The organism is Rudaea sp., from assembly GCF_057139185.1.
On the sequence record NZ_DBNHDN010000005.1, the window covers coordinates 1 to 114,186 of the forward strand.

The window sequence follows — 114,186 nt, forward strand, 5'->3', positions numbered from 1 at the left end:
ATGTTCAGAAACCCTGTCGCTGGCCCGTGCAGCCCGATCCCCGGTCGCAGACCTCCGACGCCGATCCAGAAAGGACGAACAAGATGAAGAAAACCTTTGTCGACGTGATGCTCGAGCTGCCGGTGGATGCCACGCTGCGCGACTTCCTGACCTCACATGGCCTGCCCGTGCCGAACGGGTTCGCGTGGGACGATACGCCAGAGACCAGCCAGTTCCTGGTGGAGGCAATCAAGGTTTGGCCGGATGCTGATGCCCGTGACCGCATGGCAGCCAACCTCAATGCCAGCGTCCAGTTGGGTGATGCGGCAGGCAAGCAGGCGATGTTTGAGGCGGCCGTCGATGATGCGGCCGCCTTGTCCGGTCTGGCCTTGTGCTCCAGTGATCTGCACCGTTCGTTCTGGCTCTATGCTCACCACCCGGCGCTGTTCGAGCGCGCCTGCGATTTCGACCATTGGGAACACCACGGTTCACAAGCGCAACACTATGACATGGGGTTGAAGCGCAAGCCCATCGGTAGCGACACTGCGCTGGCCGGATTGCGCCACAGCATCTCGGCCTTTTACAAGCGCGAGCTGCAATGCGGGGACGGCAGCGTGGCCTATCTGGTGACGCGCACGCCCGGCATCCACTTGCTGATCGTTCACGTCAAGGATTCGGCCATGTTGCGGCTGGAGTTCGAAGGCGTGACGCTGACGCGCCGCATCGGCAATCCCAACATCCCGCTGGCGCTGGAATATTCCGAGACCACCGGCGTCGTGCGCGCGCTGGTGCGTGGTGGGGCGAAGTACCAGCAGATGCTGATCGATGCCTTCGCCGAGCATGTGCTGGGTGTCAAAGCCCATGCCCAGAAAATCAAACCGCCGACCCTGGATTTGTCGATGTTGCGCACCGGCTTCGACGTGCCGGAGGTGTTCGAGGATGGGTTTTCGCTGGTGCAACTCAAGGCGCTCACTCTCCTCAGCCCGGGCGGTGATCTGAAAATCGAGTGCACCGCGATGCAGGCCAGTCAGCAGCGTTCGGTGCATGAGTTGCTGAAGGAACAACTGCCCGGCCCGTTGGAAGGCAACTGGGCGGTGACGGCGGCGCAGGTCAATCTGTACTACCCGCCAGAGCCAGGACGCACACGGCCCAAGGTGGTCAGCATCGAAGTGACCAGCAAAGGGCGGCTGAACCTCAACAAATTCGACGCCAAGATGCAGGCGCAACTGGAAGGCTATCTGGTCGCGGTCGGCATCTTGCAGAAGGGCCAAACCCTGAGCGCGCACGAAATGCCGCCGGAAACGGATGCCGTTGGTTCAACCCCAGTGATCGAGGACTGACGATGGCGACGCACGACGCTTGGGCCTTGATCTGCCGCCTGTTCGCGGGTGGCACGCCTGTACTGCGCGCCATGTTGTCGCCGCGCGAGGCAGTGGCGCTGTCCATACTCGGCAAGGCGGTCAAGCCGACGGTCATGGATCAGTCCTTCGTGCTGTGCCCGCACTGCCAACAGCATCGGGCGCAGGTGTGGAGCGATGGTCGTGGCGGACGGATGTGCCGTTGCCCGGACTGCGGGCCAGTGACCGTCGAGGCCGCCGATGGTGCGGCGCTGGTCTTGGATGAGGATTGGCTGCGCCAGAAGATGCGCCTCGCGCTCGGTATTGAAAGTCGCGATGGCATCGATGACCTCGGCGGCGGAGCGTGGCGGCTGGGCGATGCCCGGCGTTCGCCGGTGCTGCTGGCGCGCGATCTGACGCGGGTGCTGCACGAACCTGCGCTGCTGGAGCGGGTGCGCGTGGCGGGCGGTGACATCCGGGTGATCACGCCGAGGCCGAGCACGACGCGCGGAGCGCCCTTCGGCGCGGGCGTCGAGTGGTTGGCGCTGGAGGAGCGCTTCGCGTTCTATGGCGGCGGGATCACGTTCATCGCCACGCCGTCACCCGTGGCGCAAGCAGTCGCCGATCCGGCCACGCCAGTGAACGGACCGTTCTCGGCGGACTTCAGGTGGGCGACGCTGCCGGATGTTCAGGCCACGCCGATCCAGTTCACCAAAGGTCAGGCCAGCGTGTTCAAAGCTCTCTGGGAACTCAAGGGCGTCGAGGTGGATGGCGAAAGGGTCATGCAGCGCACCGGCCAGAAGAGCGACAAGCCCATCGACCTGTTCAAGATCAAAGCGAAAGACAAGGGCAATCCTCTGCATGCGGCACGGCTTGCGGCCTACGGCGCACTCGTGGTCACGCAGCGACGCGCGGGGCTATATGCGATGCCGTGTGCGGCAGCGAGAAAGGAGGTTGTCATGACGTGAGCACACCACCCGACGCGCCGAGGCTCGCGCGATTTCAAGAGCCTGACCTTTTCAATTTTTGGAGCATTTGAAATGAGCAGAAAAAACCAATGGGTCGTACCCGTCAACGGCGGTGATCAGTGGGGCGTGCGCGGTGAAGGCAACGACCGCCTCACCTCCGTCCACGACACGCAGCAACAGGCGATTGACCGTGCGCGGGACATCGCCATCAACCAGCAGAGCGAGATGTTCATCCAAGGTCGTGACGGCCAGATCCGTGAGCGCAACAGCTACGGTCATGATCCGTTCCCGCCCAAGGGCTGATGTTGGGGCTGGCCTCGCGGGTTTGCACGGGCAATCTGGAACAGCAAACCCGCGAGCCAACCATTCCCACCGGCACACGCACAAACCATTGACGGAAAACGCCGCCTGCGTGTGCCACGGCGAAGAAGTTGGCGCAGGTTTCGAGAGAAGATAGGGCGAAACAGGGGCGAACCGGGCCGGTCATGCCGCTCACGGGCGGAGCGGCTGGCACATGCAAAATGGCCCGGAACCCCGCGCGGCTTGGGGAACCCACAAACGAAAACGCCCAACCGAGAACGGTTGGGCGCTGAATAGTGGTGGAGTGGAGGAGGATCGAACTCCCGACCTTCGCATTGCGAACGCGACGCTCTCCCAGCTGAGCTACCACCCCGTAATTGGATGAATCTTCAGGCGTCCTGCCGCAAGTTCCGTGAAAACGGTCGCGGCATAGCCGCGCCACGTTTCCCCAATCGGCGACGATGCCGCCGATTCGTTGACGCATCCCGCGCCAAGGTTCAGCTTTGTGAGCCGCGCATGATACAAGATGATGGCCGCCGCGCCAAGCCTTTAATTCGCTGCGAGAATTTCGCGCAACGCAGCGTAGTCGTTGGCGAGCGAATCGGCGTGTGCCGGCCGCGCAAGCAGCGCGGCGAGGCCGGGTGGTAGCGGAACCGCCATGCCGATGAGCGGCTCGACGATGCTGTCGAACTTGGCCGCATGGGCAGTGGACACAATGGCCCAGTCCTCGATGGACTTCGCGCTGCCGTTCGCGCGCATCGTATCGAGCAGATGCATCGCGGTTGCCGTGTGCGGGCAGAGAACTTCGCCGTGGCGCGCGTGGCGTTCGCGGATCGTCGCGCGGATTGTTTCATCGTCGACCGACAGCGAGACGAACTCGCGGCGCAACGCGGCGGCATCCGGGTAAAGCCAGGTCAGGCGCTCGAAGTTGCTCGGCGCGCCGACATCCATGGCGTTGGCGATCGTCGCCACGCTCGGCTGCGCGCTGTAGTCGGCACCGGCGAAGAAGTCCGGCAACACGCGGTTGGCGTTGGTCGCCAGCGCGATGCGTCCGATCGGCAGGCCACAAGCGCGCGCGAGCACGCAGGCGACGGCATTGCCGAGGTTGCCGGTGGGCACCACGAAGTTCAGCACCACGCCGGTCGCGTGGAGGTGTCGCAGCGCGGCGTCCGCGTAGTACGCCATTTGCGGCAGCAGGCGACCGAGGCTGATGCTGTTGGCGGAGCTGAGCGGCGCGATCGCACGCAATTCACCGTCGCTCAGTGCCTGCTTGGCCATGCGTTGGCAGTCGTCGAATGCGCCGTCGACACGAAATGCGCGCACGTTGCCGCCGAAGCAACCGAGCTGATGCGCCTGGCGCGGTGAGACGCGGCCGTCGGGGTAGAGGATCGCGACCTTGAAGCCGGGCAGGTTGGCGAATGCGGCACCGACTGCCGCGCCGGTGTCGCCCGACGTAGCGACGACGATCGTGAGCGGCTTGCCGCTGTCGCGCGGGAGGCGCTGCATGCACGCGGCGAGGAAGCGCGCGCCGAAGTCCTTGAACGCGGCGGTGGGGCCGTGGAACAGTTCGAGCACATGATCGCGCGGTGTCGCCAGCGGATGCAGTGGCGCGGGGAAGGTGAAAGCTTGCCTGCAGATCGCCTCGAGTTCGGTGGCTAGCGCGTCGCCGGCGAAGAACGGCGCGAGCAGGCGCGCGGCGACGGCCGGCAGGTCGCTGCAGCCGTCGAATGCGGACGGTGCGAGCTTCGGCAGCGACTGCGGCACGTACAAGCCGCCATCGGGGGCCAGGCCGGCGGCGAGCGCAGCGGAGAGTCCGGGCGCGGGAGCGTGGCCTCGTGTGCTGATGTATTTCATGCGATGACGTGTGCTGCGGGCCCGTTGACAGGCGAGACGAAGGATTCGCTGGCGAAGCCGGCTGTGGCGAAGGCGGTTTGCATGGCCGGTGCGGCGGCGTCGGCCTCGGCGCGCGATTCGAACCAGGCGAACACGGACGGGCCGGCGCCGGAAATGCTCGCGCCCAGCGCGTGGTGATCGAGCGCGGCCTGCCTGACCCGGCTGAAGCCGCCGATCAGCGGCGCACGGCGTGGTTCGACGAGCACGTCGTTCAGGCCGGCGCGGACCAAACTCGCATCGCCGCGCTGACAGCCGGCGAGAACGAGGGCGAGGTTTGCGCTCTGGGCGACGAAATCGCCGATCGCGTACGCGCCTTTGAGCGCCGCGCGCGCGCGCCGCGTTTCGAGCACCGCGTCGGGATGGACGAGCACGCTGTGCCAGCCTTTCGGTACGGGAATCTTGACCAGATGGTCGAGCGTGGCGAGGACGACGCCGCCGAGCAGCATCGGCCCGATGTTGTCGCCGTGACGGCCGCCGCTGGCGACGGCTTCGCCGGCCAGCGCATGGGGGTACAGTTGTTCGGCAGTGAGCGGCGCGTCGAGCAGGGCATTGGCGGCAATCAGCGCGGCAACGCAGGATGCGGCCGAACCGCCCATGCCAGAGCCGAAGGGAATACCCTTGTCGAGTTCGATTTCGAAGCCGAACGGCAGGTTCAGCGCTTTGCGCAAGGCGATAAGAGCAGCGCCGGCCGTGTTTTTTTCCGCATCCAGCGGCAGCGCGACCGGCGCGTTGCGGATCGCGGTGATGCGCACGCTCGCCTCCGCGATGCGGCGCACCGTGGCGCGGTCGCCCGCACCGGCAAAGCTCTGGCCGAGAATGTCGAAGCCGACGCCGAGGTTGCCGATCGAGGCAGGCGAAAACGCCGTGGCTTGCATCCTCATACACGCGCACCGAGCGAGGCGGCGACGCGCAGCAGGTCGGCGAACACGCCGGCGGCGGTGACGTCGGGACCGGCACCCGGGCCTTGGATCACCATCGGATTGCTGTTGTAGCGCTTGGTCGAAAACTGCACGACGTTGTCGGTCAACTGCAGGTTGGCGAAGGCGTGCGAGCGCGGCAGTTCGACGAGGCCGACGCTGGCCTTGCCGTCGCGGTCGAGCTGGGCGACGTAGCGCAGCACGCAGTCGCGTGCCTTGGCGTCGGTGTAGCGTTTTGCGGTCGAGGCGTCCAGTTCGGAAAGACGCGACATGAACTCGTCGCGCCCCGTGGCGAGCAGCGACGCGGGCACGAGGTTTTCCACCGCGACGTCTTCGAGCGACAGTTCGCGCCCTGCCTCGCGCGCCAGGATGACCAGCTTGCGCGCCACATCGACACCGGAGAGATCGTCGCGCGGATCGGGCTCGGTGTAGCCGAGCTGGTGCGCCTCACGCACCAGTTCGGAGAACGGCGTCGTGCCATCGTAACGGTTGAACAGCCAGGCCAGCGTGCCGGAAAAGATGCCAGCCACCGCGGTCAGCTCGTCGCCGGTATCGATCAGGTCGCGCAACGTCTGCATCACCGGCAGACCGGCGCCGACGGTCGCCTCGTAGCGGAAACGGCCGCCGCCTTGCGCCGCGGCGGCGCGGATCGCACGGTAACGTTCGATCGGGCCGGCACCGGCCTGCTTGTTCGGCGTGATGACATGAATACCTGCGGCCAGCCATTGCGCGTACTTCGCCGCGACTTCGTTGCTGCCGGAGCAGTCGAGGATCACCGTATGCGGCAGGTGCGCGGCGATCAGGTGGCGCATGAAGCCGTCGATGTCGTTGCTGACGAAGTCGCCGTCGCGATCGCGCCAGTTCGCGCCGAGGTCGAGCTCGTCGGCGAGCAGGTACTTGGTCGACAGGATCGCGCGCAGACGCAGGTCGAGCCCGGCCTCGCGACGCAGGCGCGGCGCCGCGGCCGAGATCTGGTCGAGCAGGGCGGCACCGACCTTGCCCGGGCCGATCAGGCCGACCGAGATCGTCTGCGGCGAAAGCCAGAATGCGGCATGGGCAGCGCGCAGCGCCAGCGTCGCCTGCTGGTTCGATATCGCCACCGAGATGTTGCGCTCGGAGGCACCCTGGGCAATCGCGCGGATGTTGATGTGCGAGCGTGCGAGCGCATCGAACAGACGTGCGGCCACGCCGGGAACGCCGGCCATGCGGTCGCCGACGACCGCGAGCACGCTGATGTCGCGCGACACCTGCACGCCGTTGATCTGGCCTGCGTGCAGCTCGCGCGCAAACGCGCCTTCGATCGCGGCGCGCGCGGTGTCGGCCTCCGCGAGCTTGACCACGCAGCAGATCGAATGCTCGCTCGATCCCTGCGAGATCATCACCACGGATACGCGCGCGGCGCGCAGTGCGGCGAAGACTCGCTCGGCCGTGCCGGGCACGCCGATCATTCCGGTGCCTTCGACGTTGAGCAGAGCCAGCCCGTGGGCGAGGGTGAGGCCCTTGACCGGGCCATTCTCGTCGCCGGCCGCGTCGATGCGCGTACCCGGAAGTTCGGGCTTGAACGTGTTGCGGATCAGGATCGGCAGGCCGCGAGCGATCGCCGGCGCCATCGTTTGCGGGTGGATCACCTTGGCGCCGAAATAGGCCAGTTCGCAGGCCTCGTTGTAGCTCATCGCCGACAACGTGACCGCCTCCGGCTCGATGCGCGGGTCGGCGCTGAGCACGCCGTCGACATCGGTCCAGATATGCAATTCCTCCGACTTGTACAGTGCCGCAAAAATGGCACCGGAGTAGTCGCTGCCGTTGCGGCCGAGCACGGTATCGCGGCCGTCCTCGTCGCGTGCGACATAACCGGTGACGACGAGGCGTGATTGCGGATGCGACTGGCGCCATTGCGCCAGGTTGGACTCGGTTGCTTCCCAGTTGACGGCGACGCCGAGTTCTTCGTGGCGCACGACCAGCACTTCGCGCGCGTCGCACCAGGCGTAGTCGGAACCGAGCGATTGCAGCAGGGCATGCAGTAGCCGTGACGACCAGACTTCGCCGTTGCCACTGATCGCCTCGGCGACGCCGTGGCCCGCGCCGCGCAGCACGGCGATTGCGTCGAGTATCCGTGCGAGTTCGTCGAAACGCGCGTTCAGCCATTCCCGTGCCGGTGTGGCGTTGCCCGCCAGGAGCGCCGCCGCGGTGTCGAGATGGCGTTGGCGCAGGACTTCGAATTGCTCGTGCCAGGGTTGGTTGGCCGCGGCGGCATTGACCAGCGCGAGCAGTGCGTCGGTCACCCCTGACATTGCTGAAACGACAACAACCTGGGTCATTTCGGGTCGGGCACGTACCAGGTCAGCAACATGGCGAATGCGTGCCGCATCGGCCATCGACGTGCCGCCGAACTTGTGCGCGACGTTGGTCAACGTATTGACACGCCGTGACGGTGACTGACCCGTTGCGACGGGGTGGGGCGGATGAGCGAGCATGGTCATGTAACCTCCGGGGAGGCCGCGCATTCTACCGGAGGAGGCGGCGCGATCCGCATCCTCGTCGAGGTGCGGGGCCGTGGCTTGGGGAATTCAATCGCACACGACGGGCCGCACTACACGGGTAGTGGTAATGGCCGTCGTTGCAGTCGTCGTGCTGTGGTGCATGGTTGTAGTGGAACCGATCCACGGCCGTGCTGTCAAGCCATTTGGCCGTCTGGACGGCCAAATATCCGGCTCGGTGCCGGTGCTCGCGCCATGGGTCAGGGAAGTTTCGCGTTGAGAGCGTCGAACAGCAATGGTTTGCGCCAGCCCTCGAGCGCGCCCGGCCAGACGCGGTCGGTGAGCAAAGCCTCGATGTGGCGGCGCGGGCAGAGCAGGCCCTCGGGCAGGTTCAGTCTCCGGGCGACGTCCGCTACGGCGTCCTTCATCGCGGTCAGTGCGCGTTTCTCAGCAGACGACATCGGTGGCGGAATCGGCAACGTTGCGACATCGTCTTCGTCCGGCGGCATCTGCAGCAGGGCAAACAGTTCCGCGCGCTGCGGACCGCGCAAGGCGCGCAGGCCCTTGCTGCGCTCGAACAGTTCGTCGGCGTCGGCCGGCGGCCGCTGCGCGAAATCGAGCGCATGGGCGTCGTCGAGCAACCAGGAGCGCGGCCTGTCGTGGCGACGAGCGGCAGTCTCCCGCCAGCGCAGCAGGCGTCGCAACAGGATCTGGCTGTGGCGCTGCCAGTCGGCGGCAGTGCGGAAGGCGCGTTGCGGCTGCGGATCGGGTGGCGCGTGGCGCACGCGCTCGACCATGCGCTGGCAGTCCTCGGCCAGCCATTCGCTGCGCCCCGACGATTCCAGCGCATCGGCCAGACGCGCATGCAGTTGCGGCAGCCATGCCACGTCCTGCGCGGCGTACTCGAGCTGCGCGGCACTGAGGGGGCGTTGCAGCCAGTCCGAGCGCGTCTCGGATTTGGGCAGGTCGACACCGAACAGGGCGGCGACGAGCTTCTGGTAGGAAACGCCGAAGCCGAGACCTGCCATGGCGGCGGCGATCTGCGTGTCGAACAGATTCGCCGGACCTTCGGGCACGATGCCGGCGAGCGCTTCGAGATCTTCGCTCGCGCTGTGCATCACGCAAACGCGGGACGGGTCACGCAGGATGGCACCGAGCGCGGCGTGCTCGCCGAGCCGGGGCGAGTCGAGCAGCGCGACCGCGTCGCCGAGCTTGATCTGCACCAAAGCGAGAATCGGCGCGAACGTGTTGGTGCGCATGAATTCGGTGTCGAGTGCGACGACCTCGTGGTTGGAACGGAGGGTGGTCCATTCGGTCAGCGCGGTGTCGCTGTCGATCCAGATGTGCATCGGGAGCCTTGTTTGCGCGCGCGGCGGCGGGATGGGGAACTGTGGTGCGCGTGCGCAACGGTTGCGGGTTGCGGCACGCGGGCGCATAGCCTAAGGTTCCACCGCAAGAATGTCAGCCGATTTTTCCAGCAGCCTCTTCGATGCCAGGTAGCGATGTCGTCAACAAACAGACTGCGCTTGGCGGTGCCGCAGGCATCGCCCTGCTGCTGTTCGCGCTGACCTGGCGTTTCTTCCCGGGCATGCCGGCGCCGCAATCCGTGCCGGCGTTGCCCGCCGATACGGCCGCGCAAAGCCGGCCGTTGGTCGTCGCGCAGGCGCAACCGTCCGCCGCAAGCGTCTCGGCATCGACCGCGGAGCGCGAGCGGGCCGCGCAATGGGGGCCGCCGATCAGTCTCGCGCCGCCGCCGCCGCCCGCGCCGAAGGAGATCGCGGCCTTGCTGAAGAAGGCCGACGACGCCTTTGCGAAGGGGCGGCTGCTCGACGCCAAGGATGGCGCGCTGGCGTTGTACCGACAGGTGCTCGAAGCCGACAGGCGCAGCGCGCCGGCGAAGGCAGGGGTGGAAAAAGTGCGCAATGCGGTGCTGCAACAGGCCAGCGACGCGCTCGATCGTGGTGACGAGGATGAATCCGCCCATGCCATCGCCGCGCTGCGCGACGAGGCGCTCGACAGCGAACATGTCGACGAACTGCAGTCGCGCCTGAAGAGGCTGCGCCAGACCACGCCGCTGCTGACGCGCGCGGCCGGAATCCTGCATCGCGAGGCCAGGGATGACACCGAAGCGACGAAGAACCGCAACGAAGCGCTCGCGGTCTATCGCCAGGTCACCAAGATCGATCCGGGCAACAAGCTCGCAGACCAGGGTCTGGCGCAGATCGAGCGCAGCTATCTGGATCGTGCGCTTGCCGCCGCGGCACAGGACGACTACGCCGGCGCCGATGACGCGCTGCGCGTCGCATCCGCGATCCGGCCCGGCTCGCAACAACTGCTCGACACGCGCAGCCAGATCCAAGGCATCCGCGAGCAACGCGCGAGCGCGGTAATGGCGCAGGCCAATTCGGCGCTCGACGCCGGCAACGCGGACCTCGCGCAACTGCTCGCGCAGCGCGCGCTCGGTTTGAGCCCCGACCTCGCCGGAGTCGACGCGTTCAACGAGCGCCTGCGCAACGCGCGTCTGTATGCGAGCTACAAGCCGGGGCAGGTTCTCAACGATCCTTTCGTCGACCGCAACGGCAGGGCGCCAGCGCTCGTTGTCATACCGATCGGCAGCTTCCTGATGGGCTCGTCGGCGACCGAAGCAGGGCATCGCAGCACCGAGGAGCCGCAGCACGAGGTGAAGATCGCGTTGGGCTATGCGCTCGGGCGCGACGAAGTCAGCGTCGGCGAGTTCCGCGCGTTCGTCGATGATGCGAAGTACGTGACCGACGCGGAGAAGCTCGGCGGCTCGACCGTTTACGACGAGGACTCGGGGCGCACGATCGAGCGCCGAGGTGTCAGTTGGCGCAACGATTACAGCGGCGCCGTTGCCGGCGACGATCTGCCGGTCGTGCACGTGTCGTGGAACGACGCGGTGGCGTACGCACAGTGGTTGTCCGCGCGCACCGGCAAGCGCTACCGCCTGCCGAGCGAGGCCGAGTACGAATACGCGCTGCGCGCCGGTACGACGACGCGCTACTGGTGGGGCGACGGCAATCCGCCGCCGCGCATCGCCAACCTGACCGGCGACGGCGACAAATCGCCGATGCAACGGCGCTGGACCAACGCGTTCCCGCGTTACAGCGATGGTTACTGGGGGCCGGCGCCGATCGGCAAATTCCCGCCGAATCCGTTCGGGCTGCGCGACATCGACGGCAATGTCGCCGACTGGATCGAGGACTGCTGGCACGACAACTATCTGCGCGCTCCGGCCAACGGCCGCGCCTGGGTAAATCCCGGCTGCCAGCGTCATGTCGTGCGCGGGGCATCCTGGGGCAGCGCGCCCGACCAGGCGCGCTCGGCGTTCCGCACGAGCCTGCCGGTCGATGCGCGCAACGCGCAGGTCGGCATCCGCGTCGCGCGCGACCTGTAGCACTTGTGCGCCAGGTATATCGCCCTCGCCCCGATCCATCGGTCGCGGCGAACCGCGGATCGGGCGAGTGACGAATGCGTGTGTGATTTGGTCGATCGTGTGCCGCGACATCCGGCTTTGCCGCCAGTGTTTCCGGCGAGGCCGTCACAGGGGCGTTTGGCCGTCCCTGGGCGTATGATCGGCGCCATGCAGGGAGAACCGAGGGTGTCCGAGCAGGTGCTGATCCGGAAACTCATGCCGTTGGCATGGGGGTTGGCCGGACTCGTAGGCTTGCTTCTGCTCCTGATCGGAGTGGCGTTGCAGGTGCAACTCGCGCTTGCGGCACTTCTCAACGGGGAAAGCGCCTGGTCGAAGGCGCAAAAGCAGATCGTCGTCGATCTCCAGACCTACGCGGTGTACGGCGCCCCCGAAGCTCTGGACAGAGTTGAGCGCAATTTCACCTTGCTCGGCTATGACCGTTTCGCCCGTGACGAAGCACTCAAACCGGACTATGACCACGCCGCGGTCGTGCGGGCGCTGAGCCATGGCAACGTCGTAGGCGATGTGGTTCCGGTGCTCATTTTCGTGTTCCGCTACCTGCAGGGCGCGCCGTTCATGAACGAAGCGCTGTCCGCATGGCGTTCGACTGATTCGTCGATCGACGAACTCGGCGCCATCGCTGGCGAGTTGCGTAGTGAGCGCCATTCGCAATCCTGGGACGAACGCAAGCTGTCGCAGAAGATTGCCCGTATCTCCATGTTGAATGACTACATTCAGCCACGCGCCGAACTGTTTTCGAGAGCGGTATCCGGCGGCGCGATCTGGATAGCTCGCCTGCTGTTTTTCGGAGTATGCGCAATAGCGATCCTGGCTTGCCTGTTGTGGCTGAGCATCGCGCGACGGACGATGGCGAAAATCCATGGTACGGAGGATCGCTACAGGGTGTTGTTCGACAACGCGCCGGACGCGATCGTCATGGTCGACGAGAACGATGGCTTCGTGCTCGATGCCAACCGCACCGCCGCGAGCTGGTTCGGACGCGAGCCGCAGGAACTTGTCGGCAGGCGTTTCGTCGACATGGTTGCCAGCAACTCGGAGGAGGAGGCGCAGACTTCGACGACCGACCTGCTGTTTTCATTCGATGGCACATCGCGCCCGGTGGAAACCCAGTCGAGCCTGGCCCCTTGGGGCGAGAAGTCTGTCCGCCAGGTGATCATCCGCGATGTTTCCGAACGAGTGGCTATGGAGCAGGAGCGGCTCATCGCAGCCGAGGCGCTCGCTTCGGTGGCGGAAGGGGTGATCATTGCCGATGCGGCACGCAAGGTGATTGCGGTCAACGCTGCGCACACCGTTCTGACCGGCTTCACCGCCGAGGACCTTGCCGGATGCCGCATCGACGATATTCGCGTCATGCCTAGGGGTGAATCGCTGCCGCCGTCGCTGTGGCTGCAGATCGAGGCGATGGGTTCCTGGGTCGGAGAAGTCCGCGCGCACCGACGCGACGGTAGCGTCTACGACGAACGCTTGAGCATCAGCGTGATTCGTGACACGCAGGGAAGGGTCCTGCGCTTTATCGCGATGATTTCCGACGTCACCGCCGCGAAGTCGGACCGGTTGCAGCTGGAATATCTGGCCCGGCACGATCCGCTTACCGGCTTGGTCAACCGCGTGCAGTTCGAGGAGCATTGCACGCATGCGATCGCGACTGCCGAACAAGCTCGCGAGGCGGTATCGGTATTGTTCATCGACCTCGACGCGTTCAAGGCCGTCAACGACAGTTTCGGCCATGCGGTCGGCGATCGCCTGCTCGCCGTCGCTGCCGAGCGTGTAACCAGGCAGCTTGCGCCGCTTGACGTGGCAGGGCGCATTGGTGGCGACGAGTTCGCCGTGCTGGTGCGTGGGCTCGGCTTGCGCGAGGATGCGGTCGGTCTCGCGAACCGTTTGCTCGCAACTCTTTCCGATCCGTATCGCATCGACAACAACGAGATCGTTATCAGCGCCAGCATCGGCATTGCCGGCTATCCGCTCGATGCGCTGGACGCCGCCACGGTGATTGCCAACGCCGATGCCGCGATGTACGTGGCCAAGACCGAGGAGCGCAACGGTATGCGCTTCTACACGCCGATCATGCATGCGAAGGCGCGCAGTCGCCTGCAGATGGCGGCTGAATTGCGCCAGGCGCTCGCGCGTGACGAATTGCGGCTCATGTTTCAGCCGAGCATCGAGTTACGCAGCGGGCGGATAATGGCAGTCGAGGCGCTGCTGCGTTGGCAGCATCCGTCGCGTGGGATGATTGCGCCGGCCGAGTTCGTGCCGGTGGCCGAGAGTCTCGGCGTAGTGCGCCAGATCGACCAGTGGGTCATGCGCGCAGTGCTCACGAAGCTCATGGAGTGGAACCAAATCGGAATGCCGCCGATCCGCGTGGCGATGAATGTCTCGGCGAGCTGGTTCGGGCATCATGCATTTGTCGAATCGTTGAGTCGCGCGCTCATGGAAACCGGCGTGTCGCCGGCGCAACTGGTACTGGAAATCACCGAAAGTTCGGTCCTGCGACTCGGTGAGGGCACTGACCAGATAATGCATCGGTTGCACGCGCTCGGCGTCAGCGTGGCGATCGATGATTTCGGCACCGGCTATTCGTCGCTTGCATACCTGAAGTTGCCCGCGATCAGCTGGCTCAAGATCGACCGTTCATTCGTGCGCGGCCTGCCCGATGCGAATGACGCGGCAATCATTCAGGCCATTCTTGCCGTCGCCAAGAGCCTGGGCCTGCGCACTGTGGCCGAAGGCATCGAAACGGAAGCCCAGCATGATTTCCTGTCGCGTGCCGGCTGCATCGAAGGACAGGGTTACCTTTACTCGCACCCGCTGGGAGCGGCGGAGATCGAACGTCTGCTGCTGCCGAATCCGAATCTGGTCAAGGCGCGCCTGCAGCTCGTCTCGTCGGATGAGTCGTGAACTCTGGGTTGGGCAGGCTTCCGCAGCGGGCATGGGTTCGCAGCCGTCGCGGCGGCTTGGCATCCAATGACGTGCCCGACCAGGCGCGCTCCTTGGTGACGATGTGTGTATGTGTAGCCGGTACGCGCATCGCTGACGATTTGTTGTAGGCTGTTCGCGCCTCGCAGCGGCACTAGTTGCCGCCCTGCGTCACGGCGGGGGGTAAGTTATTCAATGCAACATATTGATTTATTTTAATTAAATTTTCGGCGCGAGTTTTGCTTTAGGCCCTTGGTGCAGGATTTTCTGCCAGGCAACTAAGGCGTAGTCGCCGTGCTTACTACCAATTTTCTGCCGGATTTGGACATTGCGACCCGCACCATGGAAACGGCGCGGTTCGGTCAACGCTTTCAGACGCCTATGAACATAGTGGTTGTCGACGACCAGCATTCCGCACGCTTGATGATGCGCAAGGTGGTAGAGGGCATCAGCCAGGACGTGCGCGTGTTCGATTTCGGCGATCCGATCGTTGCCCTGAAGTGGTCGAAGACCCAGCGGATAGACCTGCTTCTGCTCGACTATCGCATGCCCGGCTTCGACGGACTCGAGTTTGCACGCCGCTTTCGTCGCTTGCCGGCCAACCGCGATGTGCCGATCGTCCTGATCAGCGTGGTCGGCGATGAACCGCTGCGCCAAGCGGCGCTGGATGCCGGTGTGATCGACTTTCTGGTCAAGCCCGTGCGCCCGCGCGAGTTGCGCGCGCGCTTCCGCAACCTGCTTTCGCTGCGACGCCAAGGCGAGTCGGTCAAGGAGCGCGCTCGCTCGCTCGAAGAGCGCCTGCTTGCCAATCTGCAAGAGGTGGAGAATCGCGAGCGTGAAATCCTGTTTCGCTTGGCCAAGGCGGCCGAGTATCGCGATTTCACGACCGGCATACACCTGATGCGCATGTCGCACTACGTCGAACTTCTGGCCGAAGAACTCGGGTTGCCCGAAGACGACGTCCGCTGCCTGACGTTGGCTGCTCCCTTGCACGACATCGGGAAAATCGGCATCCCGGACTCGATCCTGCAGAAGAAGGGTGGGCTGACCGATGAAGAGATGCGGATCATGCGTCACCACCCGCTGATCGGCCACGAGATATTGCGCGACAGCCAAAGCAAGTTCATCAAGATGGCCGCCGTCATCGCCCTGCGGCACCACGAACGCTGGGACGGGAGTGGTTATCCGGATGGCCTGAAGGGTAATGAAATTCCGCTTGCGGCGCAGATCGTTTCGGTTGCCGATGTATACGATGCCCTTACGACGGAGCGGCCATACAAGTCTGCGTGGAGTTCCGCGAAGGCCTTGGACTATCTCGTCGAGAATCGCGGGGTTCTGTTTTCCCCGGTGTGCGTCGACGTCATGCTGGCCAACCAGGCCAGGTTGAGCGAAATTCAATACGCAAGTCTTGCGGCCAAAGAATTGGGGTATTGAAGCCATGGATCGGACGGTTTCGCACTCTCATACTCCAGGCTGCCTCGTCGAGTCGGCCGTCAATTTTTTTCGTGCCCGACTCTCAAACCGGCCCGACAGCGAACACCATCAAGCCATCATCCGCTTCGCCGTCGTAAGCGCCTATTTCGCGTACGTGGTCTGGCTGGAAATTGCCAGGGAGCATGTGGAGCATTTGTTCCAGTGGTCGCTGCTCATAGCGAGCCTGGAATTCATCGTCGGCGGAATCATTCTTGCCGGTATCGTGATCAATCCGGGGAAATCGCCGGCTCGGCGAATTCTCGGCATGGTCGCCGACTACACCGCGTTGGGGGCGGCGATGTATTTTCTCGGGGACCTCATGGCTCCCCTGTATGCGGTGTATCTGTGGGTGACCATAGGAAACGGACTGCGCTACGGTTTCAATTTTCTTATCGCGGCCATGACGCTGGCGACCGCCTCTTTCAGTTGCGTAATTCTATATACGCCCTACTGGTTGAGTAACCGCCCACTTGCATGGGGTTTGTTGGCAGGCCTGATTGCGCTGCCGGGATACATATCAAACTTGATCAGAGCCTTGCGGCACGCAACGGAAGAGGCCAGACAGGCGAACGAAGCCAAATCCCGATTCCTTGCTGCGATGAGCCATGAATTGCGTACGCCACTGAACGGTATTGTCGGCATGTCTGATTTGCTGTCAACCGCACGCCTTCCTCCCGAGGAAACCGAATACTCGCGAGTCATTCAGACATCTGCGCGAACCCTTCTCACGCTGATTGAAAACGTCCTCGATATCTCCGCGATTGAAGCCGGAAAACTGAAGCAGAAATTGAACGATTTTCGCGTCAGGGACTTGTTGAGCGAGATACATCTGATGCTGCAACCTCACGCATTGGAGAAGAAGCTTGATTTCGATGTGAATGTTGATGCGGAAGTCCCTTCCCTGATGAGGGGCGATGCCAACCATTTGCGCCAGGTTCTCATCAACCTCATAGCCAATGCCATCAAATTCACCGAGCGCGGATCTGTCAAAATCTCGGTGTCTCAGACAAAAAGAATCGAAGAGCGGGTTACCCTTAGGTTCTCCATTCGGGACACGGGAGTCGGCATTCCGGCTTCGGCGCAGTCGCGAGTTTTCGAAGCTTTTGAACAAGCCGACCAAGGCCATGGGCGCCGATTCGACGGCACGGGCTTGGGTACTTCGATTGCAAAAGCATTGACCGAGCTGGCCGGCGGAACCATTTCGTTTGAAAGCACGGAAGGCGAAGGATCACACTTCTGGGTGGATGTGCCATTTCAGGAGGTGGCGAATACGGCTCTTCTCGCGAACGATGCCGCCTCGAACCAGAATGTGATTTCGTTCGACGATCCGTTCATTCGGCACCGTGCCAGAGTCCCGCAAATGAACATTCTCATTGCGGATGACCAGCAGGCCAACTTGACGGTATTGAAGCGCATTCTTGAAAAATCGGGACACAAGGTTCAGCAAGTGAGCGATGCAGAGGAAGTGCTGGATCGTCTTGAGCACAGTCGATATGACGCAGTCGTGATCGACATGCATATGCCCGGGCTAAGCGGCCTCGATGTATTACGACATGCCAGATTCATGCAGGCGGGAAGCGAGGTGGCGCCGTTCATCGTATTGAGCGCGGACGCCACGCCCGAAATGAAGCAGGCCTGTGACCAGGCTGGTGCCAAGGCGTTCCTAACGAAACCCATCGCCACGCCGCTGTTGCTGGAAACACTTGCGGGAATAGCGCTTGGTGGTGCGGAGAGTGCGCCTTCGAAATCGGCAAAGCCACAGAGTTCCCTCATCGCATTCGAGGCGCCGCAGGTGCTTTCTCGTGACGTGCTCGATGATATTTCCCAGCAATTCGGCCGCGAGTTTTTGGATTTGTTCGTCGAAGAGTGCATGCGCGACCTGACGAAAAATTTTACAACCCTGGAAAAAGTCGCGATGACTTCGAACTGGGACGAGTTCCGCGATGTGTGCCATGCGATAAAGGGCGTAGCGGGCAATGTCGGTGCAACGGGTCTTGCAACCCTTGCTTCCGACGCCATGAAACTGGGTTATGGGGATCTAGAACGCGATTGGCGTGCGTGCCTCGCAGGTATGTCCGGGCAATTCAAGGCAGTAAGGCAGCAGCTGCCGCGTCTCGCGGTGGACAAGGCAACGCAAAATCTCTGAGTGCAAAGATCGATTCCGGGCCGACGGCATCGGTGTATCGACCGCAACGCGAACTCCGGTGAACCGTCTCGCTGAATGAACCGCCCCGGGAACGTCGGAGGCTGGTTGGTGTGAGTCAAGCCGCCATCAGCATCACACGTTGTTGCTGTTGCTGATGATATATCGCTTCTGCTTCCGCCGGCGGTCGGTGTCCGATCGAGGAGAGTAGCCGGTGATGGTTGAACTGACGTACTGGGCGAATTCAACGGATCGTCGCAACACCTCACGTTTGGAGATGGCGATGGGTACGAGGAAGACGCGAATAGGCCATGCGAAGATGCGATCATCAGGGCGCCCGTGCGTTTTGCACCGAGCAGAACGACGCCCGTTCTGGCAAGCGATCGCCGCTGGACGTTCGAGCGATGGCGCGGCTGACCACTGGATGCCAGTTTCGCAGGTGTTTCAGATCCTGTTCGGCGAGGAACACGTACCGACTGGCGCGCGAGGTCGAACCGCACGGGATTTGCAGCCCCTTCCTTGTTCGGCGCGGTGCGCTATCCCGATCGAAAGCTCGGATCTCCCCCACGGCAAGGCGGGAAAAATTTCGCTGAGCTTCGACGCTATCGGGAATGATTCATGCGACCACGGTCAAGCGCGGCGGATATGTCGATTCGTTTGGTGCCGAGTTGGGCATCTGAGGGTCTTGTTGAACTTCATTGGAGCGCTTTTGCTGCATGCGGACCAAACGCTCCATGGTTTTCAAAGACTTTTCTCCAAGCTGCAATGCCGTGTCTACCCATATTTCACTGATTCGCAAAAGCTCATCATATTGAACAGGGTCTGCCACTTCGCGCACTTGGTGCATTGCCATTCGCGCCCGGGCGATGCGCTGGTTCTGTCTAATCAAATTGGATACGGCTTGAATGCCTTCCCCTTTGGGTACAAGCACATCAATCACCCCCATTCGATGTAAGTCTCCTGAGGAGTATATCGTTCCGTTGAGCATCATATCCTCGGCAAGCTGCCTGCCGACGCGGCGCTTGAGGAACGTATAGGCCCCCATTCCCGGAAAGAGTCCGAAGAGAACTTCCGGAAAACCCATTCCAACCCCTTCTTCGGCGACGATGGTTTTGCAGGACAAGGCCATCTCGAAGCCGCCTCCGAGAGCATCGCCCTGCACCAACGCGATCGTGTGGAGGGGGTATTCCAAACAGGCCCTGTGCAAGTCGTATGCGCCTTGGACGCACCGAACCGCGTAAGCCAACAGCGCATCGCGGTCCCTGCGCCGTATCAGACGGCCAAACAGATCCAGGTCGCCACCGAGATTGAACACATTGGCGTCCGATGCCAGTACCAAATGATTAAGCAATTGTTCCGCCTCGTTCTCTGCTTTGTTCAGCCCGATGTCGTTCAGGCATTGCTGGAGGAAATGATGCATTTCCTTCAGGAGCAGGACGGAGCAGCAGGGTCGATATCCCTCGGCTCTGCTCAGATCCGTTCTATGCATGAAGAACCAGAAACTCTTCGAGCGTGGGTCGATTTCACTGCGCAGGAATTGATAGGATGTGTCACGCAGGGTCTGGTCGGCGACGTTCATTGTTGATTCCTCTTTCACGTTGATTCATTCGGGGAGAGTCGACTTGAGGGGCAGGCACGACATCACGAACCGCATGGTTCGGCAGCATACTCCCATGGATACGCGCTGCGGAGGTGTGACACGATACTCATAAAAATGCGTCGCCGAGTCGGAACTCACCGAATCAGGCAGCCAAGACGGCTCAATTGAGGATATACCCTCGGCATTTATTTTGGCGAGTCCCGGAGCTCGCGCCGCAGGATTTTACCGACGTTTGTTTTCGGCAATGAATCACGGAATTCGATGTACTTGGGCTGCTTGTAGCCCGTCAGGTTTGTCTTGCAGTGCTCGCGGACGATTTCCGCCGTGAGGTTGGCATCTTTTTTCACGATGACGAGTTTCACCGCTTCGCCAGATTTTTCGTCGGGCACACCGACCGCCGCGACCTCGAGTACGCCGGGACATGCGATGACGACATCCTCGATCTCGTTTGGATAGACGTTGAATCCGGAAACCAGGATCATGTCCTTCTTGCGGTCGACGATGTAGACGAAACCCCTTTCGTCGATGCGCGCAATATCGCCGGTGCGCAACCACCCATCCGACGAAAGCACCTTCGCGGTTTCTTCGGGCTTGTTCCAATAGCCGCGCATGACTTGCGGCCCGCGCACGCAAAGCTCGCCGACGCTGCCGATGTCGAGAGTCTTGCCGTCGTCGTCCTGGATCGAAACTTCGGTCGACGGGATAGGCAAACCGATCGATCCGTTGAATTCGGAAAGGTCGATCGGGTTGATGCATACGGCCGGCGAAGTTTCGGTCAAGCCATAGGCTTCGCCGAGAATGCAGCCGGTAACCTTGTGCCATCGATCAGCCACGGATCGTTGCACTGCCATGCCGCCACCGAGCGTCAAGCGCAGTTTGGAAAAATCGAGCTTGTCGAAACCGGGGGTATTGAGCAGCCCGTTGAACAAGGTGTTGACGCCGGTGATTGCCGTAAATGGCAAGTTTTTCAACGACTTGACGAAACCGGGCATGTCGCGCGGATTGGTGATGAGCTGGTTGAGCGCACCGGCGCGCATGAATACCAAGCAGTTCGCGGTAAGCGCGAGGATGTGATAAAGCGGCAGCGCGGTGATGATGATTTCTTCGCCCGGGCGAACGCCCGATGCGATCCACGCCGCAGCCTGTTGCATGTTCGCCACCATGTTGCCATGGGTCAGGATCGCACCTTTGGCGAGACCGGTGGTGCCGCCCGTGTACTGCAGGAACGCAATGTCCTCGTGCCCGATCTGCGTGGCGGGCAGTTGCCGGCCGGCACCCTGGGCCAGCGCGCGATTGAATCGCACGGCGTGATCGATACGGTAGCTCGGCACCATCTTCTTGACGTGCTTGACGACGAAGTTGGTGACAAGAGATTTCGGGAATCCGAGCAGGTCGCCGATCGACGTTGTCAGTACGTGCTTGACGTCGGTTTCGGCCAGCACTTCGGCGAGCACCGCAGCGAAGTTGTCGAGCACGACAATCGCCACTGCACCGGAGTCTTTGAGCTGATGGCGCAATTCGCGCGCAGTGTACAGCGGGTTGACGTTGACCACGGTCAGCCCGGCGCGCAGGATGCCGAATACCGCGATCGGGTACTGCAGGACGTTCGGCATCATCACCGCGACGCGGTCGCCCTTGCCCAGATTCAGCACGCTGCGCAGGTAGCTTGCGAAACCACGACTCAGTCGGTCCAGATCATCGTAGCTCAGCGTCCTGCCCAGGTTGGCGAATGCGGGACGGTGGCGGAACCGCTCGCAGGTCTCCTCGAACAATGCGGCAATCGAACTGTAGGCGTTGACATCGATTTCCGCGGGAATTCCGCTTGGGTAGCTCGCCAGCCAAGGCCGATCGTTGCTCGTGGTCATCATCCCTCCTGCTTTTGGATTTCTGTCGCGAAGCGAATTCCAGGCAAACGCTTGTTTGAGACGATTTGAGCATGCGGAAGCCGAACCGGCAAGCGGCAACGCAGCGGGAGAAATCCCTGAAATGGTGGCGTCGGGGGCGCATACGGTACGGTTTGCAACCCGTTTGCGCCAGTCTGAATTCCTGATTCGCGTCAATTCCCGGCTGTCAACACGGCGAAGGAAGCCTTTGGCTCGTCATTCCCGAGCGCGTTTGGCGGAAATCCAGCAACTTGGCTTTGATAGTTCGACGGACAGCGGGCACAAGGCGCTGGGTGACCAGCCTTCCGGCAGTTGAAAGCCTCGTCTTCGCGGGAGTGGCGATCTGAGGATCGACACCAATCCGGTTGGAGTTTGAGGCGGGCTCCGTCTGCCACCTCGCATAGTCCCCCAAAAGAACGCCTGGCAATGCCGGGCGTTCGTGGAGTGGAACGTACCTGGCGGGGCCCGCTCAGCCGCCCTTGGGCGACGCGGCCAATTGGCGCAGCACGAACGGCAGGATGCCTCCGTGACGATAGTACTCGACCTCCTTCGGCGTCAGCAGCAGCACCTTGGTCTTGAACGCCTTCGCGCCTGCAGGCCCCTTGGCGACAACCGTGATTTCCTTGGCCGTGCCATCCTGCAGGCCGGCGATCTCGAAGACCTCGTCGCCCTTGAAGCCCAGCGTCTGCGCGTTCTGGCCATCGACGAACTGCAACGGCAGCACACCCATGCCGACCAGGTTCGATCGATGGATGCGCTCGAAACTCTCGGCGATCACGGCCTTGACGCCCAGCAGCAACGTGCCCTTGGCTGCCCAGTCGCGCGAGGAGCCGGTGCCGTATTCCTTGCCGGCGAGGACGACCAGCGGCACGCCTTCCTTCTTGTACTCCATCGCCGCGTCGTAGATCGGCAGTTTGGACGAGGCCTTGCCGTCCGCCGAGTAGTGCAGGGTGTTACCGCCTTCCTCGCCACCGAGCATCAGGTTCTTGATGCGGATGTTGGCGAAGGTGCCGCGCACCATCACGTCGTCGTTGCCACGCCGGGACCCATACGAGTTGAAATCGGCCTTGACCACGCCGTGCGCCTGCAGAAACTGGCCCGCGGGCGAAGTCGCCTTGATGTCGCCGGCTGGCGAGATGTGATCGGTGGTGATCGAGTCGCCGAAGATGCCGAGCACGCGCGCGCCCGATATGTCGTTGATCTTGCCGACCTGCATGCGCATGCCGTCGAAGTAGGGCGGGTTCTTGATGTAGGTCGATTTTTCGTCCCAGCCGTAGCGCTCGCCCTTGGGCGCATCGATCGAGTTCCAGCGCGAGTCGCCCTTGAACACGTCGGCATAGTTTTGCTTGAACAGCTCCGGCCCGACGGTGGCAGCGATGACGTCGCCGATTTCCTTGTTGGTCGGCCAGATGTCCTTGAGAAAAACGTCCTTGCCGTCGTTGCCCTGGCCGAGCGGCTGCGTGGTCAGGTCGATGTCGATCGTGCCGGCAAGCGCGTAGGCGACGACCAGTGGTGGCGAGGCGAGGTAGTTCATCTTCACCTCGGGGTGGACGCGGCCCTCGAAGTTGCGGTTGCCCGACAGCACCGAAGCGACGACCAGATCGCCATCGGCGATGCCCTTGGAAATTTCCACCGGCAGCGGGCCCGAGTTGCCGATGCAGGTGGTGCAGCCGTAGCCGACGACGAAGAATCCGAGCTTCTCGAGGTCGCCGAGCACTCCGGCCTTCTTCAGATAGTCGGTGACGACGAGCGAGCCCGGGCCGAGCGAGGTCTTGACCCACGGCTGCGTCTTGAGGCCTTTCTTGACCGCGTTGCGCGCGAGCAGGCCGGCGCCGAGCATGACGGCCGGGTTCGAGGTGTTCGTGCACGAAGTGATCGCGGCGATCACGACCGCGCCGTCCTTGAGCTTGAAGTTGACGCCGTTGCGCGTGACCGACTGGCCCGGTCCATTGACGCTGGCGTCATGGCCGACCGCGGTGTCGCCGCCCTCGTTGGCGAAGCGCGCCTCCGCGCCGTTCTTCGGCTTGCGGTTCGCGGCGAGGGTCTTGAGCGACTCGGCGTAGCTCTTGCCGACGTCGCCGAGCAACACGCGGTCCTGCGGACGCTTCGGCCCGGCCAGCGACGGTTTCACGTCGGCCAGGTTCAGTTCGAGCGTGGAGGAAAACTGCGCGTGCGGCGTGTTCGCGTCGTGCCACAAGCCCTGCGCCTTGGCGTAGGCCTCGACCAGTGCGATCGCGCCCTCGTCGCGGCCCGACAGGCGCAGGTAGTTGAGCGCCTCGGCATCGACCGGGAAGATGCCACAGGTCGCACCATATTCGGGTGCCATGTTCGCGATCGTCGCGCGGTCGGCCAGCGGCAGGTGCTGCAGGCCGTCGCCATAGAATTCGACGAACTTGCCTACCACGCCGTGCTTGCGCAGCATCTGGGTGACGGTGAGCACGAGGTCGGTCGCGGTCGTGCCCTCGGGCAGCTTGCCCGAAAGTTTGAAACCGACGACCTGCGGAATCAGCATCGACGAGGGCTGGCCGAGCATCGCCGCTTCCGCCTCGATGCCGCCGACGCCCCAGCCGAGCACGCCGATGCCGTTGATCATCGTCGTGTGCGAGTCGGTGCCGAACACGGTATCCGGGAAGGCCCAGGTGGCGCCGTTCTTGTCGGCCGTTGCGACGACGCGGGCAAGATATTCAAGATTGACCTGGTGGACGATGCCGGTGCGCGGCGGCACGACCTTGAAGTTGTTGAGCGCGCCCTGGCCCCAGCGCAGAAAGCTGTAGCGCTCCTTGTTGCGGTCGAACTCGATCTTGACGTTGAGGTCGAGCGCATCGGCCTCGCCGAACACGTCGACCTGCACCGAGTGGTCGATCACGAGTTCGGAGGGAATCAGGGGATTGATCTTCGCGGCATCGCCGCCGAGCTTGACGATCGCATCGCGCATCGCGGCGAGGTCGACCACGCAGGGAACGCCGGTAAAGTCCTGGAGGACGACGCGGGCCGGCATGAAGGCGATTTCCGTGTCCGGTTCCTTCTTCGGCTCCCACTTCGCGACCGCTTCGATTTCCATTGCGGTCACGTTGACGCCATCCTCGTGACGCAGCAGGTTCTCGAGCAGGATCTTCATCGAATACGGCAGGCGCGCGATGTCGAATTTCTGGCCGAGTTTGGCAAGGCTCGCGATCGCGTATTTCTTGCCTCCGACCTCGAGGGTGTCGCGGGTGGCAAAAGAATCGGTCATGGGGAGGCTCCTGGCTGTCGGGTGAAGGCGGGGAAGTGAGCTCACCATTATCGCGCAGTCTGCTGCATTGCGGAAGCAACGGTGCTGCGCCGGGCCGACCGGGACAGGAGAGCGAATGCGGGCGTTGGCGCCAGGATGGCCGATGGCGGACGCGAAGAGAAGAAAAGAGGGCGCGAATCCGCGCCCTCGAGATGCGAAATATCGATCAACCTACTCCGATATGCCAACCGTCCCACCCAGCAACGCGGTGTTGACCCACGAGAGACCGCTCGCCGCGCCGCCGATGACGATCATGCCGTAGTCTCCGGCATTGACCGACACCGACTGGTTGAAGGTACCCGCTCGCGGGAATGCCTGTACCTGGGAAAGCAGGGAAGTACCGACGGCAACGGTTCCGCCTAAAAGCGAGCCGCCTGACAGTTTCGCCGCCCGAGATCGGCCGGGTCGCGACCGTGCCGGCCAGGCCGAGGGCAACCGTGGTCACTGGAGCGCTCCGGATCAACCCCGACGCTTTGCCATTTGTCCATTCCGTGATCACGTCCGGGTGCAAAACCCGGGAACAAGAGTATTACGCCCCACTGAGTTTGCATTGCGCGAGCAGTCCCCTTGCCATCATCGAATACTGCCCGCGCCGGAAAACCAGGCGCCATTGCGAACCGCCGAGTTGGCGCCAGAGTACGGCCGCGCGGATGGCGGCGAGCAGCAGCGCACGTATCTGCGCTGCCTGGCTGTCCTGGCGCAGGTACTGCGGGTCCCCTTCGACGGTGATGCGCGGTTGTATGGTCGATATCGTGTCGATGTAGAGCTGGCCAAGGCGCAGAGCCACCAACGCACTCGTCGCTTCGGCACCGGCTGTCTGCCGCGCAATCGTCTCGATGCCGGTACGCAGCGCGCCGAGCAGGGTTGGCCGGCGCGTAAGCCTGGATTCCACGCGCATCACCGAAAGCGCGAGGCGCGTGATCGAAAGGTCGCGTTTGTCATCGTCGAGTTGGGCGATGAGGGTTTCGAGTCCTTGGCGCAAGTTGCTCAGACCTCCGAAAACGTCGGCGGGGCTGTCCGCATCGATCTTGAAAATGCTGTCCAGGCTGGGCTGCATTGCGAACGCGTCGGCGCCGCCGCGCAAAGCTATCGAACGCACCAGTGCGATGGCCTGAAACACACCGGCAAGGGCGATGACACGTTCCTCCCGCATCGCGGACCTACTCCCAGACATGAGCGCGAGGACACGGTTGACGCAGGCGTCTTCGCGATTCCGCGGCTGCGTCTGCGCGCACCGTGCGACAGGTCGATCCGACGCGGGCCAAAGACACGGTGTACGAGATACTCACTGGCCGCTCCCGAACGGGGCATCGGTAGCTTCGATGATGCCACCTCCGAGACATTCTGCGCCAGAATAGAACACCACCGACTGGCCCGGCGTGACCGCGCGCTGCGCGGTCTCGAATTCGACTTCGCAACCATCCGCGACGATGCGGACGCGGCAGGCCTGATCGGCTTGCCGATAGCGCGTTTTGGCCGTGCAGACGAACTCGCTGGCCGGTGGCCGCCCAGCAGTCCAGCTCAGTTGATCGGCGCTCAGGCGCCGCGACTGCAGCCATTCGTTGTTCCCGCCCTGCGCCACGTACAACACATTGCTCGCCACATCCTTGCCCACCACGTACCATGCTTCGCCACCCGTATCGCGGCGTCCGCCGATGCCGAGACCGCTGCGCTGACCGAGCGTGTAGTACATCACTCCGTCGTGTTCGCCGACGCGGTGGCCATCCGGCGTACGCAGCTCGCCGCGCTCAGCCGGGATGTATTGGCCAAGGAATTCGCGGAAATCGCGTTCGCCGATGAAGCAGATGCCGGTCGAGTCCTTCTTGTCATGCGTAGGTAGTCCCGCTTCGCGGGCGAGCGCGCGCACTTCGGGTTTGGGCAGTTCGCCGACCGGGAACAGTGTCGAGGCGAGCTGTTCCTGGCCAAGCGTGTAGAGAAAATAACTCTGATCCTTGTTGGTGTCGCGCCCGCGCAGCAGGCGATGGCGGCCGTCGACGGCGTCGGTGCGCGCGTAGTGCCCGGTTGCGATCCGCTCCGCTCCGAGCGCGCGCGCATGCTCGAGAAAGGTCTTGAACTTGATTTCGCGGTTGCACAGCACGTCGGGATTCGGCGTGCGGCCGGCACGGTATTCGGCGAGAAAATTCGCGAACACCTGATCCCAGTACTCGGCGGCAAAATTCCGCGCATGGAAAGGAATGTCGAGCTTGCCGCAGACGCGCAGCGCGTCCGCACGGTCGCGGTCCGCCTGGCATTCGCCAAAGCGCTCGTCTTCCTCCCAGTTCTGCATGAACAGGCCGCTGATTTGCGCCCCGGAGCGCGCGAGCAACAGTGCGGCGACCGACGAATCGACGCCGCCGGACATGCCCACCATGATATTTTCAGACCTTGCCAAGATTCACGTCCGCTTGAAGGGTGCGGTCATCCACGGCCGCAGGTTGATTTTCGCATTCGGGTGCAAACGCCTGGATGTCAGGCGAGCAACGACTGGACGATGGACAAGGGGTAGTGGCGGCCGCGCTGCCAGTCGTCGATATTGCCGAGCACCATCGGATTGCGGTGGCGCTCCGATTGCGCGGCGACTTCGTCGCGCGTCAGCCAGAGTGCGCGCACGATACCTTCATCGAGCTGGCGGCGCAGATCGTGCACAACAGGTCGCGCCGCGAAGGTGAAGCGCAGGTATTCCGCGCTGGTGTCCGGCGTATTCCATCGGTAGACGCCGATGAAATCCGTCAACTCCACCGTCCAGCCCGTTTCTTCGAGAGTCTCGCGCAGCGCCGCATCGGGCAGGGATTCGTTCCGCTCGAGATGGCCTGCAGGCTGGTTGAGCACGAGCGCGCCGCGGATGTTTTCCTCCACGAGCAGAAAGCGTCCTTCGGCGGCGACGACCGTGGCCACGGTGACGCGGGGGCGCCAGACGCTGTTGGCGGAAGCGGCGGAGTGTTCGAACATCGGTCGGGCGGAGGTTTTCGGGAACGCTCGATTTTAACCGAGGTCGGATGAATGCGGCGCTGTTGAAAGGCGTGGCAACGGCACCAGCAGGCGTTCGGGCATGCGCGCCGCGGCGGCACTGACGCTATACTCGAACCGCGAGCAAACAAAGGTTTTTCGATGGCACAGACGCCGGACAAACTGCATGAACCCCAGCACGGCGCGGTGGTCGAAGAAGCGCGTCCGGAAGTCGCGCGGCCGCCGCTGTACCAGGTTCTGCTGCTCAATGACGACTTTACGCCGATGGATTTCGTCGTGGTGGTGCTGCAGACGTTTTTCAACATGGATCGTGAGCGCGCGACCCAGGTGATGCTCCACGTGCATACCCGGGGACGTGGCGTATGCGGCGTTTTCACGCGCGAGGTGGCGGAGACCAAGGTCACCCAGGTGAACGAATTCTCCCGTTCCCATCAGCACCCATTACTTTGCACTCTGGAAAAAGCGTAGTCTTCCCACATATCGTGGGCTCATCCGAGGAACTGCTTCCCATGTTCAGTAAAGATCTCGAGCTCACCATCGGCCAGTGCTACAAGGACGCGCGCGAGCAGCGCCACGAGTTCATGACGGTCGAGCACCTCCTGCTTGCGCTGATCGAGAACCCGTCGGCCGCCGCGGTGCTGCGCGCCTGCAACGCCGATCTGGCCAAGCTCGGCAAGGATTTGAAATCGATCATTGTCGAAACCGTGCCGGTGCTGCCGAGCGGTGACGAGCGCGATACGCAGCCTACGCTGGGTTTCCAGCGCGTGCTGCAGCGCGCGGTCTACCATGTGCAGTCGTCGGGACGGAAGGAAGTGACCGGGGCGAACGTGCTCGTTGCGATCTTCGGCGAGAAGGATTCGCATGCCGTGTACTTCCTCAACCAGCAGGAAGTAGCGCGCCTCGACGTGGTCAACTACATCTCGCACGGCGTGGCCAAGATCGGCCAGGAGTCCGCGCAGCCGGCGAGCGAGCCGGGCAAGGAAGGCGAGGGCGGCGAGGAGCCGCGCGGCAACCCGTTGACCGAATTTGCGAGCAACCTCAACGAGCAGGCTCGCGAAGGCAAGATCGACCCGCTGATCGGCCGTGCCGAGGAGATCGAGCGCACGATCCAGGTGCTGTGCCGCCGACGCAAGAACAACCCGCTGTACGTCGGCGAGGCCGGAGTCGGCAAGACCGCGCTGGCCGAGGGTCTGGCCAAGCGCATCGTCGAGGGCGAGGTGCCCGAGGTGCTCAAGGAGTGCACGATCTATGCGCTCGATCTTGGCGCGCTCGTGGCCGGCACCAAGTATCGCGGCGACTTCGAAAAGCGCCTGAAGGCCGTGCTCGCGCAGCTCAAGAAGGAACCCAACGCGATCCTGTTCATCGACGAGATCCACACGATCATCGGCGCCGGATCGGCATCGGGCGGCACGATGGACGCCTCGAACCTGATCAAGCCCGTGCTTGCTTCCGGCGAATTGCGCTGTATCGGTTCGACCACGTTCCAGGAATACCGCGGCGTGTTCGAGAAGGATCGCGCGTTGGCGCGGCGCTTCCAGAAGATCGACGTGGTCGAGCCTTCGGTGAGCGAAAGCGTGGAAATCCTCAAGGGCCTGAAGTCGCGCTTCGAGGAGCACCACAAGATCGAGTACACGAACGAGGCGCTCAAGGCCGCAGTCGACCTGTCGGTCAAGCACATCGGCGACCGCCTGCTGCCGGACAAGGCGATCGACGTGATCGACGAGGCCGGCGCGCGCCAGCGCCTGCTGCCGGTCGAACAGCGCAAGGCCGTGGTTGACGTACCCGAAATCGAATTCATCGTCGCGCGCATGGCGCGGATTCCTCCGAAACAGGTATCGACGTCCGATCGCGACGTGCTGCGCAATCTCGAGCGCAACCTGAAAATGGTTGTGTTTGGCCAGGATCAGGCGATCGAAGCGCTGGCCGCTTCGATCAAGATGGCGCGCTCAGGCCTCGGCAACGCGACCAAGCCGATCGGCAACTTCCTGCTTGCGGGGCCGACCGGTGTGGGCAAGACCGAAGTCACGCGCCAGCTTGCGATGCAGCTCGGCATCGAACTGATCCGCTTCGACATGAGCGAATACATGGAGGCGCATTCGGTGTCGCGCCTGATCGGTGCGCCACCGGGCTACGTCGGTTTCGACCAGGGCGGCCTGCTCACCGAGCAGATCACCAAGCACCCGCATTGCGTGCTGTTGCTCGACGAAATCGAGAAAGCGCACCCGGACGTCTACAACATCCTGCTGCAGATCATGGATCACGGCAAGCTGACCGACACCAACGGGCGCGAGGCGAATTTCCGCAACGTCATCCTCGTGATGACGACGAACGCGGGCGCAGCGCAGGCCGCGCGTCGCTCGATCGGCTTCGTCGAGCAGAGCCACGCTACCGATGCGATGGAAACGATCCGCCGCGCATTCACGCCGGAGTTCCGCAACCGCCTCGACGCGGTCATCCAGTTCGCCTCTCTCGACTTCGAGCACATCCTGCGCGTGGTCGACAAGTTCCTCATCGAACTGGAGGCGCAGTTGCAGGAGAAGCACGTCGTCTTGACCGTGGATGCCGAGGCGCGCCGCTGGCTCGCCGAGCATGGCTTCGACAAGCAGATGGGCGCACGGCCGATGGCGCGTGTCATCCAGGAGAACGTCAAGCGCCCGCTCGCCGATGAACTGCTGTTCGGCAAGCTCGCTGATGGCGGAAAGGTATTCCTGAGCGTAAAGGACGACAAGCTCGACGTGCGCGTGGAGGCGGACGAGAAACAACCTGCGGCCGTTGGGTAGTCGCTATTCCGGCGATACGAGAAAACGGCGCCTCCACGGCGCCGTTTTTCTTTTGCTAGGCGATGTACCGCGGTTTCTCCGGCAATCGCGGGAAGTCGCGTTGCGCCGGCCTAGCGGTGGCGATAGGTGATACGGCCCTTGGTCAGGTCGTAGGGTGTCATCTCGACCTTGACCTTGTCGCCGGTCAGGATGCGGATGTAGTTCTTGCGCATGCGCCCGGAGATGTGCGCGGTGACCACGTGGCCGTTCTCGAGTTGCACGCGGAACATCGTGTTCGGCAAGGTGTCGAGTACCGTGCCTTCCATTTCGATTTGATCGTCTTTTGCCATCTAGGATGTGGGGAATTCAGCGGCGGGGAGCCGCAAGGCGGGGGATTTTGCCACGTTCGCGGCGGCACGGGAAGCGCAATTGCCTGCCGGGTTGGTGTTTGCGCGTCCGCGCAGCTATCTTGCAGGGGCATCCAACCGAAGGAGCGTCTCATGTCCAATCACGTTGCACGCCGGACGCCGGGAGGCATATTCGCGCTGACTTTGATGATTGCTGCTTCGTCTGTTTTCGCTGCCGATGGCAGCGTCCCGGCACCACTGGAGCAGGCATACCGCACGCTGCGGGCACATCGATGGGTCGACCTGACTCATGAATTCGCGCCGGGCATCCCGCATTGGAAAGGTTTTGCCGACGAATCGGTGAAGCCGGTGTACACCTATGACAAAGGCGGTTTCTTCGCGCAGCAGTTCACCCATGTCGGGCAATGGGGCACGCACGTCGATCCACCGGCGCATTTCATCCGCGGCGGGCGCACCGTGGATCAGATCCGGCCCGACGAGATGCTGCTTCCGCTCGCGGTAATCGATGTCCATGCGCAGGTGGCGGCCAATCCCGACTATGTGGTCACGCTCGACGACGTCAAGCAGTGGGAAGCACGCCACGGCGAAATTCCGATGGGCGCTTTCGTCGCCTTGCGCACCGACTGGAGCAAGCGCTGGCCCGACGGCAAGGCGATGCAGAATGTCGATGCGAAAGGCATTGCCCATTATCCGGGCTGGAGTCTGCCGGTGCTGAAGTTCCTCTACGAGACGCGCAAGATAGGCGCGTCGGGCCACGAGACGACCGACACGGACCCCGGTTCGGCGACGACCCGCGACGACTATTCGCTCGAAACCTACGTGCTCGGGACCGATCACTACCAGATCGAGCTGCTGGCGAACCTCGATCAGGTGCCCGAAGCCGGTGCGCTCGTCTTTGTCAGCTTTCCGAAGCCGCAGCACGGCTCGGGTTTCCCGGCGCGGGTGCTGGCGGTCTTGCCGTAATCAATTCACACACCGAGCCGACCGCCAGACGTGATGTCCAGGAATCGACGATGTCCGGCAAACCGGTCTGCCTTGTGACCTGTCGAATGAATACATCGCGAGGCATTTCGATCGCGCCCAGCGAAACGAGGTGCCCGGAGCGCACCTGCGCGTCGAGCCAGGGGAATCCCCACGCGTCCAGCATTCGGCACAACGCGAGCAGCGCCACTTTCGACCCGTTGCTGCGCGCACTGAACATCGATTCGCCGAAGAACATGCGGCCGACGGCGACACCGTAGATGCCACCTGCCATTTCGTTGCCGGACCATACCTCGAACGAATGCGCGTGACCGAGCCGGTGCAACTCGCAATACGCATCGAACATCGCACGCGTGATCCAGGTCGTCGGCTGTTTCGGTCGCGGCGCGGCGCAGGCGCGCATGACCTCCGCGAACGCGGTATCGGCTCGGATCGTCCAGTCGCAATCGCGCAGGAAGCGGCGCAGTTTCGTCGAAACGTGGATCCGGTTGGTCGCGAACACCATGCGTGGATCGGGCGACCACCACAGGATCGGCTCACCGCGCGAGTACCACGGGAAGATGCCGTGCCGGTACGCGTCGAGCAAACGCCGTGGTGACAGATCGCCGCCGGCGGCGAGCAGGCCATTGGGTTCGTCCAGTGCTGCGGCAACGTCGGGGAACGCTTCGTTCGAACCGGAATGCAGGATCGGAACCCGGATCACGGCGTCGGCTCCCGCGCGTGCCGCGCATACGGCGAGTGGGTCAACAATTCCGTACGATAGTCGCGCAGAGCCTCGGCCTCGCGCGCTAGTGCGTCACGCACGGCCACGCGGAAACGTGGGTCGCGGATGTAGTGGCAGGAACGCGTCATCGTCGGCAGGAAACCGCGTGCGATCTTGTGTTCGCCCTGCGCGCCGGGTTCGAACGTGGTCAGGCCTTCGCGCAGGCAGTAGTCGATGCCCTGGTAGTAGCAGGCTTCGAAATGCAGGCCGGGAACGTTGCTCGTGCTGCCCCAGTAGCGGCCGTAGAGCGTATCGGATGAGCGCAGCATCAGTGCCATGGCGACGAGTTCGTCATGCGTGCGGTCCTCCATGACCGCAGAAGGATGCACCGGCGTCCGGGCCGGACTCGTCAATGCACGCTTGCACAATACCGCCACGACCTGCCGCGGCATCGCCGCGCCGAGGTGGCGGAAGAATGCTTCGGTCAGTGCGGCATGGTTGCCGCGTTCGTCGAAGGTGTTGAGGTACAGCCGGTGGATCGCGCGCCACTCGCGTGCATTGATTTCGTCGCCGTGGCGCAGTTCACAGACGACGCCGGCGCGCGCGACCTGGGCGCGTTCCGCGCGGATGTTCTTGCGCTTCTTGTGGGCCAGCGCGGCGAGGAAATCATCGAAGGTCCTCCAGCCGCCGGTTTCGGCGGAGCGATTGCTCCAGTGGAATTGCCAGTCGAAGCGCGGCAACCAACCCGCCTGTTCGAGCGCCTGCGCATCAGCTTCGGTGACGAAATTGACATGCGCGGAAGACAGCTTGTTGCGCTCGACTTCGCGGGCGATCGTCGCGATGAGCGCTGCGCGCAGCGCCGATGCGTCGTGCCGCGGACGCGTCAGCAGACGTGCTCCGGTTGCCGGCGAGTACGGCACGGCGCCGAGCAGTTTCGGGTAGTAGTCGAGTCCGGCGCGTTCGTAGGCGCTTGCCCAGGACCAGTCGAAAACGAACTCGCCATGGGAATTGCCCTTCAGATAGAGCGGCGCAGCAGCGACCAGTTCTGCGCCTTCATGCAGGCCGAGATGGTGCGCACGCCAGCCGTATTCCGCGCGAAGACAGCCAGTATGTTCGAGGCCGGAAAGGAATTCGTGGCGAAGAAACGGATTGTCGTCCGGGAGCAGCGCGTTCCACGCCCGGGCGTCAATTGCATCGAGGGAGGAATGAAAACGGGCTTGCATGCTCTTGCCGTCATTTCCGCGAAAGCGGAAATCCGGTTCTTGTCACTGTTCTTGCGAAAAGCATCAGTAAGAGAAGCTGGATTCCCGCTTTCGCCGGAATGACGAGCAAAGATTGCCGGCTTATCCCGCCAGCCCCAGCTTGTCCAGATACTTCTCCGCATCCAAAGCCGCCATGCAGCCGAAGCCGGCCGAGGTGACCGCCTGTCGATACACCTGATCGGCGACGTCGCCAGCAGCGAACACGCCGGCCACGCTGGTCGCTGTCGCGCCGCCTTCGATGCCGGTCTTGATCACGATGTAGCCGTTTTTCATGTCGAGCTGACCGGCGAAGATTTCGGTGTTCGGCGCATGTCCGATCGCGACGAACATGCCATGCACGACCAGGTCGCGCGTCGTACCGTCGTCGACATGCTTGATGCGCACGCCGGTGACGCCCTTGTCGTCGCCGAGCACTTCGTCGACGGCGTGGTTCCAGATCACCTCGACCTTGCCGGCCTGCTGCTTGGCGAACAGTTTGTCCTGCAGGATCTTCTCGCCGCGGAACTTGTCGCGGCGATGGACGACGGTAACTTTCTTGGCGATGTTCGACAGGTACAGCGCTTCCTCGACCGCGGTGTTGCCGCCGCCGATGACCGCCACTTCCTGGTCGCGGTAGAAGAAGCCGTCGCAGGTCGCACAGGCCGAGACGCCCTGGCCCTTGAACCTCTCCTCGGAATCGAGACCGAGATATTTCGCCGTCGCGCCCGTGGCGATGATCAACGCATCGCAGGTGTATTCGCCGCTGTCGCCGACGAGGCGGATCGGTTTCGATTTCAGCTCGGCAGTGTGGATATGATCGAATACGATCTCGGTATCGAAGCGTTCGGCGTGCTTTTGCATGCGCTCCATCAGCGCGGGTCCCTGCAGGCCTTCGACGTCGCCGGGCCAGTTGTCGACATCGGTCGTTGTCATCAATTGTCCACCCTGGGCAAGACCGGTGATCAGCACGGGCTTGAGGTTCGCGCGTGCGGCATAGACCGCGGCGGTGTAGCCGGCGGGGCCGGAGCCGAGGATGATCAGGCGGCTGTGCTTCGGGGTCGTCATGTATAATTTCTCTGGTGGAGGAGAAGCGGTTTCGGGAAGGTTTCCGGTCGGAGCGATTGCAGGCTTGCGCGGTTGAGCAGGAAATTTGCTGAAGCCGCTTGCTTGTCCCATCCCGAACCGGTTCTGGCAATCCTGCGACGTGCTGGAGCTTCGGAAGATGGGGCGGGAAACTGTTTGAGTCAAGCCGGCATTCCCGATTTGGCGACGCGCCCCACGAATCAGTATTCGCGTGACCAGATTGCCGGTCCACGCAAGCAGAACAATCGCAAAAACAATTCGTTAACGGACTAACTTAAGGTAGACTCCCGCGGTGGCGCGCGAATCCAGAAATCTCCCGAACAAGGTGGCCGGCAACGACACGACGCTGGTCATGCCGCGCGTCGTGCGCGAGGTCGCGATCATCGCGCTGCTCACCGTGGTCGTTTACCTGATCGCCTGCCTGGCGAGCTACAGCCCGGGCGATCCGGCGTGGTCGCACGCAACCTCGGCCCCGGTCATCCTGCACAATATCGGCGGCAAGGTCGGCGCCTATCTTGCCGATGTGACGTTCTGGTTCTTCGGCTACCTCGCTTACGCTTTTCCGCTGCTGCTGCTCGGCGTCGGCTGGGCGGTGTTTCGCAACCGCGAAGAGGAATCCGCGTCGGCGCTTGAACCGGCATTGCGCCTGATCGGCGGTGTCGCCTTCTTCATTGGTGGCACCGGCCTCGCCTTTCTGCACTTCAGCGATGTGGCATCGAAACTGCCGGCCGGCGCGGGCGGTATTCTCGGTATGGGCATCGGCGGCCCGCTGATGCGTGGATTTTCGTTTCCCGGCGCGACGCTGCTGCTGCTCGCGTTGTTCCTGATCGCGATCACGCTCGCGACCGGCTTGTCGTGGTTCAAACTCATGGACACGATCGGCCGCGGCATCTTCCGTGCGTTCGACTGGCTCGGCACGAGCGCGAAGAAGGTCGAGGACGTGCGCGTTGCACGCGCCGCGCGCGTCGAGCGCGAGGAAGTGCGCAAGGTCGAGACGGTCCGGCAGACCAAGCGCGAGCCGGTGAAGATCGAAGCGCGCGATACGACACCGATCGAACGCAGCAAGCGCGCCGAGGCCGAGGCGCAGATCCCCTTGTTTGCCGGTGGTGCCAACCAGGAGCTGCCGCCGATGTCGCTGCTCGACCTGCCCAAACAGCAGGTCAAGGGCTATTCCGAGGAGACGCTGGAGGCGCTCTCGCGCCAGGTCGAATTCAAGCTCAAGGATTTCCGCATCGACGCGCAGGTCGTCGGTGTCTATCCGGGTCCGGTCATCACGCGTTTCGAGCTGCAGCCCGCACCCGGCATCAAGGGCAGCCAGATTTCCAACCTCGACAAGGACATCGCACGCGGCCTGTCGGTGATCAGCGTGCGCGTGGTCGACGTGATTCCGGGCAAGTCGGTGATCGGCCTGGAAATCCCGAACGTCGCCAAGGAAATCGTCTACCTCTCCGAAATCCTCAGCTCCGAACGCTACGACTCGGTGAAGTCGCCGCTCGCGCTCGCGCTCGGCAAGGACATCGGCGGCAAACCCGTCGTCACCGACCTTGCGAAAATGCCGCATCTGCTCGTCGCCGGCACCACGGGCTCGGGCAAATCGGTCGCGGTCAACGCGATGGTGCTGAGCCTGCTGTACAAGGCCACGGCCAAGGAAGTGCGCCTGCTGATGGTCGATCCGAAGATGCTGGAACTGTCCGTGTACGAGGGCATTCCGCATCTGTTGACGCCGGTGATCACCGACATGAAGGACGCCGCCAACGGCCTGCGCTGGTGCGTGGCCGAGATGGAGCGGCGTTACAAGCTCATGTCGGCAGTCGGCGTGCGCAACCTGGCCGGCTTCAACAAGAAGGTGAAGGACGCGGCCGACGCGGGCCAGCCGCTGCTCGATCCCTTGTTCGTGGCCAAGCCCGATCTGCTGCCCGGCGCCGTCGCGCAGCCGCTCGAGCCTTTGCCTTACATCGTCATCATCATCGACGAATTCGCCGACATGATGATGATCGTCGGCAAGAAGGTCGAGGAACTCATCGCGCGCCTCGCGCAGAAGGCGCGCGCCGCGGGCGTGCACCTCATCCTCGCAACCCAGCGTCCTTCGGTCGACGTCATCACCGGCCTGATCAAGGCCAACATCCCGACGCGCATCGCGTTCCAGGTGTCGAGCAAGATCGACTCGCGCACGATCCTCGACCAGTCCGGCGCCGAGGCGCTGCTCGGCCACGGCGACATGCTCTACCTGCCGCCGGGCACCGCCACGCCCGAGCGCGTGCACGGCGCCTTCGTCAGCGACGAGGAAGTGCATCGCGTCGTCGAACACCTGCGCGCACAGGGCAAGCCCGAGTACATCGACGGCGTGGTCAACGAGGTGCAATCGCTCGGCGACGGCAAGGTGATCGGCGAAAGCGGCTTGCCCGAGGAAGCCGAAGACGGCGAGGGCGGCGATTCCGACGAGCTTTACGACAAGGCCGTCGCGATCGTCACCGAAAGCCGCCGTGCCTCGATCTCCGGCGTGCAGCGCCGCCTCAAGATCGGCTACAACCGCGCCGCGCGCCTGATCGAGATGATGGAAGCGCAAGGCATCGTCAGCGCGCCGCAACACAACGGCAACCGCGAAGTGCTGGCGCCGCCGCCGCCGGAACTCTGAGGCTCAGGCCGTGCTTCCGGGGTTCAGCCAGGTTCGCGGATACTTCCCACGCCTTTTCCCGGGATCACGAGTCATGCGTGTTGCTGCCCTCGCTCTGTTGTTGCTGTGTATCGCTGGCAGCGTGTCTGCCGCGGACAGCGCCCGTGTGCGTCTCGACGCATTTTCCAAAGGCCTGACCTCGGTCTCGGCGAACTTCGAGCAGCAGGTCAGCGAAGCGAACAGCGGCAAGACCCGAACCAGCCGCGGTACGCTTTCACTGAAAGCGCCGCGCCAGTTCCGCTGGGACACGACGGCGCCGTACAAGCAGCTCATCGTCGCCGACGGCGAGAAGGTGTGGATCTACGATCCCGATCTCGAACAAGTCACCGTGCGCGCGCAGGGCACCGAGGAGGCACACAGTCCGCTGACGGTGTTGACCGATCTGTCGCAGCTCGATCGCGATTTCACCACGAGCGAGCAGGGCGAGCACGACGGCCAGGTCTGGCTGCGCCTCAAGTCGAAGGACAAGGAACCGCAGTTCGAATACGCCGACCTCGGCTTCGACTCGTCGGGGCTCGCGAGCATGACGTTCAAGGACACCTTCGGCAACGCCACCCAGATCCGCTTTTCCGGCTGGCAGCGCAACGCGAAGCTGGCAGCCGATCAATTCACGTTCACGCCGCCCAAGGGCGTGGACGTGGTCGGCGACGCCGCGCCGGCGGCACAGGCCTATCCGATCCGGTGATCGCCAAGCTGCCGCGCTGGGTCCTGATCGGTGGCGGCGTGCTGGCCTTCATTGCCGGCATGGTCAACGCGATCGGCTTTCTCGGTTTCCGGCACATGGCGGTCACGCACATGACCGGTACCACGTCGTTGTTCGGCATTGCGGTAGCGCAGGGCGACGGGGGCGAGATGCTTCATCTTGGCGGCCTGCTGCTGTCGTTCGTTGCGGGCTGCACACTCAGCGGTTTCGTGATTGGCGATGGCGTTCTGCGATTGGGACGACGCTACGGAGTTGCCTTGGCGATCGAATCGATTCTGTTGTTCGCGGCCGTGCCCCTGTTGCACGAACGGAGCGACTACGGCCTGTGGCTTGCCTCGGCGGCTTGCGGTCTGCAAAACGCGATGGCGGGCACGTTCAGCGGGGCGGTGGTGCGTACCAGCCATGTATCCGGAATCGTCACCGATCTGGGCACTTTTTTCGGGCAGTGGCTGCGTGGCCTTGCGGTCGACATGCGACGGATTCGCCTGCACGGGGTTCTGTTCGCCGGGTTCCTCTGCGGCGGCATCGCCAGCGTGTTCGCCTACACGTGGTGGCAGGAGCGCGCCTTGCTGGCGCCCGCTGCGCTGACTGGCGTCGTCGGCGTGACGTACGCGATGTACCGGCATCGCCGAATCGGTCGAGAGCTTGACGCATGACACGCCGCAAACTCGCGCCCGATCCCGTCTCGTCCTTGTCGAATGAATCCGGATTGTTTGCCGGATCCGATGCGTTGAAGCCGCTCGCCGAGCGCATGCGCCCGCGCGCGCTCGACGAAATCGTCGGCCAGGCACGCCTGCTCGGCACGGGTACGGCGCTGCGCCGCGCGATCGAAGCGGGCCATGTGCATTCGATGATCCTGTGGGGGCCGCCGGGATGCGGCAAGACGACGCTGGCGCTGCTCCTCGCCAAGTACGCGAATGCGCGCTTCAGGGCGATTTCCGCCGTACTGTCCGGCCTCGCCGACGTGCGCGCGGCGCTGGCCGAAGCGGAAGTTGCCTTTGCCCAGGGCGAGCGCAGCGTGCTGTTCGTCGACGAGGTGCACCGCTTCAACAAGGCGCAGCAGGACGCATTCCTGCCGCATATCGAGCGCGGCGTGATCCTGTTCGTCGGCGCGACCACGGAGAACCCATCGTTCGAGCTCAACTCCGCGTTGCTCTCGCGTTGTCGCGTGCATGTGATGGATGCGGTGTCCGGCGAGGCGATCGTCGAGGCGCTCCGGCGCGCGTTGCGCGATGAGGAACGCGGGCTGGGCGGTTTGCGCTTGCAGGTCGATGACGATGCGCTGCGGCTGATCGCGCAGGCGGCCGACGGCGATGTACGTCGCGCGCTGACCCTGCTGGAGATCGCCGCCGATGTGGCGCGTGAAAGTCTGATCGACGAAGCGACGCTGAGCCAGGTGCTCGCCGATCGCACGCGCCGCTTCGACAAGGGTGGCGAGCAGTTCTACGACCAGATCTCGGCGCTGCACAAGTCGGTGCGCTCCTCCGATGCCGACGCCGCGTTGTACTGGTGCACGCGCATGCTCGACGGCGGTGTCGATCCAGCGTATCTCGCGCGCCGGCTCACGCGCATGGCGATCGAGGATATCGGCCTGGCCGATCCGCGCGCGCTCACGCTTGCACTGGAAGCCTGGGACGCGTTCGACCGCCTCGGCCGCCCCGAAGGCGAGCTTGCGCTCGCCGAAGCCGCGATCTATCTCGCGATCGCGGCCAAGAGCAACGCCGCCTACGCCGCATTCGGCGAAGTGAAACAATCGATCGGCGAAACCGGCACGCTCGAGGTGCCGATGCATCTGCGCAACGCCCCGACCCGGCTGATGAAGGGGCTCGGTTACGGCAAGGGCTATCAATACGATCCCGACGTCGAAGGCGGCATCGCGTTCGATCAACAATGCCTGCCCGACGCGCTGGTCGGTCGCGAGTTCTATCGCCCGGCGGACCGCGGGCTCGAGACGAAGATCCGCGAGAAGCTCGATGCGGTGCGCAAAGCGCGCAACGCGGCGTTGAACAAACCCGGTCGCGGTTGATCGCATCGGGCAGCTATTCCCGCCGCGAATAGCAGACGGCGGCATTTCTATTTTCCGCGAATGGCGGCGGTGCCTACACTGGCCGCATCAGTCTTTTGGTGGAAGCCTTCGTGCCGTCGTCGTTGCCTCTGCTGCGCCACTACATCGACGGCGAATTCGTCGCCAGCGCCAAGCGTTTTTCGAACATTTCGCCGGTCGACGGCAGCGTGATCGGCGAGGTCTGCGAGGCCGGCCAGGATGAGATCGATCGCGCCGTGGCGGCAGCACAGGCCGCGCAAGCCGGCGCGTGGGGGCGAAGCAGCGCGAATGAACGCGCCGACGCGCTGCTGCGCATCGCGGCCGCCATCGAACGGCGCTTCGAGGAGTTCGTCGCCGCCGAGGTGGCGGATACCGGGCGCCCGCTGAAGCAGGCGCGCACGCTGGACGTCGCGCGCGGGGTGCAGAACTTCCGCAGCTTCGCCGAACTCGTGCGCCAGGCCGGCGGTGAATTCCACGAAATGCGCGCGCTGGATGGCAACGACGTCTTCAGCTACACGCTGCGCAAGCCGCACGGTGTGGTGGCGGTGATTTCGCCGTGGAACCTGCCGCTGCTGCTGTTGACCTGGAAGGTCGCGCCGGCGCTGGCCTGCGGCAACTCCGTCGTTGCCAAGCCGTCGGAGGAAACGCCGTCGAGCGCCACGCTGCTCGCGGAAGTGATTCACGAGGCCGGGTTGCCGGCTGGCGCGTTCAATCTGGTGCACGGGTTCGGGCCTGGCTCGGCCGGCGAGTTCCTGACCCGCCATCCCGAGGTCGATGCGATCACCTTCACTGGCGAGTCGCGCACGGGTGAGACGATCATGCGCGCGGCCGCGACCGGCGTGCGCGAAGTGTCGTTCGAGCTCGGCGGCAAGAACGCGGCCGTGGTCCTTGCCGATGCCGATTTCGACAAGGCCGTCGCCGGAGTGCTGCGTTCGAGCTTCACCAATTCCGGCCAGGTGTGTCTGTGTTCGGAACGTGTCTACGTCGAGCGACCGATCTTCGAGCGCTTCGTTACCGCGCTGAAGGCGGGCGCGGAAAAACTCAAGATCGGCTGTCCCGACGAAGAGGGCGTCGACATGGGGCCGCTGATTTCGCGCGCGCATCGCGACAAGGTGCTCGACTATTTCGCGCTCGCGCGCGGCGAGGGCGCGAGCTTCGTCACCGGCGGCGGCGTGCCGCGCTTCGGCGATGCGCGCGATGGCGGCGCCTGGGTGCAACCGACGATCTGGACCGGGCTGGCCGACGACGCACGCTGCGTGCGCGAGGAGGTGTTCGGCCCGGTCTGCCACGTTGCGCCGTTCGATGCCGATGACGAAGTCGTGCGCCGGGTCAACGATTCCGACTATGGCCTCTGCGCAGCACTGTGGACGCGCGATCTTGGACGTGCGCACGCGCTGTCGCGGCGCTTCCGCGTCGGCATGGTCTGGGTCAACACCTGGTTCCTGCGCGATCTGCGCACGCCCTTCGGTGGCGTCGGCCTGTCGGGCATCGGCCGCGAGGGCGGGCGGCATTCGCTCGATTTCTATTCCGAACTGACGACGGTCTGCGTCAACCCTTGAGGCATGAAATGAACGATCAGCGAGCCACCGTGGTGCAAGGCAAGGCGAAGCCGCGCGGGCGCTTTCCACACATCAAGCGCGCCGGCGATTTTCTGTTCGTGTCGGGCACCAGTTCGCGCCGCGCCGACAATTCGATCGCCGGGGCCGAAGTCGATGCGCTGGGCACGGCCAAACTCGATATCCGCGAACAGACGCGCGCGGTGATCGAAAACATCCGCGACATCCTCGCGAGCGAGGGCGCGACGCTGGCCGATGTCGTCGAGATCGCCAGCTTCCTCGTCGACATGAACGACTTCGGTGGCTACAACGAGGTCTACGCCGAATATTTCGATGAAGCCGGCCCTGCGCGTACGACGGTCGCGGTGCATCAGTTGCCGCACCCGCATCTGCGCATCGAGATCAAGGCCGTGGCGTACGCGCCGGCGCAGAAGCGGGGGCAGGCATGAAAATCGACATGCATTCGCATTTCTTTCCGCGCATCGATCAGCGCGAGGCGGCAACATTGTGTCCGCGGCACGCGCCGTGGCTGCACACCGCGGGACGCAGCGGGCAGATCATGGTCGGCGAAAAACCGTTTCGTCCGGTAGACGACGTGCTCTGGGATTCCTCGCGCCGCACCGAGTATCTCGACGAAAAGGGCGTCGACGTGCAGGTGATGTGCGCGACACCGGTGATGTTCGGCTACGAGCAGCCGGCCGAGCGTGCGCTGCCGTGGGCACAGCGCATGAACGACCGCGCCATCGAGATGACCGCGTCGGCGCCGAAGCGGCTCAAGGTGCTTGCCCAGGTGCCGTTGCAGGACATCGATGCGGCCTGCCGCGAGGCCAGCCGGGCCAAGGCCTGCGGGCATGTCGGCGTGCAGATCGGCAACCATGTCGGCAATCTCGATCTCGATCACGACGATCTCGTCGCGTTCCTCACCCACTGCGCGCACGAAAGCATTCCCGTGCTGGTGCATCCGTGGGACATGATGGGGCGCGAACGCATGAAGAAATGGATGTTGCCGTGGCTCGTCGCGATGCCGGCGGAGACGCAGCTCGGCATCCTCTCGCTGATCCTGTCCGGCGCGTTCGAGCGTCTGCCGAAGACTCTGCGCATCTGCTTCGCGCATGGCGGTGGCGGCTTCGCCTTTCTGCTCGGTCGCGTCGACAACGCCTGGCGGCATCGCGACATCGTGCGCGAGGACTGCCCGCAACTGCCGTCGAGCTACGTCAAGCGCTTCCACGTCGATTCGGCCGTGTTCGATCCGCGTGCGCTGCAACTGCTCGTCGAAGTGATGGGTGCGGACCGGGTGATGCTCGGGTCCGATGCGCCGTTTCCGCTCGGCGAGCAGGACATCGGTGCCGGCGTACGCGGACACGCGGCGTTGAGCGATGCGGACAAGCAACGCATCTGCGCGGACAACGCGCGCGCGTTTTTCGCAATCTAGTCCGGCGGCGGATCGGCCGAATCGCGCGCATGTTCGCGGCTGGCGATGCGCAGGCATTCGCGCAGCAGCAGCGCGGCCGGCGTCGGCTCGCGCGCGGCCGAATGGAAGCAGCCGATGTCGCCGAAGTGGAGCAGGTGGCCGAGGTCGAATTCCTTGAGCAAGCCCGCCTCGGCGAAGTTGCGGATCGCCTCGCGCGGCATCAGCGCGATCGTGCGTTGATCCTGCATCAGTGTGATGTTGGTCAGGATCGACAGTGATTCGACGATGTTGTCGGGAATCGGCATGCCCGCCTCGGCAAACAAAGCGTCCGCGGTGCGGCGCAGGAACGAATCGCGCGTCGGCAGCACCCAGGGGTAGCCGCTCAGGTCGGCGAATCGGATCGCGCACTTTCGGTGCATCGGGTGACGCACGCCGGCGACGACGCAGAGCGCCTCGCGGTACAGCGGTTCGACTTCGAGCAGCGGTGGTTCGGCGCGCCCGCTCCAATCGCGCATAGCCCAGTCGTCGGGTATGCGGCTGACCACGAGATCGATGTCGCCATCGGCGAGCGCGGGGAACAACTGATCCATCTGGCCCACGCGCAGCGAGAGCAGTACCTTCGGTGCCTTCTGCTTGAGCAGTTGCGTCGCGCGCGGCAGCAACCAGGCCGATGCCGAGATCAGCGTGCCGACGATGACGTGGCCTGCGCTGCCTTCGAGGTGGGCGTTGACTTCGTCGGTGAGCAGGCGCAGGTCGGCGATGAACGATTTCGAGCGTCGCAGCATGCGCTCGCCGAACGGCGTCGCGGTCACGCCACGGTTGCCGCGCACGAGCAGTGCCGCGCCGAAGTACGACTCCAGCTCATGGATGACCTTGGTCACCGACGGCTGGGTCAGGTTCAGCGCCCGCGCGGCGCGCAGGATCGATCCGCTTTCGAGCACCTGCGCATAGACGATGAGCTGGTAGAACTTCAGCTTGCGCGCGATCGAGAGCGTGGTGAATTTCATGCGGCGTCGGCCAGCGGGCCCAGATGTGCGGCGATGTCGGCGTCGACCGCGGTCCAGTCGATATGCTCGATCGAGTCCCGGTTCGCCGTGGCGCGCACGAGTATTCCGTGCTGGATTTCGCTGCGGGCCAACGCGACGCGATAGGGCACGCGCAGGAAGCTGACCATCGCGTAGTGCGGCACGAACACGCCGGGATGGCGCTGTTGCAGACGCAGTTCGAGCTCACGTTGCAGGCGATAGTCGGCGTCGTCGACGCGGTCGCGCATCTCCCGGTAGTTTTCCAGCGCCATCTGCTGGATCGCGCGCGCATTCGGCTTGCGTTCGGCCTCGAACGCGGCAAACGCGTCGGCGAGATCGGCATGCGTGTCGAGATGCTCGGCGAGCGCGGCGCAATCCTCGAACGCGCAGTTCATGCCCTGGCCGTGGAACGGCACCATTGCGTGCGCGGCGTCGCCGATCACGAGCGCGCGGCGGTCGAGGTGCCAGCGTTCGAGGTGCAGCGTGGCCAGCGTGCTCGCGGGATTTCTTGCCCAGTCGCGTTCGAGTTCGGGAATCAGTGGCAGCGCGTCGGGGAAGTCGCGCGCGAAGAACGCGCGCGCCTCTTGCGGTGTGCGGATCGTGTCGAAACCCGGGCTTTGGGTGCTTGCACCGCCGTGGTTGGGCATGAACAGCGTGACCGTGAATGTTCTCTCGTCGTTCGGCAGCGCGATGCACATGTAGTTGCCGCGCGGCCAGATGTGCAGGGCATTCGGTTCCATGCGGAAACCGCCGTCGGCGGCCGGCGGGATTTCGAGTTCCTTGTAGCCGTGATCGAGGAATTCGACACGCTCGTCGAGATCGAGCACCTCGCCGATCGCGGTACGCAGCGCGGAGCCGGCACCATCGCTGCCGATCAGCGCACGGAACGGAATTTCATGCGAAGTACCATCGCGGTCGTCGACCAAATGCGCGATGCGATGGTCGAAATCGACGTGGTCGAGACGGCGGTCGAAGTGCAGCTTCGCACCGGCCTGCTCGGCAAGGTTGAGCAGGGTGATGTTGAGCTCGCCGCGATGCACCGACCAGATCACTTCCGAATCGTCGCGGCCGTAACGCTGCAGGTTCACCTCGCCGTGCAGCGGGTGCACCATGCGCCCGCGCATCATCACCGCCTGGGCCATGACCGGCGCTTCGGCGTCGGCGAGGCGCAGCGGATGGCGCCCGCGTTCGGCCAGGGCAAGGTTGATCGAACGTCCACCCTGATAGCCGGCGATGCGTGGATCGCCGCGCTTTTCGTAGATCTCGACCCGCCAGCCGCGCAGCGCGAGCAGGCGCGCGAGCAGGGCGCCGGCGAGGCCGGCGCCGATCAAGGTGATGCTGCGATCAGCGGCCATCGCGCCACGCCTCCACGGCTTCGACGAAACCGAGCACGTCGCTGTAGCGGTTGTACATCGGCGTCGGTGAAATGCGGATCACGTCGGGCTCGCGCCAGTCGCCAATGATGCCGCGTGCGCCGAGGTGCTCGAACAGCTCGCGCCCGCGCGCGCGACCGCCGTGGACGCGCAGCGACAGCTGGCAACCACGGCGTTCCGGCTCGGCCGGCGTCGCGATCACGAGCACGTCGGCGAGCCGCGCGCGGATCAGCGTTTCGAGCCAGCCGGTCAGCTTTTCCGATTTTTCGCGCAGCGCGGCCATGCCGGCTTCGTCGAACAACTCCAGCGAGGCGCGCAGCGGCGCGAGGCCGAGGATCGGCGGATTGCTGAGCTGCCAGCCGTCGGCGCCGACGGTCGGCACGAATTGCGCGCCCATGCGGAAGCGTGTTTCCTTCTCGTGTCCCCACCAGCCGGCGAAGCGCGGCCGCTCGCTGCGTGCGTGACGCGCGTGGACGAACGCGCCGGCTACCGCGCCGGGTCCGGAGTTGAGGTACTTGTAGTGGCACCACACGGCGAAATCGGCGCCGCTGTCGTGCAGGCGCAGCGCCAGGTTGCCGGCGGCATGGGCGAGGTCGAAGCCGGCGATCGCGCCCTGCGCATGCGCGAGCCGCGCGATCTCGGCGAGATCGAACGCCTGCCCGCTGCGGTACTGCACGCCGGGCCAGAGCACGAGGGCGAGGCGCCGACCATGGCGCTCGATCGCGTGCGCGATCGCCGCCGTCGAGAACGTGCCATCGGCCTGGTCCGGTTCGAGCTCGATCAGATCGGTTGCCGGATCGAAGCCATGGAAGCGCACTTGCGATTCGAGCGCATAGCGGTCCGACGGAAACGCGCCGGCCTCCATCAGGATCGCCGGACGTTCGCGCGTCGGCCGGTAGAAGCTGACCATGAGCAGATGCAGGTTCGCGGTCAGCGAATTCATCGCGACGACTTCGCCGGGCTCGGCCCCGACCACGCGCGCCAGCGGATCGCGCACGAGCTCGTGATAGGGCATCCATTGCGCCTGGCCGGTGAAATGGCCTTCGACGGCCTCGCGAGCCCATTTGTCCAGCACCTCCTCGACCTGCGCGCGCGCGCCGCGCGGCTGCAGGCCGAGCGAATTGCCGCAGAAATAGAGTTGATCGCATCCGCCGTGTTCGGGGATCAGGAATCGGGCGCGCAGCGCGCGCAGCGGGTCGGTGGCGTCGAAGGCTTCGGCCTGGCGGCGGGCATCGGAATTCTGCATCGCGGGAACAGGTAGCGACTGGTCCGGCAATGATAATGTCTGCGCTGGCTATTTTGCCTGTCATCCCCACGAAAGCGGGAACGACGTCCGGAGAAGCAGATCCCATGTTCACCGCCATCCGCCGCTTGCCGCGCACCGTGTGGCTGCTCGGCCTGATCAGCCTGGTCAACGACTCGGCCAGCGACATGATCTACCCGCTCGTGCCGTTGTACCTCACGTCGGTTTTGATGGCGGGGCCGAAAGCGCTGGGCCTGATCGAAGGCATCGCCGAAGCGGTGGCCAGCCTGCTCAAGCTCGCGGCTGGCGTGCTTGCCGATCGCAGCCGCAGGACGAAGGCCTGGGTCGTTGCCGGCTATGCGATCGCGGGTATCGCGCGGCCGCTGATCGCGTTCGCGTCGAACTGGTTCGGCGTGCTCGTCTGCCGTTTCGCCGACCGCGTCGGCAAGGGCCTGCGCAGCGCGCCGCGCGATGCGCTGCTCGTGCACAGCGTTGCCGCGGATCAGCGTGGGCTCGCCTTCGGCCTGCATCGCGCGATGGACAACGCCGGCGCGGTGATCGGGCCGCTCGTCGCCGCGGGGCTGCTCGCGTTCGGCATGCCGCTGCGCCACGTGCTGTTCGCGGCGATCGTGCCGGCACTGATCGTGTTGCTGCTGACGCTCGCGATCGAAGAGCCGCAGATCGAGCGCGCGCCGAATCCGCCGCGTTTCCGCTGGAATCTGCGCGAGTTTCCGCCGCGCTTCCGGCGCTACCTGCTCGTGCTTGCGCTGTTCATGCTCGGCAATTCGTCGAACATGTTCCTGCTGTTGCGCGCGAAGCAGCTCGGCCTCGGCGATGCGCAGGTACCGATGATCTGGGCGCTGGTTTCGTTCGTCGCGGCGGCGTTGTCGACGCCGCTGTCCGGGTTGTCGGATCGCTTCGACCGGCGCAAGCTCATCGTTGGCGGCTGGACGATTTATGCCGTGCTCTATCTGGCCTTCGGACTGATGCCGGCGATGACCTGGCTGCTGTGGCCGATGTTCGCCGCCTACGGCGTGTTCCTCGCGGCGACCGAGGGTGCGGAGAAGGCGCTCGTCGCCGACATGGTGCCGAAGACCCAGGCCGGCACCGCGTTCGGCTGGTACAACCTTGTCGTCGGCATCGCATTGCTGCCGGCGTCGGTGCTGTTCGGCTGGCTGTGGTCGCAGGCGTCGCCGTTGGCGGCGTTCGCGTTCGGTTCCGCCTGTGCGCTGGCCGCCGCGCTGTTGCTGCGCTTCTGGGTGGGTCCGGCCGCGGATGCTGCATGACGGCTTGCGGCACGGCATGGCCCGGCGTAGCGTCAGCGCCTCGCCAACGAGGGGAGGTTGCCATGCGTTACGTGATTGCGGGTTTGCTCGGCGCCGTCGTGGTCTTTCTCTGGGGATTTGTCGCCCACATGCTGCTGCCCATCGGCGAGATGGGCATGCGCACGCCGGCGAACGAAGACGCCGTGCTGCAGGCGACGGCCGCGGCGCTGCCGCAGGAGGGCATCTATCTGCTGCCCCACATCGATCCGGAAAAAATGGGCGACAAGGCCACGGTCGATGCGTGGGAGGCGAAGGCCGCGCAAAACCGCTTCGTGTTCGTTGCGGTCGGGCCGACGATCGCCCACCCGACCGACATGAGCGGGAATCTCATCAAGCAGTTCATCGGCAGTTACCTTGCCGCGTTGATCGTCGCGTTCGTGCTTGCAGCAACCCCGTGGGGCTTCGGCATGCGCGTGCTCGGCAGCTTCGGTTTCGGTGTGTTCGGCTGGCTGACGAACATCGTGCCGCTGTGGAACTGGTATCGGTTCCCGAGCGATTTCAACATCGGCAACCTGATCGAGCAGGGCGTCGGCTGGCTGTTGGCGGGCGTGGTCATCGCCTGGTGGCTCGGCCGCCGCAGATAGGCGTTGCATTGCGGCAAAATCAGGGGCGCGGGATAATGCGCGCCCTTTCGCGCGCCCCGCGCGAAAGGAGTCCATTCCCTTCGTCGTTTGCGAAACAACACCATGCTCGATCCCGCCTTGTTGCGCGCCCAACTCGATACTGTTGCCGAACGTCTCGCCACACGCGGCTATGAATTGCCGAAGGCGCAGATCGAGGCGCTGGAAGCGCAGCGCAAGGCGGTTCAGGTGCAGACCCAGGAGCTGCAGAACCAGCGCAACACCCGTTCAAAGTCGATCGGCATGGCCAAGGCCAAGGGCGAAGACACGGCCGCGCTGATGGCCGAAGTCGCCGGCATCGGCGACCAGCTCAAGGCGAACGAAACCAAACTCGCCGAGGTGCAGGCGGAACTGGCGAAGCTCACGCTCGGCATTCCGAATCTGCCCGACGCCTCGGTGCCGGTCGGTGCCGATGAATCCGGAAACGTCGAGATTTCGAAGTGGGGCACGCCGCGCACGTTCGATTTCGCGGTGAAGGACCACGTCGATCTCGGCGCACGCCATGGCTGGCTCGACGGTGATGCGGGCGCGAAGCTGTCCGGTGCGCGCTTCACCGTGCTGCGCGGCGATCTCGCGCGCCTGCATCGTGCGCTGGCGCAGTTCATGCTCGACCTCCACGTCGAGGAGCACGGTCATCTAGAATGCAACGTGCCGCTGCTCGTGAAGCCGGAAACGATGCAGGGTACGGGGCAGTTGCCGAAGTTCGCCGAGGATCTGTTCGCGGTCGAAGGCGAACCGAAGCGATATCTGATTCCTACCGCCGAAGTGTCATTGACGAACATCGTCGCCGACGAAATCGTCGAGGCGGAAAAGCTGCCGCTGCGCATGACCGCGCATTCGCAATGCTTCCGCGCGGAAGCCGGTTCGGCCGGCCGCGACACGCGCGGCTACATCCGCCAGCATCAATTCGAGAAGGTAGAACTCGTGACGATCGCGGCTCCCGCGCAAAGTGCCGAAGAGCACGAGCGCATGACGCGCTGCGCCGAAGTCGTGCTCGAGAAACTCGAACTGCCGTACCGAAAGGTGCTGTTGTGCACGGGCGACATGGGTTTTTCGGCGACCAAAACCTACGATCTTGAAGTCTGGTTGCCCTCGCAGAACACCTATCGCGAGATTTCGTCGTGCTCGAACTGCGGCGACTTCCAGGCGCGGCGCATGCAGGCGCGCTGGCGCAATCCGCAAACCGGCAAGCCCGAGCTCGTGCACACGCTCAACGGTTCGGGCGTGGCGGTGGGCCGCGCACTCGTCGCGGTGATGGAGAATTATCAGAACGCCGACGGTTCGATCGGCGTGCCCAAAGTTCTCCAGCCGCACATGCGCGGCGCGACCGCGATCGCTTAAGCGGCGGCGCGCGTTTCGGCAACCGTCGCGGTACCGAACACCTTGAAGCGCCGCGCATCGTCCATGAATGCCTTCTCGCCGAACGGCTTCTCGTTCGAGCCGAACGGCATCTGCGCGCGCAGCTTCCACGCAGCCGGGATGTTCCAGCGCGCCGCCGCATCCGCGTCGGCCAGCGGGTTGTAGTGCTGCAGGCTGGCGCCGATGTCGGCGTTGGCCAGTGCGGTCCACACCGCGAACTGGGCCATGCCGCTGGCCTGTTCCGACCACACCGGGAAGTTGTCGGCGTAGAGCGCGAACTTATCCTGCAGGCCCTTGACCACGTCCTGGTCCTCGTAGAACAGCACGGTGCCGGCGCCGGCCGCGAAGCTGTCGATCTTGCCCTTGGTCGCCGCGAACGCCTCGGCCGGGACGATCTTGCCCAACGCGGTTTCGACGAGCCTCCAGAATTCGCGGCTCTCGTCACCGTAGAGGATCACGGCGCGCGAACTCTGCGAATTGAACGACGACGGCGCGAGCCGGATCGCGGCTTCGATCAGCGCCGTGGTTTGCTGTGCGGAAATCGGCAGCTCCGGGCCGAGCGCATACTGGGTGCGACGCTTCTCGATCGACTGGATCAGCGAATTGTTCATGGCATTCTCCGGATGTTCGGCAGGCATCGGCCCGGTCGGGATGGCACGGGTGAGCGATGCGACGGAGAAAATGTAATACTGCACATCAAAGATGATAAGTTGGATAAAAACGGCCACAGCGTTCCGTTTTCAGAACAATAAGGCGGGGACATGCAGGATCTCAACGATCTCTACTACTTCTCGATCGTGGTCGAACAAGGCGGCTTCGCTGCGGCCGGGCGCGCGCTCGACATTCCCAAGTCGCGGCTGAGCCGACGCATAGCCCAGCTCGAGGATCGGCTCGGCGTGCGCCTGCTGCAGCGCTCGACGCGTCGCTTCGCCGTCACCGATGCGGGGCAGCGGTTCTATCAGCATTGCCAGACCGTGATCGCCGAGGCGCAAGCGGCGGAGGACGCCGTCGCTCAACTGACGACCGAGCCGCGCGGCATCGTGCGCGTCAGCTGCCCGGTGTCGATCACGCAGAACGTCATGACCGGCATCCTGCCGGAGTTCTGCGAGAAATATCCGCAGGTGCGCATTCTGCTGATGTCGACCAACCGGCGCATCGACCTCATCAACGAGGGTGTCGACATCGCGATCCGCGTGCGCTTCAAGCTCGACACCGATGCCGACCTCGTCCTGCGCACGTTCGGGCGCAGCACCTCGTTCCTCGTCGCCAGCCCCGGCTATCTGCGCGAGAAGGGCAGGCCGCAGCATCCACAGGATCTGGCCACGTACGACACGATCAGCATCGCCGAGTTGGAGAACCAGTCCTGGGAATTCTCCAAGGACGACGGCACGAGTTTTCGCCTCGATCATTCCCCGCGCGTGATGTGCGGCGATTTCCCGCTCGTGCTCGCATCCGCTGCGCGCGGACTCGGCGTGGCGCTGCTGCCGGAAAGCGTGTGCACGCGCGCGGTCGCGGCGGGTGAGCTCGAAGTCGTGCTGCCCGAGTGGAGCCCGCCCGAGGGCATCGTCCATTGCGTGTTTCCGTCGCGCCGTGGCCTGCTGCCGGCGGTACGCGCGCTGATCGACTGGCTGGCGGAGAAGATGCCGGTCGCGGCGCAGACGCGGGTACCGGGGATTTGACCTGCGTCCTCGTCCGCGGAGTATCCTGCGCCGGGTACTTCGACGGGCCATGCCTTGGGGGCGGAGATGAAGCGTCGGGAATTGCTGGCTGTGGGAGCTTCGCTGCCGTTGATGGCATGGGCCGCGGAAGCGCCCGGGCGAGACGGGAAACCCGTGCCGACCTCGGGCGCCCCGGCGGCGGCGGAGGCCGTGCACCGTGCGGCCGATGTGCTCGACGTGCGCGATTTCGAACCTCTGGCGCGTGCGGCGCTGCCGCCGGCTCACTACGGCTACCTGGCCACGGGCATCGACGACGACAGGACGCTGCTCCGGAACGAGGCGGCATTCTCGGAGTACGAGATACGTTCGCACCGTTTCGCCGACATGACCCATGTGGATACGGCGCAGAACGTGCTCGGCGAGCGCTGGCCCATGCCGGTGTACCTGTCCGCCGTATCGTCGCTGGCAGCGTTTCACCCGGAAGCCGAAAAAGCCGTGGCGCGGGCGGCGCAGACGCGCGGCGCACGGATGATGCTGTCGAGCGGATCGTCGACGTCATTGGAACGCGTGATCGCAGAGCGGCATGCGCCTGTTTGGCAGCAACTGTATCCCACGGACGATTGGAGCGTGACCAAGGCGATGGTGCAACGCGCGGAAGCGGCTGGCGCCGATGCGATCGTGCTCACCGTCGACGGCAGGGCCACGGCGGGGGTGAGGAATTCGGAGACATTGCGCCGGCTGGCGCGCGTGGATACGCGAACCTGCACGAATTGCCATGCCGGCAACCGCCACGACATGTGGCTCAAGGCGCCGCTGTTCGCAGGGCTCGACGTATCGCGGGTCAGCGCGCTGGTCCCCGCCGATCTGACGATCGGGTGGCTGGACCGGTTGCGCCACATCGTGCGCGGGCGCCTGTTCGTGAAGGGCATCGTCACCGGGGAGGACGCGGCACTTGCCGTGGCGCACGGTGCCGACGCGGTGATCGTGTCGAATCACGGCGGACGCAACGAGGAAACGCTGCGCGCATCGATCGACTGCGTCGCCGAGGTCGTGGCGGCGGTGCGCGGGCGCGTGCCGGTGTTCGTCGATGGTGGAGTCCGCCGCGGAACGGATGTCTACAAGGCGTTGGCGTTGGGAGCGACCGCTGTCGGCATCGGTCGGCCGCCGTGCTGGGGCTTGGCCGCATTCGGGCAGGAGGGCGTCGAAGCCGTACTCGACCTCTATGCGCGCGAGGTGAAGGCGATCATGATGCAGGCGGGCACGCCGACGATCGCGGCGATCACGTCCAAGGCACTCCTGCGCCGCGGGGCTTCCGCATAGTGCGAAACTCCAGGTGGCGAAGTGGAGGGAGGGTGGATTGTTCGGCTCGGCGTGAGCCTCACCCGTTCGCGTTGCGCACCACGTGGCGAGAATGTCGATGAAATGGCACGCCGCGGTGGAAGGCGGACATCAGAGCAAGCGGTATCCGTGGTTCCAAACTGCTACGTCCGGGACGCGGGCCTTGCCAGTAGTGCGGTGATTGCCATGTCGGCGACTACGTTACCGACGGTCAGGATGCGATCGACGATCGGATTGATCGCCAACAATATCGCCAATCCTTCCAGGGGCAAGCCAAGCGCAAGAAACAGCGGGCTCATCACGATGACTCCGCCACCGGGGATGCCCGGCACCGTGGCATTGAAAAGCACGGAATATCCGGCAGCGAGCGCCAGTTGCGCCGGGCCGAACGGTATGCCGTAAAGGATCGCGACGAAATAGGCATCGAGCACCCACGAGGACGCGGACGTCGGCTTGAACGTGGATACGGCGAGCGGCAGGACAAAGCCGTAGGTTTCTTCGGGCAAGTTCCATTCGTCGCGCGCGCTCTCGATCATTGCCGGCAATGCCGAAAGAGATGAACTGGTGCTTGCGGCGACCAGCATTGCCGGCCCCGCACCCGCGAGCACTTTGCTAACGGACAGCCTGTTGCGCATCACTGTCAGTGCGAACATGACCACGATCAGCGCCATCGTCGTTACCAGTTGACCGCCAACAAAATATCCCATCGCACCGAACGCCGCGACGCCAACACGTGCCCCGACCACAAGCGTCAGCGCAAAGACACCGATCGGAGCCAGCGACAGCACCGCCTGTACCATCACGAACATGATGGTGCTCAACGTTTGCGAAAAGCGAACGACGCGGTCGCGCGTATCCTCTGGGGCGGCCAGTGTGGCGAAACCGAATGCCAGCGCGAACACGATGATCGACAGCATTGTGCCGTCCGCTGCGGCCTTGATCGGGTTGGCCGGTATCAACGTCTTGAACCAGTTCGACAAGCTGGCGTCGCCGGTCGGCAACGATGTGGCTGCGGCAGAGGCCCGCAAACTCGCGGTCGCGGCCGGGTCGATGTGGATTCCGCCGAACAATAGCGGCGCGATCACCGAGGTGAAGGCAGCGACAACCGCGATCAGCACAACAAGTCCGATGATCGTGACGACTCCCAACCGGCCCGCGGCGCGCGTGCTCCTCGCGTTCGCAATCGAGACGATCAGCAATGGAACGATCAACGGGATGACGGTCATCCGGATGGCGGCCACCCACATCGTGCCGATCACATCGAAGAAATCGACCGTGGCTCTGATCCCGCTATTGGCGCTCAACGGACGGATCGCCGCTCCCACGGCGAGACCCGCAATCAAACCGGCAATGACGAGGCTTGGCAAAGACCGGAATGCCGACCGTTTCGGATTGGACCGAGTGCTCCCGATACATGCGCTTCGTTGGCCACACGCTTCTCCCCAGTGGCTTGGCCCGCCTGCAACTATCTGGTTGGTGTCACGGTCGGTTGGTCGCAGTGATTTGTCAGCCGCCAGCATTGACGGGCACGGCGCTCTTCGTCGGAGTCTGGCGGAGAGGGTGGGATTCGAACCCACGGTGGACTTGCATCCACGGCAGTTTTCAAGACTGCTGCCTTAAACCGCTCGGCCACCTCTCCGGATTCGGGGGCGGAGTATAAGCCATCGCCGCGTCGGGTTTCGGCTGCGTGGCAAACGGCAGGGATGCTATTGTCGGGGTTTGAACTGATGCGACGCGGGCATGACGGCAACACAACTCCATGATGACAACCTGATCTGGATCGATCTGGAAATGACCGGTCTCGATACGGACCGGGACTCTATCCTCGAAATTGCAACAATAATAACTGACAAGTCTTTGAATATTATCGGAGAAAGCCCGGAGCTCGCCATCGCCCATCCGCTTGACCGGCTGGAGGCGATGGACGACTGGAATCGCAACCAGCACACCAGCTCGGGTTTGTGGCGGCGCGTGCTTGATTCGGATGTCGATCTGGCACGGGCCGAAGCGCTGACGATGGATTTCCTCACGCGCTGGGTGCCGGCCGGCAAGTCGCCGATGTGCGGCAATTCGATCTGCCAGGATCGGCGCTTTCTGCATCGCCTGATGCCGCGTCTGGAACGGTTCTTCCATTACCGCAATCTCGACGTGTCGACGGTCAAGGAACTGGCGCGGCGCTGGGCGCCGGAGCTGGCACGCGGTTTTACCAAGGAATCGCAGCACACGGCGCTGTCGGACATCCGCGATTCGATCGCCGAGCTTCGCTACTACCGGCAGTTCATGGGCGAACTGGCCGGGCAGGGCCGGTGAACCCGCTCGATCCGCGCATCGCGCGGTTGTAACTTTCCGCCGCGGCCCGTATCATGCGCGCCCTTCGATTCGAATCGAATCAAAAGTCACCGGAGAGGTGGCAGAGTGGTCGATTGTACCTGACTCGAAATCAGGCGTGCGTTCATAGCGCACCGTGGGTTCGAATCCCACCCTCTCCGCCAGAAATGAAAACGGCCCCTCGCGGGCCGTTTTTCGTTTCTGCTGGTGAGTGCTTGGGGGACGAGCCCACTGGGGTTCGACAAATTCGCCGGGAGCGAATTTGGACAGCCGCAGGCTGGCCCCACAGCGCGCAGCGCGAAGGGGTGAGGCTCAAGGATGAGCCGAACAATCCCACCCTCTCCGCCAGAAATGAAAACGGCCCCTCGCGGGCCGTTTTTCGTTTCTGCTGGTGAGTGCTTGAGGGACGAGCCCACTCGGTTGACTCAGGGCGTCCCGCCCTTAGCCCTTCGGGCCATCGGCTGCGCCGATGTTCGCTTCGGCATCCTGCCTTCGCAGTGACAAATTCACCGGGAGCGAATTTGGACAGCGGAAGCGCAAAGCGCTGGAGCTGGCCCTGGCGAAGCGAGGGTGAGGCTCAGGGATGAGGCGAACAATCCCACCCCAACGGCATTCAAACGCTTTTCGCACATCACGTTCGGCTCAGCAATGATGAGCAGCAACGCCAGCTCGGATAGAATTCCCGCTTCCACGCCAAGAATCTCACAAATGTCCGAACTCCTCACCCCCATCTCCTACGGCGAACTGATCGACAAGATCACCATCCTCGAAATCAAGGCCGTGCACATCCGCGACGCCGCCAAGCTCGCCAACGTGCGCACCGAACTGGGCTTGCTCAACGCGACCTGGGCCATGCATCCGGCTTCCGCGACCGACATCTCGACGGAGCGTGCGCAGCTGAAGACCGTGAACGAGGCGTTGTGGAAGATCGAGGACGACATCCGCCTCAAGGAAAAGGCGCGGGCGTTCGATGCCGAATTCATCGAACTCGCGCGTGCAGTTTACATTCGCAACGACGAGCGCGCGGCAGTGAAGAAGGCGATCAACCTCAAGCTCGGCTCGAAACTGATCGAGGAGAAGTCGTACCAGGACTACTCGGCGAAAAATTGAGAAACGCGGCCAAGGGCGACCGCTCTTGATCTTCGCGATCAGGGATGAGTGCAAGAGAAGCTGTCGAAGCGCTCCGTCACCGCTTCGGTTTCGATCAGCTCCATCACTCCGGGATATTCGATCTTTGTGCCCCACGGCAGATCCGCCGCGGGTTTACCCTTGAATTTGCGTGCGGCGGCATCGTAGCGGTCGACGCACCAGCGGCGGTCGGAGTAGGGGCCGGAGCGGTCCGGATTGCTTGCCGCATGCAGGCCGAGCACCTTGGTGCCGACGGCGTTGGCCATGTGCATCGGTCCCGAGTCGGGCGTCAGCACGAGCTGCGCGCGGCGACACAGGGCGAGGAATTGCTTGAGCGTGTCCTTGCCGACCAAGTCGAGCGGCTTGCTCGTGCACTTGGCGATTATGGCATCGCCGAACTCGCGTTCGAACGTGCTCGGGCCGCCGCACAAGGCGACGCGCCAGCCTTGCGCTGCGGCATGATCGATCACCGCAGCGTAGCGTTGCGGCAGCCAGTTGCGCACGATATGGCTTGAGCACGGGCTGACGAGCAGGGTCTTCGCAGCGCCCGGCAAATGGCGCTCGGCAAACTCCGCGGCAGATTCCGGTATCGGGATGTCCCAGCGTACTTCGCTCTGACGCAATCCCAGCGGTTCGAGAAAACTCGCCATTGCATCGAGCACGTGCTCGCCGCTGCGCGCGGCGATGCGGTGGTTGATGAACATGCCGTGCAGGTCTTTCGAGCGCGCCTTGTCGTAGCCGATACGCAACGGCGCGCGCACGCATGCGGCGATCAGGTTCGCGCGCAGCGCCACTTGCATGTGCAGCAACGCATCGAATCGCCTGTGCGCGAGTTGCGCGCGCAGTTCGCGCAATCCACGCCAGCCCTTGCCCTTGTCGAAGACCAGGAACTCGACACCGGGCAGATCGCCGACCAGCCTGTGTTCGAGCTTGGCGATGATCCAGGTCAGCTTCGTGCCCGGTGCCTGTGCCTGCAGCGTGCGGATGATCGGCACGACGTGGGTGACGTCGCCGAGCGCCGAGGTGCGCAGCAGGCACAGCGATTGCGGCGGACGGGCCGGCGAGGAGGCGATATCGGGCATCAGGCTTGCTAGACTTGGGCTTCGGTATCGCAGCGGGTGACGAGTCGCGCAATCATGACCGGGGTGGGTGAAAACGGGGTGGTGCAGCAGGAAACCGCCGACGGCGCGATTCTGTTCGATGCACACGCACTGACGCAAGGCGAGCATTTCGATTCGCGCTGGTTCGACGCCGGCTTCTGGCGTGCGCAGGATCGTGCGACCGAAGCGCCCGGCGGGCGCGGCGGCATCGTGTTTGCGCACACGCCGCACGGCGACTGGGCGCTGCGCCACTATCGGCGCGGCGGGCTCGTGGCGCGCATACTCGGCGATCGTTACCTCTGGAACAGCGCCGAGCGCACGCGCAGCTTCGCCGAATTCCATTTGCTGCATGTCCTCGCCGCGCGCGGGTTCGATGTCTCGCAGCCGATTGCCGCGCGCTACTGCCGGCAGGGTATGTTCTATTCCGCCGATCTGATTACCCGTTTCATCCCCGGGACGACGACGCTGGCTTGGCGCATTCGGCACGATGAAGTCGATTTGCCGACGCTCGCGCGCGTGGGCGAAGCCATCGCCACACTGCATGCGGCCGGCGTATTTCACGCCGATCTCAATGCGCATAATGTGCTGGTCGGCGCGGACAAGGTCTGGCTGATCGATTTCGACCGCGGCCGGTTGCGGCCGATAGAATGGACTTGGCGGCGGGCGAATCTGGTGCGTCTGAAACGATCGCTGGAAAAAATCGACAAGGCCGAAGGCGGCGATGCCGCCGCGGTCGCCGTATGGTGGGAACCGCTGATGTCGGCTTACATCGGTGAATGGCAACGGCGGATGCCGGGAACGAAACCATGAATCTTTCCTTGCGATTCCTCGGCGTCGGCGCTGCGCAGGCGGTGGAGCTGGGCTCGTCCGGTGCCGTGCTCGAGCGCGATGGCGAACCGCTGCTGCTGATCGACTGCGGCCCGGAAACGCTGACGACCTACGAGAAGGTCTACGGCGCGCTGCCGCGGGCGGTCTACATCACCCACACGCACATGGATCACGTTGGCGGCTTGGAGCGGCTGTTCTATCGCGCGTATTTCGACCCCGCGCTGCGCGGCAAGGTGCGGCTCTATGCGCACGCGGCGCTGGTCAGCCATCTGCAGAGCCGCGTCGCCGATTATCCGGATGTGGTCGCCGAAGGCGGTGCGAACTTCTGGGACGGCTATCAGCTCGTGCCGTGTTCACGCGGTTTCTGGCACGAGCAGCTCTGGTTCGACGTGTTCCCGACCCGGCACCACATGCCGTTGACCTCGTTCGCCGTTGCCCTGCGCGGCAGCTTCGTCTGGACCGGCGACACGCGTCCGATTCCCGAGATGCTGGCCGGTTACGCCGCGCATGGCGAAATGGTCGCGCACGATTGCGCTCTTGCCGGCAATCCCTCGCATACGGGCGTGGACGATCTCGAGCGCGAATACCCGGCCGAGTTGCGCTCGCGCTTCGTGCTCTACCACTACGGCAGCGAAGCCGATGGCGCGGCGTTGACCGCGCGCGGACACCGCATCGCGCGCGGCGGCGAGCGGCTTGCATTGGCAGCGCCGCACCCCGATGTTCTGCTCAGGGCCTGATTGGCGGCGGATGGCAGTGAGCAGCGACATTCCAATCCAACTGGTTTCGGCAAGCCCCGCGCCGCCGCACGATGCGCTCGCGCGCCCGCTGCGCGACTTGCGCATCTCGGTGATCGACCGCTGCAATTTCCGCTGCCCGTACTGCATGCCCGAGGATCAGTACGCACAGGACTATGAATTTCTCAGCAAGGACCAGCGCCTGCGCTTCGAGGAGATCGAGCGCCTCGCGCGTGCGTTCGTCGCGCAAGGCGTGCGCAAGCTGCGTCTGACCGGTGGCGAGCCGCTGCTGCGTCGCGATCTGCCGCATCTGATCGAGATGCTCGCGCGTATCCCCGGCATCGAGGACATCGCGATGACGACCAACGGCGTGCTGCTGCCGAAGTTCGCGCAGGCGTTGCGCGATGCCGGCTTGCACCGGTTGACCGTGTCGCTCGATACGCTCGATGCGGCGACCTTCCGTACGCTCTGCGGCGGCCGCGGCGAAGTCGCGGAGGTGCTCGCCGGGATCGATGCCGCCGAACGCGCAGGTTTTGCGAAGATCAAGCTCAACTGCGTGGTCATGCGCGGCGTCAACGATGCACAGGTGCTCGATCTGGTCGAGCGTTTCCGCGGCACCGGGCACATCGTGCGGTTCATCGAGTACATGGACGTCGGCACGGTCAATCACTGGCGCGGCGACATGGTGGTGCCGAGTGCGGAGTTGATCGCGCGCCTGGCCGCGCGCTGGCCGCTCGAACCGCTGCAGCCGAACTATCGCGGCGAAGTCGCCGAACGCTACCGCTTCGCCGACGGCGCCGGCGAAGTCGGGTTCATCAGTTCGGTCTCGCAGCCGTTCTGCGGCGACTGTTCGCGTGCGCGTCTGTCGGCTGACGGCAAATTGTATACCTGCCTGTTTGCACGCCTGGGGTACGATTTGCGCGAGTCGCTGCGCGCCGGTGCGAGCGACGAAGAGCTGGCTGCTCTGATCACGCAGCGCTGGACGCGGCGCACTGACCGCTACAGCGAACAGCGCGCCGAATTGCGCGCGCGCGGCGAGCAGAAGCACGTCGAAATGTTCGCGGTGGGTGGGTGATGGCGAGCGTGAAAAGAACCAACTCGCGAAGACTGACTCACGTCGGTGCCGACAATCTTCCACGCATGGTCGATGTCGGCGCGAAGAAGGTTACTGCGCGCTCTGCCACGGCGCGGGCCATCGTGCGGTTCCCCGTCGCCATTGCGCGCGCGCTGCGCGACGGCGGTATGCGCGCGAAGAAGGGGCCGGTGATCGACACCGCGATCATCGCCGGCACGCTCGCAGCCAAGCGCACGCACGAGCTGATTCCATTCTGCCATCCGCTCGCGATCGAACGTTGCGACATCGCTGCGCAGTTCGCCACCGACACCGATCTGGAAATCCACTGCACGGTGGCCGTCGCGCACAAGACCGGCGTCGAGATGGAGGCGTTGACCGGCGCAAGCATCGCCGCGCTTACGGTCTACGACATGTGCAAGGCGCTGTCGCACGAGATCGTCGTGGCCGACTTGCGCCTCGTGGAAAAATCGGGCGGCAAGCGCAAGGTACGCGGCGGGAAAATCCTCCCATGAAGTATCGCGTGCTCTATTTCGCCTCGCTGCGCGACCGCGCCGGCATGGACGTGGAGCAGGTCGAATCGTTCGCCACCGACGCGCGTGGCCTGTACAGCGAATTGCGCGCACGGCACGGTTTCACGATGGGCGAGGAACGCCTGCGTGTCGCGGTCAATGGCGCATTCGCGCAGTGGGCGCAGACGCTGCACGAAGGGGATGAAGTCGTGTTTCTGCCGCCGGTGAGCGGAGGCTGACGGTGGGCGTATTCCACATCAGCGCCGAGCCGATCGACGCCGCCGCGCTCGCGCGCTCCCTCGCGCATGCACGCGCAGGTGCCTGCGTGACGTTCGAAGGCTGGGTGCGCGATCACAACGACGGCCGCGCCGTGCATCGCCTCGACTACCAGGCCTATGCGCCGCTCGCGCAGAGCGAGGGCGAGCGCATCATCAAAGAAGCAGGCGAGAAGTTCGCCATCGTCGAGGCGTGCTGCGTGCATCGTGTGGGATCGCTCGCGATCGGCGATCTGGCCGTGTGGGTCGGGGTAAGTTCTGCGCATCGCGGCGCCGCGTTCGACGCCTGCCGCTACATCATCGACGAGGTGAAACTGCGTGTACCGATCTGGAAGAACGAGCACTATGCTGGAGGCGAGTCGGGGTGGTTGCACCCGGACAATACGCCGGTCGTTTGAAAGGGCGTACAATTCGCTGTGCGGCAACGGGTTTGCTTGTTTGCGGAGCGGCCGTCCTGTATCCTGCGCGGCCTTTCCAGCGGAGAGATGTCCGAGTGGTTGAAGGAGCACGCCTGGAAAGTGTGTAAGCGGCTTATACCCGCTTCGCGGGTTCGAATCCCGCTCTCTCCGCCATTTCCATGGCGGTCCCGTTGGTTCTCTCGCGACGATAGTTTGCAAACCCCGCCAGGGCCGGAAGGCAGCAACGGTAGTGAATGACTCGGGTGCCGGGATGCGGCTGGCGGGACTGCCACCTATTTATTCTTGCGTTCGTCCCTGAACGCGAAGATCACAAAGCGGCCATCCTCGGCCGCACTTCTCGAGAAAGCTCCGGCGCAAGCCGGCATTCGTTTTATCTCCGCTCGTATTTTTGCTTCGCGTTCCGCATCTTTGCCTTGCCCCCGGCAACTTGCGACAATCGCCGCTTGTCGAACGAGCTTTCGGGCGTCATCTCAATCCACATGTCCTACCAAGTCCTCGCACGCAAGTGGCGGCCGAAGAAGTTCTCCGAACTGGTCGGGCAGGAGCACGTCGTGCGCGCGCTCAGCAACGCGCTCGATTCCGGACGCATGCACCACGCCTTCCTGTTCACCGGCACACGCGGCGTCGGCAAGACGACGATCGCGCGCATCTTCGCCAAGTCGCTGAATTGCGAGCAAGGCCAATCGTCCCACCCCTGCGGCGAATGTTCGACCTGCCGCGACATCGACGCCGGCCGCTTCATGGATTTGCTCGAAATCGACGCGGCCAGCAACACCGGCGTCGACGACGTGCGCGAGGTGATCGAGAATGCGCAGTACACGCCCTCGCGCGGGCGCTACAAGGTCTACCTGATTGACGAAGTGCACATGCTGTCGAAGTCGGCGTTCAATGCGCTGCTGAAGACGCTGGAAGAACCGCCGCCGCACGTGAAGTTTCTGCTCGCCACCACCGATCCGCAGAAGCTGCCGGTGACGGTGCTGTCGCGTTGCCTCAAGTTCAATCTCAAGCGCCTTCTGCCCGAGCAGATCAGCGGGCAGATGGGGCGCATTCTGGAAGCCGAAACGATTGCGTTCGAACCCGAGGCGCTGACCGAGCTCGCTCGCGGGGCCGATGGTTCGCTGCGCGACGGTCTCTCGCTGCTCGACCAGGCGATCGCCTACGGCGCGGGCGCGGTACGCGCGGCCGAGGTGCGCACGATGCTCGGCACGATAGCGCGCGGTCAGGTGCATGCGTTGCTCGGTCAGGTGCATGCCGGCGACGGCGCGGCGCTGATGGCCGAGGTCGATCGGCTTGCCGAGTTTTCCCCGGACTTCGCCCAGGTACTCGACGAGATTGCCGGCGTGTTGCATCGCGTGCAGCTGAAGCAACTCGTACGCGACTACGCAGCGACGAACCAAGACGATGAGGCGGGCATCGCCGCCCTGGCTGCGGCGCTGTCGCCCGAGGAAACCCAGTTGTACTACCAGCTCGCCATCGTCGGTCGGCGCGATCTGCCGCTGGCGCCGACCGCGCGCGCGGGATTCGAGATGGCCTTGCTGCGCATGCTCGCGTTCCGGCCGGCCGACGCGGGTGGACCTACCGTCGCCGTGCCGGCGCGCAGTGCGCAGGCTTTGCCTGTCACGCCGCCGCGATCGGCTGCCATGTCTGCGCCGGTTCCTGCGGTTGCGATCGAGCAGCCCGCGCCGCGGCCGGCACAGACACCGCGCGCGACGCCGGCTGTCGCCGAGCCCGAATCCACGCTGCATGCAGGGGGGATTAACCAGACTCCTGCCGCACGCGAAGCGCAGGCCAAGCCTTTTTCCGCGGCGATGGATGCGAACGACTGGGCCGGGCTGATCGAGACCGCTGGCCTGAAAAGCGGCGCGGTCGGCGCGCTCGCGCAGCATTGCACACTGATTGCCGTCGAACAGCAGGTCGTGCGTCTCTCGCTCAAGCCCGAGCACGAACTTTTCCATGCGCCGCCGCTGGTCGCCGCGATGGAAGACAAGCTCGGTCAGGCATTGGGCCGCGCGGTCAAGGTGCGCTTCGAGAAGAACGTCAGCGCTCAGCAAGCCGAGACGCCGGCCGAAGCCGCCGGCCGCGCGCGCGACGCGCGCCAGCAGGCTGCCGAGCGCGCGCTCAACGACGATCCGATCGTGCAGGCGCTGATGCGCGACTTCGACGCGCGCCTGATTCCCGAATCCGTAAAACCGGTTGGTTGACCGAGGAGTAGTTCATGCGCGGACCCATGGCGCAGCTGATGCAACAAGCGCAACGCATGCAGGACGACCTCAAGCGCGCGCAGGAAGAGATCGCCAAGCTCGAAGTGACCGGCCAGGCCGGCGGCGGCATGGTCAGCGTGACCATGAACGGCCGCCACGAAGTGCGCCGCGTCGCGGTCGACCGCAAGGTGATGGCCGAGGATCCGGAAATGGCCGAGGATCTGATCGCCGCGGCGTTCAACGATGCGGTCAACAAGGTGGCCGCGACGAGTCAGGAAAAGATGGGCGCGGTCGCAGGGGGGGTGAATCTGCCGGCAGGGTTCAAGCTGCCGTTCTGACCTTTTCGCTCGTCATTCCGGCGAAAGCCGGAATCCAGCGACTTTTCTTTTTTAGTACCTAGCAGAGCAAAGACACTGGATTCCGGCTTTCGCCGGAATGACGAGCTGAGTATGTCCTCGCCACTTTTGAACGAATTGATCGATGCCCTGCGCTGCCTGCCCGGCGTCGGCGCGAAGACCGCGCAGCGCATGGCTTTCCATGTGCTCGAGCGCGATCGTACGGGTGCGAAGAAGCTGTCGGACAAGCTCGCAGCCGCGGTCGAGCGCATCGGCAACTGCACGCGCTGCCGCACGTTCAGCGAGGACGCAGTCTGCGCGACCTGCGCCAATCCGCAGCGCGATGCGAGCCTGCTTTGCGTCGTCGAGACGCCGGTCGACCAGCTCGCGGTCGAGCAGGCGACCGGCTATCGCGGGCGCTACTTCGTCCTGCTCGGCCGCCTGTCGCCGCTCGACGGCATGGGACCGAAGGAACTCGGCATCGACCTGCTCGCCGCGCGCCTCGCCGAGAACGAAGTGCGCGAGCTGATCGTCGCAACCAACCCGACGGTCGAAGGCGAGGCGACCGCGCACCTGCTCAGCCAGCTCGCGCGCGCGGCGAATGTACGCGCCACGCGCCTTGCGCACGGCGTGCCGCTCGGCGGCGAACTGGAATTCATCGACCGCGGCACGCTGGCACATGCGTTTGGTGGCCGCCAACTCATCGAAAACTGACGGAGAGGAAGATGGCAGACACGTTGTTCGACAAGATCATCCGCCGCGACATCCCCGCCGACATCGTCTACGAGGACGACGACGTGCTCGCGTTCCGCGACATCAATCCGCAGGCGCCGGTGCACGTACTGTTCATTCCGAAGAAATCGATCGCCACCTTGAACGATCTGACCGCCGACGATGCCGTCGTCATCGGCAAGCTGTTCGTCGCCGCAAGTTCGTGGGCGAAGACGCAGGGCTTCGCCGACAACGGCTACCGCTGCGTGATGAACTGCAACAAAGACGGCGGCCAGACCGTCTACCACGTCCATCTGCACCTGCTCGCCGGGCGGCAGATGCATTGGCCGCCGGGTTGAATCAAGTCGCGGTGGATTCAGTCAGTTGTGCGCGTTTTCATTGAAGAATCCATTCCGGCTGGGTGGCTCGGCCCAAGCGTAAGCCTGAGCAATTCTCAGGATCGGTAACGACACTGCGCACAATCGATCCTTGGCGACATGAATGCTGCCGGCGTAATCCGGTTGACCATGACGCTGCGGCAAGTTTTCCAGGCAGCTCGTGAACTCGGCTTCGAACACCAGCGGTTCAGCCAAGGTGCCGACGGCAGTCACCACGGCGCCGACATGGTAGATGGACTTGTCTTGGGTATCGGCTCCACAGGCCAGAAAGCGCGGCGGGGAATCAAATTTTCCGCTCTGCGTGTAGTACATCGGTCGTACGGAGTCACCATGGGTATAAGCGCTGGTGTCGAGGTTGATCGGACGTGATGTCCATTTATCCAGCGGGAATGCGGACACTTCGATGCAGCTTCCCGCATCCACGGCGCGCATTCCTGTGACGATGCCTCCCCAGCGTACCGGGGTTCCGTTGAATTTTCCTGTCGAAGCCTGGGCCGGCTCGATCGGCACGAACTCGCCGCGCAGTCGCGGCGGCGTCTGTGCGCATGCGGAAAACAGAAAGGCGGAAAGAATGATGATCGGGGGCACGAAGCTGCGCATGAACGATTCCTTTGCTCTGTCGAACAATCACAAGCAAAGACGTTTGCGCGACTTGTTCCGTTGCACCGAGTGCGGCTACTTGCCTGATTTCGGCGGCGGCGGATTCGGCCGCACGATCACGACCGGCGGGCCGCCCCAGTAACCGCCCCAACCCCAGCGCCCGCAACCGCCCCAGCCCGGTCCCCAGAACGGGTCGCCGTAGCACGGGCCCCAGAACGGGTCGTAGTAGCCGGGTGGGTAGTCGGCGCGCTTGGGCCAGAGATAGACCTCGTTCGCATCGACCCTGGCGAAGGTGTAGTCGTAGTCGCCGACTTTGTGTCGTTCGGTGCCATCGACTGCACCGACCACGGTGACGTCGCGGCCCGCCGGGTATTCGGCCGGGTCGAGGAAGCCCTGCTTGCAGGCGACGAAGCGGCCCTGGCTCCGGTCGCGACGTTTCGGTCGCGCGTCGTCATAGAGTTCGCGCGAGAGGATCTCGAAGCAGGTGCGGTCCGCGCGCGGTTCGACCTTGATGATCTCGCCGCCCCAGCGCACGCGCTGGCCGCTCGCGTTCTGCGCGACGGCCTGCTGCGGCGTGGTCGCGGCGAAGTCGTTGCCCGCGAGCGGCGCGGGAACGGTCGCGCAACCGGCGAGCAGGGCGCTGGCGCCGATCGTGAATGCTGATGTTTTCAGGACGTGACGCATAAGGCACCTCGTTGACTATGGCTGCGGTGGACGCCGCTGCGGCGAATTCCTGCCGTACTCGCAAACAGGACGAGTGTCCGGGCTCCTGCGTCGCATTCTAAGTCCGCCGCGGCGGCAGGAACGTAAACATTTGCAAGGGACGCGGACGCCGTTCAGCTGCGGGTTTCGAGACGAAGGCGGCGCACGCGGCGGGCGAATTCCACGATTCCCTCCATGGGCGGAAACGCACGAGCGTAGCGCAGGCCGACATAGTCCGCGAACAGCCGCTGAACTTCGCTCGCGCAACGTTGAGACAACGGCTGCGCAACCCGCAACCTGCGTGCGTAGGTCAACGGCCCTTCGTTGTCGCTGCGCGGCGCGCCGACGCGCGCGAGCTTCCCGCACAGTGCGTCGTACGCGGCATCGAGCGGCGCGGCGCGGCGCCGCGACGTACGCATTGCCCAGAGGGTGGCGGCGACGAGCATCAGGCCGCTTGCGCCGATCAGCAGCCAGAGCAGGGTGTCGGGTTCGATATGGTCGATGCCGAGCGGACGCAGCAGGGCCCGCTGGCGTTGGCCGTTGAACTGCACGACGAGGTTGTTCCAGGCGTGGTTGACCAGGTCGATCCGATTGCGCGTTGCGAGCCACCAGCCTCGATACCAGGTGCGTTCGCCGAGCGTGGCGGCCTGCGCACCGAATTCGACACGCGTCGGGCTCACCGCCGCGGTCGGATCGACGCGCATCCAGCCGCGTCCGGCACGCCAGACTTCGGCCCAGGCGTGCGCGTCGGATTGGCGCACGAGCAGGTAGTCGCCGACCGGATTGAAGTAGCCGCCCTGGTAGCCGGTGACGACGCGCGCCGGGATGCCGGCCCCGCGCATCAACACGACGAACGCGGCGGCAAAGTGCTCGCAGAATCCACGTTTCGTCCCGAACAGGAAATCGTCGACCGAGTCGCGCCCGAGCGGCGGCGGCGACAACGTGTAGAAGAATGCGTCGTGGAAAAGATCCAGCGCGGCACGCACGATCGCGTCGTCGTCCGGCAACTCTCGGCGCCAGCTCCGGCCTTGTTCGACGCTGCGCGGATTGAAGCCGCCGGGCAATGCCAGGGTTGCGGCGCGCAGGTCTGCCGACAGGTCCCGATCGAAGCGGTAGTCCGGCAGCGAACGCGCGCGATATCGGAACAGTTCGGTGACCGGGCGCCGGCGCACGAGGCTCATGTCGCGGCCGCGCTGTGTTTCCGCGGGGATGTCCACGGGCACGTCCAGCGCGAACAGCCACGGCTTGTCGCTCGCTTCGAGGGTGATTGCGTAGCCGATCGCGGCGCTGCCCGCGGTCGCTTCGCGTGCGTCCGGAGGGGCGATGCCGGTTTCGCGTCGACGCCAGGTTTCACCGTCGAAGTCGGTAAGCACCGGGCCGCGCCAATACAGCTGCGCGCGCGGCGGCGGCGTGCCGTCGAAGTCGACGCGGAATGCGGCGCTGTCGTCGAGCAGCAGGTTCTGCACCGACCCGGGCGACATGGTGTCGCTGATCCCGGTGCGCGCGCCTGCGTCGGCTGGCGTGCGCCACAGCGGCGAGTCGAGGCGCGGGATGAAGAGAAAGCCGCACAGGGCCAGCGGAGCGGCGATGGCGAGCGAGATCAGGCTGGCGCGCAGCGTCGGCCAGCAGGCGCGCAGGGATGATGCCGGTTTCGGGGCCGTGACCGCCTGCGGCTCAAGCTCGCGCAACGCGGCGAGCAGCAGCACCACACCAGCGAACGTGGCGAGGGTGAACGCGAGACTGGTGTCGAACAGCAGCGCGCTCATCAGGGTGAAGCTGGCGAAACAGATCGCCGCGAGCGCGTCGCGCCGTGTGCGCGTTTCCAGCAGTTTCGAGGCGAGCATCGCGCAGGCGAGCGCACTGCCGGGTTCGCGGCCGATGACGCTGCGGTATTGCACGATCAGCACCAGGGCGAAAACCGCGATCAGGACGAGCTTGATCCAGCCCGGCAACGCGCTGCCGCCGCGCCGCCGGTGCAACCAGCTCGCCGCAACGAGCGCGAGTGCGAGGGCGGTGATGATGGCCGGCAGGTGCGGCGCGTGCGCGAGCACAGCAGCGAGCACCGCCGCGCCAACCCAGCTGAATTGGCGCATGGTCAATATCGGGGAGGGGCCGCTCACGACGCGCGCTCCGGCATCAGCGCAAGTTCGCGCAGGCAGGCGTGGCGGTGTGCGGGTCCGAGCGCCGCGTCGATGCGCGTTTGCGGCAGCTCCAGGCGGTACGGCGTCTGCGCGCTCTCGGCGCATTCGATCCAGGCGGCAAGACGCGAGATGCGTGCTTCCGCATCGAGGCCGTCGAGACGATTCCATGCCAGCACGATTTCATGGCCGCGTCGCGATTCGAATTGCTTGACCAGCAGGTGGTCCCGACGTGCGCTTGCCTTCCACGCGATCTGCCGGAGCGGGTCGCCCGCGCGGTATTCGCGCAGCAAGCCGAATTCGTCCTCGTCGCGCGCGGCGATCTGTGCGCGCGCGTCGCCTTGGCCCTGCGGCAGCGGCGGCGCATTGGATTCGATGCGCGGATAGACGAGGGCACTCTGCTCGGGATGCAACCAGCTCCAGACGTGGAACAGGCCGTACGGATGTTCGGTCCACACGCGGACGCGTCCGATCGGTTGCCAGCCTCGGCGCGGCGCCGGCAGGCTTGCCTCGACGGTCTGCACGCCATCGGCCGCAAGCGCGAATGCCGTTGCCGATCCGCCTTCGCCGTTTTCCATGCGCAGCCAGAGACCGTGTTTTCGCGCCCGTGTGGCGGAGCCGAACAGCAGGGTCAGCGGCAACCGATCGCCGGCGTGGCAGGAGTGCGCCTTGATCGACCGGAGTTCGACGCGGTTGAGCGTGCGGAATGCAGTGAATACGCTCAGATAGGCGGCCGCACCAAGCAGGCAGGTCAGCAGCAATGCCGGGTTGTTCGCGTAGTTGAGCGAGCCGATCAACATGACCAGCAGCATCGCCGAATAGGCCAGGCCGAAGCGCGACGGAACGACGTAGATGCGCCGCCGGTGCAGCAGGATGGGCAGCGCTTCTGCGCGCTTGAGCCGGGTCAGTGCGGGCAGGCGCCGTTCGGCGAGGCTTTGCAGGGTCGACCAGCCCGAGGCGAGCGCGGCGCGCATCGATGCGGTCTTCAGCGTACCGCAACCTGTTCGAGCAGACGGCGCGCCAGATCCTCGCGCGTGGCGCCGCTTGCCGCCGCGGGAATCAGGCGATGCGCGGCGATCGCGGCGAAGACGGCTTGCACGTCTTCGGGCAGGCAGTAACCACGGCCATCGAGCAGGGCGTGCGCGCGCGCGGCCTGCAGCAGGGCGAGGCCGGCGCGTGGCGACAGGCCGACGCGAATCTGCGCGTGGCTGCGGCTCGCGCCGAGCAAGGCCTGCACATAGTCGATCAGCGCCGCACTCACCAGCACGCGCGTAGCCGCGGCGCGCAGCTCGACTGCCTGCGTGGTGTCGAGTCGCGGCACGAGTCGTGCGATCAGCTCGCGGCGGTCGCTCGCAGTCAGCAGGGCGCGTTCGGCGTCGCGATCCGGATAGTCCAGGCCGATGCGCAGCATGAAACGGTCGAGCTGCGAGTCGGGCAGGGCGAAGGTGCCGGCCAGGTCCAGCGGGTTCTGCGTGGCGACGACGAAGAACGGTTCCGGCAGCGCATGGGTCGTGCCGTCGGCGGTGACCTGGTGCTCGGCCATCGCTTCGAGCAGCGCGCTCTGCGCCTTCGGCGTCGCGCGGTTGATCTCGTCGGCGAGCACGAGTTGCGCGAACAGCGGGCCGGGGTGGAACTTGAACGCGCCGTCGCCGCGTTCGTAGATGCCGACGCCGATGATGTCGGACGGCAGCAGGTCGGCGGTGAACTGGATGCGCGAAAACGACAGGTCGAGCGTAGCCGCGAGCGCGTGCGCGAGCGTGGTCTTGCCGACTCCAGGCAGGTCCTCGATCAGCAGATGGCCGCCGGCGAGAAAACAGGCGAAGGCGAGCTGCACCTGCGCGGCCTTGCCGAGGACGACGCCATTGACCTGCGCGACGGCGTCGTCGAGCGCGCGATGAAGGCCGGAATCGAGCGGCGGCGCAGCGGCGGTTGTGGCGAGCGATACGGACATGCGGCGTGGACTCCCGGAGATGACCCGAGTATAGGCATTTCGCGCAATCGCAAGTTGCGTGGCGACGCGTTCTGCGATCCGCGGCGCGGATTTCCTAGACGATTTCGATGCGCGCCTCGCGCAGCAGCCGGCACAACGCGATCAGCGGGAGTCCGACCAGCGCCGTCGGATCCTGTGATTCGATCTTTGCGAACAAGGCGATGCCGAGACTTTCCGATTTGAAGCTGCCGGCGCAATCGAACGGTTTCTCGCGCGTCAGGTAGCGCTCGATCTCCGTGTCGTCGAGGTGGCGAAACGCGACCGCCGTCGTGTCGATCGCATGGAATTCGCGCGCGGGTGCGTGGCGGGTGTCGATCACGCAGACCGCGGTGTGGAAAACAACGCGGTTGCCGCTGCTCGCGCGCAACTGCGCGCGAGCGCGATCGATGTCGCCGGGTTTGCCGAGGATCCGGCCGACGCAATCAGCGACCTGATCGGAACCGATCACGACGGCGCCCGGGTTCAGGGCCGCGACGGCGCGCGCCTTGGCCGCAGCCAGACGGGTCGCGAGCCGTGTCGGCGTCTCGCCGGGCTGCGCGGTTTCGTCTACCTGCGGCGACTGCTGGCGAAACGGCGCACCCAACCGGGTCAGCAATTCGCGGCGATAGGTGGAGGTCGAAGCGAGAACGAGGTCGGTGTCGGCGAGGGCGGTCATGGGCTTATTCTCGCCCGAAACCCGATGTTCGGGTGCGCCGACGCGAAACACCTAAAACCGCGAAATGATTGACTTTGTGTGCTGCGGAACCTACCATCGCGCACCCGTGAATCACACCTTGCCCGAGCTGGTCGATCCGTGGCGCATGGTGAGTGCGAGGCGCACGTTCGCTGGCCGCCTGCCGCTGGCTTCGATGAAGCGCTTGGCCGACGGCCTCGCGGATACCTCAGGGGAAGTCGAATACGAGCTTGATTTCGACAAGGATCAGGCCGGCGTGTCCGGTGTCCGTGTCAGGGCGAAAGCGGCGTTGCCGCTGATCTGTCAGCGCACGCTGGAGCGTTTCGAGCAACCGGTCGAGATCGATGCGAAGCTCGGTTTCATCGTCGACGAGGAAGACGAGGCGGCCTTGCCGGCCGGCTACGAGGCGTTGTTGCTCGATCCCGCGGGCCTGCGTCCGGCCGATGTGGTCGAGGACGAGTTGATTCTGGCCCTGCCGGTGTTTCCGGTGAAGCCGGGAACGCAGGAAATGCAACACGAATGGAAGGATGCCGTCGCCACGCAGGACACGGCGAAGCCGAACCCGTTCGCGGTGCTGAAGAATGTAAAACTGTAGTTGCATATATTTTCGGAGAAGTATCATGGCCGTTGCCAAAAGCCGTAAGTCCCCGTCCCGCCGCGGCATGCGCCGCGCGCACAACGCGCTCAGCGCCAAGCAGCTCGGCACCGACCCGACCTCGGGCGAGACCCATCTGCGCCACAATGTCACCAAGGACGGCTACTACCGTGGCCGCAAGGTGATCGACAGCAAGACCCCGGTGCACGAAGAAGACTGATTCGCCTGCTCGGGCGATTCGCAAGCCGTGATTGCCGCTCCGGCAACGATGAAAACCGCGAAGTGTTCCGCCGCCACGGTTTCGCCGTGGCGCGCGCGCGCGCTCGCGTCGCGCGATTGAGCGCGACAGGGGAGAAGACATGACCTACGCACGCATCGCGGGCACCGGCAGTGCTTTGCCGGAACGCGTCATCAGCAACGCCGAGCTCGCGGCGCGCGTCGAAACTTCGGACGAATGGATCGCCGAGCGCACCGGCATCCGCCAGCGCCACATTGCCGCCGAGGGCCAGACCACGGGTGACCTCGCCTATGCCGCCGCCACGGCGGCGCTGCAGGCCGCCGGCGTCGATGCCAGGCAGATCGACCTGATCGTGATCGGCACGACCACGCCCGATCTCGTATTCCCCTCGACCGCCTGCCTGCTCCAGCATCGGCTCGGGGCGAACGGTTGCGCCGCGTTCGACGTCAATGCGGCCTGCTCGGGCTTTCTTTACGCGCTGACCGTCGCCAACCAGTTCATCCGCACCGGCATGGCCAGGACCGCGCTCGTGGTCGGCGCGGAAACGCTGTCGCGCTTTCTCGACTGGTCGGACCGTTCCACCTGCGTGCTGTTTGGCGACGGCGCCGGCGCGGTCGTGCTGCAGGCCGCTGACGAACCGGGCATCCTGTCCAGCCACATCCACGCCGACGGCGGTTACAAGGAGCTGCTGTGGAATCCGGTCGGCGTTTCGACCGGCTTCACCGACGAAAAAAACCACGGCCTGAAAGTGCTCATGCAGGGCCGCGAAGTATTCAAGGTCGCGGTGAAGACGCTCGACCGCGTGGTCGAGGAAACGTTGGAAGCGAACCAGCTCGACCGCCACCAGCTCGACTGGCTGATCCCGCATCAGGCCAACCTGCGCATCATCGAGGCGACCGCAAAGCGACTCGACATGCCGATGGACAAAGTCATCGTCACCGTCGACAAACACGCCAACACATCGGCCGCCTCGGTGCCGCTCGCGCTCGACTATGCCGTGCGTTCGGGCAAGGTGCAACGAGGCCAGTTGCTGCTGCTGGAAGCGTTCGGCGGCGGCTTCACCTGGGGCTCGGCGCTGTTGCGCTACTGATCGTCGGCACTTGCGTCGACCTGCATTTCCGCACAAGTACGTTTTCCAATCCTTGGCGCCATGAACGAATCCACTGCACCCGCGGATCAGCTTCCTTCGAACTCTCCGGCGAAGTCCGCCTTCGTCTTTCCCGGCCAGGGTTCGCAGTCGTTGAACATGCTTTCCGACCTCGCCGGCGAATTCTCCATCGTCGAGGAGACTTTCAAGGAAGCTTCGAGCCGCGTCGGCCTCGATCTGTGGGTGCTTGCCCAGGAGGGGCCGCAAGATGCCCTCAACCGCACCGAGAACACGCAGCCGGCACTACTGGCCGCCGGCGTTGCCGTGTGGCGCGTGTGGCGGCAACTCGGCGGCGCGCTTCCCGACGTACTCGCGGGGCACAGTCTGGGCGAGTACACCGCGCTGGTCTGCGCCGAAGCGTTGCCACTGGCCGAAGCCGCGGCGCTCGTTGCCGAGCGTGGGCGCCTGATGCAGGCGGCGGTGCCGCCCGGCGTTGGCGCGATGGCCGCGGTGCTCGGCGGCGACGATGCGCAGATCGCGCAGGTTTGCGCCGAGGTCGCGCAGGATCAAATCGTCGCCCCGGCCAACTTCAACGCGCCCGGCCAGCTCGTCATCGCCGGCCATGCCGAGGCGGTCGATCGCGCGCTCGCGCGGCTTGCCGAACTCGGCGTGAAGAAGGCGGTGAAGCTGGCAGTCAGCGTGCCCTCGCATTGCATGTTGATGCGCGGCGCGGCCGACAAGCTCGCCGAGCGCTTCGACACGCTCGCCTGGCAGACGCCGCGAATCCCGGTCGTGCAGAACGCCGACGCGAAATCGTTCAACGATCTCGCCGACATCCGCGCCGCACTCTCGCGCCAGCTTTACCAGCCCGTGCGCTGGACCGAGAGCGTGCAGGCGCTCGCCGGCGCCGGCGTCAAGCGCGCGGCCGAATGCGGGCCGGGCAAAGTGCTGACCGGTTTGTTCAAGCGCATCGATCGCACCCTCGACGTGCGCGCGATCGGCGCACCGGCGGATTTGCAGCAGGCGATCGCCGACTGGAAAAGCTGAACGCCCCTTCGACCACTCTGTTCACTGCGAGGTAAGCATGTCCGCAAGTCTCCTGGGCGAAGTCGCCCTCGTCACCGGCGCGAGCCGCGGCATCGGCGCAGCGATTGCCGACACGCTGACCGCGCGGGGTGCGAAAGTCATCGGCACGGCGACCACCGAAGCCGGCGCTGCCGCGATCGGCGAGCGCCTGGCCGCGCATGGGGGCGTCGGCCGGATGCTCGACGTCACCGACGGTGCCGCGGTCGAAAAGCTGATCGGCGACATCGCCGGGGAATTCGGCGCGGTGACGATTCTGGTCAACAATGCCGGTATCACGCGCGACCAGCTCCTGATGCGCATGAAAGACGAGGACTGGCAGGCGATCCTCGACACCAACCTGACTTCGGTCTACCGTACGAGCAAGGCGGTGATGCGCGGCATGATGAAGGCGCGCAAGGGCCGCATCGTCAGCATCGCCTCGGTCGTCGGCGTCACCGGCAATCCGGGGCAGGCGAACTACGCCGCGGCGAAGGCCGGCATCATCGCGTTCTCCAAGTCGCTCGCGCGCGAGATCGGCTCGCGCGGCATCACGGTCAACGTCGTCGCGCCCGGTTTCATCGATACCGACATGACGCGCGCCCTGACCGAGGACCAGCGTGGCGCGCTGCTCGGCCAGATCGCGCTGGGCCGCCTTGGTGCGGCAGAGGACATCGCCAACGCAGTGGCGTTCCTTGCCTCGCCTGCTGCCGCCTACATCACCGGCGAGACCTTGCACGTCAACGGTGGCATGTACATGCCCTGAGGTCGCGTCGGGCCGCGCTGGTGCGATCGCCGCGTATGCCCTACAATCCGCCCGGTCCGGGGTTAGCCCTTTTTCGCAACTTTTCTGCCTGCCTTGTGAGGTAAGTATCACCATGAGCACCATCGAAGAACGCGTCAAGAAGATCGTCGTCGAACAACTGGGCGTCAAAGAGGATGAAGTCACGCCGAATGCGTCCTTCGTCGACGATCTTGGCGCCGACTCGCTCGACACGGTCGAGCTCGTCATGGCGCTCGAAGAGGAATTCGAATGCGAAATCCCCGACGAGGAAGCCGAGAAGATCACCACCGTGCAGCAGGCGGTCGACTACATCAAGGCCCACGTCAAGCCCTGATTTCGTCGCCATCCGACGGTACGAACTGCGCCCGCGAGGCGCAGTTCGCGTTTCTGCTCCCGGGGAACGGGCGTTTGAAAATGCGTCAATCCTGGCGGATTTTTATTGAAGAGTGCGGCCAGGGATGGCCGCTTCTTGACTTTCGCGATCAAGGACGAGCGCAAAGGTAAATCGCAAAGGCAAACCTTATGAGCAAGCGGCGCGTAGTGGTCACCGGCCTCGGCATTGTCAGCCCGGTCGGCAACGATGTGGCGACGGCGTGGAAGAACATCCGTGAGGGCGTGAGCGGCATCGGCGCGGTCACGCATTTCGACGCGAGCGCGTTTCCGACGCGCATCGCCGGCGAGGTACGCGATTTCAACCCCGAGGCCTACATCCCGCACAAGGATGTGAAGAAGATGGATCCGTTCATCCATTACGGCATCGCGGCCTCGATGCAGGCGCTCAATGATGCCGGCCTGTCCACGCACGAGCACGACGCCGAGCGCATCGGTGTCGCGGTCGGTGCGGGCATCGGTGGTATCCACACGATCGAGGAAACCGCGATCACCTATCACGAGCGTGGCCCGCGCAGGATCTCGCCGTTCTTCGTGCCAAGCTCGATCATCAACATGGCTGCGGGCAATCTGTCGATCATGCTTGGTCTGAAGGGGCCGAACATAGCCTGCGTCACCGCCTGCACGACGGCGACGCACAACATCGGCCTGGCCATGCGCATGATCCAGTACGGCGATGCCGATGCGATGGTCGCCGGCGGCGCCGAATATGCAACCTGCGGCACTGCGATGGGCGGATTCTGCTCGGCGCGCGCGATGTCCACGCGCAACGACGAGCCGACCAGGGCCAGCCGTCCCTGGGACAAGGATCGCGACGGCTTTGTCCTGTCCGACGGTGCCGGCGTGCTCGTGCTCGAAGAATACGAACACGCGAAAAAGCGTGGCGCCCGAATCCATTGCGAACTTGTCGGCTTCGGCATGTCGGGCGACGCGTACCATATCACCGCGCCGAGCGAGGGCGGCGAAGGCGCGGCGCGCTGCATGCGCAACGCGCTCAACGACGGCGGCATCAATCCTGTCGAGGTTGGCTACATCAACGCGCACGGCACCTCGACGCCGCTCGGCGACGTCGGTGAGGTGCTCGCGGCGAAAGCCGTGTTCGGCGACCACGCGTACAAACTCGCGGTAAGCTCGACCAAGTCGATGACCGGCCATCTGCTCGGTGCGGCCGGAGGCATCGAAGCGATCTTCTCGATCCTGGCGTTGCGCGACGGCGTGCTGCCGCCCACGATCAATCTCGACGAGCCGGGCGAAGGCTGCGATCTCGACTTCGTGCCGAACGTGGCGCGTGAGGCGAAGGTAGACATCGCCGTGTCGAACTCGTTCGGGTTCGGCGGCACCAACGGGTCGCTGGTGTTCCGCCGCGTCTGAGCGCGCGCGCGCGGGCGTGCCCGGCTGTTTCCACGGTTGCGGCAAGCGGCGCGGTTTCCGCGCACGAGCGCGCGAAGGCCGGGCTGAGGCGAGCGAGCGCGTTCGCCGCGTGCGACGCTACTCGATCTGCTCCTTCGCCCAGGCCGCATCGAGCGCTTCCATCGCATCCTTCGGCTTGAGCTTCGCCGCCTTGGCGTAGGCCTCGGCAACCTCATCCTCGCGCTTGTCGCCGTGCAGGAGCATCAGCGCGTTGCCGTACTCGACCCACGCGATCGGCGAATCGGGGGTGAGTTTGAGCGCTTCCTTGAGCTGCTTTTCCGCTTCGGCCGCGCTCGCGCCGTAAGTCAGCTTGGCGAGCATGCCGCCGACCTTGCCGACGATCTCGGCGTGGTAGACGCCGAGCGCGGTATGCGCCTCGGCGTGCTTGGGCGCGAGCTTGAGCGTCTTGTCCAGCGATTCCTTGACCTTGCCGCCGATGCCCTGCGCCAGCGCCTGTGTAATCGACAGCGTCTGGCTGTAGCGGCCAAGTGCGAACGCGCGGCGATAGTGCGAATTGGCCTCGCCGGGCAGCGCCGTGATCGCCTCGTCGGCGAGCTTGGCCAGCGTATCGAAGCGCGTGGTCTTTTCCTTGTCGCTGTCGACGAGGTAGGTCGCATGGATGCCGCCAGCCTTGATCGCGACCGACGCGCCCAACGCCTTCAGCGCAATGCCGGCCTCGTAGGCTTCATGGAAATCGCCGCGATGAAAGGCGCGCCAGGCGTCCTGCAGCGCATCGGCGGTCTTTGCCGCGTCCTTGCCGAGCTTGGGATTGGCCTTGAGCAGCTTGGCCACGTGTTTTTCGTCGGGCAACGGCTCCTGATCGCCGGCGTGCAGTTTGGCCCAGGCCTTGGCGAGCTTGTCGCCCGCGTAGTCGTAGGCCTTGTCCGAGTGTGGAAACGCCTTCCAGTTCGATTTCGCCATCGTGGTCTCCCCGTTGGATGCGGCAAGCTTCCGGCAAGCGCGGTGCAACATGCAAGGTGTTGCTAAAATCCCGCCATGAGCGCAACCGTTTCAAACGATATCGCCCACCGCGCGGCAGTTCTGCGCGAAAAACTGGACGAAGCCAGCCATCGTTATCACGTGCTGGACGCACCGACGATTCCCGACGCCGAGTACGACGCACTGATGCGCGAACTCGAGGCGCTGGAAGCGGCGCACCCCGAACTCGTCACCTCCGATTCGCCGACGCAGCGTGTCGGTGCCGCGCCGTCGAGCGAGTTTGCCGAAGTGCGCCACGACATCCCGATGCTGTCGCTCGCGAACGCGTTCAACGACGAGGAGATCGCCGAGTTCGTTCGCCGCATTCGCACGCGCCTCGGCGGCGACGACGGTCGGCCGCTGACGTTTTCGGTCGAACCCAAGTTCGACGGCCTCGCGATCAGCCTGCGTTACGAGAAGGGCCGCTTCGTGCGCGGCGCGACACGCGGCGACGGCGAGAGCGGCGAGGACGTGACCGCGAACCTGCGCACGATCAAGCAGATCCCGCTAAAGCTGCATGGCAAGGACTGGCCCGCCGTGCTCGAAGTGCGCGGCGAGGTCTACATGCCGCGTGCCGGTTTCGAGAAGTACAACGAGCTGGCGCGCAACTCCGGCGGCAAGATCAAGCTGCTGATCAATCCGCGCAACGCCGCCGCCGGTTCGCTGCGCCAGCTCGATCCGCGCATCACCGCAAAGCGACCGCTCGCGTTTTACGCCTACGCGGTCGGCGTGGTCGAGGGCGGCACGCTGCCACCGACGCATGCGCAGACGCTGCACCGGCTGCGCGACTGGGGCTTCCCGCTCAGCAAGCTTGTCTCCACAGCGGAAGGCGAGAGCGGTTGCTTGGCCTACTACCGCCGCATCGGCGCGCAGCGCGATGCGCTGCCGTTCGATATCGACGGTGTCGTCTACAAGCTCGACGACCTCGCCCTGCAGCGCGAGCTCGGCTTCGTCGGACGCACGCCACGCTGGGCGATCGCGCACAAGTTCCCGGCGCAGGAGCAGACCACCACGGTCGAGGCGATCGACATCAACATCGGCCGCACCGGCGCGGCCACGCCGACCGCGCGACTGAAGCCGGTCTTCGTCGGCGGCGTCACCGTGACCAACGCGACGCTGCACAACGCCGACCAGGTCGCGCGCCTCGACGTGCGCATCGGCGACACGGTGATCGTGCGCCGCGCGGGCGATGTGATTCCCGAAGTCGTCAGTGTCGTCGCCGATGCGCAACATGCCGCGCGGCCGCCGTGGGCGATGCCGGCGACGTGCCCCGTCTGCGGCTCGGAAATCGTGCGCGAGGAGGGCGAGGCGGTCGCGCGCTGCACCGGCGGCTTGAGTTGCGCCGCCCAGGTCCAGCAGGCGATCTTCCATTTCGCTTCGCGTCGCGCGATCGACATCGACGGCCTTGGCGAGCGCTACATCGAGGATCTGACCGAACTCGGCTATGTCCAATCGGTGGCCGACCTGTACAAGCTTACGCTGGACGACCTGCTCGAGATGAAGCGCCGCGCCGACGAGCGCGACGGCACGACCCCGGAGACGGTCAAGTCTGGCAAGGTCGCGACCAAGTGGGCCGAAAATGTGATCGCCGCGATCGACCGCAGTCGCGGGACGACGCTGGAGCGCTTCCTCTATGCGTTAGGCATTTCCGACGTGGGCGAGACAACGGCCAAAGCGCTCGCGCGCTGGTTCGGTTCGCTCGATTCACTGATGGCGGCCGATGTGGATGCCTTGCAAACCGTGCCTGATGTCGGCCCGATCGTGGCCGCGCATGTCGCCCGTTTCTTCGCTCAGCCGCACAATCGCGACGTGATCGCCGAGTTGCGCGCCCGTGGTGTGGCGTGGACCGAGCACGAGCCGCAACGCACGATCGACGGCCCTCTTGCCGGCAAGACGGCCGTGCTGACCGGCGCCCTCGGCGCGCTGACGCGTGAGGAGGCCAGGGCGCGACTCGAAGCACTCGGCGCCAAGGTTGCAGGTAGCGTGTCGAAGAAAACGAGCTTCGTCGTCGCCGGTGCGGAAGCCGGGTCCAAACTCGACAAGGCCAACGAGCTCGGCGTCGAGGTCTGGGACGAGGCGCGGCTGCTTGAATTCCTGAAAATACATGAAGTCTGACGGACCGCTTGCGGCGTTGCGCCTGCGCGCGCGCCTGTACGCGCAGATTCGCGGCTTCTTCGCGCAGCGCGGCGTGCTCGAAGTCGGGACGCCGATTCTCTCCGCGGCAGGCAACACCGATCCGAACATCGAGAGTTTCAACACGCGCTTCGCGGGCCACTCCGATGCGGGTGTGGCGTTGCGCTGGCTGCGCACGTCGTCGGAATTCGCACAGAAACGCCTGCTCGCCGCGGGCGTCGGCGACAACTACGAACTGGGGCGCGTATTCCGCAACGGCGAGGCGGGGCGGCGACACAACCCCGAGTTCACGATGCTCGAGTGGTATCGCGTCGGCTGGGATCACGTGCGATTGATCGACGAAACCGTCGAACTCGTGCATGCGGCGCTGGTGCTTGTCGGCAGGCGGGCCGAGGTAAAAAAACTCACGTATCGCGATCTGTTTGTTTCGACCCTGGGCGTGGATCCGTTCAACGCGAGCGAAGCCGAATTGCGTGTCGCGCTCGGCGAAGTGACGATCGACGCGCATGGTCTGGAGCGCGACGACTGGCTCGATCTGTTGCTCACGCACCGCATCCAGCCGACGTTTCCGGCCGGCCGCATCAGCGTGATCCACGACTATCCGGCGACGCAGTGCGCGTTGGCGAAGATTCGCGCAGACAATCCGCCCGTGGCCGAACGCTTCGAGTTGTACCTCGGCACGCAGGAACTCGCCAACGGCTATCACGAGCTGACCGATGCCGCCGAACAGCGCGCGCGCTTCGAGCGCGACAACGCGCGCCGGCGCGAGCGCGGGCTCATCGAAATGCCGCTCGATACGAACCTGCTTGCGGCGCTGGCGCAGGGCATGCCCGAGTGCGCCGGCGTCGCGCTCGGCATCGAGCGTCTGCTCATGGCGATGCTCGGCACCGACGACATCCGTGAGGTGTTGGCGTTTCCGTTCGCCGATGCCTGAAGGCGATCAGCCGCCGCGGCGCACGATGCGCCAGAGGTAAATCACGATCGCGACATTGACCGCGAGCGCGAGCACCTTGAGCCAGGTGAAGTGGTGGTAGATCTCCCAGACCTCGAACGGAATCAGCGAGGCGGTCGCAAACACGGTCAGGTACTCGGCCCAGCGCTTGCGCTGCCACAGGCCCCAGCCTTCGACGAGGAACAACGTCGCGTAGATGCTCGCGCCGATGCCGATCAGCTCGAACCTGCGCGGCGTCAGTCCGAGCAGCGCATCGATCCAATGCAACACCATGCCGTGACCGCTGCGCAGCGGCAGTTGCGCGATCCATCTCGCGAAATGATCGAGCGACGGCGTGCGCACGAGACGGAACGCCGCCACTGCCAACACGAGCAGGGCCAGGCCTTTGGCAAATTTGTAGATCGCGATCGCGCGCAGCGCCTTGCCGTTGCCGGTCGCCATTCAGAACTCCAGATCGAGCGATGCGCAAAGATAGTCGACCAGCGGCGCCACGCCCTTGAAGCTTTCGATCAGCAACGGCGCAAGCTCTGCCGAGGTGATCTGCGCATCACTCAGTTCGCGCGAGGCGACGAAATCCTTGCGTTTGAGATCCGCAATCAACTCATGCGCCGGATCGAGGCCCTGCGGCGCACGCGACAAGGCCTCGCCGCCGAGATGAAACGTTTCAAGAAACTTCTTGCCCCGCGTCGCCTTCTTCCACGCGGCGGGATTGTCGATGAGAAATTCGCGCACGCGCGCCAGCGTCGGCGGCTCCGGATGCCAGAGGCCGCCACCAGCAAAGCTGTCGCCGGGCTGGATGTGCATGTAGAACAGCGGCGCGTGCACCTGCGGCGCGCGTTCGTGGTAGAGGCGTGCGCCGAGCCAGGTTTTGTACGGCGTCTTGTCCTTGGCAAAACGCGTGTCGCGGTAGATGCGGAACATCGAGCCGCCGTGCGGGCGCGGATCCGCGCGATAGTGCTTGCTGATCCTGGCCAAGGGTGCAGCGAGATCGCCGATCAGGTGCAGGAACGGATCGCGCACCACGGCTTCCCAGCGCGCCTTGTGCTCGGTGAACCATTCGCGGTTGTTGTTGCGCGCGAACTCGCGCATCAGCTTGAGGCTGGTGGGGGTGAAGTAGGTCGTCGCTGCCATGATCATCGCTTCGCCGTTTCGTCGAACGGAGTGTAACGCAGCAGTACAGATCGAAGCGCTACAGCGGAACGTCGTTTCCCCAGGCTTCGAGCTGGTCGAGCAAGGCAAGCTGACCGGGACGCGTGGCCGGGGATGCGCGCAGTTGCGCGATTTCGGCGAGATAGTCGGTCAGGGTCAGCGCGGTCGCCTCGGTCTGCACGATCAGGCGCAGACGACGGAATTCGTTCCAGCGTTCGGCCTCGTCGGTGCTCAGCGTCTGCGGCCAGTTGCGTGCACGGTAGCGGAACAGCAGTTCGCTGTAGCGCGGATCAAGGAAAGGAAACTGGCGCGTACCGAGCTGCTCCGGCGGGGTGCGCCGCACTTCGCGGAACAGGCGCTTGTCCGCATCGGTCGGAAAGCCGGAATAGATCGCCAGATCGGGATCGACCGTGCCGCGTTCCTCGCGCGGCGTCGAAAAGACTTCGTGCAATTTTTCCACCAGTCCTTGCGCGTTTTGCAATTGCATGAGATGCGTCTTGCAACGCTCGACATCGAGCCCGATGCGCGCGGTGTCGACGCCGTTCAAGGCCGACAGCGGCGCCAACGCCGGCGACTTGTTCGCGTGCACGGTCTTGAGCGCAACGCGCTCGACATCCTCGGGCAGGTCGGCGCGCGGGGTGAACACGCGATCGGCGATCTCGTCGGCCGCGAGTTCGAGCAGCGGCGCGGGATCGACATCGAGGTCGTAGACGATCACGCCGTTGTTCTGGCTCGGGTGCGCGGCCAGCGGCACGATCATCGCCAGACAACCGCGCTCGGCCGGATAGCGCGAGGACACATGCAGCACCGGCGTGCGGTGCGCGTAGTCGAGCAGCTCGAATGCGCGCTGCTTGCGCCGCAATTCGAAATAGAACTGCCATAGCCGCGGCTGGCGCGCGCGCAGCAGGCGGGCGAGGGCGATCGTCGCCTGCACGTCGGACAGAGCATCGTGGGCATGCTCGTGGGCGAGATGGTTTGCCGCGGCGAGGTCTTCCAGTTTGAAGCTGGGCAGGCCGCCCTCACGCTGCGGCCATTGGATGCCCTGCGGGCGCAGCGCGTAGCACATGCGCACTAGATCGATCAGATCCCAGCGCGAATTCTTGTCCTTCCACTCGCGCTCGTAGGGATCGTGAAAATTGCGATAGAGCAGGTTGCGCGTGAATTCGTCGTCGAAGCGCAGCGAGTTGTAGCCGACGCCGCAGGTGGCGGGCACGGCGAGTTCTTCCTCAATGCGTGCGGTGAATTCGGCCTCGATCATGCCCTCGCGCTCGGCCTGTTGCGGCGAAATGCCGGTAACGAGGCAGGCGGCGGGCCGCGGCAGCACATCGGCCGCGGGTTTGCAGAAGATCGACACCGGCTCGCCGACCAGTTCGAGTTCGAGCGTGGTGCGCTGCCCGGCGAACTGCACGGCGCGATCGCGACGCGGATCGGTGCCCGAGGTCTCGTAGTCGTGCCAGAAGAAGCTTGCCGGGTTCATCGGCCAAGCTTACCGGAACGCGTCCGGTGTGCGCTCAGCCGCGCGCAAGCGCGTCGCCGGGAACGCGCACGGCACCTTCCATCAGCACGCGCGCCGAGCGCGACATGATCGCGCGGGTCACGCTCCAGCGACCATCGATGAGCTGCGCCTCGGCGCCGACGCGCAAGGTGCCGGACGGATGGCCGAAGCGCACCGCGTTGCGCTCGCCGCCACCGGCGGCGAGATTGACCAGGGTGCCCGGAATCGCCGCGGCCGTGCCGATCGCAACGGCCGCCGTGCCCATCATCGCGTGGTGCAGCTTGCCCATCGACAGCGCGCGCACGTTGAGGTCGATCTCGTTCGCGGCGACGGCCTTGCCGCTCGACGCCGTGTAGCCCTGCGCCGGCGCTACGAACGCGATCTTCGGCGTGTGCTGGCGCTGCGCGGCTTCGGCGAGATTCCCGATCAGGCCCATCTTCCGCGCGCCGTGCGCACGGATCGTCTCGAACATCGCGAGCGCCCTGGCATCGCCGTTGATTGCGTCCTGCAGCTCGGTGCCGGTGTAGCCGATGTCGGCGGCATTGAGGAAAATCGTCGGGATGCCGGCGTTGATCAGGGTCGCCTGGAACGTGCCGATGCCGGGCACGTCCAGGTCATCGACCAGATTTCCGGTCGGGAACATCGCGCCGCCGTCGTCACCCTCGTCGGCCGGATCGAGGAATTCGAGCTGGATCTCGGCCGCGGGAAAGGTGACGCCATCGAGTTCGAAGTCGCCGGTCTCCTGCACTTCGCCGTTCGTGATCGGCACGTGCGCGACGATGGTCTTGCCGATGTTCGCCTGCCAGATGCGCACCGTGCAGAGGCCCTCGCGCGGAATCTTCGCGGCGTCGATCAGCCCGCTCGAAATCGCGAACGGCCCGACCGCGGCCGAGAGATTGCCGCAGTTGCCCGACCAGTCGACGAACGGCTTGTCGATCGAGACCTGGCCGAACAGGTAATCGACATCATGATCCGCTCGCGCGCTCTTCGCGACGATCACCGTTTTGCTCGTGCTCGACGTCGCCCCGCCCATGCCGTCGATCTGCTTCGCATACGCATCGGGCGAACCGATCACGCGCAGCAGCAACGCGTCGCGCGCGGCGCCGGGCACCTGCGCGAGCTTCGGGAGATCCTGCAAGCGGAAAAAAACGCCTTTCGAGGTACCGCCGCGCAGGTATGTGGCGGGAATCTTGATCTGCGGAGCGAATGCCATGACTCAGGCCGCCTTCGACGATTCGAGAAAATCCTGGGCGAAGCGCTGCAGCACGCCGCCGGCTTCGTAGATCGAGACTTCTTCGTCCGAATCCAGGCGGCAGGTCACAGGTACTTCGACGCGCTCGCCGCTCTTGCGGTGGATGACCAGGGTCAGCGCCGCGCGCGGCTTGCGTGCGCCGACGACATCGAAGGTTTCGCTGCCGTCGATCGCCCAGATCTTGCGCGTGTCGCCCGGCTTGAACTCCAGCGGCAGCACGCCCATGCCGATCAGGTTGGTGCGGTGGATGCGCTCGAAGCCTTCGGCGACGATGGCCTCGACGCCGGCAAGGCGCACGCCCTTGGCCGCCCAGTCGCGCGAACTGCCCTGGCCGTAGTCGGCGCCGGCGATGATGATCAGCGGCTGCTTGCGCTGCATGTAGGTCTCGATTGCCTCCCACATGCGCATGACCTTGCCGTCGGGTTCCAAGCGCGTGAGCGAGCCTTTCTTCACCGCGCCGTCGACGACGGCCATCTCGTTGACGAGCTGCGGATTGGCGAAGGTCGCGCGCTGCGCGGTGAGATGATCGCCGCGATGCGTCGCGTACGAATTGAAGTCTGCTTCGGGCAGGCCCATTTTCGCGAGATATTCGCCGGCCGCGCTCGACGCAAGGATCGCGTTCGACGGCGACAGATGATCGGTGGTGATGTTGTCCGGCAACACCGCGAGCGGGCGCAGCCCTGTGAGCGTGCGTTCGCCGGCCAGCGCGCCTTCCCAGTACGGCGGGCGGCGGATGTAGGTGCTCTGCGCGCGCCAGGCGTACAGCGGCGCGGCGCGTTCACCGTTGTCGGCCGTGAGGCGGAACATCGGCTCGTAGACCTTGCGGAACTGTTCGGGCTTCACGCTGGCCTTGACGATCGCGTCGATCTCGGCATCACTCGGCCAGATGTCCTTGAGGCGCACCGCGTTGCCGTGCGCATCGACGCCGAGCACGTCCTTCTCGATGTCGAAGCGCACGGTGCCGGCGATCGCGTAGGCGATGACCAGTGGCGGTGAGGCGAGGAAGGCCTGCTTCGCGTACGGATGGATGCGGCCGTCGAAGTTGCGGTTGCCGGAAAGCACGGCCGTCGCGTAGAGATCTCGCTCGATGATCTCCTGCTGGATTTTCGGATCGAGCGCGCCGCTCATGCCGTTGCAGGTGGTGCAGGCGAACGCGACGATGCCGAAGCCGAGTTTCTCCAGTTCCGACTTCAGGCCGGCCTCCTCGAGATACAGCTGCACGGCCTTCGAGCCCGGCGCGAGCGAGGTCTTGACCCACGGCTTGCGCGTCAGCCCTTTGGCGTTGGCGTTGCGCGCAAGCAGGCCCGCGGCGATCACGTTGCGCGGGTTCGAGGTGTTGGTGCAGCTCGTGATCGCGGCGATGATGACCGCGCCGTCCGGCATCCGACCCTTGGCGGCATCGGCCTTTCCGACTTCGAGCTTGGCCTCGTCGGCGATGCCCCGCGCCGCCAGGTCCGCCACCGGCAGGCGCTTGTGCGGATTCGACGGGCCGGCCATGTTGCGCACGACGCCGGACAGGTCGAAATGCAGCGTGCGTTCGTATTGTGCGGTCTGCAGCGCATCGGCCCAGAGTCCCGCGGTCTTCGCGTAGGTTTCGACCAGTGCGACCTGCTCGTCGCTACGTCCGGTCAACCTCAAGTAGTCGAGCGTGTTGCCGTCGATGAAGAACATCGCCGCGGTCGCGCCGTATTCGGGCGCCATGTTCGAGATCGTCGCGCGGTCGCCGACGGTCAGCGCCGCTGCGCCTTCGCCGCGGAATTCGAGGTAGGCGCCGACGACTTTGGATTGGCGCAGGAATTCGGTCAGGGCAAGCACGATGTCGGTCGCGGTGATGCCCGGCTGCGGCTTGCCCGAAAGCTCCACGCCGACGATGTCGGGCAGGCGCATCCACGAGGCGCGGCCGAGCATCACGTTTTCAGCTTCGAGGCCGCCGACGCCGACCGCGATCACGCCGAGCGCGTCGACATGTGGCGTGTGGCTGTCGGTGCCGACGCAGGTGTCCGGGAACGCGACCCCGTCCAGCACATAGATGACGGGCGACATCTTCTCCAGGTTGATCTGGTGCATGATGCCGTTGCCGGGCGGGATCACGTCGACGTTGCGGAACGCCTTCTTGGTCCAGTCGATGAAGTGGAAGCGGTCCTCGTTGCGCCGATCCTCGATCGCGCGGTTCTTCGCGAACGCATTCGGATCGTAGCCGCCGCATTCGACCGCGAGCGAGTGATCGACGATGAGCTGCACCGGCACGACCGGATTCACCGCCGCCGGATCGCCGCCCTGGTCCGCGATCGCATCGCGCAGACCGGCCAGATCGACCAGCGCCGTCTGGCCGAGGATGTCGTGGCAAACCACGCGCGCCGGAAACCACGGAAAGTCGAGGTCGCGTTTGCGCTCGATCAATTGACCGAGATACGCATCGATGCGCGCGGGGTCGGCGCGGCGCACGATGTTCTCGGCATGCACGCGCGCGGTGTAGGGCAGCGCGTCCCACGCGCCCGGCTTGATCGCGTTGACCGCGGCGCGCGCGTCGAACCAGTCAAGTCGGGTACCCGGAAGTGGCTTGCGATGCGGCGTATTCATGGCGGACTGCTCCGGTTGAGCGCATGCGGGTTAGGGGTGGCAATTATCGCATTCGCGGGTAAGAAAAAATCACCGCAGTGTTGACGGAAGGCACCCTTGCCGGGATAATGCGCGGCTCATTGAGCGCCCGTAGCTCAGCTGGATAGAGCACCAGGCTACGAACTTGGTGGTCGGGAGTTCGAATCTCTCCGGGCGCGCCATACAAACGAAAAAGGCCGATGCAGCGCGCATCGGCCTTTTTCGTTTGCGCTCCGTCGGGCGCGGGTCGGGCTTGATGGCAGGCAGGTGAGTGGGCACAGTGTCGGCATCCGTCGGCACATGCACGCCGGCATTCGCGGAGAACGCCATGCAGACAGAAACTCGCAATCTCGCACTGTTCTGCGACTTCGAGAACCTCGCGCTCGGCGTGCGCGAGGCGAAGTACGAGAAGTTCGACATCACCAAGGTGCTCGAGCGCCTGCTGCTCAAGGGCAGCATCGTGGTGAAGAAGGCGTACTGCGACTGGGAGCGCTACAAGGAATTCCGCCCGGCGATGCACTACGCCTCGTTCGAGTTGATCGAGGTGCCGCACGTCAGCCAGTCGGGCAAGAATTCGGCGGACATCCGCATGGTCGTCGATGCGCTCGACCTGTGCTACACCAAGGCCCACGTCGACACCTTCGTCATCCTCAGCGGCGATTCGGATTTCTCGCCGCTGGTCAGCAAGCTGCGCGAGAACAACAAGCTCGTGATCGGCGTCGGCGTGAAGAACTCGACCTCGGAACTGCTGATCGCCAACTGCGACGAATTCATCTACTACGACGATCTGGTGCGTGTGCAGAAGAAGCGCCAGACGCAGGCACCAAGGAAGAAGACCGAAGAGAAAGCGGCGAAAGCCGCGGCACCGGCAGCCGCGCAGGATCGCGAAGCGGTGAAAAGACAGGAGGCGCTCGATCTCGTGGTCGAAACGATCGATGCACTGATCGAGGAGCGTGACGAAGGCGAAACGATCTGGGGTTCGATGGTCAAGCAGGCGGTGAAACGCCGCAATCCGGGGTTCAACGAAAGCTACTACGGCTTCAAGTCGTTCGGTGCGCTGCTCGAAGAAGGCAGGAAGCGTGGACTTCTCAAGCTCGAACGAGAAGAGAAGTCCGGCAACTACCGCATCATCGATACGGCGGACGATAAAGCCTAGCAACCGCAAGTAGACCTTGCTCGTCATCCCGGCGAAAGCCGGAATGACGAAGTGCTATGCCATCGCTTCGTAGAGCGGCAGGGTCAGGAATTCGGGGAAGTTCTTCGACAGCGCCATCTCCTCGAAAATCTTCGCGGCCTGTTCGTAGGTATCGACCTTCTCGCCCTGCGCCATGACGGTCGCCTTGACCTTGGCCAGTTCCTCCGGAATCAACGTGCGCACGAGCGCTGCGTCGACCTTGCGCCCGTCGTCGAGCACGCCCTTGTCGCTGACCACCCATTGCCAGACCTGCGAGCGCGAAATCTCCGCGGTCGCGGCGTCCTCCATGAGGTTGTGGATCGGCACGCAGCCGTTGCCGGCGAGCCAACTGCCGAGGTAGTGAATGCCGACATTGATGTTGTTGCGCAGACCCGCTTCGGTGATCGGCGCCTCGGGCACGAAATTGAGGAAATCGGCGGCGGCGATTTTCTCGTCGCGTTGCCTGCCCCACTGATTGGGGCGATCGCCAAGCACGGCGACGAATTCCTCCATCGCGATCTGCACGAGACCCGGATGCGCGATCCAGCCGCCGTCGAAACCGTCATTCGCATCGCGCTTCTTGTCGTGGCGCACGCCGGCGAGCGCTTTCTCGTTCGCGGCCGTGTCGCCCTTGATCGGAATCAGCGCGGCCATGCCGCCGATCGCCGGCGCGCCGCGCTTGTGGCAGGCCTGCACGAGTGCGAGCGCGTAGGCGCGCATGAACGGCACTTCCATGTTGATCGCTGCGCGGTTGGCGAGGCAGAAGCCCGGCTTGTTCCTGAATTTCTTGATCGCGCTGAAGATGTAGTCCCAGCGTCCGGCGTTGAGGCCGGCCGAGTGCTCGCGCAGTTCGTAGAGGATTTCCTCCATCTCGAACGTGGCGAGGATGGTTTCGAGCAGCACGGTCGCCTTGATCGAGCCCTGCGCAATGCCGAGTTCCTTCTGCGCCAGAACGAAGATGTCGTTCCACAGCCGCGCCTCGAGATGACTTTCCAGCTTCGGCAGGTAGTAGAACGGGCCGAAGCCGCGCGCAATCTGCTCTTTCGCGTTGTGGAAGAAGACGAGCGCGAAATCGAAGATGCCGCCGGAGATGCGCTGGCCGTCGACGGTCACATGCTTTTCGTCGAGATGCCAGCCGCGCGGACGGATCTGCAAGGTCGCGATCTTGTCGTTGAGCTTGTAGACCTTGCCGGCTTCGTTGGTATGGCTGATCGTGCCGCGGATCGCATCGTACAGATTGACCTGGCCCTGGATCTGGTTGAACCAGTTCGGGCTGTTCGAGTCCTCGAAGTCGGTCATGTACGAGTCCGCGCCCGAGTTGAACGCATTGATGATCATCTTGCGTTCGACCGGACCGGTGATCTCGACGCGGCGGCATACGAGCGCCTTCGGCAGCGGCGCGATCTTCCAGTCGCCGTCGCGCACGTGTTTCGTCTCGGGCAGGAAGTCCGGCATCTCGCCGGCGTCGAAGCGTGCCTGGCGCGCGATACGGGCCTTGAGCAGTTCCTGGCGGCGCGGCTCGAAGGCCCGATGCAGCTTGGCCGCAAACCCCAGCGCATCGTGGGTCAGAATTTCGTCGAAACGGGAATGCAGCGGGGCGTTGATCGCAACGCCGGGAGGGAGGGTGGGCGGGGCCATGAAAGTCCTGGTAACGAGGGGAAGGGAAAAGTACGGGGGAAAATTCGATGCTTTACTCTAGCTGCCACGACGCGCGGGCGACATCGTCCTTTGTGACAATCAGGTGCGACCCGCGATGGGGATCAGCGCGCCTGTGACGGCCTGTGCCTGATCCGAGAGCAGAAACAGGATGACGTCGGCAATCTGCGCGGGTTTCACCCAGCGCGAGAAATCCGCATCGGGCATGTCCATGCGGTTGGCCGGCGTGTCGATCGTGGTCGGCAGGATCGAGTTGACGGTGATGCCTTGATCCTTGAGTTCCTCGGCCAGCGACTCGGTCAACTTGAACACGCCGGCCTTCGACGCGGCGTACGCGCCCATGCCCGCGCCAGCCTTGACCGCACCGGCCGCTCCGATATTGATGATGCGGCCCGATTGGCCTTGCTTGAGCAGCGGCAGGGCAGCCATGCAGGAGGCGACCGCGGTGCGCAGGTTGACGTTGAACAGCAGGTCCCAGGTCGCGAGCTTGCCGCCTTCGACTTTCTCCCAGCGGAACGTGCCGGCGACATTGACCAGCGCGTCGAGACCACCGAGTTTTTCACCCACCGCGTTGAACGTTTCTTCCGTGGCAGCGGACGAAGACAGATCGACACCGCCGAACTCATGCAGATTCTTCGAATCCAGGGCGAAAGACGATGCATGGTCGATAGCCGCAACCACGGCTCCCGCATCGAGGGCCGCGCGTACGATCGCAGCGCCGAGGCTGCCGGCCGCGCCAGTGACCGCGATCCGCTTGCCTTGAATGTTCATTATCCCGCTCCACTTCTGAAAACGGCCACGATGCTAGCGCAGGGCTTCGGCGAGTGCCATGCGTATGGCCTCAGGAACTTCTGATCGACTGCGGCGCGCAAACGATCGGGCACGGCAGGTTGACCAACGTTCCCCCTTGCGCCGCTGCGGCCGAGGCCATGCGTTGACTCGATCGCCGCGCGCTCTTACCATGCACGCCCTTGCAAGGCGCGCTGCGCAAGCGTCGGGGCATAGCTCAGCCTGGTAGAGCGCCAGCTTTGGGAGCTGGATGTCGAGAGTTCGAATCCCTCTGCCCCGACCACTGATGAGTTTGGAAAAGCGCCGCTCGCGGCAATTTTCCACGACTCGTCTCCGCTCCTGATTTCCGATGTCTGGATTTCGGCGGGGCGGGAAGCGCTACACTGCCCGGATGCGCCCGTAGCTCAACCGGATAGAGCACGGACCTTCTAAGTCCGGGGTTGGGGGTTCGATTCCCTCCGGGCGCGCCAGTGCAAGAAGTTGATGGGGCGATTGTTGTAAATCGACCCGCGAAATGCGCTACAATCACCGGCTCGGTGGTGGGTGTAGCTCAGTTGGTTAGAGTACCGGATTGTGATTCCGGTTGTCGTGGGTTCGAGTCCCATCATCCACCCCAGTTTTTCGGGCAGGTCGTTTTTGCGGGGGTACCCTCACCCCGCACCCTCATCCCGCCAGAGGAAAGGGGAGTGATCGTCGCGCTGCGCGCGACAGCATCATATGGTTGAAACGGGGGGCCGTTAGCTCAGTTGGTAGAGCAGGAGACTCTTAATCTCTTGGTCCTAGGTTCGAATCCTAGACGGCCCACCACTTTTCCCCCCGAAGCGAATCGGCGATCATAGGCGCCATCCACGGTGCGCGCTTCGGCTTCGGCCACAATCTTCAGAATATGCTGACGACGACCGAGCCGACGGCCTTCGCGCCTCGTGCACCATTGGATAGAAGCCGGGCGAACGTGGCGGAACTGGTAGACGCACTGGATTTAGGTTCCAGCGGGGCAACCCGTGAGAGTTCGAGTCTCTCCGTTCGCACACTTAACCTGTGCGATCATCCGTGATCGCGAGAATCAAAAAGCGACCATTACTGGCCGCACTTTTCAATAGAAACCGCTCGTTTCGTGGCGGTGGAAAAACTGAGGATTTGTATGCAAGTCTCCGTCGAAAACCTGGGCAAACTCGAACGCAAACTCACCATCCGCGTTCCTGCCGACCAATACGAATCACAGGTCAAGGCGCGCCTTGCCGAAGTCGCGCGCAGCGTGCGCCTGAAGGGCTTCCGCCCCGGCAAGATTCCGCCCAAGGTGATCGAGCAGCGCTTCGGCCCGCAGGTGCGCGGCGAAGCCATTTCCGAGCTGATCCGCAACAGCTTCAACGAAGCGGTGGGCAAGGAGAATCTGCGTCCGGCGATGGCGCCCGAGATCGACACCACGGGCCAGCCCAGCGACGGTCAGATCGAATACACGGCCCGCTTCGAAGTGCTGCCTGAAGTCGGGGCCATCGACGTGAGCCAACTCGAAATCAACAAAGCCACAGCCAGCGTGAGCGATGCCGATGTCGACGCGATGATCGAGACGCTGCGCGCGCAACGCCGCGACTGGGCGCCGGTCGAGCGCGCCGCGCAGGCCGGCGACATGGCCCTGTTCGAGTATTCGGCGCAGGGTTCGGATGCGAGCGGCAGCTTCCGCCATCCGGCCGAAGGCGCCGATCGCGTCGGCACGATCATCGGCTCCGGCGCGATGACGACCGGCATCGAAGACGCGCTGATCGGCCATGCCACGGGCGATACGGTGAACGTCGATGTTGATTTCCCAGCCGATTTTCGCGAGCCGATGCTTGCTGGCCGCCATGCCAGGGTCGAGGCAAGGTTGATCCGCATCCAGGAATCGAAGCTGCCCGAAGTCGACGAGGCCTTCATCCGCGCGTTCGGCATTGCCGAAGGCGGTATCGAGAAGTTCCGCAGCGATGTGCGCGCCAACCTCGAACGTGAACTCAAGGGCATGCTTTCCGCACGACTGAAAAACGAAGTCGTCGGCAAACTCGTCGATGCCTATCCGCAAATCGAGTTACCGCGGGGCATGATCGAGCGCGAGGCGCAGATGCTCGCGCAGCAGGCGCAGGAGCAGGCCAAGCAGCAGGGACAGAGCGCCCCGGGCGCGGAAGCGTACACTGAAATCGCGCGTCGCCGTGTTGCCGCCGGTGTGTTGGTCGGCGAGATTGCGCGTGCGAACGACATCCGCCTCGACAACCGCCGCGTCGCCGAAACGCTGGCGTCGTTTGCCTCGACCTACGAGGAGCCGGAGCGTGTGGTTGAACTTTACCAGCGCGACCCCCAACTCATGGGCGGACTGCAGAGCCGCGTGATGGAAGATCAGGTCGCCGACTGGATTGCCGATCACGCCAAGGTCACCGAGCAGGCGCTGAGCTTCGGCGAGGCAATGCGTCCGAGCTGATTTTTGCGATCCGTCCGTGATTGCGCAGATCCAGAAGCGACCACCCGTGGTCGCACTTTTCAACAAGGCATTCTCTTCGAGGAGCACGCCATGAGTTCCACCGTCGAACCGATTCGCAGCCTCAACCTCGTGCCGATGGTGGTCGAACAGACCTCGCGCGGTGAGCGCGCCTACGACATCTACTCGCGCCTGCTCAAGGAGCGCGTGGTGTTCTGCGTCGGTCCGATCGACGATTACATGGCCAATGTCATCGTCGCGCAGTTGCTGTTTCTCGAATCGGAAAACCCCGAGAAGGACATCAACTTGTACATCAACAGCCCCGGCGGCGTGGTCACCGCGGGGTTGGCGATCTACGACACGATGCAGTACGTCCGCTGCGACATCAGCACGATGTGCGTGGGCCAGGCCTGCAGCGCGGCCTCGCTGCTGCTGATGGCCGGCGCCAAGGGCAAGCGCCTGGCGCTGCCGAACTCGCGCATCATGATCCACCAGCCGTCGGGCGGAGCGCAGGGCCAGGCGACCGACATCGAGATCCAGGCACGCGAGATCCTGTATCTGCGCAATCGCCTGAACAACATCTACGTCAAGCACACCGGCCAGACGCTCGAGCAGATCGAGCGCGACATGGAGCGCGACCGTTTCATGAGCGCCGATGATGCCAAGAGCTACGGCCTCATCGACTCGGTGCTCGAATCGCGCCCGGTCGAGTCGATCAAGACGGCGTAAACTCCCGTCGCCGTTGACGAAAATCGGGCGCGGCAGCGCGATTCGTCGCTCCCGCCAGCGCAAACCCGAATCCGCTGGATTGCCTGGCAATCCGGCCAGCCTATGCTATTCTTTCGACTGACATTTCTTTGTAAAGGAACCGGGGCCCGGCATGAGTGACGATCGACAGAGCCGCTCTGGCGACAACAACAAGATCCTGTACTGCTCGTTCTGCGGCAAGAGCCAGCACGAGGTCCGCAAGCTGATCGCGGGCCCGAGCGTGTTCATCTGCGATGAATGCGTCGAGCTGTGCAACGACATCATCCGCGAGGAACTCGAGGAAAAGGCCACTGGCGCGCGCAGCCACCTGCCCAAGCCCAAGGAAATCCTCGACGTCCTTGAGCAGTACGTGATCGGGCAGACGCGCGCGAAGAAGACGCTTGCGGTCGCCGTCTACAACCATTACAAGCGCATGGAATCGCGCAAGGCCAACGACGAGGTCGAACTGGCCAAGTCGAACATCCTGCTGATCGGCCCGACCGGCTCGGGCAAGACGCTGCTCGCGGAAACGCTGGCGCGCCTGCTCAACGTGCCGTTCACGATCGCCGACGCAACGACCCTGACCGAAGCCGGCTACGTCGGCGAAGACGTCGAGAACATCATCCAGAAGCTCTTGCAGAAGTGCGACTACGACGTCGAGAAGGCGCAGACCGGCATCGTCTACATCGACGAGATCGACAAGATTTCGCGCAAAAGCGAGAACCCGTCGATCACGCGCGACGTGTCGGGCGAGGGCGTGCAGCAGGCGCTGCTCAAGCTCATCGAAGGCACGATCGCCTCGGTGCCGCCGCAGGGCGGACGCAAACATCCGCAGCAGGAGTTCCTGCAGGTCGACACGAAGAACATCCTGTTCATCTGCGGCGGCGCGTTCGCGGGCCTGGAAAAGGTCATCCAGCAGCGCTCGGAATCGACCGGCATCGGTTTCGGCGCCGAGATCCGCAGCAAGGCCAAGCATACGAACGTCGGCAAGGTGCTCGCCGACGTCGAGCCCGAGGATCTGGTCAAGTTCGGCCTGATTCCCGAGTTCGTCGGGCGTCTGCCGGTCGTGGCGACGCTGGAAGAGCTCGACGAAGCCGCGTTGGTGAAAATCCTGACCGAGCCGAAGAACGCGATCGTCAAGCAGTTCAAGCGCATGTTCGAGATCGAAGGCGCGGAGCTCGAATTCCGCCCCGACGCACTGCTCGCCGTCGCGCGCAAGGCGCTCAAGCGCAAGACCGGCGCACGCGGTCTGCGCACGATCATCGAATCGGTGCTGCTCGACACGATGTACGACCTGCCGTCGCTGGAACACGTCAGCAAGGTCGTTGTCGATGAGGCGGTCATCAATGGCAACGCCGAGCCGTACCTGATCTATCGCGGCATCCAGTCGCGCGCGGCGTCGGAGTAAGCCTTCCAGAGCCCTCTCCATCGGCACAGTCGGGGGAGAGGGTTGAGTGAGGGGGCGCCTCTCAATGGCCCGCCGTTCGGAAACCAACCAAGGCAGCGCCTACGAAAAGGCGATCGCCCTGCTGGCGCGCCGCGAACACTCCGCGCGTGAGCTGAAGTCCAAGCTCGAACGGCGCGGGCTCGATGCCGGCGAAAGCGCCGACGCCGTTCGCCAACTGCAATCGAAGGATTTCCAGAGCGACGAGCGCTTCGGTGAGATGCTCGTCCGCTCGCGCCTCGAAGGCGGCTATGGCGCACGCTGGATCATCGCCGAACTGCGCCAGCACGGCATCGCCGAGGGCAGGGCGCGCGAACTGATTGATGCCGCGGAGCCCGACTGGCCCGAACTCGTCCGCCGCCAGTTGCGCCGCCGCTACGGCACCGGAAAACCGGCCGATTTTGCCGAACGCAACAAGCGCGCGGCGTTCCTATTGCGTCGCGGCTACGACACCGCAACTGTTACAATGATCACCCGCGCGGAAGGGTTCGACGACACGGCAGACGACTCGGAATGAGGTGTTCGCTGGGCGTACGTTCCCGTGCGCAGCGAATTCGTGTCGAAACGTTCCGATGAAAACCAGCGCCGAAATCCGTCAGACCTTCCTCGACTTCTTCAAGTCCAAGGGCCACACGATCGTGCCCTCGGCGCCGCTCGTGCCGGGCAACGACCCGACCCTGCTGTTCACGAACTCGGGCATGGTCCAGTTCAAGAACGTCTTCCTCGGCAGCGAGAAGCTGCCGTACGTGCGCGCGGCCGACGTACAGCGCTGCCTGCGTGCCGGCGGCAAGCACAACGACCTCGACTCGGTCGGCTATACCGCGCGCCACCACACGTTCTTCGAGATGCTCGGCAACTGGTCATTCGGCGACTATTTCAAGAAGGAAGCAATCCACTGGGCGTGGGAGCTGCTGACCGAAGTATACAAATTGCCCAAGGAACGCCTGCTCGTCACGGTCTATCACACCGACGACGAAGCGTTCGACCTCTGGAATCGGGAAATCGGCATTCCGGCCGAACGCATCGTGCGCATCGGCGACAACAAGGGTGCGCCGTACGCCTCCGACAACTTCTGGCAGATGGCCGACACCGGCCCGTGCGGGCCGTGCACGGAAATCTTCTACGACCACGGCGAACACATCGCCGGCGGCCCGCCGGGATCGCCCGGCGAGGACGGTGATCGTTTCATCGAGATCTGGAACCTCGTGTTCATGCAGTTCGACCGCGCAGCCGACGGCACGCTGACCAAGCTGCCGGCACCGTGCGTGGACACCGGCATGGGCCTGGAACGCCTGGCCGCCGTGCTCCAGCATGTGCATTCGAACTATGAGATCGATCTGTTCCAGCGCCTGATCAAGAAGGCCGCGGAGCTGACCGGCACGACGGATCTCGAGAACAAGTCGCTGCGCGTGATCGCCGATCACATCCGCGCGACGAGCTTCCTCGTCGTCGACGGCGTACTGCCCTCGAACGAGGGCCGCGGCTACGTGCAGCGTCGCATCATTCGTCGCGCGCTGCGCCATGGCTACATGCTGGGCCAGAAGCAACCGTTCTTCCACAAGCTGGTCGATACACTCGTCGTCGAAATGGGCGCCGCCTATCCCGAGCTTGCGGCGAAGAAGGACATCGTCGTCAAGGCGCTCAAGGCCGAGGAGGAACGCTTCAGCGAGACGCTGGAGAACGGCATGAAGGTGTTCGACGAGGTCGCCGCGCACGCGCAGAAGTCGATTCCGGGCGCCGATGCGTTCCGTCTCTACGACACCTACGGATTTCCGGTCGATCTGACCGCCGACATCGCACGCGAGCGTGGCCTGAGCGTCGACATGGCCGGCTTCGAGGCGGCGATGAACGAACAACGCGAACGGGCGCGCGCGGCGAGCCAGTTCGAATCGAAGGCCAGCCTTTCCGCCGACCTCGTGCAGAAGCTCACGCCGACACATTTCCTCGGCTACGAATCGCTGGTGATGGATGGCCTCAAGGTCATCGCCATCGTGTGTGGCGACCAGCCCGTCGACGTGCTCAACGACGGTGAGGAAGCCACGCTGATCCTCGACCGCACGCCGTTCTACGCCGAATCGGGCGGGCAGGTGGGCGACACCGGCGTGCTGACAGCGGGTGAGGGCAGGTTCACCGTGAATGATACGGTCAAGCTCGCCGGCAGCTTCCACGGACATGCCGGCCGCTGGCGCGGCAAGCCGCTGAAATCCGGTACCGTGCTGCGCGGCGAGGTCGACGGCGCACGCCGCCAGGCGATCGTGCTCAACCATTCGGCCACGCATCTGCTGCACGCCGCGCTGCGCCAGGTGCTCGGCGAGCATGTTGCGCAAAAAGGCTCGTTGGTCGCCCCCGATCGCCTGCGTTTCGACTTCTCGCACAACGCGCCGGTGTCGCGCGCCGACCTGCACAAGATCGAAACGCTGGTCAACGACGAGGTGCGACGCAATGTCGCCACCGACGTGCGCCAGATGAAGTACGACGAAGCGATCGCGTTCGGCGCGATGGCGTTGTTCGGCGAGAAGTACGGCGACGAGGTGCGCGTACTCAGGATGGGCGATTTCTCGACCGAACTCTGCGGTGGCACCCACGTCGGCCGGACCGGCGACATCGGCCTGTTCAAGATCGTGAGCGAAGGCGGCGTTGCCTCGGGCATCCGTCGCATCGAGGCGGTCACCGGCGCCAGCGCACTCCAATACGTCGAGGATGAGGAAATACAACTCGAGCGCATGGCGCAGATGCTGTCCGCCAGCGGCGGTAACCTGGTCGACAAGCTGCAGTCCCTGTTCGACAGGCAGAAAAAGCTCGAACGCGAGCTCGATGGTTTGAAAGCCAAAGCCGCCAGTGCTGCGGCCGGTGACCTTGCCAGCGCCGCACAGGATATCGGCGGGATCAAGCTCGTCGCCGCCCGTCTGAGCGGTGCCGACGCCAAAGCATTGCGCGACAGCGTAGACCAGCTCAAGCAGCAGCTCGGCGACAGCGTCGTACTGCTCGCCGGCGCAAATGACGGCAAGGTTTCCCTCGTCGCCGGCGTCAGCGGCAATGCGCTGGGTAAGGTCAAGGCTGGCGACATCGTCGCGCACGTGGCGGCGCAAATCGGTGGCAAGGGTGGTGGCCGCCCCGACATGGCCCAGGGCGGCGGCGAAGACACGGCGGCTCTTGCGATTGCGCTGCAGTCGTTGCCGCAATGGGTAAAAATGAAATTTCTGTGAATTTTTTACATAAAATGGATCGATGAGTGCCGATTCATTGCATGCTTGGTGGCCGTGGGCTAGTATCGATCGATTGATAGAACCACTCCATGCGCAATCGATCTTTGCTGAAAGATTGCGCGCTGGAAGCTGGTCCTCACCAAGGGGAGCGGGGGGTCAATCCCGCAGTGTTTGAGCCGTTGCCGTGTGCGTACCGTCAAGGTTGATGTTGCGCATTGAGTCGTTTGGAACGACGAACTGGCTGAAGGAGATTCTTATGCTTATCTTGACCCGTCGCGTTGGTGAAACATTGATGATAGGAGAGTCGGTCAGCGTGACGGTTCTCGGCGTCAAGGGCAATCAGGTCCGCATCGGTATCAACGCACCGAAGGATGTCGCGGTCCATCGCGAGGAAATCTTCCAGCGCATCAAACGCGAACATTCGGACCAAGGCGACAATTCACCGACGCCAGCTTCCTGAAGCCCTTTACCCGAGCGCCTGAAATGGCTATCTTATGCGGCTCTTGCAGCCGCATGGTCTGGTTGCGTACGAGGAACAGCCAGATGCGCCGCCGGGGTGCCTGAAGAAATTCTGGAGAGATGCCCGAGAGGCCGAAGGGGCTCCCCTGCTAAGGGAGTATAGGGTCAAAAGCTCTATCGAGGGTTCGAATCCCTCTCTCTCCGCCAGAAACCGAGTAGGAAACAAAAATGGGCCGGGTGGCCCATTTTTGTTTCCACGGACAAACAGGTCGCGGGACCGGGGCTCAGAACGCTTCGTCAACATGTCGTCAGTCCGGCCGCGTGTATCTGGCACGATCATCGTTCGCAGCGTGGTGGAAGGCCTGCCGACCGGCGCCCAGCTTCTGGACGTCGGGAGACCGGAATTGTGCGCTGACGACTAGGGGATGCCGTGACAGCGATATCGTTCGGACGAGGCATTTTGAGCGTGACGTTGCTTTGATTATATTTTACATAATATACCGAATTTCGGCCTAAACTTTCCCGTAAATCAATCGCTTGCACTAACGAAAGGGTAGGGCATGGGATTCGTTTCCGCCGACGATGATCGGCATTCGCAACATACGCCGGCAGACCACGGCGAGCAAGAAAGCAGGGTTTCAGCGCGCAGCCTTCCGGCCCCGTTGGTGCCTGCGCATGCCGATCTTCGGAAGCTCGAATACATGCCGTTGCTCGGAGGGAGGCTCTTCTCGTCCGACTTTCAACTGCGCGCGTCAGACTTTGAATTTCGCGTCGCCGTCACCCTCTGGTGGGCAGCCTGGAATCAGGTTCCGGCGGGCTCTTTGCCATCTGATTACGCCTCTCTCGCGCAGCTCGCGTACCTCGGAGGTACAGCGCGAGCCGTCTCACGTTACATGAGATGTCACGCGCGAGCCACGCACGGTTTTATCTTGTGCAGCGACGGGCGCTTGTATCACAAGGTACTCTGCGAGCAGGTGCTCATAGCGCTGGAAAAGCGCGCGAAAGACCTTGATAGAAAAGCAAAATGGAGAGCGCGGAGACGGGGACAGGACGGGGACAATTCACGTGGAGACAGGGACAGGACGGGGACACAATTTGACGGTCACGGTTCTGTCCCGTCTGACGGTACGGTACGGGACGGTACGAAAGAGCTTAAAGAGCATATTACTAACCAAGCACACGCTCTCCCTACCGTTGTTCCCGGTGAGGTCGGCCAGGCAGAGCGCGCGTGCGCGTTGATGCAGAGAGCAGGATGCAAAGCCGTCAACGCCAGCCATCCGAACCTGCTGGCCGCACTCGACGAAGGGATCAGCCCAGAGGCGCTTGAGGCGACGGCACGCGAGGGAGCGGCGAAGCAGGGGATCGAGAATCTGTTCGCCTGGGCGATCCAGACTGCGCGCAGCCGTCGAACGGGTGCAACGTCGGGCGCGGTTGCGCCGCCGCAAGCGCCGCAACGCAAGTTCTGGAGACCCGAACGGCGAATGACCGACGAGCAACGCAGCGAATCCCTGGCCAAGGGATTGGGCTCCGTGCTTTCGATGCTGGGCATCGGAGGGCAGAAGTGATGCCTTTCTCGATCGCGTTTTCCCAAGCTGCGTGTGCTTTTGCAGTTCTCCCCGTTTCCACTAACAACCGCAGGAATGGCTATGCATCGCCATTTCAGTGCAGTAAACCCGCTGCGCTATGGCGTTTTTGTGCAGTGCTAGGTGAAAGGACAACCATCGCCGAAGGATGGGTGCGCCGAAATCTCGCCGCGCTGGTTGGGCGAGCGGTAGGCGCTGGCAAGTGGTTGATGCTGCGGACGTTTCGCGTTCGGCTCCGGTCGGGGCGGAACGGTGGAAGTGTAAAAGTACATTTGTATACCTACCCCCTATCGCAACGAGAATCATTCCCATTCCCGGCCTTTGGCTGGTGGCCGGTCGAAAAATGGGAGGGGGTGCGGGGGAGGGTTGCGCCTTGAATGCCTCAATTTCGCAACGGGAAGCGATTCTAGCGCTTCCGAGGCTTGGGGCGGCTATGCGGGCCAACGAGAGGCGCGCGGCGCTTGTAGCGCGTCCTGAGTGGCTAAACGAGCTTTGGCTTTGGATGCTGTGGATGTCGGCCTCAAGTGGTCTTGCGGTCGGGACGCGGGCGGCGTACGCGTCAGCGCTGGGCGGTTTTGCGGACTGGGTTGCCCGGCGTGGGCTGGATTACGCGGATATCCCGTTGGCGAAGATCGACGAGTGGCAGCGGGATTTGTACTTCCATCGGCGCAACGGGGCGGGGCATCGGGCGTGCGCGCTGGTGGCGCTGCGGAGTTTTTACGATTGGCGGCATGCGCGCGGGTTGGGACGCAATTGCGTCGACGGGGTGAAGGCGCCGCGCATCCCGAAGCGCACGCCGCGAAAGTATACAAAGCAGCAATTGCAGCAATTGTTCGTCGCCGCGCGCAAGGGCGTCACGTCGCTGGTATCGCGGCGCGATGAAACCCTGCTCGCGATGCTCTGGGCATCGGGCATGCGGCGGCTCGAGGTGGCGACGCTGCGGATCGATCAGGTTGAACTCGACGAACGCATTGCGGTGTTGCGCATCGATGGCAAGGGCGCGAAGGAGCGCGAGGTCGCGATCGAGGGGCCGGCGGTGCGCTTGCTGCGCGACTGGCTGGTGCTGCGCGGCCAGCTTGACGGCGTGCGCACGGATTGCGTGTTCATCACCGTGCGACGCAACTGGTGGGGAATGCCGCTCTCGGAGAAGACCGTCGAAACCGCGGTGCGCACGATCGCGCGGCGCGCCGGCCTGGGCGAGTGGGGAGTGCATCGCTTCCGCGTCACGTTCGCGACGCAGCTCTACGACGATGGCGTCGACATCGAGCGCATCCGCATTTTGCTCGGGCACGAAAACATCGAGACGACGCGGAAGTACATCGCCGTGTCGGATCGGCAACGGCGCTTCCGGCTGAAGGCATTCCGGCAGCATGAAGTGCTCGGCACGGCGCCGGAAGGCTTGCCGCGTTGGGCGAAGAAAATGGGAGCGAGGGAGATATGACAACCGACAAACAACTATCCGCATTGGACGGCACGCATGGAAAATAAATTCTCCACGCGTGGCGAGCCAGTGACGCAGTTCGAGCGCGAACTGGTCGCGACGTGCGCGATGGAGTTTCCGGAATCCATGTCCGATGTGTGGGTTTTGATCGCCCGGCGCATCGGTGTGGATGCGCTGGCGATCGTGCTGGACGAGATCGGCATGGAGAAGATCCACGTGCCGAGCCGGGTGCAGTTTTTCCTGGCGCTGTATCGGCCGCATCGGAACCGGATGATCCGCGAACTGGCCGCGGCGGGCGAGTCGCATCGTGAGATCGCGAAGCGGTTCGGTCTGACCAAGTTCGCGGTCACATCGGCGCTGTCCGGTGCGGCGGACGACGAGAGCGCGGCGAATGTGGTAAGAGCGCGCCCATGAACGAATCCAGGAAAGCGAAGGGCAAGTACACGATGAGCGAGAAAGCGCTCGCGCAGCGGCGCGCGAACGCGCCGATCGCGAACGAGGCGAGCCGCGAATGCTCGACCGGGCCGCGCACGGAGGAGGGCAAGGCGAACACGTCGCGCAACGCGTGGAAGCACGGCCGCTACAGCGCGGTGAATCGCGCGCAGTTCGGCCTGGGCGCGACGAGCATGGCGAAGATGTTCGGCAAGCCGTGCCTGACGACGTGCCCGTACCATCCGGACAATCCGCAGCGCGAGGAAAAGCCGTGTGGGCTGGTGCTCGACGGGCTCACGCATGCGGGCGGCAGTTGCCTCGACAAGACCGTGTACGTGCACGCGCTCGATTCGTTGATGCAGGCGATGCGCGATGGTGAAATGGACGGCATGCATGGGGTGCTGGCGAAGGAGGTTGCGAGCAATCTGCAGGTCATCGATGCCGTGCGCAATGCGATATCCGAAGCGGGCGTCTACATTCCACAATTCGAGATCACGAAGGATGGCGAAGTCATCCTCGATCCGGAGACAGGCAAGAAACTCGTCGCCGATCTGAAAATCAACCCGGCGCTGTTCGCGCTGGCGAAGTTGAACGATTCGCTCGGCATCAACATGGCCGAGTTGATGGCGACGCCGCGGCAGCGGCAGCGCCTGGCCGATGAGGACGAGGCGACGGCCGGGCTACAACAGGCAATTGGAGCGATCTTCGCGCGCGCTGGGAACAAACTCAAGCCTGCGCCGAGGGCGGCGATTGAACACGATGAAGGCTGACGGCCAAAATGAATTGAGGCGATTCGGCGCGCGACTTTGAGTGCTAACGCTGGAATTAACCGGAGCCGCGAAGCGGCTTCCGGTTGAATGACTGGTTAGCCTGCGTATCTAGTTGACTAACCATGATCTTACTTGAAAAGTCCAAAGAGCCGAAGCTTGCCAACAAGAACGTGCAGCACACGCACGCGAAGATGGCTAGGCCGTTTGTCGCGTCCGATGCTGGCGAGTATGTACACCGCGTGCGAAGTGTGACTGTTTATACGGTGCTTGGAAAATCGCATATGGCGGTTCGGTGCTGGTGCGGAATGACGCAGCTTGTGAGCAAGCGCAAGAAAGGCAGGCTGTTGGATGTGCCGACAGCAGGTAGGCCGATGTGCGCAACATGCGAAGGCCGGGTGATTGGTGCCGGGGAAATTGGGGCGCGGAAGATCAACGGAATGGACGTGCGATACAAACCAAATCAGCAGGCTAACTACAATTAGACGGCGTTTTGCTATCTAACTCCGCAGCCTATCACGGCATTTGAAAAAGTATATTTTTCAGCGAATCAAAGGCATGACTCCGAAAAACACTGCAATTCCGCAGCCTAATCCGCAAGTCTAATCATGGCCAAGCGATTGCCCGATGTGAGCAATTTCGTTCTGCGCGCGATGGCGGAGCGCAACGTATTCACCCACGACGAGTTCGAGGCGTGGATGGCGGGGCGCGGCTGGGCGTGGCAGGCGTTGGATCGCGGCGAGTACGGCATCACGCTCGAGCAATCGATGGTGCTGTTCCTGTTCGAGGACCCGGTGCGATGGTGTGAAACGTTTTTGATCGAGCCGCGCACGGGCGAGCCGTGGAAATTTTTCGAGTACCAGAAGCCGAGCATCCGCGCGTTCGCGCAGAACGTGATCCATCAGGACGGCGCGGAAGTGGGCAAGACGCGCGAGATCATGTGCCTGGTGTTGTGGGGATCGTGCACGGCGGTCGGCTTCACGGTGCGGCGGCCGTGGTCGCTGATCGGGGCGCCGCAGCAGACGCATCTGGACGAAATCATCCTCGCGGTCGAGGAACAGGTCGGCGCGCAGGAGGATGGCAGCGCGAAGGGATCGCTGCTCTCGCATTTCTGGCTCAAGCCGAAGCGCACGCCGCACATGATGCAGCGCTTTCTCACGGTGCCGCTCGGCGAGACGGAACGCGCGGGCATGGCGCGCGTCTACTATCGGCCGGCCGGGCACGATGGCGAAGCGTTCCGCGGCGTGCATGTCAACGGCTTCGGCATGATGGACGAGGCGGCGAAGTTGAAGCGCGCGGTGCAGTGGACGGAGTTCTATCGCGCGTTGATGCCGGGTTGCCGCTTGCGCGCGTATTCGGTGCCGGACGGCGATCGCTCGTCGGGCTACTACAAACTGACGCAATCGGCCGTGCCTGATCTGCCGGCGGATGCGGAAGGCAATCGCCTGTTCCATTGGCCGAAGACGATCATGCCGGCGCCGTTCTATAGCGAAGCGCGCGAGCGCGAGTTCGTGCGGCTGTACGGTGGCCGGCAGACGCCGGGCTATGTGCGCAACGTGCTCGGCGACCACGGCGATGCGGAAGCGCCGGTGTGGAGCTGGGACGTGGTATTGCCGAACGTGCAGGACATGCCGGACTTCCGCATCATCAAGCTGGCGGCGGATCGGCAGCGCGGGCAGTTGTCCGTCATCGTCAAGCGCATCGAACTACAGATCGCGCATGGCAAGAAGTTCGGCGTGGAGCATTGGCTCGCCGACAGCATGGTCGAGCTCGATCCGTTCATTGGCAAGGATGATGATCTTCGCCGCGCGTCGTTTCGCGCGCTGCTGCGCGAGCATCTGCGCGGCGCGAGCGCGGGCGTGTTCTGGGCCGGCGCCGATCTGGGTGAGAGCAACGATCCGACCGAGATTCGAATCAGCGAGCAGATCGGCCCGAAATGGGAAGACGTGCTGCGCCTGAGTGCGAGCGGCCTGCCGTATCACGCGCAGCGCGAGATGATCTACGCGTTGCAGGAACTGTTCGGCTGGTTGCCGCATTGGGGCGTCGACCTGGGCGCGGCAGGAACGGCCGTTGTCAAAGACCTGCAGAACAGCGAGCGCTTCGCCGATGCGCATTTCGACGAGGTGATGACCGGGTTTCAGTTCGCGAACGCGGTCGAATGCATCGATGAGGACGGCGAAGCGCTGCGCGATGCACGCGACGAGGACGGCGAGGATATCGTGCGCGCTCCGGCCAAGCACTGGGCGACGCAATGCATTTCGCAGCGGCTGCAAAAGCTCGGCTATGCGATGGCCTACGATACCGAGGCGCTGAACTGGATGACGAACCACACGGCGCGCGAAGGCGCAAAGTGGCCGATTTATTCAAAGAATTTCGACCACGACATCGATGCGCGGAGAATGCAGATGCTGCGCAAGCTGTACGATGATACAAGTGGAAATGTGGACATTTTTTCGAGCGCTGTGCGCTTGCGGAGTGCGGCATGATGCGCGATCAACATCTCATCGGAAGAATGCGGAAGCTGAAGGCCGACATGCTTGCGGTGGCGGAAAATTTAGGTGAGCGCGGCAACAGCAAGGAATGGGAGGAAATGCTTGGCGCAAGCAAAATCCTGCAAACGTGGATAGATGGCATCGCTGCGGAACAAAAAACGAGGGTGAAGAAATGAGCATCGCCACCAACATGAAATCCTTTTTCTCCGGCGGCCTCGCCGCCATGCGCGGCAACAAGGCGCCGAACTACGGCGGCTCGCAGATCGTGCGCGCCGGAATGACGCTGGGGCCGTGGGATGCGATGCTGCATACCTTTGTGCCGCAGCTCGTGAACCCTTATTTCTACGAGGGTTTGCGCCGCGCGATTCCGCTGATCGAGGGCGGCATCAACTGCCTCGTGCTGCTCGACGGCATCGTGCGATTCGATCGCGAGAGCCCGGGAATCGACAAGGGGCTGGCCGACGAGCTGACGGCCGCGATGGCGGAGCTTCCGGTCGACGATGGCGAGATCGGCCTGCAGAGCTATTACGAGATCATCGGCAACGAAATCTACGAACAGGGCTTTGCGCAGGCCGAGCGCTTGATGGCAGGGCGCAAGCTCAAGGGCATCCGCACGGCGGACTCGAAAGGGCTGCTCGCGCGGCGCAACGAGAACGGGGAAATCGAATGGTTCTACCGGCCGCCCGCGTACGAACTCGCGACCCGGCGCAACGGCACGGACTACACCGAAGTGGTTTTGCGCAACAACATCGTGAACGTGACGCCGGGCTATTTGAATCAGCTGAACTACGTGCAACTCGATCCTTCGACGATGGTCTACAACGCATTTCGGCCTGAGTCGAATAATCCATACGGCGTGAGCGTGCTTCGCTCCGTGGAATTCGTGTCGCAGATCCTGCTGCGCATGCAGAACGCGACCGGTCGCGTGTGGGATCGCTTCGGCGACCCGTCATTCCAGATCAAATACAAGACGAAGAATCGCGCACTCAAGCAAGCCGACCTGGACAAGCGCGTGTCGCAAATTTCTGCCGACCTTGCGAACGTGCTTTCCGCGAAGCGCAACGGCAACAGCGGAGACCTTGCGCACGCGATCGGCGCGGACGACGACATCACGCTGGACGTGATTGGCGGCAACGGCCACGTCATCGACTTGAAGATGCCGGCGAATCACATGGTGGAACAAATCCTCGCGAAGCTGCGCATTCCTGGGTGGATGCTTGGGCTGTCCGAAGCGCAGGCCGGGCGCATGGCCGACCAGCAGTCGGAAATGGTGTTGATGGAATCCAAGGTGCGATTCGAGCGCCGCATCGCTTCGCTGAAAACCATTGTCACGACCTGGCTGCGCGGCGAGGGCATCACGTGGAAACCCGGCGCGTGGAACGTGGTGCAGGAGTTACCGAATCTGCGCGACGTGCAGAAGATGGCGCAGGCGCGATTCCTCAACGCGCAGGCCGACATGATGGCGAGCGGCGTCGTGAACGCCGCCGATGATCAGCAGCAGATGCAGCAATCGCTGACCGGCATTCCGCCCGCGCTCGGCGGCGACCCCAATCAGGGCAAGACGCTGAAAAGTATACAAACGCGCGTAAAAAAAAACGGTAGCGTCGTCACCGAACTGATTTTCAACGAGCCAAAGCATGCGCGCTGCGCGCATGCGAAGGCCGCTGGCGATGACGCGGAGCCGTGGGCGGAACCGGACCCGCTATTGCCTGGCATCGAGGCGAGCGCGGTGGATGGCTTGCTCAAGCTCTGGGCCGAACTGCAGAGGCAGACCGTCGCCGACCTGGGCGTGCTGGCCGGCGATGCCAGCGGCGCGGCGGTATGGCGGTTCGATGCCGGTTCCATGCTGTCCAAGTTGCTCGCGAACGAACAGGCCTTCATCGCGGCCGCGGGCGCGGTGGACGGCCCGCTGATCTATCAGGCATTCCAGGCCTTCGTGCGCGGGCTGGAAAACGCGGCAAGCGAGTTCGATGCGCAGGTTGCACTCGATGCGTACCGCGAATCGATCCGCGTCGAAGTTGCCACGCGCGGCATGCAACTAGTGAAGGACGCCGCCGCGCGCACATACCGCGACGGCATCCTCGAAAAGCTTGGCGCGGGCGCGTTCGATGGCGAAAACCCGATGACGGTGGCGCGCAAGCTGGCATCCGCATTCGATCTTGGCAATTACGATTGGGTGCGACTTGCGCGCAGCGAGATTGCGCGCGCGCAGAGCCATGGCAAACTGCGCGAGTATCGCGAACTCGGCGTGACGCAGGTGGATTGGTTCACGGCCTCGCAGGGGGTGTGCCCGATTTGCACGGAGCTCGGCGAGGGCGGACCGTACGATATCGCGACGGCGCCCGTGCCGGTGGATGACTCACACCCGAACTGCTTTCCTGCCGCGACGACGATATGGAGTCCGCGCCTCATCGGGTCCGCGGAGCGATGGTACGAAGGTGAGCTTGTCGAGATCGTCACGGCCTCTGGCGTACTCCTTTCCGGTACTCCGAATCACCCGGTACTCACCCCGCAAGGATGGATCCCGTTCAATTGCTTGCGCGAAGGCGATGATGTAATCCGCTGCCTCGATGCCGAGCGGGCAATGGCTCTCGTTTGCCCAGACGATTACCACGGACCAGCCTTGATCGAGGATGCTGCGATAACGCTCGGCACTACGGCGTCGGTGGCGGCCGTAACCGTGCCATCCTCCGCCAAACACTTCCACGGCGACGGGATGCATGCCGATGTCGAGATTGTAGAGGCCGACAGCCTGCTGCATGGTGACGTCGTAGCCGCGCTCGCGCAGCAAGCCAGCCAGCGCAAGCTCGTTGGCGTTGATTCCGATGCCGCGCAGCTCGCGAGTCTTCGCGCGCCGTTCGCGAGTCTCATACGATTCAACCCGTCCGCGCGCCGCGCGGTTTGCGGCGCTGACAAGGCGACGCCTTTCATCGATGCCGGTCTGCGCCATACGCAGATACAAGGATTCGCTGCGCCCGCGAATAGCAATTCCGGCGCGGCGAAAATAGCGATGCAAAGTCGGGCGGCTAATGCCGATGCGTTTGGAGAGGGCTTTGAGGCTCTCTCCGGACTGATAACTTGCGACCGCATCTTGGAAATTCGCAAACGTGACTTTAGCGGTCATGTGTACAACCTTGAAACGTCAACGGGATGGTATGTTGCCGAAGGTGTAATTGTACACAATTGCCGGTGCACGGTGCTCGCTGTTGATCCGGCTGCTCCGGCAATCACGTAGCTCGCCTCATCCTCGTATTCCGGTCCGGACGACGTTGCCCGCGCCCGCGCCGTATACAGCGCCGGAACTGAACCGGCGCGCGAGTCGCGCCGCATCGAACGCGAGGGCGACATGGCGGAACCGGACAAGGCGCAGAGCGAGGCGGAAGCCGAAGCGGAGCGCGCGAAGCATCCCGAACTGCACGACCCGGACTATTCCGGCAAGCTGACGGCCGATGTCGCGATGGCGCGCCTCAAAAAGTTCGGGCCGGCGTCGCTCGCGTCGGCGGAAACAAAGCCGGCCGCCGCGCCACAGACGAAGGCCGCGAAGTGAGCTTCAAGGCCGCCAAGATGATGCCGGCGCGCAGCAAGGGCGCGGGCACGCCGAGCGAGGCGCAACTGGCGGCGATCCGCCCGTACTGCCTTGCCGACTTGTCGGCCGACCAGCTCTACACGCGCAGTTTCGTGCTCGCGCACAACTGCATCGATCGCGACCAGGAAGTGTTCGACGAGGGCTTGCTCGCCGACTTCGCGAAGACGCTGCCCGGCAAGGGCATCTTCGTCAAGCATCCGATGAGTTGGGACGGCGACAGCGGCCCGGCGGAAGGCAAATGGTACGGCGCATCGCTGCAAACCATGTCGCTGGCCGATGCGCAAGCGCTGCTGCGCGAACCCGCGCTGACGCTGCCGCCCGACCGCAGCACGGTGACGCTGTTGATGGCGGACGGCTACTTCGCGAAAACCGAAGACAACGCGGACTTGCTGACCCGGCTCGATGCCGGCATCGCGGGCGATGTATCGATCGGCTTCAGCGCGGCCGCGCGCATGCCGATCAAGGATGCGGCCGGGCGCGAGCTGCAGGCCTGCCGAATCATGGGCCCGGGCGAAGGGCTCGAAGGTTCGCTTGTCTGGCTGGGCGCGCAGCCCGGCGCGCGCGCGGTGAAGCATGCGAAAAATTCCACAAATCCACTTTTGCAAAACGAGGAATCCGATATGGATCTCAAGCAGATGACCGAGCGCGCCGAAAAGGCCGAGAGCGACATCAAGGCGCTGAAGCCGAAGGCCGACCAGTTCGACGCGGTGAAGGCCGCGCTCGGCAAGGATCACGAAGCGCTGGCCGACAACCCGACCGCGCTGGCCGCGCTCGTCGTCGCCGGCAAGGGCGCGAATGCCGCCATGGTCGACGATCTCGTCGCCCGCGACCGCCATGCCGGCGCGCTCGGCGACACGCCGGCCGAAGTGGATGCGGCCAAGGCCGCGTACGCCGCGCTGCCGTTCTCGCAGCTCAAGACGTTGCACGGCATCGCGCAGAAATCGAAGGCCGCGCCCGCGACCACGGCCGCGACCGGCGCGCTGCGCGCGGGCGATCCGAACATGACCGGCGGCGACAAGGCCGCAACCCTGCCGACCGGCAGCCTGTTTTCCAACCCGCTGATCGGCTGACGGAGAGAGAGCCATGGCTTTGCAGAATCGTACGCCTTCGTACCAGGAAAAGGTCACGCAGTTCGCGCACACCGCCGCGACCACGGCGCTGACGCCGATCCTCATCAACGCGAAAGTGTTCATCCCGCTGAACTCGGCTGCGGCCAACGCGCTGAACGCGTTTTTCGTGAACGCGGAAATCAGCGGCTACGCGCAGGCGGCGGTGAATATCGCCGCGGGCGACAAGATCTACTGGGACAACACGAACTCCGTGTTCACCAACGTTCCGACCAGCAACACGCTGTGCGGCTACGCGCTCGAGGCCTCGGCTTCCGGCAGCGGCGGCGCGGGCGTGGTTTGGTTCAACACCTTCGCAGCCTGACCGGGGACAACGCATGAAAACGAACATCAAGTATGCCGCGCTGGCCCGCATGGACAGCAGCGAGCGCAACGTCGCGCTGAAACAGGCGATCGACCTCGAACTGAAAAAGCAGGTCGTCGGCAGCCTGTTCGAGCAGGAATACAAGTTCCTGCAGCGCGCGAAGGCGGCGAACGATCCGAACGCGATGCCGAGCCTGTCGGCCACCGAAGAGCGCATGAAGCGCTTCCTGCAGAACAACCTCCATGTGCTGCTGAACTCGGAAGAGCAGAAGGCGCTGGCCGTGCGTGCATCAATGGAAGGCGTCGAGCTTCCCGTCGCCGCGGGCAAGGCGTTTTTCGGCGAGAAGTACAACACGGCCAGCGACAACCCGATCCTGACCGACCTGGCCGCGCAGTTCGCTGCGTTCTTCCATTCGAACATGCCGGAAGTGGACACGAGCTGGATGCAGCTGTTCGATCTCGTCGACCTGCGCAACTCGCCGCACGACCATTTCGACATCGACGACACGAACGCAGGCATCACGTATACGCAGATCGTGCCGGGCGGCGAAATCAAGAAGCGCACCGCGATTACCGAAGCGCGCTCGCAGTGCTACTACACGACCTACGGCGCCGGTGTCGGCCTGCTCGATGACTGGATCACGAAGCAGATGTTCTGGCGCATCGATGAAGTGATCGCGGAGTTCCGCGCCAAGCATTTCGACCAGCAGGCGGCGGTGCACTATGCGCTGCTCACGGCGCAGGGCGCGGGCATCAATACCGCGTTCACGGTGGACGACGCGACCACGTTCAACGCCGCGTCGGCCACGCTGATCCGCAACCTGCGCACGATGGGTTACGGCGTCGGCCAGAACGTCAACTTCAAGATCGTGTGCGCCCCGGAAAAGGCCGGCCGCCTGATGCGCATGCTCCAGGCGCAGCAGGGCTCGCAGCTCGTCGCCTTCGGCACGATGAAGGAGCCGATCGCGTACACGGTGGATGCGGTGATCAGCTCGGTGTTCATCCCGAGTTCCGATCTGGGCTACTACCTCGTGTTGCCGGGCAAGAAACTGAAGCGAGGCCTCTGGCAAGACCTGAGCGTTGAGCAACAGCGCAACGCCTCGCAGCGTGCGACCGACTGGTATGCCAGCGCGCAGTACAACGCGATCATCGGCGACACGAACCAGATCCGCCGCGTGCTGTACGCCTGATTTTCGGAGTGGGTGTGTCACGGGCTTGCCGGGCGGTGCGCAATCGCCCGGCATTTTTTCAAACGGACGGATAGACGTTTAGATGGCTGGAAAGGCGACCATTGCGGACGTGCTGAACGAGGGCTTTCAGGCCGCGATGTTCGGCGGCGTCGCCACGTTCGCCACGGCCGGCGGCGTGGTCGACACGCTGTTGACGCGTGCGAGCAATTGGGCGCAGTCCAAGGTGGGCGTGAACAACTACAACGGGGCCACGTCGCCTTCGTATTTGTTCGATTGCCTCTTGCATGCCGAGGTTGCCTATGCCTCGTGCGAGTTGTGGCGCCGCCGCATCGCCTTCATCGATGGCTCGGCCACGCTGAACCTCGACGCCGGCAACCGCTCGGCGATGCTCGCCGAGGCGCGCAAGCTAAGCGATGCGACCAACGGCGACGTGATCTTCTGGATTGGCGAGGCGCAGCGCGCGCTCGGGCTCGACGTGCAGGCCGACATCCCGGGCACGGGCATGGCCAGCGGCATGATCGAAACCGGCATGTTGCCGCAGACCGTGGCCGCGGCGCGCAATTACGGCGGCCCGCAATGATCGAAGTCACCTCCAATGCCGACGACGTAGCGGGCACGCTTGCCGCGCGGCAGGCCGCCGTGAGCGAGGCCGTGCGTACCGGCGTGCGCAGCGCGTTGCTCGCGATCGAGCGCGAGGCGGTGAAGAATCTCTCCGGCGGCGGCGCGCCGTGGACGTATCCCGTGCCGGTGCGCACGGGCAACCTGCGCGGCGCGCGCACGGTGCAGCAGCCTGAGCCCGGCATTGGCATCATCTCGTTCACGGCCGCGTATGCCTGGGCGATCCATTCCGGCAAGGTCACGCAATGGGCCGGCCGCGGCAAGACGCGGCAGGTGCAGAAGCAAGCGCGCCCGTTCGCGCAGGATGCGGTGGACAAAGTGGACCCGGGCAAATACGTCATCGGCGCCGTGGCCAGCGTCGTGCGCGGGAGCCCTGCCGCATGACTGCGCTGCGCACCTATCGCGATGCGCTCGCCGCGCTGCTGACGACGGATGCCGTATTCGTCGCGGCCGTGGCCGCCATCGTCGGCCAGCCGGTCACGACGGTGCTGAAAAGTAACCGAGCCGCCGCCGATATCGCGCCGGGCATGTATCCGTGCTGGGTGCTCGAGGTGGGTGACGGCCACGCCGCGACCGTGAGCAACGACGCGCAGGAATACCAGACCATCGGCCTCGCGCTGCAAACCGCCATCGTCGACATGCATATCGCGCTGGTGTGGATGGACCAGGACCGCGACCACGCATCCGATGGCCGCGTCGACCTGCCGTATCACCTGACGCAGTTGTTGTTGCGCAACCCGCAGCCGGGCGGCTGCGAGCAGGCGGTGCTGGTGGATTGGCAGCCGGATCGCGGTGCGAATCACCCTACGCAGTTCTGGCGTGCGCGGATCGCGAGCGGGCATGTGATTCAGAGGGACGCGTGATGACGTACGACGATGCCAGCCAAGCTGCATTCGACGACGCGCTGCGCCATGCATCTGAGGTGACGGGCCTGCCGCTGTATATCCGCAATTGCAGCAAGTGCGGCAAATGCGAATTCATCCCGCAAGACCCTGCGAATCCACGTCCGCGCCCGCAGCGGTATTGCCGTGCATGCAAGGCGGCGCACAAGCGTGAGTGGCGCAAGACGCATCCCCAAAGCGCGGAACAGCGCGCGAAGTCCAATGCGCGCAGTTACGCGCACGTCTATCGCGACCGGGGAAAGATCAAACGCAAACCGTGCGAGCAGTGCGGATCGATGGATGCAGAAATGCATCATCACGATTACAGCAAGCCGCTTGATGTTCGGTGGCTTTGCCGGCCGTGTCATTTGAGTGAGCACGGCATGACGCCAGCATCTCCAACTTTTGAAGTCCCGACCGTTCCACGTGGATCGTTCCACAAGTATACATTTGATTATCAGGCGGAGAATGCAGCATGAAAACGGTAAGACTCCCCAGCGACAACCCGGACGGCCTGATAGCGCTCGGCCCGTTTCTCG

General features: G+C 64.2%; 102 protein-coding genes, 11 tRNA genes and 1 other RNA gene (1 of these 114 only partly in view). 78 read left to right on the forward strand and 36 right to left on the reverse strand.

Annotated features, from left to right (window positions below; all coding sequences use genetic code 11):
• The 3 genes from AC16HO_RS00750 to AC16HO_RS00760 form a co-directional block, all read left to right on the forward strand.
• Positions 1–1,319: hypothetical protein (locus AC16HO_RS00750; RefSeq protein WP_484335253.1), on the forward strand; the 1,319-nt coding region annotated here is incomplete at its 5' end.
• A gap of 2 nt (positions 1,320–1,321) precedes the next feature.
• Positions 1,322–2,284, forward strand: a complete 963-nt coding sequence (locus AC16HO_RS00755; protein ID WP_164081871.1) for a hypothetical protein — start codon at positions 1,322–1,324, stop codon at positions 2,282–2,284.
• Between the two features lie 72 nt (positions 2,285–2,356).
• A complete protein-coding gene (locus tag AC16HO_RS00760; RefSeq protein WP_034022813.1) occupies positions 2,357–2,587 on the forward strand; it encodes a DUF2188 domain-containing protein in 231 nt (76 codons plus the stop codon).
• A 294-nt stretch (positions 2,588–2,881) separates the two neighbouring features.
• Here the strand turns inward: AC16HO_RS00760 and AC16HO_RS00765 are convergent.
• The 5 genes from AC16HO_RS00765 to AC16HO_RS00785 all read right to left on the reverse strand — a co-directional run bounded on the left by AC16HO_RS00765 (position 2,882) and on the right by AC16HO_RS00785 (position 9,220).
• Positions 2,882–2,957, reverse strand: a tRNA-Ala gene (locus AC16HO_RS00765).
• Between the two features lie 176 nt (positions 2,958–3,133).
• The gene (gene thrC / locus AC16HO_RS00770; protein WP_395644052.1) at positions 3,134–4,438 is read right to left on the reverse strand and encodes a threonine synthase; all 1,305 of its coding nucleotides are present in this window, start codon (positions 4,436–4,438) and stop codon (positions 3,134–3,136) included.
• Positions 4,435–5,352, reverse strand: a complete 918-nt coding sequence (locus AC16HO_RS00775; RefSeq protein WP_395644127.1) for a homoserine kinase — start codon at positions 5,350–5,352, stop codon at positions 4,435–4,437. The genes thrC and AC16HO_RS00775 overlap by 4 nt, the downstream gene beginning before the upstream one ends.
• A 2-nt stretch (positions 5,353–5,354) precedes the next feature.
• Positions 5,355–7,868 carry a bifunctional aspartate kinase/homoserine dehydrogenase I gene (thrA, locus tag AC16HO_RS00780; RefSeq protein WP_395644128.1) on the reverse strand — a complete coding sequence of 838 codons (2,514 nt, stop codon included), beginning with the start codon at positions 7,866–7,868 and terminating at the stop codon, positions 5,355–5,357.
• A 263-nt stretch (positions 7,869–8,131) separates the two neighbouring features.
• On the reverse strand, positions 8,132–9,220 hold the full coding sequence (locus AC16HO_RS00785) for a ribonuclease D (protein WP_395644053.1): 1,089 nt from the start codon (positions 9,218–9,220) through the stop codon (positions 8,132–8,134).
• A gap of 140 nt (positions 9,221–9,360) precedes the next feature.
• Here AC16HO_RS00785 and AC16HO_RS00790 point away from each other — a divergent pair, with 140 nt between their 5' ends.
• The 4 genes from AC16HO_RS00790 to AC16HO_RS00805 all read left to right on the forward strand — a co-directional run bounded on the left by AC16HO_RS00790 (position 9,361) and on the right by AC16HO_RS00805 (position 17,860).
• Positions 9,361–11,286: an SUMF1/EgtB/PvdO family nonheme iron enzyme gene (locus tag AC16HO_RS00790; protein WP_395644054.1), complete on the forward strand. Its 1,926-nt coding sequence runs from the start codon at positions 9,361–9,363 to the stop codon at positions 11,284–11,286.
• An 87-nt stretch (positions 11,287–11,373) separates the two neighbouring features.
• Positions 11,374–14,223 (forward strand): putative bifunctional diguanylate cyclase/phosphodiesterase, encoded by a 2,850-nt coding sequence (locus AC16HO_RS00795; protein WP_484335254.1) that lies wholly within the window; start codon positions 11,374–11,376, stop codon positions 14,221–14,223.
• Positions 14,224–14,622: 399 nt separating this feature from the next.
• Complete coding sequence (locus AC16HO_RS00800; protein WP_395644129.1) at positions 14,623–15,675, forward strand: HD-GYP domain-containing protein; 1,053 nt, start codon at positions 14,623–14,625, stop codon at positions 15,673–15,675.
• Positions 15,676–15,679: 4 nt separating this feature from the next.
• The gene (locus tag AC16HO_RS00805) at positions 15,680–17,860 is read left to right on the forward strand and encodes an ATP-binding protein (RefSeq protein ID WP_395644056.1); all 2,181 of its coding nucleotides are present in this window, start codon (positions 15,680–15,682) and stop codon (positions 17,858–17,860) included.
• Between the two features lie 613 nt (positions 17,861–18,473).
• Here the strand turns inward: AC16HO_RS00805 and AC16HO_RS00810 are convergent.
• Both AC16HO_RS00810 and AC16HO_RS00815 read right to left on the reverse strand, forming a co-directional pair.
• The gene (locus tag AC16HO_RS00810) at positions 18,474–19,436 is read right to left on the reverse strand and encodes a crotonase/enoyl-CoA hydratase family protein (protein ID WP_395644057.1); all 963 of its coding nucleotides are present in this window, start codon (positions 19,434–19,436) and stop codon (positions 18,474–18,476) included.
• 206 nt (positions 19,437–19,642) lie between these two features.
• Positions 19,643–21,322 (reverse strand): AMP-binding protein, encoded by a 1,680-nt coding sequence (locus AC16HO_RS00815; RefSeq protein ID WP_395644058.1) that lies wholly within the window; start codon positions 21,320–21,322, stop codon positions 19,643–19,645.
• On the opposite strand from AC16HO_RS00815, the gene AC16HO_RS00820 reads away from it, so the two are divergent.
• A complete protein-coding gene (locus AC16HO_RS00820; RefSeq protein ID WP_395644059.1) occupies positions 21,315–21,656 on the forward strand; it encodes a hypothetical protein in 342 nt (113 codons plus the stop codon). The genes AC16HO_RS00815 and AC16HO_RS00820 overlap by 8 nt on opposite strands.
• A 153-nt stretch (positions 21,657–21,809) precedes the next feature.
• Here AC16HO_RS00820 and acnA read toward each other — a convergent pair whose 3' ends face one another.
• The 4 genes from acnA to AC16HO_RS00840 form a co-directional block, all read right to left on the reverse strand.
• Positions 21,810–24,572 carry an aconitate hydratase AcnA gene (acnA, locus tag AC16HO_RS00825; protein ID WP_395644060.1) on the reverse strand — a complete coding sequence of 921 codons (2,763 nt, stop codon included), beginning with the start codon at positions 24,570–24,572 and terminating at the stop codon, positions 21,810–21,812.
• A gap of 568 nt (positions 24,573–25,140) precedes the next feature.
• On the reverse strand, positions 25,141–25,764 hold the full coding sequence (gene hflD, locus AC16HO_RS00830) for a high frequency lysogenization protein HflD (protein ID WP_395644061.1): 624 nt from the start codon (positions 25,762–25,764) through the stop codon (positions 25,141–25,143).
• A gap of 132 nt (positions 25,765–25,896) precedes the next feature.
• Complete coding sequence (mnmA, locus tag AC16HO_RS00835; RefSeq protein WP_395644062.1) at positions 25,897–26,982, reverse strand: tRNA 2-thiouridine(34) synthase MnmA; 1,086 nt, start codon at positions 26,980–26,982, stop codon at positions 25,897–25,899.
• A 98-nt stretch (positions 26,983–27,080) separates the two neighbouring features.
• Complete coding sequence (locus tag AC16HO_RS00840) at positions 27,081–27,560, reverse strand: NUDIX hydrolase (protein ID WP_395644063.1); 480 nt, start codon at positions 27,558–27,560, stop codon at positions 27,081–27,083.
• A gap of 159 nt (positions 27,561–27,719) precedes the next feature.
• Between AC16HO_RS00840 and clpS the strand changes: the two genes are divergently transcribed.
• Positions 27,720–28,046: an ATP-dependent Clp protease adapter ClpS gene (gene clpS / locus AC16HO_RS00845; RefSeq protein WP_395644064.1), complete on the forward strand. Its 327-nt coding sequence runs from the start codon at positions 27,720–27,722 to the stop codon at positions 28,044–28,046.
• A gap of 41 nt (positions 28,047–28,087) precedes the next feature.
• A complete protein-coding gene (gene clpA, locus AC16HO_RS00850; protein ID WP_395644065.1) occupies positions 28,088–30,358 on the forward strand; it encodes an ATP-dependent Clp protease ATP-binding subunit ClpA in 2,271 nt (756 codons plus the stop codon).
• 110 nt (positions 30,359–30,468) lie between these two features.
• Here clpA and infA read toward each other — a convergent pair whose 3' ends face one another.
• Positions 30,469–30,687 carry a translation initiation factor IF-1 gene (infA, locus tag AC16HO_RS00855; protein ID WP_018974609.1) on the reverse strand — a complete coding sequence of 73 codons (219 nt, stop codon included), beginning with the start codon at positions 30,685–30,687 and terminating at the stop codon, positions 30,469–30,471.
• Positions 30,688–30,837: 150 nt separating this feature from the next.
• Here infA and AC16HO_RS00860 point away from each other — a divergent pair, with 150 nt between their 5' ends.
• A complete protein-coding gene (locus tag AC16HO_RS00860; protein ID WP_395644066.1) occupies positions 30,838–31,668 on the forward strand; it encodes a cyclase family protein in 831 nt (276 codons plus the stop codon).
• Here AC16HO_RS00860 and aat read toward each other — a convergent pair.
• The 3 genes from aat to trxB form a co-directional block, all read right to left on the reverse strand.
• Entirely contained in the window at positions 31,604–32,389 is a 786-nt protein-coding gene (aat, locus tag AC16HO_RS00865) for a leucyl/phenylalanyl-tRNA--protein transferase (protein WP_395644067.1), read from the reverse strand. The genes AC16HO_RS00860 and aat overlap by 65 nt on opposite strands.
• On the reverse strand, positions 32,386–33,612 hold the full coding sequence (locus tag AC16HO_RS00870; protein WP_395644068.1) for a GNAT family N-acetyltransferase: 1,227 nt from the start codon (positions 33,610–33,612) through the stop codon (positions 32,386–32,388). Before AC16HO_RS00870 ends, aat begins: the two co-directional genes overlap by 4 nt.
• A gap of 120 nt (positions 33,613–33,732) precedes the next feature.
• Positions 33,733–34,695 (reverse strand): thioredoxin-disulfide reductase, encoded by a 963-nt coding sequence (gene trxB / locus AC16HO_RS00875; RefSeq protein ID WP_395644069.1) that lies wholly within the window; start codon positions 34,693–34,695, stop codon positions 33,733–33,735.
• A 370-nt stretch (positions 34,696–35,065) separates the two neighbouring features.
• Between trxB and AC16HO_RS00880 the strand changes: the two genes are divergently transcribed.
• From AC16HO_RS00880 to AC16HO_RS00910, 7 genes are all read left to right on the forward strand, one after another.
• Positions 35,066–37,348, forward strand: a complete 2,283-nt coding sequence (locus AC16HO_RS00880) for a DNA translocase FtsK (RefSeq protein ID WP_395644130.1) — start codon at positions 35,066–35,068, stop codon at positions 37,346–37,348.
• 73 nt (positions 37,349–37,421) lie between these two features.
• Positions 37,422–38,072, forward strand: coding sequence for an outer membrane lipoprotein periplasmic chaperone LolA (gene lolA / locus AC16HO_RS00885; protein WP_395644070.1), 651 nt, complete (start codon positions 37,422–37,424; stop codon positions 38,070–38,072).
• Positions 38,069–38,746, forward strand: a complete 678-nt coding sequence (locus tag AC16HO_RS00890; protein WP_395644071.1) for a YoaK family protein — start codon at positions 38,069–38,071, stop codon at positions 38,744–38,746. Before lolA ends, AC16HO_RS00890 begins: the two co-directional genes overlap by 4 nt.
• A complete protein-coding gene (locus AC16HO_RS00895; RefSeq protein WP_395644072.1) occupies positions 38,743–40,116 on the forward strand; it encodes a replication-associated recombination protein A in 1,374 nt (457 codons plus the stop codon). Before AC16HO_RS00890 ends, AC16HO_RS00895 begins: the two co-directional genes overlap by 4 nt.
• 110 nt (positions 40,117–40,226) lie before the next feature.
• Positions 40,227–41,693 carry a 2-hydroxymuconic semialdehyde dehydrogenase gene (locus AC16HO_RS00900; protein WP_395644073.1) on the forward strand — a complete coding sequence of 489 codons (1,467 nt, stop codon included), beginning with the start codon at positions 40,227–40,229 and terminating at the stop codon, positions 41,691–41,693.
• Positions 41,694–41,701: 8 nt separating this feature from the next.
• Positions 41,702–42,139 carry a RidA family protein gene (locus tag AC16HO_RS00905; RefSeq protein ID WP_395644074.1) on the forward strand — a complete coding sequence of 146 codons (438 nt, stop codon included), beginning with the start codon at positions 41,702–41,704 and terminating at the stop codon, positions 42,137–42,139.
• Positions 42,136–43,122 (forward strand): amidohydrolase family protein, encoded by a 987-nt coding sequence (locus tag AC16HO_RS00910; RefSeq protein WP_395644075.1) that lies wholly within the window; start codon positions 42,136–42,138, stop codon positions 43,120–43,122. The genes AC16HO_RS00905 and AC16HO_RS00910 overlap by 4 nt, the downstream gene beginning before the upstream one ends.
• Here the strand turns inward: AC16HO_RS00910 and AC16HO_RS00915 are convergent.
• From AC16HO_RS00915 to kynU, 3 genes are read right to left on the reverse strand one after another with little or no spacing between them, the layout of a single operon-like run.
• Positions 43,119–44,108, reverse strand: coding sequence for a LysR substrate-binding domain-containing protein (locus AC16HO_RS00915; RefSeq protein ID WP_395644076.1), 990 nt, complete (start codon positions 44,106–44,108; stop codon positions 43,119–43,121). The two genes, AC16HO_RS00910 and AC16HO_RS00915, sit on opposite strands and share 4 nt — an antisense overlap.
• Positions 44,105–45,481: an FAD-dependent oxidoreductase gene (locus AC16HO_RS00920; RefSeq protein ID WP_395644077.1), complete on the reverse strand. Its 1,377-nt coding sequence runs from the start codon at positions 45,479–45,481 to the stop codon at positions 44,105–44,107. The genes AC16HO_RS00915 and AC16HO_RS00920 overlap by 4 nt, the downstream gene beginning before the upstream one ends.
• A complete protein-coding gene (kynU, locus tag AC16HO_RS00925) occupies positions 45,471–46,745 on the reverse strand; it encodes a kynureninase (protein WP_395644078.1) in 1,275 nt (424 codons plus the stop codon). Before kynU ends, AC16HO_RS00920 begins: the two co-directional genes overlap by 11 nt.
• Positions 46,746–46,849: 104 nt before the next feature.
• Between kynU and AC16HO_RS00930 the strand changes: the two genes are divergently transcribed.
• The 3 genes from AC16HO_RS00930 to serS all read left to right on the forward strand — a co-directional run bounded on the left by AC16HO_RS00930 (position 46,850) and on the right by serS (position 50,028).
• Positions 46,850–48,028, forward strand: coding sequence for an MFS transporter (locus AC16HO_RS00930; RefSeq protein WP_395644079.1), 1,179 nt, complete (start codon positions 46,850–46,852; stop codon positions 48,026–48,028).
• A 62-nt stretch (positions 48,029–48,090) separates the two neighbouring features.
• Complete coding sequence (locus tag AC16HO_RS00935) at positions 48,091–48,651, forward strand: hypothetical protein (RefSeq protein ID WP_395644080.1); 561 nt, start codon at positions 48,091–48,093, stop codon at positions 48,649–48,651.
• Positions 48,652–48,753: 102 nt separating this feature from the next.
• The gene (gene serS / locus AC16HO_RS00940) at positions 48,754–50,028 is read left to right on the forward strand and encodes a serine--tRNA ligase (RefSeq protein ID WP_395644081.1); all 1,275 of its coding nucleotides are present in this window, start codon (positions 48,754–48,756) and stop codon (positions 50,026–50,028) included.
• On the opposite strand, the gene AC16HO_RS00945 is transcribed toward serS, so the two are convergent.
• A complete protein-coding gene (locus AC16HO_RS00945) occupies positions 50,025–50,657 on the reverse strand; it encodes a nitroreductase family protein (protein WP_395644082.1) in 633 nt (210 codons plus the stop codon). The two genes, serS and AC16HO_RS00945, sit on opposite strands and share 4 nt — an antisense overlap.
• A gap of 150 nt (positions 50,658–50,807) precedes the next feature.
• On the opposite strand from AC16HO_RS00945, the gene AC16HO_RS00950 reads away from it, so the two are divergent.
• Positions 50,808–51,725, forward strand: coding sequence for a LysR substrate-binding domain-containing protein (locus AC16HO_RS00950; RefSeq protein WP_395644083.1), 918 nt, complete (start codon positions 50,808–50,810; stop codon positions 51,723–51,725).
• Positions 51,726–51,878: 153 nt separating this feature from the next.
• Positions 51,879–53,024, forward strand: a complete 1,146-nt coding sequence (locus tag AC16HO_RS00955) for an alpha-hydroxy acid oxidase (RefSeq protein WP_395644084.1) — start codon at positions 51,879–51,881, stop codon at positions 53,022–53,024.
• A gap of 161 nt (positions 53,025–53,185) precedes the next feature.
• Here AC16HO_RS00955 and AC16HO_RS00960 read toward each other — a convergent pair whose 3' ends face one another.
• Both AC16HO_RS00960 and AC16HO_RS00965 read right to left on the reverse strand, forming a co-directional pair.
• On the reverse strand, positions 53,186–54,409 hold the full coding sequence (locus AC16HO_RS00960; protein WP_395644085.1) for a dicarboxylate/amino acid:cation symporter: 1,224 nt from the start codon (positions 54,407–54,409) through the stop codon (positions 53,186–53,188).
• A 182-nt stretch (positions 54,410–54,591) separates the two neighbouring features.
• Positions 54,592–54,681, reverse strand: a tRNA-Ser gene (locus tag AC16HO_RS00965).
• A 101-nt stretch (positions 54,682–54,782) separates the two neighbouring features.
• Between AC16HO_RS00965 and orn the strand changes: the two genes are divergently transcribed.
• The 3 genes from orn (at position 54,783) to AC16HO_RS00980 (ending at position 56,480) form a co-directional block, all read left to right on the forward strand.
• The gene (gene orn, locus AC16HO_RS00970; RefSeq protein ID WP_395644086.1) at positions 54,783–55,352 is read left to right on the forward strand and encodes an oligoribonuclease; all 570 of its coding nucleotides are present in this window, start codon (positions 54,783–54,785) and stop codon (positions 55,350–55,352) included.
• A 91-nt stretch (positions 55,353–55,443) separates the two neighbouring features.
• A tRNA-Ser gene (locus AC16HO_RS00975) sits at positions 55,444–55,534 on the forward strand.
• A 544-nt stretch (positions 55,535–56,078) separates the two neighbouring features.
• The gene (locus tag AC16HO_RS00980; protein ID WP_395644087.1) at positions 56,079–56,480 is read left to right on the forward strand and encodes a DUF6165 family protein; all 402 of its coding nucleotides are present in this window, start codon (positions 56,079–56,081) and stop codon (positions 56,478–56,480) included.
• A 38-nt stretch (positions 56,481–56,518) separates the two neighbouring features.
• On the opposite strand, the gene AC16HO_RS00985 is transcribed toward AC16HO_RS00980, so the two are convergent.
• Entirely contained in the window at positions 56,519–57,580 is a 1,062-nt protein-coding gene (locus tag AC16HO_RS00985) for a glycosyltransferase family 9 protein (RefSeq protein ID WP_395644088.1), read from the reverse strand.
• Between the two features lie 54 nt (positions 57,581–57,634).
• On the opposite strand from AC16HO_RS00985, the gene AC16HO_RS00990 reads away from it, so the two are divergent.
• The 12 genes from AC16HO_RS00990 to AC16HO_RS01045 all read left to right on the forward strand — a co-directional run bounded on the left by AC16HO_RS00990 (position 57,635) and on the right by AC16HO_RS01045 (position 65,044).
• Entirely contained in the window at positions 57,635–58,408 is a 774-nt protein-coding gene (locus tag AC16HO_RS00990) for a 3-deoxy-D-manno-octulosonic acid kinase (RefSeq protein WP_395644089.1), read from the forward strand.
• Positions 58,405–59,163: an MBL fold metallo-hydrolase gene (locus AC16HO_RS00995; RefSeq protein ID WP_395644090.1), complete on the forward strand. Its 759-nt coding sequence runs from the start codon at positions 58,405–58,407 to the stop codon at positions 59,161–59,163. Before AC16HO_RS00990 ends, AC16HO_RS00995 begins: the two co-directional genes overlap by 4 nt.
• A 10-nt stretch (positions 59,164–59,173) precedes the next feature.
• On the forward strand, positions 59,174–60,235 hold the full coding sequence (gene moaA, locus AC16HO_RS01000; protein ID WP_395644091.1) for a GTP 3',8-cyclase MoaA: 1,062 nt from the start codon (positions 59,174–59,176) through the stop codon (positions 60,233–60,235).
• The gene (gene moaC / locus AC16HO_RS01005) at positions 60,235–60,747 is read left to right on the forward strand and encodes a cyclic pyranopterin monophosphate synthase MoaC (protein ID WP_395644092.1); all 513 of its coding nucleotides are present in this window, start codon (positions 60,235–60,237) and stop codon (positions 60,745–60,747) included. Before moaA ends, moaC begins: the two co-directional genes overlap by 1 nt.
• The gene (locus AC16HO_RS01010) at positions 60,744–60,983 is read left to right on the forward strand and encodes a MoaD/ThiS family protein (protein ID WP_395644093.1); all 240 of its coding nucleotides are present in this window, start codon (positions 60,744–60,746) and stop codon (positions 60,981–60,983) included. Before moaC ends, AC16HO_RS01010 begins: the two co-directional genes overlap by 4 nt.
• A 17-nt stretch (positions 60,984–61,000) precedes the next feature.
• Positions 61,001–61,417: a molybdenum cofactor biosynthesis protein MoaE gene (locus AC16HO_RS01015; RefSeq protein WP_395644131.1), complete on the forward strand. Its 417-nt coding sequence runs from the start codon at positions 61,001–61,003 to the stop codon at positions 61,415–61,417.
• A gap of 81 nt (positions 61,418–61,498) precedes the next feature.
• Positions 61,499–61,591: transfer RNA gene (locus tag AC16HO_RS01020), tRNA-Ser, on the forward strand.
• Positions 61,592–61,606: 15 nt separating this feature from the next.
• An RNA gene (gene ffs, locus AC16HO_RS01025) (signal recognition particle sRNA small type) lies at positions 61,607–61,703 on the forward strand.
• A gap of 214 nt (positions 61,704–61,917) precedes the next feature.
• Complete coding sequence (gene dnaX / locus AC16HO_RS01030) at positions 61,918–63,639, forward strand: DNA polymerase III subunit gamma/tau (protein ID WP_395644094.1); 1,722 nt, start codon at positions 61,918–61,920, stop codon at positions 63,637–63,639.
• A gap of 14 nt (positions 63,640–63,653) precedes the next feature.
• The gene (locus AC16HO_RS01035; RefSeq protein ID WP_395644095.1) at positions 63,654–63,977 is read left to right on the forward strand and encodes a YbaB/EbfC family nucleoid-associated protein; all 324 of its coding nucleotides are present in this window, start codon (positions 63,654–63,656) and stop codon (positions 63,975–63,977) included.
• A gap of 111 nt (positions 63,978–64,088) precedes the next feature.
• Positions 64,089–64,688: a recombination mediator RecR gene (gene recR / locus AC16HO_RS01040; RefSeq protein ID WP_395644096.1), complete on the forward strand. Its 600-nt coding sequence runs from the start codon at positions 64,089–64,091 to the stop codon at positions 64,686–64,688.
• Between the two features lie 11 nt (positions 64,689–64,699).
• On the forward strand, positions 64,700–65,044 hold the full coding sequence (locus AC16HO_RS01045; RefSeq protein WP_395644097.1) for a histidine triad nucleotide-binding protein: 345 nt from the start codon (positions 64,700–64,702) through the stop codon (positions 65,042–65,044).
• A 21-nt stretch (positions 65,045–65,065) separates the two neighbouring features.
• On the opposite strand, the gene AC16HO_RS01050 is transcribed toward AC16HO_RS01045, so the two are convergent.
• The 6 genes from AC16HO_RS01050 to AC16HO_RS01075 all read right to left on the reverse strand — a co-directional run bounded on the left by AC16HO_RS01050 (position 65,066) and on the right by AC16HO_RS01075 (position 71,168).
• Positions 65,066–65,683: a Slp family lipoprotein gene (locus tag AC16HO_RS01050; protein WP_395644098.1), complete on the reverse strand. Its 618-nt coding sequence runs from the start codon at positions 65,681–65,683 to the stop codon at positions 65,066–65,068.
• A gap of 75 nt (positions 65,684–65,758) precedes the next feature.
• The gene (locus tag AC16HO_RS01055) at positions 65,759–66,367 is read right to left on the reverse strand and encodes a Slp family lipoprotein (RefSeq protein WP_395644099.1); all 609 of its coding nucleotides are present in this window, start codon (positions 66,365–66,367) and stop codon (positions 65,759–65,761) included.
• A 152-nt stretch (positions 66,368–66,519) separates the two neighbouring features.
• Complete coding sequence (locus AC16HO_RS01060) at positions 66,520–68,505, reverse strand: transglutaminase TgpA family protein (protein ID WP_484335255.1); 1,986 nt, start codon at positions 68,503–68,505, stop codon at positions 66,520–66,522.
• Positions 68,502–69,497, reverse strand: coding sequence for a DUF58 domain-containing protein (locus tag AC16HO_RS01065; protein WP_395644101.1), 996 nt, complete (start codon positions 69,495–69,497; stop codon positions 68,502–68,504). Before AC16HO_RS01065 ends, AC16HO_RS01060 begins: the two co-directional genes overlap by 4 nt.
• A gap of 11 nt (positions 69,498–69,508) precedes the next feature.
• Positions 69,509–70,474 carry an AAA family ATPase gene (locus AC16HO_RS01070; RefSeq protein WP_395644102.1) on the reverse strand — a complete coding sequence of 322 codons (966 nt, stop codon included), beginning with the start codon at positions 70,472–70,474 and terminating at the stop codon, positions 69,509–69,511.
• A gap of 94 nt (positions 70,475–70,568) precedes the next feature.
• Positions 70,569–71,168, reverse strand: coding sequence for a Maf family protein (locus tag AC16HO_RS01075; RefSeq protein ID WP_395644103.1), 600 nt, complete (start codon positions 71,166–71,168; stop codon positions 70,569–70,571).
• Between the two features lie 106 nt (positions 71,169–71,274).
• Here AC16HO_RS01075 and AC16HO_RS01080 point away from each other — a divergent pair, with 106 nt between their 5' ends.
• From AC16HO_RS01080 to fabF, 7 genes are all read left to right on the forward strand, one after another.
• Positions 71,275–71,781, forward strand: a complete 507-nt coding sequence (locus AC16HO_RS01080) for a YceD family protein (protein WP_395644104.1) — start codon at positions 71,275–71,277, stop codon at positions 71,779–71,781.
• A 25-nt stretch (positions 71,782–71,806) separates the two neighbouring features.
• Positions 71,807–72,001, forward strand: a complete 195-nt coding sequence (gene rpmF, locus AC16HO_RS01085; RefSeq protein ID WP_026293495.1) for a 50S ribosomal protein L32 — start codon at positions 71,807–71,809, stop codon at positions 71,999–72,001.
• A gap of 139 nt (positions 72,002–72,140) precedes the next feature.
• Positions 72,141–73,109, forward strand: a complete 969-nt coding sequence (locus tag AC16HO_RS01090) for a beta-ketoacyl-ACP synthase III (RefSeq protein WP_395644105.1) — start codon at positions 72,141–72,143, stop codon at positions 73,107–73,109.
• 60 nt (positions 73,110–73,169) lie between these two features.
• Positions 73,170–74,153, forward strand: a complete 984-nt coding sequence (gene fabD, locus AC16HO_RS01095; RefSeq protein WP_395644106.1) for an ACP S-malonyltransferase — start codon at positions 73,170–73,172, stop codon at positions 74,151–74,153.
• A 37-nt stretch (positions 74,154–74,190) separates the two neighbouring features.
• Positions 74,191–74,934: a 3-oxoacyl-ACP reductase FabG gene (gene fabG / locus AC16HO_RS01100; RefSeq protein WP_395644107.1), complete on the forward strand. Its 744-nt coding sequence runs from the start codon at positions 74,191–74,193 to the stop codon at positions 74,932–74,934.
• Between the two features lie 112 nt (positions 74,935–75,046).
• Entirely contained in the window at positions 75,047–75,286 is a 240-nt protein-coding gene (gene acpP, locus AC16HO_RS01105) for an acyl carrier protein (protein WP_018974565.1), read from the forward strand.
• A gap of 188 nt (positions 75,287–75,474) precedes the next feature.
• Positions 75,475–76,713 (forward strand): beta-ketoacyl-ACP synthase II, encoded by a 1,239-nt coding sequence (gene fabF, locus AC16HO_RS01110; protein ID WP_395644108.1) that lies wholly within the window; start codon positions 75,475–75,477, stop codon positions 76,711–76,713.
• 117 nt (positions 76,714–76,830) lie between these two features.
• Here the strand turns inward: fabF and AC16HO_RS01115 are convergent, their stop codons facing one another.
• Entirely contained in the window at positions 76,831–77,673 is an 843-nt protein-coding gene (locus tag AC16HO_RS01115; RefSeq protein WP_395644109.1) for a tetratricopeptide repeat protein, read from the reverse strand.
• Between the two features lie 75 nt (positions 77,674–77,748).
• Between AC16HO_RS01115 and ligA the strand changes: the two genes are divergently transcribed.
• Complete coding sequence (gene ligA, locus AC16HO_RS01120; RefSeq protein WP_395644110.1) at positions 77,749–79,845, forward strand: NAD-dependent DNA ligase LigA; 2,097 nt, start codon at positions 77,749–77,751, stop codon at positions 79,843–79,845.
• The gene (epmA, locus tag AC16HO_RS01125) at positions 79,835–80,797 is read left to right on the forward strand and encodes an EF-P lysine aminoacylase EpmA (protein ID WP_395644111.1); all 963 of its coding nucleotides are present in this window, start codon (positions 79,835–79,837) and stop codon (positions 80,795–80,797) included. The genes ligA and epmA overlap by 11 nt, the downstream gene beginning before the upstream one ends.
• A gap of 6 nt (positions 80,798–80,803) precedes the next feature.
• Here the strand turns inward: epmA and AC16HO_RS01130 are convergent, their stop codons facing one another.
• Genes AC16HO_RS01130 through acnD form a run of 5 tightly spaced genes read right to left on the reverse strand, consistent with a single transcriptional unit; the run spans position 80,804 to position 87,291 of the window.
• Positions 80,804–81,256: a DUF2127 domain-containing protein gene (locus AC16HO_RS01130; protein ID WP_395644112.1), complete on the reverse strand. Its 453-nt coding sequence runs from the start codon at positions 81,254–81,256 to the stop codon at positions 80,804–80,806.
• Complete coding sequence (locus AC16HO_RS01135) at positions 81,257–81,946, reverse strand: DUF2461 domain-containing protein (protein ID WP_395644113.1); 690 nt, start codon at positions 81,944–81,946, stop codon at positions 81,257–81,259.
• Between the two features lie 58 nt (positions 81,947–82,004).
• A complete protein-coding gene (gene sbcB, locus AC16HO_RS01140) occupies positions 82,005–83,441 on the reverse strand; it encodes an exodeoxyribonuclease I (protein WP_395644114.1) in 1,437 nt (478 codons plus the stop codon).
• A 34-nt stretch (positions 83,442–83,475) separates the two neighbouring features.
• Positions 83,476–84,672 (reverse strand): 2-methylaconitate cis-trans isomerase PrpF, encoded by a 1,197-nt coding sequence (gene prpF / locus AC16HO_RS01145; RefSeq protein ID WP_395644115.1) that lies wholly within the window; start codon positions 84,670–84,672, stop codon positions 83,476–83,478.
• A gap of 3 nt (positions 84,673–84,675) precedes the next feature.
• Positions 84,676–87,291: a Fe/S-dependent 2-methylisocitrate dehydratase AcnD gene (gene acnD, locus AC16HO_RS01150; RefSeq protein ID WP_395644116.1), complete on the reverse strand. Its 2,616-nt coding sequence runs from the start codon at positions 87,289–87,291 to the stop codon at positions 84,676–84,678.
• A gap of 123 nt (positions 87,292–87,414) precedes the next feature.
• Between acnD and AC16HO_RS01155 the strand changes: the two genes are divergently transcribed.
• Positions 87,415–87,491: transfer RNA gene (locus AC16HO_RS01155), tRNA-Arg, on the forward strand.
• A 146-nt stretch (positions 87,492–87,637) separates the two neighbouring features.
• Positions 87,638–88,465 carry an NYN domain-containing protein gene (locus tag AC16HO_RS01160; RefSeq protein WP_395644117.1) on the forward strand — a complete coding sequence of 276 codons (828 nt, stop codon included), beginning with the start codon at positions 87,638–87,640 and terminating at the stop codon, positions 88,463–88,465.
• A gap of 54 nt (positions 88,466–88,519) precedes the next feature.
• Here the strand turns inward: AC16HO_RS01160 and aceB are convergent, their stop codons facing one another.
• Entirely contained in the window at positions 88,520–90,121 is a 1,602-nt protein-coding gene (gene aceB / locus AC16HO_RS01165) for a malate synthase A (RefSeq protein ID WP_395644118.1), read from the reverse strand.
• Positions 90,122–90,220: 99 nt separating this feature from the next.
• Positions 90,221–90,910 (reverse strand): SDR family oxidoreductase, encoded by a 690-nt coding sequence (locus tag AC16HO_RS01170; RefSeq protein WP_395644119.1) that lies wholly within the window; start codon positions 90,908–90,910, stop codon positions 90,221–90,223.
• A gap of 224 nt (positions 90,911–91,134) precedes the next feature.
• Here AC16HO_RS01170 and AC16HO_RS01175 point away from each other — a divergent pair.
• From AC16HO_RS01175 to AC16HO_RS01315, 29 genes are all read left to right on the forward strand, one after another.
• Positions 91,135–91,211 (forward strand) — tRNA-Pro (locus AC16HO_RS01175).
• 110 nt (positions 91,212–91,321) lie between these two features.
• A tRNA-Arg gene (locus AC16HO_RS01180) sits at positions 91,322–91,398 on the forward strand.
• 69 nt (positions 91,399–91,467) lie between these two features.
• Positions 91,468–91,544 (forward strand) — tRNA-His (locus AC16HO_RS01185).
• Positions 91,545–91,659: 115 nt separating this feature from the next.
• A tRNA-Lys gene (locus tag AC16HO_RS01190) sits at positions 91,660–91,735 on the forward strand.
• A 139-nt stretch (positions 91,736–91,874) separates the two neighbouring features.
• Positions 91,875–91,956 (forward strand) — tRNA-Leu (locus tag AC16HO_RS01195).
• A 113-nt stretch (positions 91,957–92,069) separates the two neighbouring features.
• The gene (gene tig / locus AC16HO_RS01200; RefSeq protein ID WP_395644120.1) at positions 92,070–93,374 is read left to right on the forward strand and encodes a trigger factor; all 1,305 of its coding nucleotides are present in this window, start codon (positions 92,070–92,072) and stop codon (positions 93,372–93,374) included.
• 90 nt (positions 93,375–93,464) lie between these two features.
• Entirely contained in the window at positions 93,465–94,100 is a 636-nt protein-coding gene (clpP, locus tag AC16HO_RS01205; protein WP_395644121.1) for an ATP-dependent Clp endopeptidase proteolytic subunit ClpP, read from the forward strand.
• Positions 94,101–94,251: 151 nt separating this feature from the next.
• Positions 94,252–95,526 (forward strand): ATP-dependent Clp protease ATP-binding subunit ClpX, encoded by a 1,275-nt coding sequence (clpX, locus tag AC16HO_RS01210; RefSeq protein WP_395644122.1) that lies wholly within the window; start codon positions 94,252–94,254, stop codon positions 95,524–95,526.
• A 64-nt stretch (positions 95,527–95,590) separates the two neighbouring features.
• Positions 95,591–96,079: a regulatory protein RecX gene (locus tag AC16HO_RS01215; RefSeq protein ID WP_395644123.1), complete on the forward strand. Its 489-nt coding sequence runs from the start codon at positions 95,591–95,593 to the stop codon at positions 96,077–96,079.
• Between the two features lie 55 nt (positions 96,080–96,134).
• Positions 96,135–98,768, forward strand: a complete 2,634-nt coding sequence (gene alaS / locus AC16HO_RS01220) for an alanine--tRNA ligase (protein WP_395644124.1) — start codon at positions 96,135–96,137, stop codon at positions 98,766–98,768.
• A 256-nt stretch (positions 98,769–99,024) separates the two neighbouring features.
• Positions 99,025–99,228, forward strand: a complete 204-nt coding sequence (gene csrA, locus AC16HO_RS01225; protein WP_395644125.1) for a carbon storage regulator CsrA — start codon at positions 99,025–99,027, stop codon at positions 99,226–99,228.
• Between the two features lie 113 nt (positions 99,229–99,341).
• Positions 99,342–99,434: transfer RNA gene (locus AC16HO_RS01230), tRNA-Ser, on the forward strand.
• A gap of 353 nt (positions 99,435–99,787) precedes the next feature.
• Complete coding sequence (locus tag AC16HO_RS01235; protein WP_395644126.1) at positions 99,788–100,792, forward strand: hypothetical protein; 1,005 nt, start codon at positions 99,788–99,790, stop codon at positions 100,790–100,792.
• A 451-nt stretch (positions 100,793–101,243) separates the two neighbouring features.
• Entirely contained in the window at positions 101,244–102,251 is a 1,008-nt protein-coding gene (locus AC16HO_RS01240; RefSeq protein WP_484335256.1) for a tyrosine-type recombinase/integrase, read from the forward strand.
• Positions 102,252–102,320: 69 nt separating this feature from the next.
• Positions 102,321–102,665 carry a hypothetical protein gene (locus AC16HO_RS01245; protein ID WP_484335257.1) on the forward strand — a complete coding sequence of 115 codons (345 nt, stop codon included), beginning with the start codon at positions 102,321–102,323 and terminating at the stop codon, positions 102,663–102,665.
• Entirely contained in the window at positions 102,662–103,453 is a 792-nt protein-coding gene (locus tag AC16HO_RS01250) for a hypothetical protein (RefSeq protein ID WP_484335258.1), read from the forward strand. Before AC16HO_RS01245 ends, AC16HO_RS01250 begins: the two co-directional genes overlap by 4 nt.
• Positions 103,454–103,575: 122 nt before the next feature.
• Positions 103,576–103,935 (forward strand): hypothetical protein, encoded by a 360-nt coding sequence (locus tag AC16HO_RS01255; RefSeq protein ID WP_484335259.1) that lies wholly within the window; start codon positions 103,576–103,578, stop codon positions 103,933–103,935.
• A gap of 123 nt (positions 103,936–104,058) precedes the next feature.
• Entirely contained in the window at positions 104,059–105,936 is a 1,878-nt protein-coding gene (locus tag AC16HO_RS01260; protein ID WP_484335260.1) for a hypothetical protein, read from the forward strand.
• Entirely contained in the window at positions 105,933–106,118 is a 186-nt protein-coding gene (locus tag AC16HO_RS01265; protein ID WP_484335261.1) for a hypothetical protein, read from the forward strand. The genes AC16HO_RS01260 and AC16HO_RS01265 overlap by 4 nt, the downstream gene beginning before the upstream one ends.
• Complete coding sequence (locus AC16HO_RS01270) at positions 106,115–109,177, forward strand: hypothetical protein (RefSeq protein WP_484335262.1); 3,063 nt, start codon at positions 106,115–106,117, stop codon at positions 109,175–109,177. The genes AC16HO_RS01265 and AC16HO_RS01270 overlap by 4 nt, the downstream gene beginning before the upstream one ends.
• A 111-nt stretch (positions 109,178–109,288) precedes the next feature.
• Positions 109,289–109,489, forward strand: coding sequence for a hypothetical protein (locus AC16HO_RS01275; protein ID WP_484335263.1), 201 nt, complete (start codon positions 109,289–109,291; stop codon positions 109,487–109,489).
• Positions 109,486–110,598 (forward strand): hypothetical protein, encoded by a 1,113-nt coding sequence (locus AC16HO_RS01280; RefSeq protein WP_484335264.1) that lies wholly within the window; start codon positions 109,486–109,488, stop codon positions 110,596–110,598. Before AC16HO_RS01275 ends, AC16HO_RS01280 begins: the two co-directional genes overlap by 4 nt.
• A 13-nt stretch (positions 110,599–110,611) precedes the next feature.
• Positions 110,612–110,959, forward strand: coding sequence for a DUF2190 family protein (locus AC16HO_RS01285; protein WP_484335265.1), 348 nt, complete (start codon positions 110,612–110,614; stop codon positions 110,957–110,959).
• A 13-nt stretch (positions 110,960–110,972) separates the two neighbouring features.
• Complete coding sequence (locus AC16HO_RS01290; RefSeq protein ID WP_484335266.1) at positions 110,973–112,148, forward strand: hypothetical protein; 1,176 nt, start codon at positions 110,973–110,975, stop codon at positions 112,146–112,148.
• An 82-nt stretch (positions 112,149–112,230) separates the two neighbouring features.
• Complete coding sequence (locus AC16HO_RS01295; RefSeq protein ID WP_484335267.1) at positions 112,231–112,728, forward strand: hypothetical protein; 498 nt, start codon at positions 112,231–112,233, stop codon at positions 112,726–112,728.
• On the forward strand, positions 112,725–113,150 hold the full coding sequence (locus tag AC16HO_RS01300) for a hypothetical protein (protein WP_484335268.1): 426 nt from the start codon (positions 112,725–112,727) through the stop codon (positions 113,148–113,150). The genes AC16HO_RS01295 and AC16HO_RS01300 overlap by 4 nt, the downstream gene beginning before the upstream one ends.
• Positions 113,147–113,629, forward strand: coding sequence for a hypothetical protein (locus AC16HO_RS01305; protein WP_484335269.1), 483 nt, complete (start codon positions 113,147–113,149; stop codon positions 113,627–113,629). Before AC16HO_RS01300 ends, AC16HO_RS01305 begins: the two co-directional genes overlap by 4 nt.
• A complete protein-coding gene (locus AC16HO_RS01310) occupies positions 113,629–114,126 on the forward strand; it encodes a hypothetical protein (protein WP_484335270.1) in 498 nt (165 codons plus the stop codon). Before AC16HO_RS01305 ends, AC16HO_RS01310 begins: the two co-directional genes overlap by 1 nt.
• A protein-coding gene (locus AC16HO_RS01315; RefSeq protein ID WP_484335271.1) for a hypothetical protein crosses the window boundary here: on the forward strand, positions 114,123–114,186 show its beginning. It continues 224 nt past the right edge of the window; only the first 64 of its 288 coding nucleotides appear in the window; the start codon lies at positions 114,123–114,125; its stop codon lies beyond the right edge, outside the window. The genes AC16HO_RS01310 and AC16HO_RS01315 overlap by 4 nt, the downstream gene beginning before the upstream one ends.

Excerpts from the sequence above, each read along its gene's own strand:
- AC16HO_RS00755 (WP_164081871.1), top strand. The coding sequence starts at position 1,322 with ATGGCGACGCACGACGCTTGGGCCTTGATCTGCCGCCTGTTCGCGGGT.
- AC16HO_RS00760 (WP_034022813.1), top strand. The coding sequence starts at position 2,357 with ATGAGCAGAAAAAACCAATGGGTCGTACCCGTCAACGGCGGTGATCAG.
- thrC (WP_395644052.1), bottom strand. The coding sequence starts at position 4,438 with ATGAAATACATCAGCACACGAGGCCACGCTCCCGCGCCCGGACTCTCC.
- AC16HO_RS00775 (WP_395644127.1), bottom strand. The coding sequence starts at position 5,352 with ATGCAAGCCACGGCGTTTTCGCCTGCCTCGATCGGCAACCTCGGCGTC.
- thrA (WP_395644128.1), bottom strand. The coding sequence starts at position 7,868 with ATGCTCGCTCATCCGCCCCACCCCGTCGCAACGGGTCAGTCACCGTCA.
- AC16HO_RS00785 (WP_395644053.1), bottom strand. The coding sequence starts at position 9,220 with ATGCACATCTGGATCGACAGCGACACCGCGCTGACCGAATGGACCACC.
- AC16HO_RS00790 (WP_395644054.1), top strand. The coding sequence starts at position 9,361 with ATGCCAGGTAGCGATGTCGTCAACAAACAGACTGCGCTTGGCGGTGCC.
- AC16HO_RS00800 (WP_395644129.1), top strand. The coding sequence starts at position 14,623 with ATGAACATAGTGGTTGTCGACGACCAGCATTCCGCACGCTTGATGATG.
- AC16HO_RS00805 (WP_395644056.1), top strand. The coding sequence starts at position 15,680 with ATGGATCGGACGGTTTCGCACTCTCATACTCCAGGCTGCCTCGTCGAG.
- AC16HO_RS00810 (WP_395644057.1), bottom strand. The coding sequence starts at position 19,436 with ATGAACGTCGCCGACCAGACCCTGCGTGACACATCCTATCAATTCCTG.
- AC16HO_RS00815 (WP_395644058.1), bottom strand. The coding sequence starts at position 21,322 with ATGACCACGAGCAACGATCGGCCTTGGCTGGCGAGCTACCCAAGCGGA.
- acnA (WP_395644060.1), bottom strand. The coding sequence starts at position 24,572 with ATGACCGATTCTTTTGCCACCCGCGACACCCTCGAGGTCGGAGGCAAG.
- hflD (WP_395644061.1), bottom strand. The coding sequence starts at position 25,764 with ATGCGGGAGGAACGTGTCATCGCCCTTGCCGGTGTGTTTCAGGCCATC.
- mnmA (WP_395644062.1), bottom strand. The coding sequence starts at position 26,982 with ATGGTGGGCATGTCCGGCGGCGTCGATTCGTCGGTCGCCGCACTGTTG.
- AC16HO_RS00840 (WP_395644063.1), bottom strand. The coding sequence starts at position 27,560 with ATGTTCGAACACTCCGCCGCTTCCGCCAACAGCGTCTGGCGCCCCCGC.
- clpS (WP_395644064.1), top strand. The coding sequence starts at position 27,720 with ATGGCACAGACGCCGGACAAACTGCATGAACCCCAGCACGGCGCGGTG.
- clpA (WP_395644065.1), top strand. The coding sequence starts at position 28,088 with ATGTTCAGTAAAGATCTCGAGCTCACCATCGGCCAGTGCTACAAGGAC.
- infA (WP_018974609.1), bottom strand. The coding sequence starts at position 30,687 with ATGGCAAAAGACGATCAAATCGAAATGGAAGGCACGGTACTCGACACC.
- AC16HO_RS00860 (WP_395644066.1), top strand. The coding sequence starts at position 30,838 with ATGTCCAATCACGTTGCACGCCGGACGCCGGGAGGCATATTCGCGCTG.
- AC16HO_RS00870 (WP_395644068.1), bottom strand. The coding sequence starts at position 33,612 with ATGCAAGCCCGTTTTCATTCCTCCCTCGATGCAATTGACGCCCGGGCG.
- trxB (WP_395644069.1), bottom strand. The coding sequence starts at position 34,695 with ATGACGACCCCGAAGCACAGCCGCCTGATCATCCTCGGCTCCGGCCCC.
- AC16HO_RS00880 (WP_395644130.1), top strand. The coding sequence starts at position 35,066 with ATGCCGCGCGTCGTGCGCGAGGTCGCGATCATCGCGCTGCTCACCGTG.
- lolA (WP_395644070.1), top strand. The coding sequence starts at position 37,422 with ATGCGTGTTGCTGCCCTCGCTCTGTTGTTGCTGTGTATCGCTGGCAGC.
- AC16HO_RS00895 (WP_395644072.1), top strand. The coding sequence starts at position 38,743 with ATGACACGCCGCAAACTCGCGCCCGATCCCGTCTCGTCCTTGTCGAAT.
- AC16HO_RS00905 (WP_395644074.1), top strand. The coding sequence starts at position 41,702 with ATGAACGATCAGCGAGCCACCGTGGTGCAAGGCAAGGCGAAGCCGCGC.
- AC16HO_RS00910 (WP_395644075.1), top strand. The coding sequence starts at position 42,136 with ATGAAAATCGACATGCATTCGCATTTCTTTCCGCGCATCGATCAGCGC.
- AC16HO_RS00915 (WP_395644076.1), bottom strand. The coding sequence starts at position 44,108 with ATGAAATTCACCACGCTCTCGATCGCGCGCAAGCTGAAGTTCTACCAG.
- AC16HO_RS00920 (WP_395644077.1), bottom strand. The coding sequence starts at position 45,481 with ATGGCCGCTGATCGCAGCATCACCTTGATCGGCGCCGGCCTCGCCGGC.
- kynU (WP_395644078.1), bottom strand. The coding sequence starts at position 46,745 with ATGCAGAATTCCGATGCCCGCCGCCAGGCCGAAGCCTTCGACGCCACC.
- AC16HO_RS00930 (WP_395644079.1), top strand. The coding sequence starts at position 46,850 with ATGTTCACCGCCATCCGCCGCTTGCCGCGCACCGTGTGGCTGCTCGGC.
- AC16HO_RS00935 (WP_395644080.1), top strand. The coding sequence starts at position 48,091 with ATGCGTTACGTGATTGCGGGTTTGCTCGGCGCCGTCGTGGTCTTTCTC.
- serS (WP_395644081.1), top strand. The coding sequence starts at position 48,754 with ATGCTCGATCCCGCCTTGTTGCGCGCCCAACTCGATACTGTTGCCGAA.
- AC16HO_RS00945 (WP_395644082.1), bottom strand. The coding sequence starts at position 50,657 with ATGAACAATTCGCTGATCCAGTCGATCGAGAAGCGTCGCACCCAGTAT.
- AC16HO_RS00950 (WP_395644083.1), top strand. The coding sequence starts at position 50,808 with ATGCAGGATCTCAACGATCTCTACTACTTCTCGATCGTGGTCGAACAA.
- orn (WP_395644086.1), top strand. The coding sequence starts at position 54,783 with ATGACGGCAACACAACTCCATGATGACAACCTGATCTGGATCGATCTG.
- AC16HO_RS00980 (WP_395644087.1), top strand. The coding sequence starts at position 56,079 with ATGTCCGAACTCCTCACCCCCATCTCCTACGGCGAACTGATCGACAAG.
- AC16HO_RS00985 (WP_395644088.1), bottom strand. The coding sequence starts at position 57,580 with ATGCCCGATATCGCCTCCTCGCCGGCCCGTCCGCCGCAATCGCTGTGC.
- AC16HO_RS00990 (WP_395644089.1), top strand. The coding sequence starts at position 57,635 with ATGACCGGGGTGGGTGAAAACGGGGTGGTGCAGCAGGAAACCGCCGAC.
- AC16HO_RS00995 (WP_395644090.1), top strand. The coding sequence starts at position 58,405 with ATGAATCTTTCCTTGCGATTCCTCGGCGTCGGCGCTGCGCAGGCGGTG.
- moaA (WP_395644091.1), top strand. The coding sequence starts at position 59,174 with ATGGCAGTGAGCAGCGACATTCCAATCCAACTGGTTTCGGCAAGCCCC.
- moaC (WP_395644092.1), top strand. The coding sequence starts at position 60,235 with ATGGCGAGCGTGAAAAGAACCAACTCGCGAAGACTGACTCACGTCGGT.
- AC16HO_RS01010 (WP_395644093.1), top strand. The coding sequence starts at position 60,744 with ATGAAGTATCGCGTGCTCTATTTCGCCTCGCTGCGCGACCGCGCCGGC.
- dnaX (WP_395644094.1), top strand. The coding sequence starts at position 61,918 with ATGTCCTACCAAGTCCTCGCACGCAAGTGGCGGCCGAAGAAGTTCTCC.
- AC16HO_RS01035 (WP_395644095.1), top strand. The coding sequence starts at position 63,654 with ATGCGCGGACCCATGGCGCAGCTGATGCAACAAGCGCAACGCATGCAG.
- recR (WP_395644096.1), top strand. The coding sequence starts at position 64,089 with ATGTCCTCGCCACTTTTGAACGAATTGATCGATGCCCTGCGCTGCCTG.
- AC16HO_RS01045 (WP_395644097.1), top strand. The coding sequence starts at position 64,700 with ATGGCAGACACGTTGTTCGACAAGATCATCCGCCGCGACATCCCCGCC.
- AC16HO_RS01050 (WP_395644098.1), bottom strand. The coding sequence starts at position 65,683 with ATGCGCAGCTTCGTGCCCCCGATCATCATTCTTTCCGCCTTTCTGTTT.
- AC16HO_RS01055 (WP_395644099.1), bottom strand. The coding sequence starts at position 66,367 with ATGCGTCACGTCCTGAAAACATCAGCATTCACGATCGGCGCCAGCGCC.
- AC16HO_RS01065 (WP_395644101.1), bottom strand. The coding sequence starts at position 69,497 with ATGCGCGCCGCGCTCGCCTCGGGCTGGTCGACCCTGCAAAGCCTCGCC.
- AC16HO_RS01070 (WP_395644102.1), bottom strand. The coding sequence starts at position 70,474 with ATGTCCGTATCGCTCGCCACAACCGCCGCTGCGCCGCCGCTCGATTCC.
- AC16HO_RS01075 (WP_395644103.1), bottom strand. The coding sequence starts at position 71,168 with ATGACCGCCCTCGCCGACACCGACCTCGTTCTCGCTTCGACCTCCACC.
- rpmF (WP_026293495.1), top strand. The coding sequence starts at position 71,807 with ATGGCCGTTGCCAAAAGCCGTAAGTCCCCGTCCCGCCGCGGCATGCGC.
- AC16HO_RS01090 (WP_395644105.1), top strand. The coding sequence starts at position 72,141 with ATGACCTACGCACGCATCGCGGGCACCGGCAGTGCTTTGCCGGAACGC.
- fabD (WP_395644106.1), top strand. The coding sequence starts at position 73,170 with ATGAACGAATCCACTGCACCCGCGGATCAGCTTCCTTCGAACTCTCCG.
- fabG (WP_395644107.1), top strand. The coding sequence starts at position 74,191 with ATGTCCGCAAGTCTCCTGGGCGAAGTCGCCCTCGTCACCGGCGCGAGC.
- acpP (WP_018974565.1), top strand. The coding sequence starts at position 75,047 with ATGAGCACCATCGAAGAACGCGTCAAGAAGATCGTCGTCGAACAACTG.
- fabF (WP_395644108.1), top strand. The coding sequence starts at position 75,475 with ATGAGCAAGCGGCGCGTAGTGGTCACCGGCCTCGGCATTGTCAGCCCG.
- AC16HO_RS01115 (WP_395644109.1), bottom strand. The coding sequence starts at position 77,673 with ATGGCGAAATCGAACTGGAAGGCGTTTCCACACTCGGACAAGGCCTAC.
- ligA (WP_395644110.1), top strand. The coding sequence starts at position 77,749 with ATGAGCGCAACCGTTTCAAACGATATCGCCCACCGCGCGGCAGTTCTG.
- epmA (WP_395644111.1), top strand. The coding sequence starts at position 79,835 with ATGAAGTCTGACGGACCGCTTGCGGCGTTGCGCCTGCGCGCGCGCCTG.
- AC16HO_RS01130 (WP_395644112.1), bottom strand. The coding sequence starts at position 81,256 with ATGGCGACCGGCAACGGCAAGGCGCTGCGCGCGATCGCGATCTACAAA.
- AC16HO_RS01135 (WP_395644113.1), bottom strand. The coding sequence starts at position 81,946 with ATGGCAGCGACGACCTACTTCACCCCCACCAGCCTCAAGCTGATGCGC.
- sbcB (WP_395644114.1), bottom strand. The coding sequence starts at position 83,441 with ATGAACCCGGCAAGCTTCTTCTGGCACGACTACGAGACCTCGGGCACC.
- prpF (WP_395644115.1), bottom strand. The coding sequence starts at position 84,672 with ATGGCATTCGCTCCGCAGATCAAGATTCCCGCCACATACCTGCGCGGC.
- acnD (WP_395644116.1), bottom strand. The coding sequence starts at position 87,291 with ATGAATACGCCGCATCGCAAGCCACTTCCGGGTACCCGACTTGACTGG.
- AC16HO_RS01160 (WP_395644117.1), top strand. The coding sequence starts at position 87,638 with ATGCAGACAGAAACTCGCAATCTCGCACTGTTCTGCGACTTCGAGAAC.
- aceB (WP_395644118.1), bottom strand. The coding sequence starts at position 90,121 with ATGGCCCCGCCCACCCTCCCTCCCGGCGTTGCGATCAACGCCCCGCTG.
- AC16HO_RS01170 (WP_395644119.1), bottom strand. The coding sequence starts at position 90,910 with ATGAACATTCAAGGCAAGCGGATCGCGGTCACTGGCGCGGCCGGCAGC.
- tig (WP_395644120.1), top strand. The coding sequence starts at position 92,070 with ATGCAAGTCTCCGTCGAAAACCTGGGCAAACTCGAACGCAAACTCACC.
- clpP (WP_395644121.1), top strand. The coding sequence starts at position 93,465 with ATGAGTTCCACCGTCGAACCGATTCGCAGCCTCAACCTCGTGCCGATG.
- clpX (WP_395644122.1), top strand. The coding sequence starts at position 94,252 with ATGAGTGACGATCGACAGAGCCGCTCTGGCGACAACAACAAGATCCTG.
- AC16HO_RS01215 (WP_395644123.1), top strand. The coding sequence starts at position 95,591 with ATGGCCCGCCGTTCGGAAACCAACCAAGGCAGCGCCTACGAAAAGGCG.
- alaS (WP_395644124.1), top strand. The coding sequence starts at position 96,135 with ATGAAAACCAGCGCCGAAATCCGTCAGACCTTCCTCGACTTCTTCAAG.
- csrA (WP_395644125.1), top strand. The coding sequence starts at position 99,025 with ATGCTTATCTTGACCCGTCGCGTTGGTGAAACATTGATGATAGGAGAG.
- AC16HO_RS01235 (WP_395644126.1), top strand. The coding sequence starts at position 99,788 with ATGGGATTCGTTTCCGCCGACGATGATCGGCATTCGCAACATACGCCG.
- AC16HO_RS01240 (WP_484335256.1), top strand. The coding sequence starts at position 101,244 with ATGCGGGCCAACGAGAGGCGCGCGGCGCTTGTAGCGCGTCCTGAGTGG.
- AC16HO_RS01250 (WP_484335258.1), top strand. The coding sequence starts at position 102,662 with ATGAACGAATCCAGGAAAGCGAAGGGCAAGTACACGATGAGCGAGAAA.
- AC16HO_RS01255 (WP_484335259.1), top strand. The coding sequence starts at position 103,576 with ATGATCTTACTTGAAAAGTCCAAAGAGCCGAAGCTTGCCAACAAGAAC.
- AC16HO_RS01260 (WP_484335260.1), top strand. The coding sequence starts at position 104,059 with ATGGCCAAGCGATTGCCCGATGTGAGCAATTTCGTTCTGCGCGCGATG.
- AC16HO_RS01265 (WP_484335261.1), top strand. The coding sequence starts at position 105,933 with ATGATGCGCGATCAACATCTCATCGGAAGAATGCGGAAGCTGAAGGCC.
- AC16HO_RS01270 (WP_484335262.1), top strand. The coding sequence starts at position 106,115 with ATGAGCATCGCCACCAACATGAAATCCTTTTTCTCCGGCGGCCTCGCC.
- AC16HO_RS01275 (WP_484335263.1), top strand. The coding sequence starts at position 109,289 with ATGGCGGAACCGGACAAGGCGCAGAGCGAGGCGGAAGCCGAAGCGGAG.
- AC16HO_RS01285 (WP_484335265.1), top strand. The coding sequence starts at position 110,612 with ATGGCTTTGCAGAATCGTACGCCTTCGTACCAGGAAAAGGTCACGCAG.
- AC16HO_RS01290 (WP_484335266.1), top strand. The coding sequence starts at position 110,973 with ATGAAAACGAACATCAAGTATGCCGCGCTGGCCCGCATGGACAGCAGC.
- AC16HO_RS01295 (WP_484335267.1), top strand. The coding sequence starts at position 112,231 with ATGGCTGGAAAGGCGACCATTGCGGACGTGCTGAACGAGGGCTTTCAG.
- AC16HO_RS01300 (WP_484335268.1), top strand. The coding sequence starts at position 112,725 with ATGATCGAAGTCACCTCCAATGCCGACGACGTAGCGGGCACGCTTGCC.
- AC16HO_RS01305 (WP_484335269.1), top strand. The coding sequence starts at position 113,147 with ATGACTGCGCTGCGCACCTATCGCGATGCGCTCGCCGCGCTGCTGACG.
- AC16HO_RS01310 (WP_484335270.1), top strand. The coding sequence starts at position 113,629 with ATGACGTACGACGATGCCAGCCAAGCTGCATTCGACGACGCGCTGCGC.